Source organism: Micromonospora arida, assembly GCF_003857035.1.
GTDB lineage: Bacteria > Actinomycetota > Actinomycetes > Mycobacteriales > Micromonosporaceae > Micromonospora > Micromonospora arida.
This window is the reverse complement of record NZ_QGSY01000158.1, coordinates 1-97,026: the sequence shown is the minus strand read 5'-3', so window position 1 is coordinate 97,026 and position 97,026 is coordinate 1. Positions and strand designations below refer to the sequence as shown.

The following is a 97,026-nucleotide window of genomic DNA, read 5'->3' as shown; positions in this document are numbered from 1 at the left end:
GGTCAGGCCGGGGTGGGCGGGATGGTGGGTGGGGTCAGGTGGGCTACTGCGCCGATTTCGAGGGCGGCCCAGATGCCCTCGGGAGTCAGGGTGATGCCGTGGGGTTCGGCGTTGGCTGTGGGCAGGTCGTGGCCCTCGATCCGTCCCCTGCCGTCGATGTGACCGATCCGGTTGGCACCCAACTCGGTGAACCAGGCGCCGCCGTCCGGGTCGGCCACGATCGCGTGCGGGCGGGCCGCTCGGTCCGGCAGCGGGAACTCGGTGATCCGGCCGTCCGGGGTGATCCGACCGAGCTGACCGGCGCCGATCTCCACGAACCAGATCGCGCCGTCGCCGGCGAGTGTGATGCCGACCGGGCCGGCATTCGCGGTGGGCAGCGGGTGCACCGTCACTGTGCCGGCGAGGTCGATCCGGCCGATCGCGTTCGCCTGGTTGAGGGTGAACCAGAGGGCCTGGTCCGCGCCAGCAGTGATCATCGAGGCGAATCCGCCGGTCACCGGCAGCGGGAATGCGCTGTGGGTGCCGTCGGTCTCCACCCGGCCGATCGTGTCGGAGGTCATCCCGGCGTACCAGAGCGCGCCATCGGGCCCGGCCGCGATGCCACCCGGCCCGGTGCCGGCCGGCAGGGCGATGGTGCGCTGCTCGCCGTCGACGGTGATCCGACCGATCCGGTCGTCTCCCGAGCGGGTGAACCAGAGCGCGCCATCCGGCCCAGCCGTGATGATCAGCGGGCGACCACCGGCCGGCACCAGCGGGTAGGTCCGGACCGCACCGTCGGGCGACAACCGGGCGATCCCGCCGGCATGGGCCAGCGTCAGCCAGAGCGCGCCGTCCGGGCCAGCCGTGATGCCGTACGGCCCGGCGCCCGGCTCGACGAGTGAAATCTCCCGAATCTCGACGGTCATGTCGCCCTGTCCCTTCCGTCGGTGGATCGTCCACCCTGATCGCCCAGCCAGCGATGAAACAACCGATTTTCGGCTACCGCCGGTCAGGATTGTCAGCTCGCTGACAGGGTCGCCATGGCTTCCGCCCAGACTGCCCGGTCACTGTCGGTTACGACAGCGCACGATGACCGAACCTCTGGAGGACAGCATGTCCCGCACCATCCGTAGGAAGCACCTGCTGGCCGGCCTGGCCACCGCCGGCGTCCTCGGCGTCGGGATCGCGGCCCCGACGATCGCGTTCGCCGCCGACACGCCCACGCCGACCCCGAGCAACAGCACCGCCCCGGCTCCGGGTACGGCGCCCGGCGCGAAGGCCGACCGGCAGGGCGAGTTCGCCGAGGCGCTCGCCAAGGAGTTGGGCGTGCCCACCGACAAGGTGACCGCCGCACTGGAGAAGGTCCGCGAGCAGCACCGGCCGGCCGATCGACCGCAGCGGCCGTCCACCGAGGACCGACAGGCCGCGCTCAAGGAGCGCCTGGAGCAGGCGGTCAAGGACGGCAAGCTCACCCAGGAGCAGGCCGACGCCATCACCAAGGCCGTCGAGGCCGGCGTCTTCCCCGGCCCAGGCGGCCACCGCGGCCCAGGCGGCCAGCACGGCGAAGGTAAGCCCGGCAAGTAGTCCGGCGGGACCGGCCCCGGCAGGCATTGACCGGCCGGGGCCGGCCTCAGTACGCCCGGACCGACCGTGACCGTCCCCGGCAGGCATTGGACCCCTGTCGGGGCCGGCCCCGGCAGGGGCCGGCGGGCACACTGACAGGCCAACGCCGGACCCGGCAGGCACTGACCGCCGGGGCCGGTCCCGGCGGGCACACTGACAGGCCAACGCCGGACGCGGCAGGCACTGACCGCCCGGGGCCGGCCTCGGTACGCCCTGTCGGGCCGAGGCCGGCCCAGGCCCGTCGCGGTTTGATCCACTCGGTTTCCTTGAAGTCGCGGTATCCGCCGCACTCGGACGCCCCGACATCATGAAAGCCGAGTTGATCACCGACCCAGAAGGCGTGCGGACCGGCTGGCTCGGCCGTCACACCGGCTCGGGGGTGTCAGCCCAGCCCTGGAGGACCCCGTCAGGGCTTCGGGGGCGAGAACACGCCCAGACGATTGCCGGTCGAGTCGAGTAGGTGGGCCGACGTGAGACCACTCGGAGTCGTACGCGCCGGCACCAGCACCCGGCCACCGGCCGCTTCGGCCCGTCGGCAGGTTTCCGCCACATCATCGACCTCGGCGTAGAACACCGCGTAGTTCGGCGACGTACCGTCGGTCGTCCGGATCGCCCCGCCGATCCCGGTGTCGCCACCGGCCCCGGTCACCCGGTAGGACCCACCGTTGGCCGAGCCCTGCTCCTCGAAGGTCCAGCCGAACATCTCGCCGTAGAAACGCTCCGCATCCTCGGGCCGGTCGGTGCCGATCTCGAACCAGGTGATGGGCGTCGTGGACATCTGCTGCCTCCAGAATTTCCGTGCCGGCCGTTCGGCCGTCGTCTGGAGCAGTCTCGGGGCCGTTGGCGACAGCGTCCTGTCGGTGTTTCCGGATCACCCGGCGGTGTTCCTAGTGACGAGACCACCCAGCCTGCCGCGCCGCGGACGGGTCTCGGACCAGGCCGAAGCGCCGCGCCGTTTCAGACCAGACCGAAGCGCCGTGCCCGTTCCAGACCAGGCCGCCGCGTCGAGCCCGTTCCAGACCAGGCCGCCGCGTCGAGCCCGTTCCAGACCAGGCCGCCGCGTCGAGCCCGTTTCAGACCAGGCTCAGCGGGCGGACCCGCTCGTGCGGGATGTCGAGATCGGTCAGGCGTAGCTCCCGGGCCACCACGTCGGGCAGCGCGCAGACGCTCCGGATCCGGTCGGTACGGAAGCAGCGCAGTTCGTCGCGCAGACGGCACCAGGCCACCAGGTACCAGTGTCGGGAGTTGCCGAGGTAGCCGAGCGGCTCGACGTCACGGGTCGAGTCCGCGCCGGAGCGGTCGGCGTACCGGATGCGCAGCACCCGCCGCGCGGCGACCGCGTCGGCGACGGTGGCCGGGACGGGCGTGGCCGGCCCGTCGCCGATCAGGTGCACCCGGCCGGCGAGGCGGTGCGCCTCGGCGGCGTCGGCGGCCGGCAGCACCGCCACCAGCTTGCGCAGCGCGGTGCCGGCCGGCCCGGCGAACGGCGAGCCGGCGAGCCGGTGCAGCGCCACCGCCATCGCCACCGCCTCAGCGGCGGTCAGGTTGACCGGCGGCAGGGTGCGGGCGCGGTCCAGGACGTAGCCGCCGGTGCGTCCGGGCTCGGCCCAGATCGGCACCCCGGCCTCCTGCAACGCGCCGAGGTCCCGTTCGATGGTCCGGCTGCTCACCTCGAAGCGCGCGGCCAGCCAGCGGGCGCTGCGCGGCCGTGGTGACACCGCCCGCAGCTCCTCGACCAGCGCGTAAAGGCGATCCGTGCGGTTCATGCCCGGCACGCTACGGCCGAGGTACGACGCCCAGGGCGACCGCCCGCAGACGCGAGCGGCCCACCCGCCAGAGATCTTGGACAGTTTCCGTCACGACCTGACGGAAACTGTCCAAGATCTGCACGCCGCCCGCGGACGCCCGCCCACGGGCGAGCGGCCACGGACAACCGGCCATGAACGCCCGGCCACGGGCGAGCGGCCACGGACAAACGGCCATGGACGCCCGGCCACGGACAACCGGCCACGGACAACCAGCCGCCGACGCCCGCCCACGGACGACGGAACGCAGGCGGACCGCAGGCGGACCGCCCGCGTGGTGACGCGGAGAGCGGCCGTCAGGCGATGCAGGCGCAGACGATCAGCGCGGCCCCGAAGTGGGTGGCGGCGCTGACCCGGGCGGCCGGGTGCGGCTCGGGCGAGCAGATGACCTCGCCGAGCTTGCCGGGGGTGAGCAGGTCAAGCACCACGAAGGCCAGAGCCATGATCGCCAACCCGACCAGTCCGAAGACCACGGTGGAGGCGAGCCCCTTGCCGAAGTCGCTGTAGCTGGTCAGGATCGCGGTGAAGACGATCCCGGCGATGCCGAGCTGGTTGGCGGCGAGCAGCAACCCCGCGTTGGCGTTGCGCTCGACCCAGATCAGGTCTCGCAGCCGGCCCGGGGTGAGCAGGTCGACGAGCCCGAAGCCGGCGGCCATGAGGCCGACGCCGACGATCCCGAACACGACGCTCTGCCAGGCACCGCTGAACAGATCCTCCAGCACCGACTTGCCTCCCGACTCTCCGCCCGGAGGGGTCCGGCGCGGTGATCGAGACGATAGCGGCAGCGCGCAACGGCGTCAGCCCCTGCGTCTACAGGGCCAGGTAGCGCTGCCGCTCGTACGGGGTGACCTCACGGCGGTACTGCTCCCACTCGGCACGCTTGTTGCGCAGGAAGAAGTCGAAGACGTGCTCGCCGAGCACCTCGGCGACCAGTTCGGAGCCGGCCATCACGTCGATCGCCTCGGCGAGGTTCTCCGGCAGCGCCTCGTAGCCCATGGCGCGCCGCTCCGCGCTGGTCAGCGACCAGACGTCGTCCTCGGCGCCCGGCGGCAGCTCGTACCCCTCCTCGATGCCCTTCAGGCCGGCGCCGAGCAGCACCGCGAAGGCGAGGTACGGGTTGGCCGCCGAGTCCAGCGAGCGGACCTCGACCCGGGCCGAGTTGGGCTTGCCGTACGCGGGAACCCGGACCAGCGCGGACCGGTTGAGGTGACCCCAGCAGACGTACGCCGGGCTCTCGGTGATCCGGTCGGGCAGGTGCTGCGGGAAGAGCCGCTTGTACGAGTTGACCCACTGGTTGGTGACCGCCGTGTATTCGCGGGCGTGCACCAGCAGACCGGCGATGAACGACTTCGCCACCTTGGACAGCTTCATCGGGTCGCCGCCGTCGTGGAAGGCGTTGCGCTCGCCCTCGAACAGCGACAGGTGGGTGTGCATTCCGCTGCCGGGCTGGTCGGTGAACGGCTTCGGCATGAAGCTGGCCTGCACACCGGTGGAGAGGGCGACCTCCTTGACCACGTGCCGGAAGGTCATGATGTTGTCGGCGGTGGTGAGCGCGTCGGCGTAGCGCAGGTCGATCTCCTGCTGGCCCGGCGCGACCTCGTGGTGGCTGAACTCCACCGAGATGCCGATCCGTTCCAGCGCCAGTACGCCCTGACGGCGGAAGTCCCGGGCTACGGCGTGGGTGGTGTGCTCGAAGTAGCCGCCGGTGTCGACCGGGGTGGGCACCGAGCCGTCCTGCGGACCGTTCTCCAGCAGGAAGAACTCGATCTCGGGGTGGGTGTAGAAGGTGAAGCCCTTCTCGGCTGCCTTGGACAGCGCGCGGCGCAGCACGTGCCGGGGGTCGGCCCAGGACGGCCCGCCGTCGGGCAGCAGGATGTCGCAGAACATCCGGGCGCTCTCGCCGCTGACCCCACCTTCGAAGGGGAAGACCTGGAAGGTGGTCGGGTCGGGCATGGCAACCATGTCCGATTCGAAGACCCGGGCGAAGCCCTCGATCGCCGAGCCGTCGAAGCCGATGCCTTCCTCGAAGGCCGCCTCGAGCTCGGCGGGTGCCACCGAAACGCTCTTGAGCGTGCCCAGAACGTCGGTGAACCACAGCCGGACGAACCGGATGTCCCGCTCTTCCAGCGTGCGGAGGACGAACTCCTGCTGACGGTCCACTTCCCCAACCCCTCGCGACACTCTTTTGTCCGCCTTGGCCGGGCTGTACCCGACCTGATCGCCCAGTGTTCCCGGGCCTGGTTACGCAGACGTTACGCGAACTGCCGCCGGTCGTCCCCTCGCGTCCCGCCCGGCGAGCGCGGGCCCCGGCCGTGCGGCCACCGACGGCCGCCACGACGGCCGAGCACCTGCCGCCGCGGCCTCGCGGGCGCCCGTCGCGGCAGGTGGCGGCTATCTCGTCCGAGGGTACGGACTGTCGCGACGAGGCTGGGGCAAGATGAAGGCATGCCCACCCTGCGTCTCGCCCTGTCCCAGGTCAACCCGAGCGTCGGCGACCTCGCCGGAAACGCCGACCTGGTCCGCAGTTGGACCCGCCAGGCCGCCGATGCCGGTGCCCAGCTGGTGCTTTTCCCGGAGATGATGCTGACCGGGTACCCGGTCGAGGACCTGGTCTTCCGGCGTTCCTTCGTCGCCGCGTCCCGGGCCGCCGTGGAGCGGCTCGCCGCCGACCTGGCCGCCGACGGTCTCGGCGAGTTGCCGGTCGTGGTCGGCTACCTGGACGCCGACGGGCCGCCGCAGGTCAGCGGGGACGCCGAGCCGGGCCGGGGGGCCCGCAACGCCGCCGCGCTGCTGCACCGGGGTGCCGTCGTCGCCCGCTACTTCAAGCACCACCTGCCCAACTACGGGGTCTTCGACGAGGACCGTTACTTCGTCCCCGGCGACACCCTGACCGTGGTCCGGATCGGGGGCGTGGACGTCGCGCTGACCATCTGCGAGGACCTGTGGCAGGCCGGCGGTCCGTTCGCCGCCGCCCGGCAGGCCGGCGTCGGCCTGGTGGTCAACATCAACGGCTCGCCGTACGAGCTGAACAAGGACGACTTCCGGCTCCCGCTGGTCCGCCGCCGGGCCGCCGAGGCGGGCGCCACTGTCGCGTACGTCAACATGATCGGCGGGCAGGACGAGCTGGTCTTCGAGGGCGACTCGATGATCGTGACCGCCGACGGTGAGCTGCTCACCCGCGCCCCGCAGTTCGTCGAGCACCTACTCGTGCACGACGTCGAGCTGCCGGCCGCCACCGCCGCGACGACCACGGAGAATGTCGCGGACGGCATGCGCATCGTGCACAGCACGCTGGACGGCGTTCCGGCCACGCCGACCGGTCCGGCCGCCACCGGCGGTGTGATCGAGCCGGTGGCCGACGAGGCCGAGGTGTGGCAGGCGCTGGTGCTGGGTCTGCGCGACTACGTCAACAAGAACCGGTTCCCGTCGGTGGTGCTCGGTCTCTCCGGTGGCATCGACTCGGCGGTGGTGGCGGCGCTAGCCGTCGACGCGCTCGGGCCGGACCGGGTGGTCGGGGTGTCGCTGCCCAGCCAGCACTCCTCCGAGCACTCCCGGGAGGACGCCGCAGACCTGGCCAAGCGCACCGGCCTGGACTACCGCGTCGAGCCGATCCAGCCGATGGTCGACGGTTTCCTGGCCAACCTGTCGCTGTCCGGTGTGGCCGTGGAGAACCTCCAGGCCCGGGTCCGTGGCGTGATCCTGATGGCGCTGTCGAACCAGGAGGGCCACCTGGTGCTGACCACCGGCAACAAGAGTGAGCTGGCGGTCGGCTACTCCACGCTGTACGGCGACTCGGTGGGCGGCTTCAACCCGGTCAAGGACGTCTGGAAGACGCTGATCTGGCGGCTGGCGAAGTGGCGCAACACGGACGCGGCTCGGCGCGGTGAGACGGCCCCGATCCCGGAGAACTCGATCGGCAAGCCGCCGAGCGCCGAGCTGAGCCCGGGCCAACTCGACAGCGACAGCCTGCCCGACTACGACGTCCTGGACCCGATCCTGATCGGCTACGTCGACGGCGACCTCGGCCGCGACGGGCTGGTCGAGTCGGGTCACGACCCGGCGATCGTGGACAAGGTGCTGCGGCTGGTGGATACCGCCGAGTACAAGCGACGGCAGTCGGCGCCGGGCACGAAGATCTCCATGAAGGCGTTCGGCCGGGACCGCCGTCTGCCGATCACCAACCGGTGGCGCGAGCGCGGCTGAGCCGTACCCCTGGGGGTGCCGGGTCGGTGGCGCGGCCCGGCGCCGCCGCGCGGTGACCTCGCGGCGCGGTCCCGGGTGGCCAGGCGGGGCGGCCCCGCGCTGGTGGAGTGACATCTTGCACTGGGCCCTGCCGTCAGCCCGTCTCGCGGTGCGACGATCACGACGGAACCCGGGGACCGCGCAGGCGGCCTCGAGGAAGGGAGACAGAGATGGTGGAGTCCACTCCGCACGAGGTGACCGCGTTGTACGGCGGCCCGGCCACCCGACGGGTCCGCACCCGCGACCTGATGGCCGCCAAGGAGCGCGGCGAGCGCTGGCCGATGCTCACCTCGTACGACCAGTACACGGCGTCGATCTTCGACCAGGCCGGTGTTCCGGTGCTGCTGGTCGGCGACTCGGCCGCGAACAACGTGTTCGGCTACGAGACCACCCTGCCGATCACCGCCGACGAGCTGCTTCCGCTGGTCCGGGCCGTGGTGCGGGCGACCCGGCAGGCGCTGGTCGTCGGTGACCTGCCGTTCGGCTCGTACGAGGAGGGTCCGGCCCAGGCGCTGCGTACCGCCGTCCGGTTCATGAAGGAGGGTGGCTGTCACGCGGTGAAGTTGGAGGGTGGCCGCCGCAACGCCGCGCAGATCGCCGCGATCGTCGGTGCCGGCATTCCGGTGATGGCGCACATCGGCTTCACGCCACAGAGCGAGCACACCCTGGGCGGCTACCGCGTGCAGGGTCGCGGCGACGCCGCCGACGAGGTGCTGGCCGACGCGCGGGCGGTGGCGGAGGCGGGCGCGTTCGCTGTGGTGTTGGAGATGGTGCCCGGCGAGGTGGCCAAGCGGATCACCCACGAGCTGCCGATTCCCACGGTGGGCATCGGCGCGGGCCCGGACACCGACGCGCAGGTGCTGGTCTGGCAGGACATGGCCGGGCTGCGGACGGGCAAGGCGCCCCGTTTCGTCAAGCGGTACGCGGATCTGGCCGGCGCTCTCACCGACGCCACCCGCCGTTTCGCCGACGAGGTCCGCGGCGGAGAGTTCCCCGCCGCCGAACACACCTTCTAGGACCACTCACGGTGTGATCCACTCGGCTTTGCCAAAAGCGGGGTGTCCCGGGCACCGGGACACCCCGCTTTCACGAAACCGGAGTGGATCACGCCGCTTGGGTCAGAGGTCGGTGACGCGGATGCCCGCGTGCGCCTTGTAGCGCTTGTTGATGGCGATCAGGTTGGCGGTGAACGCCTCGATCTGGTGGGCGTTGCGCAACCGGCCGGCGTAGATGCCCCGCATGCCGGGGATCCGGGCGGCGAGCGCGCCGACGATGTCGACCAACTCGCGGTCCTCGGTGCAGATCAGCACGTCCAGGTCGATCCGGTCGACCTCGGGGTCGGCCAGCAGCGGAGCGCTCACGTGGTTGAACGCGGCGCAGACCCGGGAGTCGGGCAGCAGCGCGGCGGCCTGCTGCACGGCGCTGCCCTCGGCGACGGTCAGCGCGTACGGGCCCTGCTTGTCGAAGCCGAGCGGGTTGACGCAGTCGACGACGATCCGGCCGGCGAGCGGCTCGGCGAGGGCGGCGACCGTGGCGGCGTGCCCGTCCCACGGCACCGCGATGATCACCACGTCGCTGCGTCGGGCCACCTCGTCGTTGGCCGCACCGGTGACGCTGCCGCCGGCCGGCACCCCGGGCAGGGCGGCGATCTCGGCCGCGGACTCGGCGGCCCGCTCGGCCGACCGGGACCCGATCAGCACCGTCTGGCCGGCCCGCGCGAACCGGTAGGCGAGGCCCCGCCCCTGGTCGCCGGTGCCGCCGATGATGCCGACCGTCAGCCCGGACACGTCGGGCAGCGTGCTCGCGTCGTATGCCATGGCCTCATCCTCGCAAACCGCCCGGCCCGTCAGCAGCGTCGAGCGCTGTGAGAATCCCCGCTGCCGCGAGCGACCGCGCCGCCGAGGCCCGCGCCAGGGCGGGCGAGCGCGCAGGCGGGCGAGGATCGGGCCAGCGACGGCGGCCCGGTCAGGCCAGCTCGAACAGGACGGTACGGGCCGCCGGGTCGGCGGTGACCAGACGGACCCGGACCCGTTCGCCGAGCGGCAGTTGGCCGAGGCAGCGGGCGCGTACCGGCGGGGCGTCCAGCGCGACGGTGCCACCGGGCGGTCGGGGCCGGGACTTGCCGTTGGGCGGGGCGTCGACGTCGAGGACGGCAGCGTCGAAGGTCTCGCCCACCCGGTGCTCCAGCACCGCCGCCTCGGCCAACTCGACGGCGCCACGAGCGGCCGCCGAGGCGACCCGGTCGGTGCTCGCCATCACCTCGGGCAGCCGGGGCAACGCGGCACGGGCCCAGTCGGGCACCGCACGGCCCGCGTGCAGGGCCAGGCAGACCTCGGTGGCGTACCGGTCGGCCAGCCGCCGCAACGGCGCCGTGACGTGGGCGTACGCGGCCGCCACGCCACCATGCTCCGGCTGTTCCGGCAGCTCCCCGTCGAAGGCGGTGTACGCGGCACCGCGCATCAGCTCGGCCGCCTGGTCGATGAACGCGGCGGCGCGCGGCTGGGCGGCGTCCAGACCGGCGATGACCTGCCCCGGGCCCACGTCGTCCGGCCAGCGCACCCCCAGCGGCGCGGCGGCGGCCCGGAGCCGCTGCACCGCCTCCGGCTTGGGTGCCGGCATCGTCCGCAGCAGACCCACCCGGCCGGCCAGCATGATGTCGGCGGCAGCCATCCCGGTCAGCAGGGAGATCTGCGCGTTGTGCTCTTCCATCGGCACCGGCGCGCGCAGCACCAGCCGCCAGCCCTCACCGTCGGGCTCCAGATCCTGTTCGGGCAGCGGCAGGTTGATGGCGCCCCGGCTCAGCCCTCGGGCGGTCAGTCGGTCGCCGATCTCCGGCAGCAGCGCGATCGGGTCGGGTAGCCGGCCGGCCTCGGCTGCCGCCTGCACCCCCGTGTAGTCGAGTTTGGCGCGGCTGCGGACCAGGGCACGTTCCAGCTCGACGGCCACGGTGCCGCCGTCGGCGTCCAGGTCGATGGTCCAGACCACCGCGGCCCGGTCGTCGTCGGGCAGCAGGCTGGCCGCACCCTCGCTGAGGGTGTGCGGGTGCAGCGGCACGTTGCCGTCGGGCAGGTAGATGGTCTGCCCCCGCCGCCAGGTCTCCGCCTCCAACGCCCCACCCGGGGTGACGTGCGCGGCGACGTCGGCGATCGCGTACCGCACCCGGTAGCCCCCACCGGGCCGGCGGCTGAGGTGCATCGCCTGGTCCAGGTCCCGCGAGGTGGCGGGGTCGACCGTGACGAACGGTATGTCGGTGCGGTCGACGGGCGGCTGCGGCGGTGCCGCAGCCGCCTCGTCGGCTTCACGCTGGGCGTCGGCCGGAAACTCCTCGGGCAGGCCGAGCTCGCGGCGCAACGCGCCGAAGTCGATGCGGGGCGCGAGTACGCGTCGGATGACCACGGGTCAATCCTGACAGCGCCACGGGTGATCCGCTTCCGGTGACCGGCCGGAAATCCGCCCGGTGAGGGGATGCTCCGCGCTCAGCCGGTCGCCTTGCGGGCGGCGCTGCGGGCCCCCCTGGGTGCGGTGGCTCGGGCGGCGACCGGGCGGGCCGGAGTCTTGCGGGCGGTCACCTTGCGGGCCGGCGCCTTGGCCGCGACGGTCTTCTTCGCCGGGGCCTTCTTCGCCGCCGCCTTGCGGGCGGTGGTCGACGACGTTCCCGTCACCTTCGCGGCCGGGGCCCTCTTGGCCGGAGCCTTGCGCGCGCCGCCGCTGGGGCGGGTCGACGCGGTCTTCTTCGCCGCGGCCGTCTTCTTCGTCGCTGTCTTCTTGGCGGCGGACGCCTTGGTCGCCACCTTCCGCGCCGGCGCCTTCGCCGCCGTGGTGGTCTTGCGCGCCGAGGCCTTGGCGGCGGTGGTGGTCTTACGCGCCGGGGCCTTCGCCGCGGTGGTGGTCTTCTTCGCCGCCGAGGCGGTGGTCTTCTTCGCCGCCGAGGCGGTGGTCTTCTTCGCCGCGCTCACCGTCTTCTTCGCCGTACCGGTGGTCTTCTTCGCGGCGGTGGTGGTCTTGCGCGCGGTGGACGACGGGGCCCGCTTGGCGGCGGTGGTCGTCTTGCGGGTGGTGGCCGAGGCCTTCGCGGGGGCCTTCTTGGCCGCGGCGGTGGTCTTGGTCGTGGCCTTCTTCGCGGGGGCCTTCGTGGCCGCCGTGGTGGTCTTCTTGGCCGGGGCGCGGCCCGCCCCACCGGCGGCCTTGCGGGCCGGTGCCTTCGCGGCAGCCGTGGTGGACTTGCGCACGGGGGTGGTCCGGCTCGCCGCCGTGTTCCGCTCCGCCGCGGCGGTCTTCTTCGCGGTGGTGCGACGGGCGGCCGGGCGCTTGGTGGCCTGCTGTGCTTCGGCCATCGTGTTTCCTCCTTGGGGGACGTGCTCTCGCGTGCGTCCTCGCGGAGCACGAAATATCTCGGCGCGAGCCGTCCCGCGCCGCCTATCTGTCGTCCCCGGCCCAACGAGCGTCCTCGGCATCCCACGCCTCGTTCCGCTCCTGCACTCGTTGCAGGGCGTTCTCCGCGTCGGCCGCCGAGTCGTACGGGCCGAGAACGTGCTTCGCCGGACACACGTTGGCGTCCGTCTCGACCCGGTGATGCCGGGTGCACCAGTAGAACTGCCCACCACGTCCGCTGTCGCTCATGGGAATCACTGTGCACCGCGAACCGGCCGGCCGCCACCGGATCGCACAAGTCGCCGACGATCTCCACAGTAGATAGGCATTGCGTTCGTCGGGCCGAAACGGCGAAACGCGTGGGACTGGAACACCAGAAGATGCGCAGGTGAGCCCTGCCGTGGGCACATCTATGATCGCCGGATGGCGATTCCGGACTACATCGTGGGGTTGCGCAAGCACGTCGGTCACGACCTGCTGTGGCTGCCGAGCGTCAGCGCGGTGGTCCGCAACGACGCCGGCGAGCTGCTGCTCGGCCAGCGTGCCGACGACGGGCGCTGGTCGGTGATCAGCGGTTTCGTCGAGCCGGGCGAGCAGCCGGCCACCGCACTGGTTCGCGAGGTGCGCGAGGAGACGGGCCTGGAGGTGGCGCCGGTGCGGATGTCCAGCGCCGTGTCGCACCCGCACACGTACCCGAACGGGGACCGCTGCGACTACCTGAACCTGGGGTTCCTGTGCCGGTTGGTGGCCGGCACCGCCCGCGTCAACGACGACGAGTCGCTGGCCGTGCGGTGGTTCCCGCTGGACCGGCTGCCCGAGCTGGACAAGCACGCCCTGCTGGTCATCGCGTACGCGTTGCGCGAGAACCAGCTGGCCGGTTACCTGGAGCCGGGTACGACGTGGGACGACGTACCCGACTGAGGTTCACACCGGGGTCGGCGCGAGGGCGACCGTCTCGGCGGGGGCCGACCGGGCCGCCCGGACGGTGTACGCGAGCGCGTACGGCGTGCAGGCCAGGTAGAGCATGGGTTCCACCCGCACCTCGTTGATGACGATGTGGAAGATCTCCCATGAGATGGTGGGCCGGGGCAGGCGGATGTTCCATTCCGTCCAGGTGGCGAGGAGCCACAGCGGCGAGGAGACCCAGTCGACGCCACCCAGTGGCGTCGGACTGCTGACGGGGCCGGCGCGACCGCCCGCCGCAATGACGTCGACGACAGCGAGAATCACCGCGAGGTCGGCGGCGACGAGCGCGCCGACGACGCCCACCCACCAGGCCGTACGGAGGCGATTGCGGGAGGCGAGGCTCGCTGCGGCCCAGAGGGCCAGCGTCAGACCGGCCAACCAGAGCAGCAGCCCGGGCACGAAGGTGGCCAGGTCGTCCGGCGAGATGGCAGACAGGAACACGACAGCGGTCACGCCGACGGGAAGCACCACGCCGAGCGCGATGCGCAGCGGGCCGTCGAGCGCGGTGTGCCGGGCCCAGCGCGCGGCGAACACCGCCAGCAGCACCGCCAACCCGACGGTGAGCGCCGTCCAGATCGGCTTCTGCGCCCGCTCGTACCAGTCCTGGGTCACCATGCGCTCGATCGGCATGAGGGCGAACGCGCTGGCGAGCACGATCCCGACGCAGGCGATCGGGGACAGCAGTAGTGCGGCGACGGTGCGGCCGGCCCGACCACGCATCACTGTGCGGTCGACGATCGGGGCGCCGGCGCGACTGACGGCCAGGCTCACCGCGAAGCCGACCATCTTCGTCCGGCGGCCACTCTCGGCGAGCACGTGCAGCTCGGCGGCCCACTCGCGGCGCAGGTCGTCGCGAACGTCGGCCGGCCAGCGGCGCGCGGCCAACGCCAACAGCAGCTCAGCGGCCCGGCGGGTCACCACGCCGGTGCTCCGGTGGGCTCGGTGCCGCCCCACGAGCGACGGCCGCCGTCGGGGATCGCGGCCCGCAGGTCGGCGAGCGCCTGGCGGGCCTGCGTCACCCCGACGGCGGTCAGTCGGTAGTAGCGGCGGGCCGGCCGCCCGGCCGCGACGGGATCGATCGCCTCCCAGTCGGCGGCCAGCCAGCCGGCCCCCTGCAACCGGTGCAGCACCGGGTAGAGGGTGCCGCTGGGCAGGCCGGTCAGTCGCATCAGGTCGAGCCCGTAGCGCTGCTCGTCGGGCTCGGCGAGCAGCGCCGCGAGGACCTTCGCAACCGGAATGGTCATCCGCATCCGACCACTGTATCGGAACTCTACATAGGGGTGGGTACCCGTTCGACGGGAATCCACAGCTCGGCGTCCGCCTGGGTGCCGTCCGCCGACACCCGGACCCGGGAGATCTCCGGCCCAGGTCGGCTGCGGTACGGGTTGGACGGAAACCACTGGGTGAACACGTCACGCCACAGGAACTGCACCGCCTGCGGGAACGCACCGGATGTGGTGAACACCGCCCACGACCCGGCCTGCACCGGCAGCGCGTCCAGGTCCTCCGGCGGCACGGCGCTGGTCACCACCCCGTGCCAGTAGTCCAGCTCGGTGCCCTCCTGCCGGCTGTCGGCGAGGTTGTCGCTGACGTTGACGATTCCCTTCGGCTCCTGATCGGAGAGCGCCTCGATTCGCTCGGTCGTCTCCTTGTCGATGCTCCGGATGAACGCGACGATCGCCGGGTTCATCCCCTCGTGCACCAGCGGGACCCGGGCCTTGCGCCCCACCAGCGCGAACGCGTCCTTGTCGACGATCCGGTACTCCATGCTGCCGCTCCCTTCAACGGTGAGTCGGAAGGACATCCGGGGCTGGGCACGCAGCGCTGCCCCCGTACGCCGAGCTTCTCCGGGCCCCACGCCGTGCACGGCGTGGAACGCCCGGGCGAACGCTTCCGCCGAGCCGTAGCCGTAGTGCACAGCGACGTCGAGCAACGTCCGCTCCCCCGCCAGCACGTCCGCACCGGCGACAGTGAGCCGACGCCGCCGGATGTACTCCGACAGCGGCATCCCGGCCAGCGCGGAAAACAGCCGCCGGAAGTGGTACTCCGACGTCAGCGCGATCCGCGCCAGCTCCGCCACCTCGATCTTCCGGTCGAGGTGACGCTCGATGTACGTCATGGCCTCGTTGAGCCGATCCAGCACCCGGGCCTCCTTCCCTTTCGAACACCGACGTTAGGTCGCAGGGTCGGTCGCCCACCCGACATCCGATGCCCGCATCGGTCGGGTGCCGCCGCACCGGTCGTCGTGTCGTAGCCTGGCGGACTTTGCTTCCCGAGGAGGTCGACGTGGCCGAGTACCCGCAGAACGTCGTGCAGCGTTTCCACGGCACCCCCGAACAGGTCGACGCCGGCCTGGTGGGCGAGCCACCGCGGACGTGGGAGTCCGTCGTCATCGAGGAGTACGACCCGTCCTGGGCGCAGCGGTTCGTCAACGTCCGGTCGTCGCTCACCGAGGCGCTCGGTGATCTGATCAGCGGGGTGGAACACGTCGGATCGACGGCGGTGCCGGGGCTCGCCGCCAAGCCCGTCATCGATGTCGACCTCGTCATCGAGGACACCGCCGACGAGGCCACCTATCTCCCCGCCCTGGAACGGCTCGGGTACCGGCTCGTCCTTCGGGAACCCTGGTGGCACGGGCACCGGATGCTGCTCAGCCCTGCCGAGGACGTCAACCTGCACGTCTGGCCGCAGGGCGCTCCGGAACCGGTCCGGCACCAGCTTTTCCGCGACTGGCTGCGCTCGCATCCGGACGACCGGGAGCGGTACGCCGCGACCAAGCGCCGCCTCGTGCGGGACACCGCGCACCGGCCCCGCGACTACAGCCTCGCGAAGAACGACGTCATCGACGAGATCTACGCGCGCATCTTCGCCGGCTGATGACCTGACGTCGCCGACGGCACGGCCAGAGATGTGAGCCTGCCAATGACCATCCGGATCTGTCAGGAACAGTCAAAGCGGTAGTCGAACGGCCTGGTGGGGCAGGCGGTGCAGACGAACAGGTAGATTCCGCCGACATCGCCCAGCATGAGGCCGCTCGGGTTCTGGATCGTCCGCCACGGGTGATCGTCGTCGGTGTCCCATCCCCAACCGGCCATCGCCGGACGATCCTCTACCGGAATCCACCGCTTCTCGTCACCGCGGCTGAACTCCCAGCTGGCGACCGTCAGCAGATGGTCCATGGCCGAGCCGCACTCGCAGACCGGCCAGTCCGGAGGCTGGGTCCAGCCGGGGTAACCACCGACCTTGATCCCCGAGGCGACCGCCAGATCGCTTTCGTACTCCCAACCGGTCTCCTGCGCGACCTGCCTCATCGTGCCCTCGATCTGCGGCCACACGGCCTCCGGGAGGTCCCAGCCCGGGTACTCGGTGACCCGCTCTGGGTCGAGCACGCACGGGTTGGGGACGTGCGCTGGATCTGACTCCACATCCGGTACGGGCATTTCTTGAAGCCGGGTGCCGATGTCGGCGCGACGACGCCATCGCAGTGCAGGGCGAGGTGTCGTCCACGGGTCATGGTCGAACGGGCACCACAGGACCTGCAGCACGTCCGTGCCCACTGGGAACGGCACTTCGGGCACGTCCTCGGCCAGCAACTGCGCCACCGGCACCAGCGGTGCCGCCGGCTCACCGGGAGCGTCGCGGTAGTGGTCGCCGGGCTCCGGCCCGTCGCACACCGGCCAGGCTTCGTCGGCCGGCCACAGCAGCGGGCCGCCTACCGAACTCTGCTCCGCAGTCGGCGAACCTGGGCGGGGATGCAACCGGATGGTCGTCCGGGCCAACGGCGCCACCGCCGGAAAGACCTGCGGCACGTGGATGGGGCTGGAGGGGGTGGTGTGCACGCCGCCGATCGTAGGAGGCGCGCAATGAGCGTGATCAGCGCGGCGGCTGCTGCATCATGAGCCAGGTGGGTACGGGCTCCGGCAGGAAGCTCATCACCTCCCAGCCGGCCCGGCGGTACAGCTCGACGTTGCCCGGGTTGCTGGTCTCCAGGATCGCCGGCAGGCCGTCGGCGGCGGCGCGTTCCAGCCCGGCACGCATGACGGCGCGACCCCAACCGCGTCCGGCGTTGTCCGGGTGGGTGCCCAGGACACCGAGATACCAGAAGGGGTACGTCGGCAGAGCGTCGTGCACGACGTCGTCATAGCTCTGCACCCGAGCCTGCACGTCGGCAGGGTAAGGAGGTATCTCCGGCGACCCGTGCGCGGGGGCCGACGGGTCAGACGGGGGCTCCCAGATGGCCACGGACGCGCCCCCACCGATCGTCCAGATCGACTTCCGGTGCACCCGCTTGTCGAAGAGGTGCCCGAAGAAGGCGGCGGAGTACCGGGGATAGGTCTCCTCGTCGGGGAACAGGCACCGCAGGATCGGATCCTTGACGAACGCGGCGACAAGCGTGTCGACAACTGTGGCGCGGTCGGCGGGCGTGGCGATGGTGATCTCGGGCGTCGTCACAGCAGTCGACACTAGTCGGAAAAAGCGCCTTGACCCTGACACGGTGGCGGACCGGAGACTGGTCCCATGGACCTCGACGACTACCGGAAACACTCCCCGTACAGCGACCCGGGTCGGCACGGTGGACTCCTCGATGCCGTGGCGACCGACTTCCCCACCGTGGCGGCGACCGCCCGCAACGTGATCGTCCACTACCGGGCCGGCGGCGTCGAGTTGCCCGACGACCGGCTCGACGAGGTGAACTGCCGCTGGGTGGACCGCATCCTCGACACCGACCAGTCGCGCTTTTCGCTGCCCCTCGCGGCGGAGCGTCCGGCCGTCGACCGGGTGGCAGGCTGCTGTCGGGACCACACGCTGCTCTCGGTCGCGGTGCTGCGTCAGCACGGCATTCCCAGCCGCAGCCGGGTCGGTTTCGCCTCGTACTTCGCGCCCGACTGGCACCACGATCACGTGCTGGTGGAGTACTGGAACGGCCACCGGTGGGTCTGGGCCGACCCGGAGGTCGACCCGGCCGGCGACTGGGGGTTCGACGGCTACGACATCGACCCGAAGGCAGGGCTCTTCGACTCGGCGGCGCGGGTGTGGTCGGCGTACCGGGCCGGGACGATCGACCCCGAGCGCTACGGCGTCAGCCCGGAGCTGCCGATCCGAGGCGACTGGTTCATCCACGACTACGTCCTGATCGAGCTCGCCCACCGGCAGAAGGACGAGCTGCTGCTCTGGGACGGCTTCGGCGCGATGACCGAGGACATCGCCACCGCCGACCTCACGCTCGTGGACGAGATCGCCGCGTTGTTGCTCGCCGCCGACGACGGCGACGAGGCCGCAGACAAGGCCCTCGCCGACCGGTACGCCAGCGACGCCCGACTCCGCCCCGGCCCGCAGGTGCACAGCATCTCGCCGGTCTCCGGCACCGTCAGCATTGTCGAACTGCGCCGCTGAGCGGCCCGGGCGTGTGTCGAAGTCCCCGGATCCGACGCACGCCCTACCCGAAGGTGAAGGCGTACGCCTCGGCGCCGGGCTCGCCGAACGTGATCTCAAGGGTCCGCTCACGGACCGCGCCGTCCTGGCGGACGAGTTGGTAGAGCCGGCCGTCCTGGAGTACGCCGTTGCCGTCGACGTCGACGTCGACGCCGTGTGACGGGCCGGGAGCGTCACCGTCGAGCAGCACGCGGAACGGGATCGACGCTCCCGCCCCGGGGGCCAGCACGAGATGCGCGTCGCGGGCGTGGAACCGGAAGGCGATGCGGCCGCCGGCCCGGTCCAGCACGACGTTCTCCGACCCGATCGTCCACTCCCCCGCCAGGGCCCACTGGTTGAGGCCGAGGCTCTCCGGCACCTGGTAGGCGCGGCGTTCGTCGAGCGCCGGGCCGTTCGGCGACGCGAAGTGTTCGCCGCGACTGAAACCGAGGTACGTCTCGGGCGTGCGCAGGTTGGTCCAGTCGGCCTCCGCCTCCGGGCCGAGCCCGTTGACGGGTACGGGTTCCCGCTCGATGCCGAGCAGTTGCTGGAGCATCCGCTCGGACTGCTCGTAGCGTCCCTCGCCGAAGTGTTCGTCGCGGATGACGCCGTCGGTGTCGGCGAAGTAGAGCGCCGGCCAGTAGTGGTTGTCGAACGCACTCCAGATCGCGTAGTCGTTGTCGACCGCCACCGGGTAGTCGATCGAGCGGGCCGCGACCGCCCGCCGCACCCACTCGACGTCGTGCTCGAACGCGAACTCCGGCGTGTGCACCCCGATGACGACCAGCCCGTCATCGCGGTAGGCCTGCGACCAGGCACGCACGTACGGCTCCTGGCGCAGCCAGTTGATGCAGGTCAGCGTCCAGAAGTTGACCAGGACGACGCGCCCACCCAGGTCGGCGGGGCCGAGTGGCTCGGAGTTGAGCCACTCGGCCGCCCCGTTCAGCGGGGGCAGGTGCACTGCCATCTAGCGCAGCGACCGGAAGGCGGTGCGAAGCTCTTCGGAGAAGATCTTCGGCTGTTCCCAGGCCGCGAAGTGCCCGCCCACGTCGAGCTTGTTGTAGTAGATGAGGTTGGAGTACGCCTGCTCGGCCCAGCTCTGCGGCGCCTCGTACAGCTCGTCGGGGAAGACGCTCACGGCGACCGGAACCTGCACGCCCTTGGCGGCGAAGAACGAGAGCTTGTTCTCCGCATAGAGACGGGACGCGGAGATCGCCGTGTTCGTCAACCAGTAGAGCGAGATGTTGTCCAGGATGTCGTCGCGGGTGAGGCCCGCCTTGACCCCGTCGAACACCTGCGAGATCAGGGCCAGACTCTTCGCGTCGTGGTCGAGCAGGAAGGACGCCAGGCCGACCGGAGAGTCCGCCAGCCCGGTCAGCGTCTGCGGACGTGTCGCCATCATGAGGGCGTAGGCGACGTGTTTCCAGACGAAGTTGGCTTCCTCGGCGGCACGCATCTCGTCGTCGGAGAGCCCTGATGGCAGCGAGCCCATGGCGTTGTTCGCGCCGGTGGTGTCGCCCTGGAACAACAGGTCGATCTCGGGTGGGATCGCACCGGGCATGTTGGTGTGGATGCCCAGCAGTTCCGGGGGCGCCTGAATGCCCATCTGGTCGACGATGACCGCACCCCAGTCGCCGCCCTGCGCGACGAACCGGTCGTAGCCGAGCCGCTTCATCAGCTCGGTCCAGGCAGTAGCGATCTTCTGCGGGTTCCACCCCGACTCGGTCGGCTTGCCGGAGAAGCCGTGGCCGGGCAACGACGGGATGACCAGGTGGAAGGCGTCCGACGCGCTGCCGCCGTGCTTGGTGGGGTCGGTGAGCGGCTCGATGATCTTCAACTGCTCGATCACCGACCCCGGCCACCCGTGGGTGACGATGAGCGGCAGCGCGTCCTCGTGCTTCGAACGCACGTGGATGAAGTGGATGTCCACCCCGTCGATGGCGGTCATGAACTGCGGTACGGCGTTCAACCGCGCCTCGACCTTGCGCCAGTCGTACTCTTTCTCCCAATAGCGGGCGACGGCCTGAATGGTCGCGAGTGGCACGCCCTGCGACTGGTCGTCCACCGTTTCCTTGTCCGGCCAGCGGGTGGCCTTGATGCGCCTCTTCAGGTCATCAAGGTCCGCCTGAGGAATGTCGACCGAGAACGGTCGAATCTCCGTGGTGCCCGGACGAGTCTTGGTTTTGACAGCCATGCGTGTTTCCTCTCCGTCTAGGTTTGCGCCTCGCGAGGAGAAATCATGGAGTGAAAGGCTCTGCCCGGACTTGTGTGCCAACGATTGGGCACGCCGCCGCCATATCTCGGAGCCTAGAACGCCGCACAGGTTGCTCGTGGCGATACGCGCAGCAGTCTCATGTGTCAGCTCCGGGGGCCGCGACGGCGTGTTCGGCGGCGCGGCTGACCTGCTCCCAACCCGCCCAGGTGTCCATTCGTCGACGGGAGATGTCGAACGCCAGGTCGTACACCATGCTCCCGAGCAGGAGACGTAGCGGCGGTTCGTCGCTGTCGACCAGGTGCAGCAGCGCCTCGGCGGCCAGACGCGGTTCGCTGTCGATCGAGCCTTCCGCCCACTGCCGTTCCAGCTCGGCGCGCAGTGGCGCGTAGGCGTCCATCGGGGTGGTGGCGCGCACGCTGGTGTAGAGGTCGGTCCAGTATCCGCCCGGCTGCACGATGCTGAGCTTGATGTCGAAGGCCGCCGCCTCCATCGCCAGCGCCTCGCTCATGCCCTCCAGGGCGAACTTGCTCGCGCTGTACAGGCCGGTGCTCGGGAAGCCACCGAGCGCGGCGATGCTGGAGACCTGCACGATGTGGCCGGACCGTTGGGCGCGCAGGTGCGGCAGCACGGCCTGACTGACCCAGAGCGCGCCGAAGAGGTTGACCTCGAACTGGGCGCGCGCCTCGGCCTCGGTGAATTCTTCGATCATGCCCATGGACAGGGTGCCGGCGTTGTTGACGACGATGTCGAGCCGGCCGAAGTGCTCGACGGCGGCGTCCACTGCGGCGATGACCGCCGCCCGGTCGGTCACGTCGAGGGTCAGGGCCAGCAGCCGGTCGGCGTACTTCTCGTCGAAGTCGGCCTGGGCGATGGTCCGGGCGGCGGCGACCACCCGGTCACCGCGGTTGAGCGCGGCGTCGGCGAAGGCGCGGCCCAGGCCGCGGCTGGCACCGGTGATGAGCCAGGTACGCATGCGCTTCTCCTCATTTCAAGACGAGACGGTCCGTCTCGCGATGGACCGAGGCTAGGCTCGCGACACCGCTGCCGTCAAGACGAGACGGTTCGTCTCGTGAACTGATATCGTTCGGCCCATGACGCCCAACACGGCCCGCCGGCGCGAGACCTCCCGGCGCGCCATCCTCACCGCGGCCTTCGACCTACTCCAGGAAACGGGGTACGCGAAGCTCAGCATCGAGGGCATCGCCGCGCGGGCCGGCGTCGGCAAACAGACCATCTACCGCTGGTGGCCGTCGAAGGGCGCTGTCATCTTCGACGCGTTCCTCATGCTCAGCGAGGCCACCGAGGGTGGGCCACCGACGCTGCCGGACACCGGCGACCTGGCGGCGGACCTGACAGTGGTGCTGCGCGCCACCGTCGAGGAGATGAACGACCCCCGGTACGAGCAACCGATGCGCGCGCTGGCCACCGAGATCGCTCTCGACCCCGAGCTGGCCGCGGCGTACGCCGAACGGTTGGACGGGCCGTTGAAAGAGGCCAAGCGGCAACGCCTGCGCAGCGCCCAGCAGGCCGGCCAGATCGCCGACGACGTCGATCTCGGCGTGGCGGTGGACATGATCTGGGGGCCGATACTCAACCGCTGGCTGCACCGCAGTGGGCCGCTCACCGCCGAGTACGCCGACCTCGTCGTCAGCACCGCCCTCAACGGACTGCGCCCCCGCCGATCCGCCGAGTGACTAGCCCTGAGGCGCGTACACGTCGGGGAGCACGCGCGCCAGCGGAGGGCGGTACCAGGCAACCCAGAGGCAGGATCTGCCGGGCCGGCCGAACTGTCAGAGGATTTCGGTGCGGTACACGGGAGCCAGCTCGACTGCGCGCTGCCGGCGCTCCGCTTTCTCGTCGTCGGTGAGCCGTGGCGGCGGCGCGTCCTTGCTCGCGACCTCGTCGCCGACGCGCAGGAAGTATTCGTCCTGAGCCGCTGGGGTGCACATGCACAGCATGCGCGCGGGAGCACCGGAGACGTTGCGGAAGTTGTGCGGGGCGTTGGCCGGGATGTTCACTGTTGACCCGGCCCGCACGCTGCGCTTCTCGTCGCGGAACGTGAACTCGATCTCGCCCTCGAGGATGGTGAACATCTCCTCGAAGTCGTGCCGGTGTGGCGGCGGGCCGCCGCCGTCGGGCACGCGCATGTCGATGAGGCAATACTGCCCGTTGGTCTGCTTGCCCGTGATCAGGATGGCGTAGTTGCCCCCGGCGAGGGAGATGTAGGTGGTCGCGGGGTCGTCGGGGCTGGCCACCGTCAGTGTTCGGGTCGGGTCGTCGTCCGGGATGCCAGGGGTGGCGCTGTCGAAGGCGGTCATGCTGCTTGTCCCCCTTGGTGTAGTTCTTCGAATCGAGGGCTCGCGCACGAGGAGTGCGCGTCAGGCCAGGGGTTGGCGGCCGTGGGAGCCGTCACGCACTCATGACTCGCATCCTAGGGACTCCGTTACGGCGAGGTACCGCAACAGAACTGAGCGGGGCGGTCCGCTTGGGCGTTGTTGCGCTGCCGCGACGTGCTGCGGCAACATCAGGCGCCGTGACGGCACCAGGCACGGCCCCGGACAACGACACCCCGGCCGGCGACACCGGCAGGCCTCGGTTCAGTCGGCGGGTCCGGCACTGGTTGGCCGGCGCCGGGGTCACCGCCCTGGCCGCCGTCCTCGGCATCACCCTCGCCGTACGCGGCGGCGCCACCCCTGCCTGCGCCGCGCCACCGACCGGCAACGCCGTCCACAAGGGAAAGGCCAGCTTCTACGACGCGGGCCGCTCGGGCGGCAACTGCTCCTTTCCCGGTCCGCCGGCGGACCGGCTCTACGTGGCCCTCGGCGCATCCCAGTACTCCGGATCGGCGGCCTGCGGCAGTTACCTGGAGGTGAGCGGCCCGAAGGGCAAGGTCCAGGTCATGGTCATGGACCAGTGCGGCGGCTGCGGCCCCAGCAAGATCGACCTCTCCACCGAGGCGTTCACCAGGATCGCGGACCGCTCGCAGGGCATCGCGCCCGTGACGTACCGGGCGGTGGTGAACCCGCCGCTCAACGGGGGCCTCACCTTCCGGATGAAGGGCGGCGCCTCGAAATACTGGTTCGCGGTGCAGGTCGGCAACCACGGCAACCCGCTCCGCTCGGTCGAGGCGAAAGGGCCGGGTGGTGGCTTCCGCAAGGCCGCCCGGCAGAGCGACAACCACTGGGCCATCGAGGGCGGAATCGGCCCCGGGCCGTACAGCATCAGGGTCACCGACGTGTACGGACGCCAGGCGACCGCCACCGGCATCCGCATGGTCACCAAGCAGGTGCAACGCAGCACGGCCACCCTCGCCAGCCTCTCCCCTACGCCCAGCAACTCACCCTCGGCCCCGCCGAGCCCCACCATCGCGCCCGCACCGACTCCGACGGAGTCGGCCGCGCCGACGGCGACAGTCGAAGCGCTCGCCGGTGCCGCCGCACCACTCGACCGCCCCCGCTGCTGACCGCCTGGTCTTGAGTCACCCGGTCGCAGTGCCGCAACAAGCGGCGGCTGGCCGAGGTCTGCGCTGACTAGACTGCCCCGGTGGTCGATGTCCTGAGGCTGGAGCCGCTGCTGTTCCCCGCCGAGTTCACGTCGCACCGCATGCGGATCCTCGTCAACGGACTCGACGTCGTTGCGACGGCGTACCCGGCAGACGGCTTCCACGGACAGCCGGTAGCGGGATTCGGGCCCTCATGGCTACTGGGACCGGACGGGCTCGCTGCCGCACCGGAAGCCCGAGAGATCGCGGTAGACCGACTAGGTCAGGAAGGCCTCAAGCCGGCCTCGGTCCACCAGCCTCACCGACGACGAAAGCCGGCTGGACGAGATGCGGCAGAGTCGGTGCCGTGAACGAACGCCAGGGCGACGAGCAGGATCGGTTCCGCGATCCGTTGGTCAGTCTGTACGAGCTGGCGGCCGAGGACATCTACGTCGTCTGCCCACGCTGCGGGCATCGGGCGGTCAACTGCCCACAGCCAGATGACAGTAGGTGGGTGGCCTCCTGGCCCCGCCGACTCACGTGCCCGGCTTGCGCGTACTCAGCGTCCTGGTCCCCACGGGGATCAGAGGTCTCGTCCTGGAACGGTCCGCTCGATCCGTTCTTCCACCTGCCCTTGTGGCTGAGGGCCCAGTGCTGCGGCGGGCACACGCTCTGGGCGTTCAACCGCACCCACCTTGACATCTTGTCCGGATACATCGGCGCTCGACTTCGGGAGCGGGGCCCGGCACCAGGTGGCATGACGCTGGTGGCACGGCTGCCGAACTGGCTCAAGGCCGCCAACAATCGGGACGAGTTGCTTCGAGTCATCAGTCGACTGAGCGCATCAATTGACTGACCCTGGAGCGGCATCCCATTCCACTCTTACCGGCAAGGCTGACAGCCGGCACTGCTGACCGGGCCGCAGCGGCGGCACGCGGTGACCGAAGGCAGCGACCATGGGCACAATGCTGGAGTGGATGGCTGGATCGAAGAGCTGTGGCTGGTCGCGATCGTCGAGGAGGTGCCCGACGACGAGGTCAGACGGTGGTGGAACAGCAAGGAGACGGAGTTCTTGGACCGCCTTGCGGAGTCCGCGCCCGGATTTCGGCTGGGGACGATCCTGACCACAGTCGACGAGCCACAACTCGGCAGCCCCACCCGCCGGGTCTTCGACCTGATGTTCCGGCGCGGCACCTGCCCTGAGGACTTCCACCCCGACCCCGCAACGCCCTACGTCCTGCCGCTGCTCGACGCTGACCTGCGGTCGGCGTTGCTCGCGGCGTTCTCCCCGCAAGCCGACGATCACCCGCTGATGGCCGCTGCCCCGCTCAGCGGACTGACCGACTTTCTCGACAAGCACGGGGGTGCGCGGTTGACGACGCATTCACCGACGGAAGCAGTACCCGTGTCACCGCCATTCAGGCCCAGTTGAGGCGGTGGCGCAGAAGGGAGCGTTCGGCCGGGTTGGTGGCTAGGGCGAAGCGCGTTCGTCGGCGGTCCAGGCCTGGGTGGCGGCGCCGAATCCGGGTTGCGTCAGGACAGGTAGCGGCCGAGTATCGCCGGGTGGATGCTGTGGTGCAGTGGGTTCGCACGTCGTGGACCAAGCGTTCGCGCGGCGGAGCAGAGGCGACCCGGCGTAACGCCGTACCGGTGTCGTTCGCCCTGCCGGCACGGCCCGCGCCGCTCACCCACGAGGTAGACATGGCGGAGGCCGATGGGTTCGAGCCTCGCGAGGGCCTGAGACGCGTGTCGTACCGGAGCGAAGTGTGTCTTCGGTTGGTGGACGGTCAACTCCGGGTCGAACTGCTCGCGTCGGCCTGGGGTAGGCCACGCCGTCACCGCCGGCCGCCCGCGGTGCGCCTCGCCCACGGCGAATGGCTGCGCTGGCAGATCAACTACCGCTTCACCGGGACGTCTGACGGCGCCTGGCTGTACCGCTTGGACACGCTCAACCTGGCCCATGGCGCAGTTTCGGCTGACACCTTCCTCGGTGAACCGCCTCGATTCATCGACGAGCGCGCGCTTATCTGGTAGCCGCCACCGCTGCGGCCTCGACCTTGGTACCCGCCGTACCATCCAGCGATGATCTCGGAGACCTTCGATGCGCGTGGCGGGCTCACCTACGTTGACCGCCTCGACTTCACCCGAGGCGACACGCTCAGGGCTGTCCGACGAATGGCCTGGCCGACGGTGAAGCTGCACGCCGACGACAGCACGTTGACCTTCACGTCGCGTACCAGGTCGGACACGCTGGAACACTTCTACGTCGCCGCCGTGGCGCACCATCCGTTTCACAGGCGGTTCCCGCTGCCGGCGACCGCCGTCGCCTTCGAGGTCGAGGAGCGCGACCAGGTCCTGCTCTTCTGGACTCCCCGCGTCGGCGCGGTACTGCGTGCACTCGAGAAGCTGGGCTGGGACGCCGAACAACCCGAGCCCTGGACCCCGTACGCCTGAACTGATGGTCGTGCGCGCAACAGCTGGACCGACATCTTCGCCGGGAAGACGTACCGGGGCGGCACCACGCAGAACATCACCACCACGCTGGACACCATGCCGGTGTTCAAGAAGCACTGACGGTCCCCAGTCTCGGGCTGGCCTCCAGGGATCCGGGACACCGGCCGGGTGGGCAACCCACCCGGCCGGTTCGTCTGCCGGCTGGACTCACAGTCGGCGAGGCCGGCGGGCCCGCGACAACCAGCCGAGGCCGTCATAGCAGTTCAGAACAGATCTCTCGCTGGACCGAGCCGCCGCACCTGTCCCTGGCCCGCTGCGCGGGAGGTGGTGGTTTCAGCTGAAGAGTGCGGCCGGGATGTCGGCGTAGAAGAGGGCCGGGTCGCGGGAGAGCGAGGCCTTGACCTTGGCGGTGGGACTGTCGGCGACCACTTCGAGCTTGCCCGCTTCCAGGCCGTCCAGGGCCGTGGCGACCACCTCGTGGGGTGGGAGTTTGGGGATGTCGATGCCGGCCATCATGTCGGTGTCGGCGATGGCCAGGGCCAGGGCCGTGACCTGGGTCTTCTGGTCGGCCAGCTCCAGTCTGATGCCGTTGGTGAGAGACCATTCCGCGGCTTTGGAGGCGGCGTAGCCGTTGCTGGAAGGGGCGAAGGTGTACCAGCTCAGCGCTGAGATGACGTTGAGAATGGCGCCCCCGGCGAGTCTGGGGGCGAAGGCGCGGGTCACGGCGAGGGTGCCCCAGAAGTTGGTGTCGAACTCGCGGCGGATGTTTTCCGTGGAAGGCCCGAGCAGGGGCGCGTCCGTGGAGATGCCAGCGTTGTTGATGAGTACGTCAAGTTCGCCCACCTCGGCGGCCGCCGCCTCGATGGACGCCGGGTCGGTGATGTCCAGTTGGAGGGGGACCACGCCGGGGATGTCGATGCTCTCGAGCCGGCGGGCTGTGGCGTAGACGGTGGCGGCACCGCGGGCGAGGAGCGCCTCGGCGAAGGCCTTGCCGAGTCCACGGTTGGCACCTGTTACGAGGGCTTTCGTACCGTTGATCTGCATGCCCCCACGCTAAAACCTCACGTTAACGTGAGAGGCAAATATTTGCGAGGTGGGTCACTGCGCCGAGGCAAAGGGCCTGGTCGACCCTCCAGATGGAGGTCGGCTACACGCCGGGCGAGTCGGCCGCGACCGGGCTCGCCGCGGTCAGCCACGACATCGGCGGGCACACCGGCGGCCAGCGCTGTGGAAAGCGCTGACGATGGACTTCATCCGGGGAGCCGACCGCGCCTTCAACAACCGAAGATGGGCTACATACTCTTCAGACGAGGTGGGAGAACGTGAGAAACGAAGCACTCCCGCGCCCGACAGTCCAACGAGCTGATGAAGGAAGTGCACAGCCATCATGGACCTCACTAACGCCATCTGGCGCAAGTCCCGGCGCAGCGGATCGTCCGGGGGCAACTGCGTCGAGGTCGCTGACAACCTGCCCGGCGTCGTCGGCGTCCGGGACAGCAAGGACCCTGCGGGCCCGGCCCTGACATTCGGTCCGGCGGCCTGGCGGGCGTTCGTCGCTCAGATAGCCGCGCGGCCGTAGCCGTCGCCGTACGCGCGAAAGCGCCAATCGGTCGGGCCCGTTTGGTGGCTGGAGCGTGGGCCGAAGCCCGATCCACAGGAGTGGGATCGACGATGCACAGGATGCCGGTCAGTGGTGACGAACTGCTTGACTGGGAGACGTGGCAAGAGAAGTGACGAAGCGCCGCGTGACGCTCGCTATCGGTGGTGCTTTGATCGCCGCCGGATTCACCATCGGAATCGGGGCTCTCTTCGTTGCCCCGATGGGGATCTTTCTCGGCCAACTGATCGCGTTTGCAGGCAGCCTGATCCTGGGAAAAGTCCTTCTACCGGGTCGTGCCTCAGGCTGCGTAGGTCGCACAAACTCCGCCAGCGGCATGAGTGGTCGCCGGGTAGGTGACGAGTGACAAGGCGGTGTCCCGCGTCCGATCAACGGAGCGGCACCTCATGTCGCCTGCCGCGCCTCGATAGCCAACGATCGGACCAGGTCCTGGCCGTCGGGCCACGCGCCAAACCCGGTCTTGGAGTCCAGGTGCCCGACCGCGCCCGCATCGAACAGTTCCGAGCCCCAGTCTCGCGCGTACGCCTCGAATTGCTCGAACGTGGCAGATGGGTCGTCGCGACTCGCGACCAGGATCGAGCGGAAGGGCAGTGGCTCGCGTGGCACATGGCCGATGAACACATCGACGGCTTCGTGCGGGCTCGGAGTCCAGTCCGGATCCAGGTACGGCGGTGTGACCAGCAGGGCGGCACGGACGGGACCGACGTGCTGGCTGGCCCAGATGGCGACGGTCAGGCATCCCGCACTGTGCGCCACGAGGATGGCCGGCTCACTGTCGGCGCTGATCGCGGTGTGCAGCGCGGCGACCCGTTCGGCGGCGACGTACGGTGGCCCGGGGGGTTCGGGCGCCCACTGGTACTCCGGACAGTCCCTGACCCAGCCGCGTGACCAGTGGTCGGGGGACGGAATTCCTCGGCCGGGCACGACAAGGTAGCGCGTCATCCTGGGAGGATAGTGCGCCGATCCCCGGGATTCGGGCGGAGCGCGTACCGCACCGCCAGAACGCCGCTACCCCTGCCGGGCGCTACGCCCACGGCGGGGTGTATCGACCCACATACTCGCGAGCACGTGGGAGCGGGTCACGCCAATACTGGTCCGGCATACGGTGCTGGTGCTCCTCACAAAATTCAGCGAGATCGACCGTGACTCCGACGCGCTCCAATGGTTGGCCCTCGAAGTCCGCGTTGACAGCCAACAGTCGTGGCTCCGGATTCCAGCCAGAATGGTCGAACGCCCAGCCAGCCCAGATTGCATAGACGTGGAAGATCTGCAGGTCGCCGGCCAACCGCAGCGCCGCCACCGAGATTGATCGGTCCGGGTAGGAGTCTCGACAGACCCAGGCGAGGACGTGACACGCTCCGGCAGCGAAGAAAGCCTTGTCCGCCCGTTCCCAGGCGACCCGCTGATCTGACCGCTCGATCGCTGTCCGACGAAAGGCCCCCGCTGCTTCTGCTGCCACCCAACCACGTTAGTAGGTGAGGTTGGCGCAGCCGCTCATGCCCCAGCTCAGGCCTTTGTTCCAGGCCAGAGCCCATCGTTCGCCGCCATCAAAGCCTCTCCAGAACCGGTCTAGCAGGCGGGCGAAGTGGACGGCATCCCAGGCGGCGCGGCGGTAGTCGTACCGGGCGGGGTTGAGCGGAGTGCCGCGACCCGTCCCCGCAGCCCTTCCGCCGCGATCACCTCTTCCACTTCTTGGATCGCCTCGTCGAGGTCGGTGACCTGGTCCCACTGGCTCGCCCGGGACGCCTCATCGCGAGAGAACTCCAGGTGCCCGCGCAGCAGGACAAGCGCCTTCTGTTCCTCGGTCGCCGGGTCTGGCGGCGGTAGCGGCTCGTCGTCGCGGTGCCAGCCTTCCCGGATCTGGGCCTGCCGCAGCCGGCGGTTCTTCTTGGCGCACGGGGCGCACTTGTCCTCGCGGGTCGCCCCGCAGGGCAGGTCGATGACTTCGGTCAGACCGGTGTTCAGGTCCGTGCGGCGCATGGCGAGTGGACGGACGCAGACGCCGTACTCGATGGCGATGTCTTTGAGGACGTCGATCGAGCGGGGTAGCGCCATGCGGGCCGCCCGCGACCCCGGCCGAGGAGCAACCAGGGTCGGGGCGGGTTCGAGGCCGGGCAGGGTCGGAGCCGTCATCGGATGATCCCGACGACCTGGGGCCGGTTGGACTGGACAACGCAGGCCGGAGCCCACGGCTCCGCTCCGGAACCATCGAACGCCGGCCCTCAGGCGGCCCGCAGCGGCATAGCCAGCCCGACTCGGGTAGAGATCCCACTAGCTACCGACACTGATGACCTTCCCGCCGAGCCCGGACCGGGACGTGGGCTGACCGACCAGCTCGACGAGCACTTCGTCGCGACAATCCTCGCCGAACACGGCAGTAACGGCTTCGGTGAAGGCGGAGATGAGTTGTGCGATGACTCTGGCTGCGTCCTCTCGCGCGAACACTTCCTCCCGCATGCCGAAGGTGACCGAGGGGGCGGCCGCAGCGACCGCCGCTCCGCCGCGGGCCCATCGACCGGTAGGAACGCCGATCAGCCTGACATCCACCGAACTTCTAGCCCACGCGCCATACACGGAGACGACGGCGTTAGTCAGTTCCTCGATGAGGCTGGGTTCATGCCCGACCAGTTCCTCTTCAAGCGCGTAAAGCGTCACGTGTGGCATCGGCAACTCCTCGGCGTCGGAGGATCGTCTGCGAGCAAGCAGGGTAGGGCCCGTCGTCCGCATGCCGGAAGCGATTTCCATCCTGTCGCCGAACTGAGCCGGCGCTCAATGCGTTTCCAGGGCGTCGTCAGGGCGTCAACCGCTGGCCAAAGTTGACCAACGAAGACCATCGACACCCGAACATAGAACCAGCTCAGAGCCTTGATCACAGCTCTGAGCTGGTGGGCGACGGACGAGTCGACCTGTACGCCGGATTCTGTGCGCGGCGCGTACCCCGAGGGGTTTGCGCCGGCGGCGGCCATCCATCTCGGCCTGCCGTTGCCGGCAGGCTCCAGCGGCCTACCCGCAGACATCGGGCGGGCAGCCCTCAAGCGTCTGCGCCGGGTCGTCATCTTGCGGTGACGGCCCTTGCTTGGCCTTGCTCCGGGTGGGGTTTACCGAGCCACCCCGGTCACCCGGGGTGCTGGTGGGCTCTTACCCCACCGTTTCACCCTTACCGTCCCCGTTGGGGTCGGCGGTCTGTTTTCTGTGGCACTTTCCCGCGGGTCGCCCCGGGTTGCCGTTAACAACCACCCTGCCCTGTGGAGTCCGGACGTTCCTCGGCGGCGGGCCGAAGCCCGCCGACGCGGCCGCCCGGTCGACTCGTCCGTCGCGCTCTCATCCTAACGACGAGCGTGCTGCGGGTATTGCCACCCCGCCTGAGCAAGATCGCGCTGCTCAAGAACGATCCGGCGAATGCCTGCCGTAGGGCGACGGCTAGCCTCGTGGGGCTATGGATCTCTCCCACGCCGCGCTGCTACTCGCCGCCGGTCTCGCCGCTGGCACTGTCAACGCGGTGGCCGGTGGCGGATCGTTGATCACCTTTCCGGCGATGATCGCGATCGGGTTGCCCCCGGTGCCGGCGAACGTCAGCAACTCCGTCGCCGTCTTCCCCGGCTACCTGGCCAGCGTGGCGGGGAGCCGGCAGGACCTGCCGCGTCCCCGCGCGCTGGCCACGCTGGTGCCCACCACCATCGCGGGCACGATTGTCGGGGCGTTGCTGTTGCTGGCCACTCCGGCCCGCGCGTTCGAGCTGGTCGTACCCTTCCTGGTTCTCGGCGCGACAGCGGTCCTGGCCTTCCAGGACCCGCTGCGCCGCCTGGTCGGTCACCCGCGGGACCTGTCGCCACGCCGGCGGACGATCGCGGTGCAGACGATGGTCGCGCTCGGTGCGGTGTACGGCGGTTACTTCGGTGCGGCGCTCGGGGTGATGCTGGTGGCCGGTCTGGCCCTGGTGCTGGACGCGACCCTGGCCCGGGTGAGCGCGATCAAGAATCTGCTCTCCGCGGTGGTCGGGTTGACGACGCTCGTGGTGTTCGCGCTGTTCGGCCCCTTGAACTGGGCGGCGGTCGCGGTGGTCGCGCCGGCCACCCTGATTGGTGGGTACGCGGGCGCCCGGCTCGTCCGTCGGCTGCCGCCGGTGGTGCTCAAGACGGTGATCGTGGTGTTCGGTACGACGATCGGCCTCTACCTGCTCTGGCGCGCCCTGACCTGAACCGCCCGCCCGGCGGTCAGTAGGTCTCGCCGACGGGCTCGTGTTCCGTGTCGGCGGCGGCGCGGTTCCAGCGGGACCAGAGGACCCGCTCGCCGTAACCGGCGGCCATCAGGTGTGCGAAGGCCAGGTAGACCAGCACACCGACGGCGAGCACCCCGAAGCCGACCCAGAACGGCAGCGACAACGACTGCTCGGCGAGCTTGCCGGAGATGATCGGTGCCGGCGCGGCGGCACCCCAGCGGACCAGGTTGAACGCGCCGGTGGCGACGCGCCGGTCGCTGGAGCCGAGGCCGAGCGCCAGGTCGGTGAGGTTGGCGTTGGCCAACCCCATGCAGAGCCCGGCGAGCACCAGCACCACGAGCGCCTCGGCGGTGCTGGTGGAGGTGGCGAAGAGGACCATGCAGACCAGCAGCCCGGCGATGGCCACGCCGACGGTCTGTACCGCACCGATGCGGTGGGCCAGCCGGTGACCGATGACCATGATGCCGGCGGCCAGGCCGAGACCCCAGCCGGTGAAGGCGAGCCCCAGCGGGATGACGTCCAGGCCGAGGAAGAGCGGCGTGTAGCCGAGCACCACGAAGAACACGAAGTTGTACGCGGCGGTGACCACGCAGAGGGCGATGAACGCCGGGCGGCGGTAGGTGGCGAAGATCTGGCCGACGCGTACCGGGGCCTGCCGGTTGGTGGGCTCGCGGAGTTTGCGGGAGGCCACGCCCAGGGCGAGGACCATGAAGACACCGCAGACGAAGAACGGCAGCCGCCAGCTGACCTCGCCGAGCAGGCCACCGATGAGCGGTCCGACGGCGAAGCCGAGACCCAGGGCGGTCTCGAAGAGGCCCACCACCCATTCCCGGTCGACGGCCAGGTTCACCAGCACCACCATGGCGGTGGCGAAGAACATCGCGTTGCCCAGCCCCCAGACGCCGCGCAGCACTGACAGCTGCACGATGTTGTCGCTGAACGAGGCGAGGATCGCGGCGAGCCCGACCACGGAGACGCCGGTGATGAGCACCGGTTTGAAGCCGAACCGGCCGCTGGCCAGTGTCGCCGGGATCATGCCAAGGGCCATGACCGCGATGTACGCGGTGAACAGCAGCTCGACCTGCCAGGCGGTGACCCCGATCGCCTCGCCGATGGCGGGCAGGATCGGGTCGACGACGGCGATGCCGGCGATGGCGAGGAAGGCCACCAGCGTGGTGGCGTAGATGGCACTGCGGTTCGGTTCGGAACGCCGATCCACTCCGACTCCTCAGATAGCTGTATCGTACAGGTACTTATCCTGTATCGTACAGCTATGAGCGACGACCACGACGAGAGCACCCTCGGCCGGATCGAGACCGAGGTGGCCCTGCTGATGCGCTTCGGCGAGGCCACCCGGCGGGCCACCGGCACCGCCGAGCACCGGGTGCTGGACCGCGCGGCGTACGTCATCCTGCGCCACCTGGCCGACGCCGGCCCGCAGAACGTCTCGGCGCTCGCCGCCCGACTCAACCTTGACGGCTCAACAGTCACCCGGCAGGTCTCCGCGCTTCAGCGCGACGGCCTGATCACCCGCACCCCGGACCCGTCCGACGGCCGCGGCACTGTCATCTCCCCCACCCCGGCCGGTCTGCAACGGATGGCCGCCGTCCAGGCCGCCCGCACCCGGCTCTACGGCGACATGCTGGCCGACTGGAGCGCCGAGGACCGGGACACGCTGGCCGCCCTGCTGGGCCGCCTGAACCAGGCCCTGGTGAACCGCAACCGCCGCTGACCACGCGTGGCGGTCTCGTGGTGTGGCTCACCGCGCCATCTAGCCGCACGAAAAACTCTTCCACCGCCAAGATCGCGCAAGATCCTGGTTGTAGTGGCCTGCTGCGCGGCCTGACACCACTACAACGATGATCGAGCACGATCTTGCGGTGAACCCGCCGAGCCGGCCCGGCCGCATGAACCCACACCCGGCCCGGCCGCGTCAACCCACACCCGGCGCGGCCGCGTCAACCCACACCCGGCGCGGGTCGGCGACCGGTTTTCAGGAGAACGTTCGCCGCGCCCACGTCCGGAAGTCGGTGGTGGGCAGGCCGAGGGCGCGGGTCATCTCCGGACGGGCCGGGCTTCCGTTCTCGTTGATCTGCTCGACCGCGTTGACCATGGCGGGCAGCAGGCCGCGCTCGACGGCCTCCTGCGGGGTGAGCACAGGAGCGGTGATCGCCCGACCGGTGACCTCACTCAGGATGGCCGCGACCTCGGTCATGGTGAGCAGGTCGCCGGCGAGTTCGACGTCCTGGCCGTCGAGCTTCCCCGGGTTGGTGAGCGCGATCGCCGCGGCCTCACCGATGTCGTCGACGGCGATCCACGGCATGCGCGTGTCGGCGGCGAAGCCGGTGATGATCGTGCCGCTGGACCAGTCGCCGAAGAGGTAGGACCAGCCGACCAGGTTCTCCATGAAGGTCGAGGGCTTCAGAACAGTCCAGTGCGCGAAGCCACCGGAGCGCACCATCTCGTCGATGGCCGCCTTGCTCTCCCAGTAGTGCCTGTCCCACCGGCCCTCGGCCCATCCGGGCTGGTTGCGGTGGAAGTCGCCGGCACCCGAGACGCTGCTGTGCACGACGTGCGACACACCGGCCCGGCGCGCTGCCTCGACGACGTTGCGGCCGCGGGTCACCTCGGCGTCGCCCTGCATGTCCGTCACGTCGGGATACGGGATGAAGAAGAGGCCATCCATGCCGTCGGCCGCGGCGAGCAGCGACTCCACGTCGTCCAGGTCGCCGGTGACCAGTTCGGCACCCCGATCCCGCAGAGCCCGGGCGCTATCGGCGCCGGGATCACGGACCAGGGCACGGACCGGGACGCCCTTGTCGAGCAGCGCTCGGGCCGTCGCCCCGCCCTGCTTGCCCGTTGCGCCGATGACGAGAACAGCCACAATGCCTCCTGAGAAACAAATGGGGTGATCCCCCACTTCCCGTCGGCTACGATACGGGGGACCACCCCACTTCTGCAAGGCGGGCCATGAGAGCTGACGCGCAGCGCAACTACGACCTCGTCGTCAAAGCGGCCTCCGAGGCGATCGCCCGCGACGGCGCGTACGCCTCGCTGGAGGAGATCGCCCGATCCGCCGGGGTGGGTTCGGCGACCCTGCACCGGCACTTCCCCACCCGGTGGTCGCTGCTCCAGGCGGTCTTCCGCGGCTGCGTCCGCAACCTGGCAGCGCGCGCCGGAGATCTGCTCGCCGCGCCGGACGCCCTCGACGGGCTGACGACCTGGCTGCACGAGGTCACCGCGTACGCCACGACAACCCGCGGCCTCGCGGATTCGCTCCTGAACGAGCCCCCCGAGGAGACCGAGGCCTGCGGCGCGATGCTCGTCGCCGCCGGTGAACCACTGCTACGCCGAGCCGTCGACGAGGGCTCGGTACGGCCCGACATCACCATGGCCGACCTGATCATCCTCGCCAACGGCATCTCACTCGCGGCGCAGCCGATGGGCGCGGCCAAGGCGGAACAACTGCTGACCCTCGCACTCAAGGGAATCGGCCGATCACAACCGTAGGCCGCAGAAGCACCGCCGGCCTTGGTGGACCGACGCGAGAGCTCCTTCCACCGCCAAGATCGCGCAAGATCCTGGTTGTAGGGGCCTCCTGCGCGGCCCAACACCACTACAACAATGATCGAGCACGATCTCGGTAGCCAAAGCTCGCCAGGTCGCCGGCCCGGCCCGGCAGCCCTCGCTGACCCCGCCAGCCCTCGCCCTCGCTGGCCCCGCAGCCCTCGCTGACCCGGCAGCCCTCGCTGCCTACGTCGGGGGGCGCATGATTCGTTTGCGACATCAGCTCGATAGCGTCTGAAGCCACCTCACCGCCCGCGACAACGACCCCCACGACGCCCACACAGACGACGACAGGCCCCAGACGACGGCCTGGACACAGACGACGACAGGCCCAAGACGACGGCCCGGACACAGACGACGACGGGCCCCAGACGACGGCCTGGACACAGGTACGCCCGGGCACCGACCGGCGTCGGCACCCGGGCGTACCAGCGGTCAGGCGACCGGCTCGCGGGCCGAGTCGGCGTCGCGCTCGGTGCCCGGGGTGACCCGGGGGTCGCCCTCGTCGGCGAAGTAGTCGTCCGGCTCGGTGCCGTCGACACCTTCCTCGACCTTCGCGGCCCGCAGCGCGAGCGTCACCAGCGCCGCCACGGCCAGGTTGACCGCCACCGCCACGATGCCAACGTAGATCGTCTTGGTGGTGTCGAACCCGAACTCCGACAGCGGGAACGCCGAGCCGCCAAAGTGCTTCCGGGTCGGGCTGGCCACCTGGTAGAGCATCCACATGCCCAACCCCATGCCGGCAACCCAGCCGACGATCAGGCCGGTGCGGTGGAACCAGCGGGTGTAAAGGCCCAGCGCCACCGCCGGCAGCGTCTGAAGGATGATCACGCCACCGATCAGCTGGAGGTCGATGGAGAACTGCGGGTCGAGGAAGACGATGCAGGCCACCGCACCGACCTTCACCACCAGTGAGGTGATCTTCGAGACGTTCGCCTCCTGGGCCGCGGAGGCGTCCCGCTTCAGGTACTCCTTGTAGATGTTGCGGGTGAACAGGTTCGCCGCCGCGATCGACATGATCGCCGCCGGCACCAGCGCGCCGATACCGATCGCCGCGTACGCCACACCGGCGAACCAGTCCGGGAACTGCTGGTCGAACAGCAACGGCACGACGGTGTTGCTGTCGACAGTGCCCTCCTTGGCACCCGGCAGCGGCTTCACACCGGCCGCGATGGCCATGTAACCGAGCAGCGCGATCAACCCGAGCAGCAGGCTGTACGCGGGCAGCGCCGACATGTTCCGCTTGATCACGTCGCGGTTCCTGCTGGCCAGCACACCGGTGATGCTGTGCGGGTAGAGGAAGAGTGCCAACGCCGAGCCGAGCGCCAGCGTCACGTACTGAAGCTGGTTGTTGCCGTTGAGCAGGATGCCGTCGTTCGGGTTGGGCGAGGCGTCGAACTTCGCGTCTGCGGCGGCGAAGATGTCACCCCAGCCGCCCAGCTTGTACGGCAGGTAGATGACCGCCACCAGGATCACGATGTAGATCAGGCTGTCCTTGACGAACGCGATCAACGCGGGCGCGCGCAACCCCGACTGGTACGTGTAGGCGGCCAGGATGGCGAACGCGATGATGATCGGCAGGTGCCGGGCCAGCGCGTTGTCGCCGGTGACGCCCATCGTCTTGAGCACCGCCTCGATGCCGATCAGCTGCAACGCGATGTACGGCATGGTCGCGACGATGCCGGTGATCGCGATCAGCAGCGCCAGCACCGGCGAGTCGAACCGGTTGCGGACGAAGTCGGCCGGCGTGACGAACCCGTGCCGGTGCGAGACCGACCAGAGCCGCACCAGCACAAGGAAGACCAGCGGGTAGATGACGATGGTGTACGGCACGGCGAAGAACCCGGCCGCGCCGGCACCGAACATCAACGCCGGCACCGCCACGAAGGTGTACGCGGTGTAGAGGTCACCGCCGACCAGGAACCAGGTGATCCAGCCGCCGAAGCTGCGCCCGCCCAGCCCCCACTCGTCCAGGTGCGCCATGTCCTTCGGTGCCCGCCAGCGGGCGGCCACGAAGCCCATCACGCTGACCAGGAGGAACAGCAGGGAGAAGACGATGATCTCGGTGAGATGGTCGCGCCACATCAGCGGCCTCCCCGCTTCTTCGTCATCTGGTAGACCAACGTGGTGGTGCCGACGCCGAGCAGGATGAAGGCCAGTTGCAGCCAGTAGAAGCGCGGGAAGCCGAAGACCCGGGGCGAGTCGCCATTGAAGAACGCCGGGATCAGCGGCACCACGATGGGGATGAAGAGCAACCAGTTCCAGGGGCTGTGGTCCTTAGCCCTGGTCGGCGCCGTGGGCGGCGCCTCCGGTTCGGGTGCAGCCATCTGACACACCTCCGGGGAGTCGTGGCTCTCGATGTAACGGCCGGAGGCTACGACTCTGTGATGGCGGTCACCTGACCCGTCCGGAGGGTGCTGCGCCGAACGGCCGGCCGGCTGCGCCGAACGGCGCGGCCGACCGGCCCTACCAACGAAGGGTGCGGCGGCTCAGTCGAGGCTGGCGAGGTGGGCGGTGTCGTTGACAGTGCGCACGGCCACGCCGCCGTCTGGCCACATGTCGAGCACCGAGATGCCGGCCGCGTCCAGGAAGAGCCGGTGCAGGAAACCGTCGCCGGCCGCGAGGGCGTCGCGCAGCATCAGCTTGATCGGCGAGACGTGCGAGACGACCACCACGGTCTCACCGGGGTACGCGGTGAGCAGCCCGCTGATGACCCGGTGCGCGCGTTCGGCGACCTGGGTGAACGACTCCCCACCCGGCGGCGCGATCCGGGGTGAGGCGAGCCAGGCGTCCATCTCCCCCGGCCACTGCTGGCGCACCTCGGCGAAGGTGCGCCCCTCCCACTGGCCGAAGTCGCACTCGATCAGGTCGTCCTCGGTGCGGACCGGCACGTCACCGAGCGCCCCGGCGATCGACGCCGCGGTGGCCGTACACCGGGACAGCGGTGAGCTGAGCACGGCCGCGACGGCCGGGGCCAGCTCGGCCACCCGGGCGGCCGTCGCCTGCACCTGGGCCCGGCCATGCTCGGAGAGCGGCACGTCGCCGCGCCCGGAGTAGCGCCGCTGCTCGGTATACGGGGTCTCGCCGTGCCGGACCAGGATCAGCCGGGTGGCGGTGAAGGTCGGCCGTGGCTCCCAGGAGGCCGGCGCGGTCGCCGGGTCGCTGCCGACGATCGGGGCGGCGGGCGTCGTCGAGGGCTGGCCGGCGGCCGGCGTCGTCTCGGGACGGCCGGGGGCCGCAGTCGCCGACGGACGACCCGCGGCGGCGTCCATGGCGGCGTTGGCGAGGGCGTCGGCGTGCCGGTTCTGCTCGCGCGGAATCCAGCTGAACCGGACCGCGCTGAACCGGCCCACCAGCGCGGCGGCCTGGGCGGCGAGGGGCCGCAGGCCGGGGTGCTTGATCTGCCACCGGCCGCACATCTGCTCGACCACCAGCTTGGAGTCCATCCGGACGTCCACCTCGGCGGCGCCCAGCTCGGCGGCGGCGGTCAACCCGGCGATGAGGCCCTGGTACTCGGCGACGTTGTTGGTGGCCGTGCCGAGCGACTCGGAGCGCTCGGCGAGCACCTCGCCGGTCTCCGGGTCGCGGACCACCGCGCCGTACCCGGCGGGGCCGGGGTTTCCCCGGGACCCACCGTCGGCCTCCATGGAGACCACGCGCGGCGCCACGACCTACAGGCCCGACTCGTTGGTGCGGACCATGATCCGTCGGCAGTCCTCGCAGCGGACCACGTCGTCGGGGGCGGCCTTGCGGATCCGGGCCAGGTCGGCGCCGGACAGGTCCAGGCGGCACCCGCCGCAGCGGCCCCCGGTGAGCAGCGCGGCACCCAGCCCGGTGTCCTCGCGGATCTTGTCGTAGAGGTTGACCAGGTCGCTGGGAAGGTCGGCGGCGAGCGGCTGACGGGCGCCCCGCTTGAACTCCTCCTCCTTGGCGATCTCGGCCAGCGCTTCGTCGCGGCGCTGCTCGGTCGCGGCCCGCTTGTCCCGGGTCTCGGCCAGCCGCTGCTCCACACCGTCCAGTACGCCCTGCGCGGTCTCCCGCTGCTCCATCAGCTCCAGCTCGGCGTCCTCCAGGTCGCCCTGGCGGCGCTTGAGCGAGACCAGCTCGTGCTGGAGCGCCTCCAGCTCACGGGCCGGGCCGGTGCCGGCGGCAAGCCGGTTCTCGTCCTTCTCCTTGCGGGCCCGGACCTGCTCGACGTCCTTCTCCAACCGGGCGATGTCCCGGTCCAGGTCGTCCACCGCCACCTGGGCGCGGACCCGCTCGTCCTCCATCGACGACAGCTCCCGGGCCAGCGACTCCAGCTCGGCCCGCTCGGGCAGCGACCGCCGGCGGTGGGCGAGCTGGGCGAGGTTGGTGTCGATCGCCTGGAGGTCGAGCAGGCGGCGCTGCACCTGAGGGTCAGCCTTCACGGTCGGGCTCCTTGTCGTCCACAGCGGGTGCGGCGGCGTGCACGGTCCACGGGTCGGTGTCCAGGTCGGACACCAGCGTCTCGACGTCCAGCGCCTCCCGGAGGAAGGCGGCCAGGTCGTCCAGCCACGGTCGTTCGGTCGCCCAGTGGGCGGCGTCGATCAGGGCGGGACCATCGGCGGCGAGGTGCTCGCCGGCCGGGTGGTGCCGCAGGTCGGCGGTGAGGAACGCGTCCACCCCGGCGGCGGTCGCGGCGCCGAGGAAGCTGTCCCCCGACCCGCCGCTGACGGCGAGGGTACGAACCATACGCCCGGGATCCCCCGCCGCGCGAACTCCCCAGGACGTGACGGGGAGCACCGCTGCCGCGTGCCGGGTCAGCTCGGCGAGGGTCATCGGCTGAGGCAGCTCGCCGATGCGGCCGAACCCTCGGTCGTCGCCGTGGGCGGGCGAGCCGGGCGCGGGCCGTTGAAGTGGGCGCAGACCGGTGAGCCCGAAGCGGGCGGCGAGGGCGTCGGAGACGCCCGGGGAGGCCACGTCGGCGTTGGTGTGCGCCGCGTAGAGCGCCATCCCGGCCCTGATCAACTGGTGGATGATCCGCCCCTTGAAGGTCGTCGCGGCGACCGAGGACACCCCGCGCAGCAGCAGCGGGTGATGCGAAACGATCATGTCCGCGTCGGCGGCGAGGGCTTCGTCGACCGTCTCGGGCACCACGTCGACCACGCAGAGCACCCGGCGGACCGGGGCGGCCGGCTCACCGAGCACCAGGCCCACCCGGTCCCACTCTTCCGCCCAGACCGGCGGAAAGCGCCGTTCCAGCGCGGCCACCACGTCGCTGACTGTGGGGGCGGATCGGCTTGTGCTCACGGCGGGCCAGCTTACCGGCGTCGGGGCCGCCGGGCGGTGACACCCGGCCCGGCCGCATCGGGTGGAAGATCTGCCGGACGCGCTAGGCGGCGGTCCAGGAGACGGTCTGCAACGCGGCCAGCGGCATCGCCCAGGGGAAGGCATGCGTGTGCTGTTCCCCCGTTCCGGGCGGATGCAGAGCGATCACATCGTCGCCGAAGAGCACCGTGACGCCCCACTCGGCCAACCGGGCCACCCCGGCACGGAACGCCGGGTGGCAGGCCATCGCCGCGTTGGTGTACGGCACCGCCACGATGGGGACGCCCTTGCCCTGGGCCTCGACCAACAGCCCGAGCGCCAACGTGTCGGTGATCCCGGCCGCCCACTTGTTGACCGTGTTGACGGTGGCCGGGCAGACGATCATGGCGTCGGCGGGCGGAAGCACGTCCGGGTCACCGGGGTTCTTGTAGTGCGTCCGCACCGGGTGGCCGGTCTGCCGAATCAGGGCCGACTGGTCGACGAACTTCGCGCCGTCCGGCGTGGTGATCACGCAGACGTCCCAACCGTCCTGTTGGGCGAGGTCGACCAGACGACCGACGTGCCGGGCCAGCGGCGAACCGCAGGCGATGACGTAGAGCACCTCGCGGTGCCCGCTGTTGTGCGCTGCACCGGCCATCAGACCGGCTCCGCGCTCATACCCCTACTCCCATGTGCTCAGCCAACTCCGCTACCGGAGAAGGCGGCGCACCACGTGTGCGACGGAGGATGTCGGACATCACCTCGTGCGCGATCGGCCGGCAGCGGATCTCCGACGGGGCGAGCCGATCACCGAGCAGCAGCATCTCGCCGGCGTTCGCCACGTCACCTATCTGGGCGTACCCGCGGGCGATGTCGAGCAGGTGGTGGGCGCGGCGCTCGGGCAGCAGCGCGTTGAAGGCGGGCTCCGCGATGCGCAGCTGGTGCACCTCCACGGCCCGCCCCCCGTCGCCCAGCTCCACCGCGGCGGCGGCCCGGTGCAGCTCGACGTTGGTGGGGCCGAACGACGTCCAGTAGTGGTTGTGGTCGCCGCCGAGCAGGGTGGCGGCCTCCTGCGCGCAGTTGATCAGGTCGTCGACGCTGGCCGAGTCACCGATGCGGGACGCGGCCATGGCCCCCTGGAGCAGCAGCATCCCGTAGACGGAGAGGCGGGCCGGCGAGACCGCGTTGCTCCCACCCGGTGCCAGCCGGTTGGCGATCTGGACGTTCAGCTCCAGCGCTGGGCGGGCCCGCCCCATGGCGACCAGGGCGTTGCACACCCGAGTGGTCGCGATCCCGGCGAGCAGCGGGTCGTCGGCCCGCTGGGCCACCGCCATCGACCGGTCGGCGGCCAACCAGGCGAGCTCGCACTCGCCGAGCTTGCGCAGCACCGAGGAGGCGATCTGGTAGACCTGGCCGAGCAGGTGGGCCGCCTCGGCGGCCTGCTCACCGCCGTAGGCGGCGTCGGCCGCCTGGGCGTCGCGCAGCAGCTTCGGCAGCGCCCGGGTGAGCATCCCGTAGCGGCCGTACTGGTAGGTGAGCCAGGCGTGGTTGACGGCCTTGCGCATGTCGTCCATCGGCGGCGGGTACGGCGCCGCGTCGAAGTACGCGCTCATCGAGTCGTAGCGTTCCAGCGCCGCCCGGATCTCCTGCACCTCGACCTGGTCGATGCAGTTGAGGGCGTCGGCGCGCCGCTCCGGGTCCTTGCCCATCAGCAGCTGGACGTCCATCTGGAGGATGTCGGCGATCTCGTAGAGGACGGAGAACTTGTCCAACCGTCGGACGCCGCGTTCGACCTTGTCCACCCAGCTCTTGGACTTGCCCAGCCGGTCCGCGAAGACCTGCTGCGACATCTTGCGTCGCCCCCGCCAGTAGGCCACTCGCCGTCCTATGGGTAGCTCGTCCATCTCCCCATCCTCCCCTGCCACCGACGACCAATCGAGTCGGGGCGATGTCCGCGGGTGCGGCGACTTGCCGTTCATCTTCAGGTTTTGCCTGGTCGCACAGGATGTACGTCAGCCGTACAGCCAGTCCTCGTACTTTTCGTGCAAGTTGCACGAGCCGTTCGTCAACCTCAACGATCGTGGGTTACGGCAGTGACGGTGCTCTACATGCGACCTGGCGAACGCCGGGCCCGACGAGAGGAGTTGGCACACATGTGGGGGAATGTCGTACCGCGCGTTGCCGAACTGTCGCCGCTGGAGCGGGTCCGGCTGCGCCGGGTCGCCATCCGGTACGCCGTACACGGCTGGGACGTCACCCCGGGTGCCTGTCTGGCCCGCAGCCGCTTCGTCTGCGGCCGGGCCGGCTGCCCCACGGTGGGCTGCCACCCCGCCCTGGAGAACTGGGAGCTGGCCGCCAGCGCCGACCCGGCCCGGGTGGCGACCTGGTGGCGGAGCCGACCACACGGGGTGCTGCTGCCCACCGGCCGGGCCTTCGACGTGCTGGAGGTGCCCGCCCACCTCGGCCGGCACGTGCTCGACGCCGTTCAGATCCACCCGGCCGGCACCGGCGTACGCGGACCGGTGCTGGTCACGCCCACCGGGCGGTGGATGTTCCTGGTCCGCCCCGGCGATCCGCTGCGGCCGGAGTTGGAGCACTGCTTCCACGTGGTCCGGCACGGGCTGGGCTCGTGGATCCCCGCGCCGCCCACCCGGCTGCCGGAGGGCACGGTCCGCTGGGCGGTCGCCCCGGAGCAGGCGCGCTGGCAGCTTCCGGATTCGTACCTCGTGCAGAACACGTTGATCGGTGCGCTGCGCGCCGCCGGGGTGACGCTCGCCCCCGACCTGCTCCCCGGTCACCTGCCGCTGCCCCGACGAGGCATGTGAAACCGGCCCGGTCGACGATTCGATCCGGTGCCCGACAGCGTCGCCGAGGCGTCGGTCCTCGTTGACAGGGGGACGGTGCGAACGCGCGCCACGAACGGGGGAACGATGTCCACCAACGACAGAGCGCCTCACCCCGGCGGCACCGAGCCGCCCCGGCGCAGCCACCCGGGGCGCCGCTGGGCCGGCACCCGACCGGCCGGGTCCCGCCCCGGCCGCCCACGCCCCACCGGCTCCCGCCCAGCCGGCACCCACCGTCCTCTCCGCTAGTCGGTCAGCGGGAGGTCGACGGAGTGGTACTGGCGGGCGTTGTCGGTTATCACCGCGTGGGTGTGGTCGTCCAGGCGGGCCAGCCAGTTGAGGCCGGGGGTGCCCATGGCGAGGGCGGCGGTGGCGTACGCGTCGGCCAACCCGAGGTCGGTGCCGACCACAGTCACCGAGCGCAGCCCACTGGCCGGTGCGCCTCGGCGAGGGTCCAGCACGTGCCGGCCCCGCTCGTACACGCCGGACGTGGCCACGGCCAGGTCGGTCCCGCTGAGCACCAGGCAGGCCGCCATCGCGTCCCACGGGTGCCGGATGCCGATGCGCCACGGCTCACCGGACGGCGACAGACCTCGCACCCGTACGTCGCCGCCGGCGTTCACGCAGTGGTTGACGGCACCGGCGGCGACGAGGCGGTCCGAGGCGACCTGGGCGGCCCAGCCCTTGACGAAGCCGGACGGGTCGAGCCGACCGGTGGCGTACGCGTCGAAGAACCCGTCGGTGGCGCCCCACAGGTCGGCGCAGGTCTCCAGCACGTACCGCAGGTCCGCGGACGCCTCGGAGAGCAGCACCTCACCCCGGTCGAAGCGGCACACCTCGCTGTCCGGCTTGTAGGTGCTGAACCGCGCGTCCACCTCGCGCATCCAGGCGAAGACGTCGTCGGCCAGCTCGCGCAGGGTCGCCGGTGGCAGGTCGTCGGCGAGGTCCAGGGTGATCGCCGTACCCATGATCTGTTCGACCCGGCACAGCCCGGGTCGGGTCAGCGTGGCCCGCACGTCAGAATGCCTGCTCGATGGCGGACCGCAGCGACTGCTTGTAGGAGTTGCTGGTCTCGGTGGCCCCGGAGACGGTGTTGAGGTTGGCGTTCTGCTTCTGCACCACCTCGCCGCCCCTGCCGTCGTAGCTGTCGCGGACGTCGCCGCTGTGGATGTCGGATTCACCCCCGCTGGGCAGCGACAGCGCGACGGCCTCGACGATCCGGTTACCCGAGACGACGATCTGCACCTGCACGTACCCGTACTCGTTGTCGAAGCCGTTGCCGGTGACCCGGCGGGTGGTCGACTGGGGTGCCTTGGTGGTGGTCCGGGGTGCGGCCTTCGTGGTGGTCCGGGTGCCGGACGGACGGGCGGTGCTCTTGGTGGGTTTGGGCGACGTGGGCGCGTCGGCTGTCACCGATGGCTTCGGTGCCACGCCCGACGGGTCGGCGCTCGGCTCGACATCCTGCGGGGTGGGGTTGACCGGCTGGGCGGTGGGCAGGTTCTGGGCGACCTGGCTGGTGCCCGGCGAGCCCTTGAACACCACCAGCGCGGTGGTGCTGGCGGCCAGGCCGGTGATCGCGAGGAGCGCGCGACGCATGGGGATGCCCTTCCTACAGCTCGAACGTGGCCAGGTGGATCTGCCGTCGGGGCACGCCGGCCCGCCGCAGCGCACGCACCGACTGTTCCACCAGACCGGGCGGCCCGCACAGGTAGACGTCGCGCCGGGCCACGTCGGGCACCAGTTGCCGCAGCCCGTCGGGGCTCATCAGTTGGCGGGGGCCGGGGTCGTCGCGGGAGCCGATGACGTACCAGACGGAGGTGTCGCGTTCCTGGGCCAGCCAGTCCAACTCGCGGCTGAGCAGCACGTCGGCCGGTGTGCGGGCCCGGTAGATCAGCGCGGCGCCCGGCGGCAACTCCTCCAGCATCGCCCGGATCGGTGTGATGCCGCTGCCGCCGGCGATCAGCAGCGCCCGCTCGCGGAGCCGGTGCGCGGCGGTGAAGGTCCCCGACGGGCCTTCGGCCCAGACCCGGGTGCCCGGCTCCAGGTCGCGCAGGTCGGCGGTGTGGGTGCCGACCACCTTGACGGTGACCCGCAGCCAGCGCCCGTTGGCGGCGGCGGAGACGGAGAACGGGTGCGACTGCCACCAGCAGCCCCGGGTGAGGAACCGCCAGCGGAAGTGTTGGCCGCCGAGCATCGCCAGCCGGCCGAGCCGCTCCCCGGTGAGGTAGATGGAGATGGTGTCCGGGCTCTCGGCCACCACGTCGGCGACCCGCAGCTTGTAGCGCAGGTTGAACGCCACCGGGGCGATCACGCGGCCCCAGAGCAGGGCGGCGATCACCAGCAGGTAGAGCGCGATCCAGCCGGTGCGCACCGGGCCGGGCTTGTACAGCTGCGCGCCGTGGGTGAACTGGTGGCCGAAGCCGAGCAGCAGGATCAGGTAGCTGGACAGGTGCAGCAGGTGCCACAGCTCGTAGGGCAGTGCTCGCCGGATCGCCCGGATGCTGCTGAACCCGACAAGCATCATGATGCCGGTGGCGACGAACGCCGAGAGCATGTCCTCGTAGTCGCCGAGCAACGTGCCGACCTCGGCGAGGATCGACTGGTTACGCAGGTCGGCGTAGCCGACCAGGATCAGCGACATGTGTGCCAGCACGGTGACCAGCAGGGTGGCGCCGATGTCCCGGTGCCAGCGGGCCATGTGCTCGCCGCCGATCCACCGTTCCAGCACCGGCAGTCGGCTCATCATCAGCACCTGCACCAGCAGCAGGTAGCCGGCGATCAGGCCGGTGATCCGGCCGGCCGCGGTGACGGTGGCCGCGGTGCTGCGCAGCGATCCGGCGGGGGTGCCCAACCACCACGGCAGCACGCTGGCGAGCAGGCCGACCAGGAGCAGTACGCCGAGCAGCCGTCGGCCGCCGGGTCCGCGCCGGTCCGGGATCTGCGGGGGTACGGGCGCAGCCGACCGGCCGCCATACCGGGACGAGGTCCCGGTACGACGGCCGGCGGCGTGGGTGTGCGAATGCGTCACGCGTACAGCTTCATCGGGGCGTACTTCTGGCGGGGGAAGACCTTGTCGACCTCCGCGTTGGTGAGCCCGAACCGGCCCTGCGCCACCGCGCCGTAGACGTTGAACATGTTGTTGTACTCCGGCACGTCGCCGGAGTCCAGCTTGTCCAGGCCGTTCCACGTGCCGAGCAGCGAACCGGCCAGCTTCTTGCCGGAGAGAACGGTGACCACCCCGCCGTGCCCGTGGTCGGTGCCGCCGCCGTTGGAGCCGACCCGACGGCCGAACTCGCTGGACACCATGATCGTCACGTCGGCGGCCTTCGGGCCGAGGTCGGTGAAGAAGGCCGCCATGGCGCTGGCCAGCTCGTTCAACCGGCGGTACAGCTGGCCGCCCTCGCGGGTGCCCTGGTTCTCGTGGGTGTCGTAGCCGCCCATGCCGACAGTGGCGACCCGCACGTTGGCGCCGCCCTTGATCAGCTGGGCGAGTTGCTGGAACGCCCGGCCGACACCCTCGTACGTGACGCCCTCAGCGGGCTGGTACGGCTTGGCGGCGAGCTTCTGCGCGGTGGCCAGGGCGCCCATGCCCTCCTGCACGGCCTCCTCGACCGGGTGGTTGATCCCGGTGAAGAGCCCCTTGATCGCCTTCTCGGTGGCGGCCCGGAACCGCTCGTCACCGTTGAGGCGCAGCGAGCCCACGCTGTTCAGCGAGATGGCGCCGTTGTTGCCGACCAGCGAGCGGGGCAGCGTGCTGCCGACGCCGACGCTGCGGAACGCGGTGCCCTTGCCCAGGTTGTCGACCAGACCGTCGAGCCAACCCCGGCCGCCGGTCTCGTTGGGCAGCCCGCCCAGGTTGCAGGCGTCCGCGGCCTGGAAGTGGCTGCGGGACAGCCGCTCGTCGGAGACCGCCGGGATGAAGCCCAGCTGACCGGCCGTGAGCCACTTCTCCAACGGCTTGAACGCGCCGGTCAGCTTGAAGCCGCGGCCCAGGGCCAGCGAGTCGTTGCCGAGCAGCAGGTCGGGCCGGGCCTTGTTGAGCACCGCGTCGTTGTCCGGCGCGATCAGGCTCAGGCCGTCCAGCCCGCCGTAGAGGAAGACGTGGATCAGGGTGCCGGTCTTGGTCGCCGCGAACGACGCCGAGGTGGTGACGAACTGGGCGGTGGCCAGCGCGGTGGCGGTGGCCGCGGCACCGGCGACGAAGGTCCGCCGGGTCACGCCGCGACCGTCCTGCTGGGCCTCCTCCAGGTTCTCCAGGGTGCGGTACCTGTCGAACTCGGCGGCGTTCTCGGCGGCGACGATGTCCGCCTCGGCGCGCAGCAACGCCTCGGCCGGGTTGTCGGCCAGCCGTCGCACGTCGGGGCATTCGGGGTGCAGGGGGAAAGAGTTGTACACAGTCTTCTCCATCGGGTGCCTCACCGGAGGTGGTGCTGGGGGGAAGCGAGGATCGCCCGCGCGACGGCGGTGATGGCCCCGTTGAACGTGGCGTCGACCTTGGTGGTCGTCGCCACACCGGCCACGCCGAGGATGAGGTTCTTCTCCCGCGTGCTCAGCTTCTGGCCCACCAGCCGCAGGGAGAGCGCGTCCACGTACGCCCCGGCCGTCGCCGGCGGCTTGGCGACCAGCTTCTCCGGCGCCGTGTACGTGAAGGTGGTCCGGTAGCCGGCGAGGATCTCGCCCGCCTCGTTCCAGCCGTTGAGCATGGCGCCGGCCGAGGTCCAGGCGACGTAGACGTCCGGGTAGCCGTCCGGGGTGGGCTGACCCATCGGGTACTGGCCCAGCTCGCGCATCTTGTCGTGGATCTGGCGCAGCCCTCGGGCGTACGCGGTGCGCTTGCTGTCACCGTTGTTGTGCTTCGGCGACGCCTCCGGCGAGACACCCAGGGTGCGGTACGTGGCGACCAGGTACTCCATCGGCCGGCGCACCTTCTGGCCCACACCGGCCCAGAACTCCGAGGAGCAGAACAGCGTCATCAGGACCGGCTTGATCATGCCCTTGTTGGCGGTGTACGTCTTGGCCAGCCGGTCCACCAGGGACTTCGGCGGGGTGTCCGAGACGAACCGGGTGGCCAGGCTCTGCGCCACGTACTTCGCGGTCGACGGGTGCGTCGCGATGTAGGTGATGTACGCGTCGATCGCCGCTTCGGCCTTCTTCGGGTCGGCCGAGTTGTTCGGGTGGGTGAAGCCGAGGATCTTCACCTTGCCGACGTAGTGCTGCTCGGGGCGGAAGACGTACTTGCCGTCCTGGACGCCGCGGCCGGTCTGGAGCATGGCGGCCTGGCGGACGTCCGGCTCCTTGTAGCCACCGTCGACGCCGACCGAGTAGAGCTCGAGGTTCTCCCGGGCGAGGTTCTCGTTGATCGCGTCCTTGCGGGAGTCCTTCTGGTTCAGGTAGATCAGCAGCGCCGGGTGCTTGTTCGCGGCCACCAGCATCTCGGGGTAGCTGCCCAGCGCGTGCTTGCGCACGACGTCCTGGTCGAACGAGTTGCGGTACACCTCGCCGCCGTCGAAGTCAGCGGCGACGTGCAGGAAGTCGTTCCAGAAGTCGACCATCACCTCGAACAGCTGGCGCTTGGACCAGATCTGCCGGGCGATGGTGGCGTCGACCATCTCCCGCTCCGGCTGGGCGTCCTGATCGTTGAGCTTGTCCCGCTGGTCGCGCAGCTGCTGCACGGAGAGCTTCTGGGTCGGCAGCTCGGCGAGCTTCAGCTCGCCCTTGCTCGGCTCCAACTTCTCCGGGTCCAGCTGGCCGCGGATCCAGGCGTCCATGCCATCGCGCTTGATGTCGGCGATCACCGCGGGCGTCACGCCGAAGGTGGTGCGCCGGGCCAGGTGCAGGATCGGGTCCTTGGCCAGCACCGTCTTCACGGTCACCTTGGTCGCCGCCGCGGCCGCTGCCGGGCCGGAGAAGGTCCGCCCACCGGCCGGCGCGTTCTTCTTCAGCGCCTCACCGGCCCGGGAACCCATGTAGCTTTCGTTCTGCTCGGTATAGGTACGCACCGTGCTGGGCTGCTGGCCGCTGGGCCGCGCCGCGGTGCCGTCGGTCAGCGTGCTGCCGGTCGCGTCGCCGGCCGCCTCGTCGCCGAAGAGGCCACGGATCTGCGGGGTCATGGCGAGCGCCGCGCCACCGGCGACGACGGCGGCGGTGCCGCCAAGGGCCACCATCGCCTTACGTCGGCCGACCTTGCGACCCGGCTCGTCGTCATCGTCGAGGGTGGGCAGTCCGGTGCCGGCAGGTCGTGCCGGGGCCGGACGGCCAAGGCCTTCCGGGCCGACCCACTGCGGACCGCGCGGGGCGGGCGCGGGCTGCCCGGCGTACTGCTCACGCGGGTCGGTCTGCTCGGCGTAGCCGCCCTGGTAGGGGTGGGGCGAATCGTAGCCGTACGGCGCGGGCGTGTGGGGGTCGCCGTAGCCGTCAGCGCTGGGGTGCTGATGTCCGTCCCAACCGCGGTCGTCCCGCGGTCGACGTGGTGGCACATTCTGGTCGGCCATGTACCAATCCCGATTTCTGATGAGCGCCGGAAGCTGCTACCGGGCAGGTGCGGCAGGTGCGGCGACTGTTGCCTGAGGGGGTTGCTACGGCAAAGTAACCAAGGCCCCATGACCCTTCAAGGTGGCCGGAACCCATTCATGAGGGCACTTAAGACAGCGTTCAGTGCGACCTCGGCGACGGACGGTGCGGCGGTCCGGCCGGCCGACCTTCCCAGCAGGGCCTACGCGTGGCAGCCGAGCACGGATCGGACCACGCCGTCGTAGCCGACACTTTCGGCGCGGTTCGCCACCAAAGGCAAACTTAAGGTTCAGGTAAGCCGGACGTGAAGCGCGCTCGCGTGGAGGAAAAGCAGCAGCGTGCGAGCGTGATCCGCCACCGCAGCGGGTATGCCGCCGAACCGCTGAACGCGTGAGGGGAAGGCAGCGCCATGCTCAGCAAAGAGGATCAGCGCAGATTCGACCAGATCACCCGTCAGCTCCGGGAAAGTGACCCGGCCTTCTTCAACCGGCTGGACCACCGGGCCCGAGCCCGCAGGGGCCGCTACCTGATGTTGTTGACCATCGTGCTGTGGGCGTCGCTGCCGGCGATAGCCGTGTTCGCCGGTCGACTCACCGGCGCGATCTGCGCGGTGGTGCTGGTGGCCAATGCCGCGATCATGTGGCGGTTCCGCCGCCGCTGGACGTGACTGCTCAACCGCTCGACGGGACGGCTCAACCGGTGGACGTGACAGCTCACCTGTCGGCCGGACCGAACGCCCGGTACGCGCGGCGCAACCGTTCGAGCAGTCCCGGCCCACCGATGGCCGGGGCCGGCGCTCCGAGCTGGCGCAGCAGCAGGTCGGTGCCGGTCACCAGTCGGGGCGGCCGATCCGGCAGCGGCACCGGCGCTGACCAGAACCGGTCCGCCGTATCCGCCAACGGCGTCGCCGACAGCCCGGCGAGCGCCCGGGCGGCACCGACCGGTGCCACGGCCTCCACTGTCGACACCGCACCGTCCGATTCGGACGGTGGGTCGACCGGTGGGGGCGGTGGGGTGGCACCGGTGGTCGCGGCCCGCCGGGCGCGAAGTTCGTCGAGCAACTCCGCCCGGGACCGACCGCGCCAGTGCAGCAACTCGAACGGGTCCGCGTCGAACGCCTCGGCCAACAGGTAGAACGTCGCCGCGAGGTGTTTGCACGGCACCGCGAAGTCGGGGCAGTTGCAGCGCTGGGTCAACTCGCCCACGGCGGCCGGGAAGAGCGGCGCGCCGGCGGCGGCGAACAGCTCCTCCAACTCGTCGGGGAGGTCCCCGGCGAGCAGCCGGGCGCTGAAGAACGCCTGCCCGGCCAGCTCGTCCTCGATTCGGGACCAGAGCGCCGCCGGGAACGGCTTCAGCGCGATCGACACCTGGTACGGCTGCGGCCGTGAGCCCTGCACCACCGCGTCGACCCGGCCGGGTGTGATGTCGAGCGTGAGCACCTGACCGGCCCGCGCGTAGGACCGGCCCCGGGTCAGCCGGGTGCCGAGCGCGAACGACTCCAGCACCTCCAGGAAACGCCGCGACCACCAGGACCTGCCGATCGCGCCCCGGGTACTACGCGCCCGCAGACCCCCGTCGACCCGACGCGGGCGCCCGTAGTCGGCGAAGTCCGTCACTCCACCACCGCGCCGGCTTCCAGGGCGAACAGGTCCCGCAACTGGCCGGTGGACAACTCGGTGATCCACTGCTCGCCGGTGCCGACCACCCGCTCGGCGAGGCTGCGCTTGTCGGCGATCAGCGCGGCCACCTTCTCCTCGACGGTGCCGGCGCACACGAACTTGCGCACCTGCACCCGTCGGCGCTGCCCGATCCGGAACGCCCGGTCGGTGGCCTGGTCCTCGACCGCCGGGTTCCACCACCGGTCCACATGCACCACGTGGTTCGCGGCGGTCAGGGTCAGCCCCGTGCCGCCGGCCTTGAGAGAGAGGACGAACAGCGGCGGACCCTCCGCCGACTGGAAACGCTGCACCAGGGCGTCCCGCTCGGCCTTTCCGAGGCCACCGTGCAGGAACAGCACCTCCCGGCCGAACCGCGCCGACAGGTGACCCCGCAACATCGCACCGAACTCGGCGTACTGGGTGAAGAGCAGCGCCCGCTCCCCCGCCGCCAGCACCTCCTCCAGGATCTCGGTGAGCCGAGCCAGCTTGCCGGAGCGGCCCTCCAGCGGTGAGCCGTCGCGCAGCAGTTGGGCGGGGTGGTTGCAGACCTGCTTGAGGCGGGTCATGGTGGCCAGCACCAGGCCGCGTCGTTCGATGCCGTCGCTGGTCTCGATCCGGGCGAGCATGTCGTCGACCACCACCCGGTACAGCGCGGCCTGCTCCGCGGTGAGGTTGCAGAGCACCTCCATCTCCAGCTTCTCCGGCAGGTCGGAGATGATCGACGAGTCGGTCTTGAGCCGGCGCAACACGAACGGGCCGGTGATCCGGCGGAGCCGCTCGGCGGCCTCGGCGTCACCGTGCCGCTCGATCGGCTCGGCGAACCGTTTGCGGAACGTCGCCGCCGGCCCGAGCAGACCCGGGTTGGCGAACTGCATGATCGACCAGAGGTCGGCGAGGCGGTTCTCCACCGGCGTACCGGTCACCGCCACCCGCTGCCGGGCGGGCAGCGCGCGAACCGCCTCGGCCTGCCGGGTCGACGCGTTCTTGATCGCCTGCGCCTCGTCCACCACGACCCGGTGCCAGTCGATGCCGGCCAGGTCGGCGGCGTCGCGAGCGGCAACCGAGTAGGTGGTGAGGACCAGGTCCGCGCCGTGCGCGGCCGCGGTGAACTCCGCCCCCCGCGCCCGCTCGGCACCGTGGTGTACGTGTACCCGCAGCTCCGGGGTGAACCGGGCCGCCTCCCGCTGCCAGTTGCCGACCAGCGACATCGGACAGACCAGCAGGGTCGGCCCGGCCTCCGGTGGGTCCCCGGCGAGCAGCGCGAGCAGTTGCACCGTCTTGCCCAGCCCCATGTCGTCGGCGAGCACACCGCCCAGGCCCAGTGAGCGCAGGAAGGCCAGCCAGGCCAGTCCCCGCTGCTGGTACGGCCGCAGCGTCCCCCGGAAGCCCGGTGGCGGGTCCAGCGGGGTGAGCCGCCGCTCGACCGCGCCGGCGAGCAGGTCGCCCAGCGCCCCGTCGGCGGTCACCTCCAACACCGGCAGCTCGCCGGTGGCCTCGCCGTCGGCCAGCCCGAGGCGGAGCAGGTCGGCGACGGTCAGCTCGCCCGCGGAGCGGAGCAGGCGCAGCCCGGCCGCGAGCCGCCCCGGGTCCAGCTCCACCCACCGGCCGCGGAGCCGTACCAACGGGGTCTTCGTCTCGGCCAACGCCGCCAACTCCTCGGCGGACAGCGGCTGGTCACCGAGCGCGATTTCCCAGCGGTAGTCGACCAGGGCGTCCAGACCGACACCGGCATCGGCGCCACCCACCGTGCCCGGCGCGGTGCGGCTGCGCGCTCGCAACCGGGCGCCCAGTCGTGCCGACGGACGCTGCCACCAGGAGGGCAGCAGCACCCCGAAACCGGCCGCGTGCAGCACCGGGGCGCCCGCACTGAGGAACCGGTGCGCCCCCTCGACGTCGAGGTCCATCGCCTCCGGGGCGGCGGTACGCAGCGCGGCGTCCAGATCCGGCCAGAGCCGACTGGCCCGGCCCAGCTCGGCGAGGAGCGTCTCCTGCGGGCTGGTCGTCCGGCCGACCAGGCCGCCGAGGGTCTGCGGCGCTCGCCAGATCTCCCCGGCGTCGACGTGCAGGCCGGGTTCGTCCGCGGCCTGCAACCCGAACTCCAACCGCCAGCGCCCGGCACCGATCGACCCGACCGGCACCGGCACGGGTGCGTCGTCGGCGGGCACCGGCACGGGCGCGTCGTCGGCGGGCACGGGCGCGCCGTCGGCGGGTAGCGCCCGGGTGGCCAGGATCGGTTCGGTGACCTCGTCGGGGGCTGGTTCCACCAGGCGGAAACTGGCCCGCACCGGGCCACCGGCGGCGTCGCGCTGCCAGGCGTCCAGTTCGGCGGAGAGGGTGGCCAGCCCGGCCGGGTCGATGGTGAAGTCCCGCTGCGGGCCGGCGAGCGCGGCCAGCCAGGCCGGCGCCGGGCCACCCGGGCGCAGCCCTCGGGCCAGCGTCGTGGTCGCCAGCGCAGCCCGTGCGGCAGCGTCGGTCAACGCATCCAGCGCATCCGCGACCAGGGCGGCAGCGGTCAGCTCAGGCCCGCCCGAACCGACGGTCGCCGCAGCGGAGGCGGCGGCGCTCCCGGTGGACCCCTGAGCAGCGGCGGCGCTGGGCGGCAGGACGGCGGTGGACGGCAACGCGGCGGTGGCGGGCGGCAGGACGGCGGCTCGGGCAGCGGGTGGCAGGGCCAGCGCCAGCGAGCGCGCCCAGGCGGCGTCGGTGCCGGTCAGCAGCGGACGCCAGATCGCCTGCGCTGCCGCCTGCCCAGTAGCTCCTGACGCCGCCGTCGCGCCAGCACCGGGCAGCTGGTCGCCCGTGCGCACGCCGGGGAGGACGCGGCCACGGGTCACCAGGTCGGCGGCGAAGTCGGCCAGCTCGGCGAGGTGCCGCAGGGTGGCCCCGGCCACCGCCGGGATGTCGTCCAGGGCTTGCAGCAGCGACAGGGCGTCGTCCGGGGCGTACACCAGGGTGGGGACCCGCCACCCGGCCAGGGTGAGCCGGCCGCGGGTCGCAGGTGCGACGGTGGTGCGGATCAGCTCGGGTGAGTCGGTCGGCGCGCCCGCCAGGGTGGGCAGGGTGAGCAACGCGGTGTCCGGCCGGGTCGGCTCGGCGGCGTCGGCGAGGACGGCGGCCAGGTGGGTGTGCCCGGCGGCGAAGGGGTGCGGGCGTTCCCGGGCCGGTCGGCCCGAACGCGCAGCGGGAATCGGTGCGGCGCTGTCCTCGGCCCAGACGGCGAGGCCGCCGGTCGAGCTGCCGCCGGGCAACCACAGCCCGTGGATGACCAGCACCTGCTCCCCCTAGTCGCCGCCCGCCCCCAGGATAGGCGGCCCGCCTGACCAGACGTCCGCACCCACCGGCCCACCTGCGCGATCTTGCAGTTCGTGTCGGCGTTCTACGAATGATGCACCTTTTGTCGCGACAGAAAGCGCAAGATCGCGGGGCACTGGAGGTGGGAGCGGCAACGGGCTAGCGTCGGCGTTGTGGTCGATCTGCTGGTTCTTGGCGGGCTTGGGGTGGACGTACGGGTTCGGGTGCCCGCGCTGCCGCTCCCGGCTGCCGATTCCCACACCGTCGAGCCGATCGAGCTGCGGATCGGCAACACCGGCGCCGGGGTGGCGTTGGCCGCTCGGGCGCTCGGCCTGCGCGTACTGGTGGTCGACACCCTCGGTGCGGACCCGGCCGGTGAGCTGGTCCGAGCGGCGTTGACCCGGGCCGAGGTGCCGGCGCTGCTGGCCGAGCACCCGGGCGGCACCCGCCGGTCGGTGAACCTGGTGGATCCGGGTGGGCGGCGCACGTCGCTGTACGACCCGCGCCCGTGGCAGGGTGGTCCACCGTTTCCCGCCACCGAGTTGGCCGCACTGGTCCGCGACGCCCGGCACGTCCACCTCTCGATCATGGACTGGGCGGTGCCGTTGCTGTCCGCCGTGCGAGCTGCCGTTCCGAAGGGTGTGGCGCTCTCCACCGACCTGCACGACTGGGACGGCGAGAACACCTACCATCGGCCGTTCGCGGAGGTCGTCGACCTGGTTCTGCTGAGCGGGGTGCGGTTGGGCGACCGGGCCGCGTCGCTCGCCGGCACGCTGGCACCCCGGATGGTGGTGGTGACCCGCGGCGCGGACGGCGCCGAACTGTACCCGGGCGACGGCACGGCACTGCCCGTCCCGCCCGCCGTCCCGGCAAAGCCGGTGGTGGACACCAACGGGGCGGGCGACGCCTTCGCGGCCGGCCTGATCGCCGCCCGGCTGCGCGGTGAGCCACTGGCGCGTGCCGCCCGGTACGCGGCGCGGGTTGCCGCTGCGGCCTGTACGCATGACGGGATGGAGTACCCGCCGGGCCTGTTGCCCACCGGTTGACGGCCGACGGCCTGCGCCGACCCGGGGCTCAGAGCGCGCCGGCCTCGCCGTCGGTCAACTCGCGCAAGATGTCGGCGTGGCCCGCGTGCCGGGCCGTCTCTTCGATCATGTGCACCAGAATCCAGCGCAGTGACACCTCACCGAGCTGCGGATGCGGCACCACGTGGTCGAGGTCGATGCTCGCGGCGACCGCTCGGGAACGGGCGCAGGCCCGCTCGTACGCCTCAGCGAGCCCGGCGACGGTCTCCTGGTCGCCGAGGGTGAAGCTGGCGACGGCGTCCTCCTCGGAGGTCAGGTAGACGTCGCCGGGCTCGGGGGCCAACAGGGTCGGAAACCAGTTCCGCTCGACCAGGGTCAGGTGCTTGACCAGCCCGGCGAGCGTGGTCGCCGACGGCACCAGCCGGCGGCGGGCGTCGGCGTCGGAGAGACCGCGCAGTTTGCGCAGCAACACGGCGCGGTGGAAGTCGAGGAACGAGGTCAGGACGGCGCGTTCGTCGCCGGTGCGGGCGAGCACCGGACCGAGCGTGGGATCGATCGTCTGCTCCATCCGCCGACCCTAGTTACGGGCCGGGCGCCCCGCTGCCCCGCTAACCGCTGCGGGCGGGCGCTACGCCGGGCAGGATGGGCGCATGGCTTCATCCGTGCAGATCCTTCTCGTCGGCGGCACGGCGGACGGGCAGACCATCACCGTCGAACTGGACAGCAACGGTCGTCCGCCGCTGACCCACCATCACCTCGGCTCCGGTGGGCTGGCCGACGCGCAGATCTACGAGTTGGAGACCGCCCGCGAGGAGGCCCGTGAGTGGCGCTACCGGTGGACCGGCCCGGCGGTGTGACCCCCCGCTCAGACCCGGGTGAGGGTCTGGCTTCGCAGGCTCTCCAACACGCCGCGGGTGACCTCCGAGGTGCCCCGCGCCTGATCGCACACCTCCGCCACCCGTCGTGCGGTGGCCTCGGCGCGTTGCTCCCGCTCGTCCCAGAGTCGGTCGACCTCGGCCAGCAGTGGCCCCTCGACCTCTCGCTCCACGCCGCGTAGCGCCGGCACGCCGAGCCGTTGGGCCAGGTCGAAGACCTTGCCGGCGTACGGCAGGGGCAGGAACGGCGTACCGACCATCGCCGCGAAGATCAGGAAGTGCAGGCGCATGCCGACGACCAGGTCGAAGTGGCGCATCAGCCCCAGCACCTGCTGCGGAGAGTAGGTGCCGTGCAGGATGCGACCTCGCTCGGCGGCGACCATGTGCGACAGCACCCCGTGCGAGTGCCGGATGTCGTCGCGCTCCATCGGTACGAACAGCACGTACGCGTCGATCCGGTGCACCAGGAAGTCACCGATCTGGGCCAGCAGCCGGTGGTAGCCGTCCACGTCGAGGCGTTCGGCGGCCCGGCCCGGCTCCCGCACGCTGATCCCGACGAGGCGCTTGCCGACCGGCACACCCTCCTCGGCCAGCAGGTGGGCCGGGAACTCCTCCGGTTGCAGGAGGAACGCCGGGTCCGCGGTGACCGTGATCGGGTTGAGCAGACCGGCCTCCTCCAGCACCATTCGGGACTCCTGGTCCCGGACGGTCACCTGGGTCGCGCTGGAGAGCGTTTCCCGGACCATGCCGGTGTCCACCCCGTCGCTGAGCGGCCCGACCCCCACCGCGTACGTGATCAGCGGCAGGCCGCGTTCCTGGGCCACCCGGACCACCCGCAGGTAACGGCGGGCCTCCCGGTCGTACAGGATGCCGCCGCCGCCCAGGATGAGCAGGTCGAGCTGGGCCAGGACCAGGGCCGAGTCGGTACGGCTCACGCCCTCCCAGGGCACCGCTTCGACGTCCGGGTGTGCGGCCCGGGTGTGCTCCGGGTTCCGAGAGAAGACGATGATCCGGGCGTTCGGTTCCTGCGTACGCAAATCGGTGAGCAGGCCGGTGAGGATCGCCTCGTCGCCGAGGTTTCGCCCACCGTACGAGCCCAGCACACCGATGGTCAGTCCGGCGCCGTGCGTCATCCGTCGCTCCTCCCCAGGTGCGGTCCGCGCCGGTTTCCCGCTGGGCAGGTGAACAGTCCTGCCGGGGGGACCGTCCTGGGCCTCGCTTCCGACCTCAGCCCGCCGGGTCGATCCGCTTCGCCATCTGCTGGGAGGTGACCTCGAAGCCCAGACTGCGGTAGAGGCCGATCGCCACGGTGTTCGAACCGAACACGTTCAGGCCCAGCTCGGGCACGCCGAGCTGGGCGAGTTCGGCCTCGATGAGCTGAATCATCCGTCGCGCGTAGCCTCGTCCGCGGTGCTCGTCGTGCACCTCGATGTTGTCGATCCACGCCTGGTTCGGGGTGGCGACCGCCGGCAGGGTCGCCCAGATCCAGCCGACCTCGGTGTCGCCGACCCGGCCCACCCGCAGCAACGCCCTCTCGGTGGCCACGCCCGCCGGCAGTGACTCCCGGATCTGGCTGCTCGACCGTTCCAGGGCCGCCTCCGGCGTCATCCCCCGATGCGCCACCAGGTCCTCGGCGTACCCCTGCACCAGTGGCCCCCGCAAGCGGTCCAGTTCCTGTGCCGTCATCGGCGTCAACGTCAACTCCACCGCGTCTCCCCCTTCGTCGTCGCCAGCGGGTAGTGCAGCAGAACCAGCCCGGGGGCGCCAACCGTTTCCCCGCCGGGCGCGGACGGGACGGCCGGGGGTGCGCGGGCCGGCCACGATGGCAACGTGCGGATCGCCCACGTCAGCGACAGCCACCTCACCAACCCGGAGGGGGTGGCCACCTCGGTCGGCACCACAGTGGCGCTGCTGCGCGCCGCCGGGCACCGGGTCGTGCTGCACTGCCCCGGCCCACTGTCCCGGTGTCGCCGCCGACCGGGCGAGGTGCCCTCGCTGTCGGTGCCGACCCGGCCGTACCGGTTGGCGCTGCCCCGGCCGCCCAGCGCACCGGTCGACGTGGTGCACGTGCACACCACCGGCCCGCTCGGCGTCGCCGGCCTGCGCTGGGCCGCCGCCCGGGGCGTACCGACCGTGCTGACCTGGCACACCGACCTGGTCGCGTACGCCGCGCACTACCCGGAGATCCCGATCGGGGCCGCGTACGCCGGCATGCGGCTGGGCCTGCGCTGGCGGGCGGGCGACCTGTGGGCGCTCGCCCACCCCGGACCGGGTCGGCAGGCCCGACTGGCGGCGCTCGGGCGAACCCTCCTGGCCCACACCACTGTCCTCATCGCCCCTTCGGCGAAGACAGCGACGATGATGGCGGCGATGGCGGGGCGTACCCCGATCGTGGTCCTGCCGACCCCGGCCGCCGCGCCGCATCCCGACGCCGACGACCGGCGGCGGCTGCGGGCCCGGCTCGGCATCCCGGCGGACGCGCCGGTGCTGCTCGCGGTGGGACGGGCCACGCCGGAGAAGAACCCCGAGCTGTTGCTGGCCGCGTTCGCCCAGGTCCGTCGCGAGTTGCCGGCCGCCCGACTGGTGCTGCTCGGGGCCCGGCGACACCGGCTCGCGGTCCGCCGCACGGCCCGCCGGTACGGCGTCGTCGACGCGCTGCACCTGCTGCGCCCGGTGCCCCGCGACCGGGTCGGCGCCCACTACCGGGCGGCGGACGTGCTCGCGTTCACCTCCACCACCGACACCCAGGGCCTGGTGCTCTCCGAAGCTGAGGCGTACGGACTGCCGGTGGCCATCGTGGACACCCAGCTGGTCGAGCGGCCCGGCACCGGCACCACCCGGCCGGTCGCCGAGCCCAGCCCGGCGGCGTTCGGGGCTTTGCTGACCCGGCTGCTGACCGAGCGGGAGTTGCGCGGGGCCGTGATCCGGGACGGCCGGGCGGCGGTGGCGGCCTGGTCCCGCGACCGCTACCTGGCCGAGCTGGTCAAGCTGTACGCGTCGCTGCCGCCCGTCAGCGCGGGGACCTGCCACCCCAAGGCGCGGCGAGGTGACGCGTCACGCTGCTCCTGATCGCGCTGACCGCCGTCCATTCTGACCCGACGGCGGGGAAATGGCCGGACAGCCCCAGAATGCACCGGGCAGAGGCCCGCACGGCCGCCGCCCTGCCGGCCTCGGCACCGACGCCCCGTCTGTTGGGCTGCCACGACGACGGCGATTGGGTGGCGCTGGTCTTTTCCGACGTGGACGGTCGACACCCGGCCACCCCGTGGCGGGCCGACGAGCTGACCCGCGTCCTGAAGGCCTTGGAGGTGATGGCCGCCGTGCTCACCCCGAGCCCGGTGACGCACGTGCCGACCGCCGCCGACCTGCTGGCCGAGGACTTCGCCGGGTGGCACCGGATCGCCGCCGACCCACCGGCTGTGCTGGACCCGTGGGCCCGGGAGCATCTGGACCAGCTGCGCGCCGCCGCCGACCACGGCATCGCCGCGCTGACCGGTGACACGCTCTGCCACGTGGACGTACGGGCCGACAACCTGCTGCTCGACGCGACCGGCACGGTCACCGTCGTCGACTGGCCGTGGGCCTGCCGGGGGCCGGCCTGGCTGGACACCGCGCTGCTGCTGGTCAACGTCCGGCTGCACGGCGGGCACGACACCGAGTCCCTGCTGCGCCGGCTGCCCGTCACGGCGGAGGTCGACCCGATGACGCTCACCGGGGTGTACGCCGGGCTGGCCGGGTTCTTCGCCGACGGCGCTCGTCGTCCGCCACCGCAGGGCATCCCCACCGTTCGCGCGTTTCAGCAGGCCCAGGCCGACGCCCTGCTCCCCTGGCTGGCCACCCGCCTCCGGTGACCCGGCGGGCGGGTCAGGGGGCCGCCGGCGTCGACTCCAGGTGGCGTGCCAGTTGCGCCAGGTCGGCAAGGCGCAGGTCGCCGTCGAGCCCCTTCAGCGCGGCGGTCATCGCCCCGGCCGCCCGCCCGGCCCGCAGCCCCACTTCGGCGTCCTCGACGACGAGGCACCGCGACACGGGTACGCCCAGCAACGCCGCGGCCCGCAGATAGCCCTCCGGGTCCGGCTTGCCCACGCTGACGTCCTCCACCGTGACGAGCACCGGCGCCTTGATGCCGGCGGCGCCGAGCCGGGCCTCGGCAAGCCGCGCGTCGGCGCTGGTCACCACCGCCCAGGGCAACCCCAACCGGGCCAGCACGTTCAGCAGTTCGTGCGCCCCGGGGGTGGCCGTCACGTCGGACAGGTCGTCGTACTGCAACGCCAACTGCCGCGCCGCTGCCGCGGCGACCGCGCTGTCGTCGAGCGCGGGCAGCAGCCGTCGGATGGTCCGGTCGGCGGGGCTGCCGTGCGCGATCGCCAGCGCCGCAGCGGGGTCGACGGCGTACTCGACGGCCCACCGCTCCCAGGCCCGCTCGACGGCGGCGTCGGAGTCGACCAGGGTGCCATCCATGTCGAACAGCACCGCGCCAATGCCTGCCAGTTCCACGCCCACGCTCCCCGAATCGCTCGCCCCACCCTCCCCCACCTCGCAAGATCCGCGCAACTTCGGTGATCCTGCTGTCTCCTCGCCTGGTGAGGCAGCAGGATCCGTGACGTTGCGCGGATCATGGCGGCCCGACGGGTCCGCGGGCCGTCGACGATCGCGGGAATCGGACGTGGAGGTCCGAGCGAGACGTCCGATGGCCGCCAGACGGGAGGGCGGCGCGGCCAGATGATCGTTTGCATGACGACGACACTCAACGACAAGGTCGCCTTGGTGACCGGGGGTTCCCGGGGTATCGGAGCCGGAATCGCGCTGCGCCTGGCACAGGACGGGGCCGACGTGGCACTGACCTACCGGCAGGACGCCGCGCGGGCCGCCATCGTGGTGAAGCAGATCGAGGCGCTGGGCCGCAGAGCGCTGGCGATCCAGGCGGACGGTGCCGAGCCGGACGCTGTGCGGGGCGCGGTCGACCGGACAGCCGCCGAACTGGGTCGGCTGGACATCCTGGTGAACAATGCCGCGGTGTTCCTGGTCGGCGCCCTGGACGAGCTCGGCTCGGCAGAGGTGGAGCAGACGATCGCGGTCAACATCAGGGCACCGTACGTCGCCGCGCGGGCTGCCCTGCGGCACCTCGGCGACGGCGGACGGATCATCAGCATCGGCAGCAACGTCGGTGAGCGGGCGGTCTTTCCCGGGCTGACGCTCTACGCGATGAGCAAGACCGCCCTGGTCGGGCTGACCCGGGGCCTGGCCCGTGAACTGGGCCCACGGGCCATCACCGTCAACCTGGTCAACCCAGGGCCGACGGACACCGACGCCAACCCGGCGGACGGACCGAACGCGGCGGCGATCAGCGGATTCACCGCCGTCGGCCGGTACGCTCGCCCCGCCGACATCGCGGCCACCGTCGCGCACCTGGCCAGTCCCGAGGCCGGCTACGTGACCGGTGCGGTGGTCAATGTGGACGGCGGCTTCACCAGCTGAGGAGCCGGGCTGGCGCTTCCCTGGCTTCCATGATCAAGTGATGAGAAATAGGTGCCAGGGACGTCCCTGACCTACTTTTCATCACTTGATCAGCTCGCGCTGGGTGTTGGTGGGCGCGGCAGGTTTCGAACCTGCGACCCCCCGCTTGTAAGGCGGGTGCTCTCCCACTGAGCTACGCGCCCGGATCGCCCGTGTGGCGGGCCGGTGGCTGGCAAGCTTACCTGCCCGCCACCGACCCGGGCGCACGGCGTACCCCGGTCAGTTGGTCGCTTCGGCGATGGCCTTGCGCCAGCCCTGCTGGTCGCGGGCCTCGCCCGGGCCGTTCATCTCGGCGAAGCGGACCACGCCGGTCTTGTCGATGACGAAGGTGCCCCGGTTGGCGAAGCCGGCCACGTCGTTGAAGACCCCGTACGCCTGGGCGACGGCGCCGTGCGGCCAGAAGTCGGCCAGCATGGGGAACTGGTAGCCCTCACGGTCGGCCCAGATCTTGTGGCTGTAGGCCGAGTCGACGCTGACGGTCAGCACCTGGACGTCGTCGTTCACGTACTCGCCGAGGTTGTCGCGCACCTCGCCCAACTCGCCCTGACAGGTGCCGGTGAAGGCGAGCGGGTAGAAGACCAGCAGGACGACGCGCCTGCCCCGGAAGTCCGAGAGACGGACCTCCTGGTTGTTCTGGTCCTTGAGCACGAAGTCGGGTGCTTCGGCACCAACCTCGATGGGCATGCGAACTCTCCTCGCTGCTCGGCCTCGCCGGCGACGGCGTCGGGGCGGGGGGACGGCACCAGCCTGCTACCCGGCGGTGGGCGGACCGTCGGGCGAGCGGAGCGGCGCTGGCTACTTCTTGGCCTTGGCCCCTCGACGCAGCACCAGGCGGGCGCCGCTCCAGTCCCGGCCGGCGTTGACGGTCGAGGTCTGCTGAAGGCCGGCGGTGGGCGCGGACTCCGCGACCTCGCTCGGCTCGACGTGCCCCTCGCGCCCCGCCTTGGGGGTGAGCAGCCACACGACGCCGTTGTCGGCCAGCGGGCCGAGGGCATCGACGAGCAGCTCGAAGAGGTCGCCGTCGCCGTCCCGGTACCAGACCAGCACCGCGTCGACCACCTCGTCGGTGTCCTCGTCGACCAGATCTCCACAGCGGTCGGTCAGGGCGTCTCGGAGATCTTGGTCGACGTCGTCGTCGTACCCCATCTCCATGACGACCATCCCCGGTTCGATTCCGAACCGGTCCGCCAGGCTGCGTACCCCGTCGGCGGCCTGACCAGCGGTCGCGCTCACTGTCGCGTGCCTCCTCATCTCGTCCCTGCTCGCGGCGTCGGTGCGACGACCGTCAGGCAAAGTCCACACAGTTGTTGGTCTGCGCGCAAGTGGCGCACCGGGTGGATCGGAATTTACCGTGCCAGCAGCGTACGGGCACCGTCGGTAATGGCTTCCGCGGAGACCAGTACGTGACGTGCTGCCGGACCTAATGGTACAAACGAGTCAACTCCGGCTACTCGACGCGCGGCACCGACATATCCGGCGTCGACGAGCGCGGCGATCACCCCCTCGCCGACCCCGCCGGAGCGGCGCGTCTCGTCCACCACCAGCACCCGGCCGGTCGCCGAGGACTCCCGGATGATGTCGGCCACCGGCAGCGGAGCCAGCCAGCGCAGATCCACCACGCGGGTGCCCACCCCCTCCTCCGCGAGGACAGCCGCGGCGCGCAGCGACATCCGCACCCCGTTACCGAAGGTGATGATGGTGAGGTCGTCCGCCGAGCCGACCCGGTAGACGCGGGCCCGCCCGATCGGCACGTGGCCAGCCACCCACCCGCCCGGCTCCGGATAGCCGGCCAGCCACTCCCCGTCACCCTCCGTGTACAGGTCGCGGGTGTGGTAGAGCGCGATCGGTTCCAGGAACACGCAGACACTGCCGTCCACCGCCGCGCTCGCCAGACAGGTCCGCAGCATGGGCGCGGCGTCGTCCGGCCGTGCCGGCACCGCGACCACCAGCCCGGGCACATCCCGGAGTACGGCCACCGAGTTGTCGTTGTGGAAGTGCCCGCCGAACCCCTCCTGGTACGCCAGGCCCGCCACCCGCACCACCATCGGGTTGCGGAACGCCCCCTGCGAGAAGAACCGCATGGTCGCCGCCTCACCGCGCAGCTGGTCCTCGGCGTTGTGCAGGTACGCCAGGTACTGGATCTCCGGCACCGGCAGCATCCCGGCCAGCCCGGCACCGAGGCCCAGCCCGAGCACCGACGTCTCGTCGAGCAGGGTGTCGAACACCCGGGCCGCCCCGAACCGGTCGCGCAGCCCCTTCGTCACCCCGTACACGCCGCCCTTGGCGGCCACGTCCTCACCGAAGAGCGCCATCTGCGGGTGGTCGAGCATCCCGTCGGCGAGTGCGGCGTTGATGCTCTGCGCCAGGGTCATCGGCCCGGCCAACTCCGGCGGCTTGCCGCCGAACGCCTCCGCCCGGGCGCCCGCGCCCGGCCCGCTGGCCCGCGCCGCGGCGTCGGCCACCGCCCGCGCCACCCGCACCGGACGTCGTGGGGCCAGCGCCGACACCACGTCGGCCGCTGATGCCAACTTCGGCTCGCCCAGCACCTCCTCGGCCAGCCGGCGCACCTGCCAGCCGGTCTCGTCGTACCGGGCCAGCAGCTCCTCGCCGGTCGCCACGCCGGCGTCGACCAGCAGCCGCGCGGTGGCGGCCACCGGGTCCCGGTCCAGGTCCTCGGCCAGCTCGGCCGGACTCCGGTACGCCGACTCCGCGTCCGCCCCGGCGTGCCCCATCAGCCGTACGGTGCGCAGGTGCAGCACGGCCGGCCGCCGGTTGCGGCGTACCCAGGCTGCGGCCTCCGCCGCCACCTCGTACGTCCGCACCGGGTCGGCTCCGTCCGCACTGAAGTAGCGGATGCCCGGCTTGGCCCGCAGGGTCGCCTCGACCCAGCCCTCCGGCGAGCGGACGCTGATGCCCAGCCCGTTGTCCTCGCAGACGAAGAGCACCGGAATCCGCAGCCCCGCGTGGTCGTACCACCCGGCGGTGTTGAAGGCGGCGGTGGCGCTGGCGTGGTTGACCGAGGCGTCGCCGAAGGAGCAGACCACGATGGCGTCCGGTGGCCAGGGGGCGTGCGTGGCGCCCGCGCCACTACCGACCCGCACCCCGGCCCCGGTACGCCGTCCGGCGCTGTCCATACGGCGCAGCCGCTCCACGGCAAGTCCCATTCCGACCGCGCGGGGCAGGTGCGAGGCGATGGTGGAGGTGGTCGGCACGATGGCCAGGTCGGCCCGGCCGAACACCTTGTGCCGTCCCCCGGCGATCGGTTCGAGGCTGGACGCGGCCATCCCGCGCAGCACGTCCCGGGCCGCGTCGGCGTACGCCGCGAACCCGTCGGCGGCCCCGATCGCCGAGGTCAGCTCGGTCCCGGGCGGCTCTGATTCGGACACCTGCGAATCGGCGGTCGGCTCCGGGTCACGTGTCGATGCGCTGTCGACGGTCGACTCACTGTCGGCGGACCGCTCGGAGCCAGTGGGAGGCGCTCGGTCGGCGTCCGGGTCGGGGTCGGCGGTCCGCGCTCGGTCGGCGGGCGGCTCGGAATCGGCGGTCCGCGCCCGGACGGCGGCCCGGTCGGGGTCGGCGATCCGCGCCCGGACGGCGGACGGCTCGGAGTCGGCGATCCGCGCCCGGACGGCGGACGGCTCGGAGTCGGCGACCCGCGCCCGGACGGCGGACGGCTCGGAGTCGGTGGCCAGCGTCGGGTCGGCGGCGACCTGGGCGGCGCGCAGGCAGTAGAAGGCGCCCGAGCGGTAGTGCAGCAGCGCCGGATCGGTGGGACGCAGCGCGGCGGCGACCGCCGCGTTGCCCTCGTGCCCGGCCGAGCCGATGGTGTAGAAACCCTCCCCGAAGCTGCGCAACCAGCGGCCGGCCAGGTCGAGCTGCCGGCTGGTCACCTGCGCGTCGAACAGGTCCAGCACCTGCGCGCCGGTCAGCGGGGCGTCGTCGGTGACCGGGTCGGCGGGGTCACGCCGCCGCTCGGCGGCAGGCAGCGCCGCCAACGTCTCCCGGAACCGGTCGTCGAGATCTTGCGGGGTGGTCACGTCGGACAGCATTACCGACGGAAGGCCTGCTCGCCCAGTGGGACACGGCCGGCAGGGGTGCGCTCACTCCGGCCCGAAGGACTCCGGACAGCCGCCGTCGGACACCTTCCAGACCAGGTCACGAAGGGTGCTCAGCTCCTCGTCGCTCAGCCCGGACAGGAGTCGGGAGTCGGACATCACCTCGATCACCCGGGCCCGCACGACGCGACCCTCCCCGGTCACCACCAGCGTCTTCTGCCGCCGGTCCGTCGGGTCGGTGCGGCGCTCGACCAGCCCGGCCTGCTCCAGCTTGTCGACCAGCACCGTCACGTTCGACCGGTCACAACCCAACTGACCGGCGAGATCCCGAGCCGGCAGCGGGTGGTCCGGGTCCAACTCCCGAAGCGCCCGGGCCGCCGCCGGGGTGAGCCCCAGCTCGGCGAACGCGGAACCCTGCCGGTGTCGCAGCGCGGCGGTGACGTGCGCCATCCGGCGCACCACATCGACGGCGAGACCGGCCCGATCCACCCGTTCACCTGTCGGGGGACCCAGCTCCTGCGTCACGGCCACATCGTACGCAGCACGCCCGTTACGGCCAGCTCAGCGATCAGGCCCAGGCACACCGCCCGGACGGACCACACCGATCCGCAGCCCGACCCGCTCGGCCCGCCACTCCGGATCTGTCACCCCGGGTCCGCCACTCCGGGTCCGCCACTCCAGGTCCGCCACTCGGGATCTGCCACTCGGGATCTGCCACTCCGGGTCCGCCACTCCGGGTCCGCCACTCCAGGTCCGCCACTCCGGGTCCGCCACCCCGGGTCCGCCACCCCGGGTCCGCCACCCCGGGTCCGCCACTCGGGATCTGCCACTCCAGGTCCGCCACTCCGGGTCCGCACCTCGGGTCCGTCGCAAGACCGCCGCCCACGCAGGGCCGCAATGCACGCGATGCCGCGCTCCATTGAACGCCACAGTCCACGAAGGCCGCAGGCTCGCGACGCCACAGCCCACGTAGGCCGCAGCCCTCGCAACATCGGGGAAACTGCTGCCTCGGCACCGGTTCAGGCAACAGTTTCGGGGAAATTGCGCGGATCTTGACAAGGGGACGGCTGCTCTGGGTGGCGATCAGCCGGCAGACGGGCGATCGTCCTCCGCCGCGCACAACATCCTGGATGTAGTGGCCTCCCTCGCTCCCCGACCCCACTACATCCAGGATCGAGCGCGATCTTGGCGCCCAGCGCCCAGCGCGGCCCGCCCCCACGGCGATCCCTCCCGCGCCGATCTTGCGGTTTCGGTTGTCGAAATGTGCGAAATACCCCTTGTGTCGGGACAGTAAGTGCAAGATCGACGAGGAGGGGACAGAGGGACGGCGGGACGGGCCGTCAGGCGGGGAGGAAGGAGAAGCGGACCTGGCGAGTCGGGTTGTCGCCGTTGGTGTCGACGAGGCAGATCGACTGCCAGGTGCCGAGCGCCAGCCGGCCGCCGAGCACCGGCAGCGTGGCGTACGGCGGGATGAACGCCGGCAGCACGTGGTCGCGGCCGTGGCCGGGCGAGCCGTGTCGGTGCCGCCAGCGGTCCTCGGTGGGGAGCAGGTCGTCCACGGCGCTGAGCAGGTCGTCGTCGGAGCCCGACCCGGTCTCGATGATCGCCAGGCCGGCGGTGGCGTGCGGCACGAAGACGTGCAGCAGGCCGTCGCCCTCGCCCGAGACGAACTGCTGGGCCTCCGCGGTGATGTCCCGCACGGTCGGCCGGGACCCGGTCTGGACGGTGATCACGTCGCTGCGCATACGTCGCATTCTGCCGCAGGGTGAGGTCAGGAGCTGCCGCCACCGCCGCCGGAGTCACCGCCACCGGACCACCCGCCACCGGAGTCACCGCTGGACCAGCCCCAGCCGGACCAGCCCCCGGAGTCGCCGCTGCCGCCGGCCGGCTCCGCACCGTCGGAGCTGTCGTGGTCGCCGTCCCGCTGGCGGCCAACGTGCCCGCTCCCGGCGTCCCCGGCGGGCATCGGGTAGAAGTCGTACCCGCCGCCGTCCGGGTCCGGACGACGGCGACGGCCATCCTGGCCGCTCAGACGGGCCGCGCGGATCGCGTCGCGCAGCAGGCCCGCGCCGAGCACGGCCACCAGGGCGCCCAGGGCCACCAGTCCGACCATCGGCAGGTTGCCGGAGGCGAGGGCGACGGCGCCGATGACCAGGCCGACCACCCCGACAACGATCATGATCGCGGCGACCGCGACACGGCGTCCGTTCATGGCGGTAACGGTAGGAGTGGCGGTCAAACCGCTCAGCTTTCACCCGGTCGTCGCGCTAAGTTACCAGCGAGTACCTGTGTTCAGCATCGCGTCGGGGGCACCTAGACGTGACGAGGGGTGCCACCAGGGGGCAGGATGGCGCTAGAGACCTATCCCACACACAACCGAGGGAACGCCTGTGGCTACGGAACGCAAGCGCCCGGTGATCAGCGACGGCCTACCGAGCCAGCTTCCGGACATCGACCCTGAAGAGACCAGCGAATGGGTCGAGTCGCTTGACGGTGTCATCGACGAACGCGGCGCCAAACGCGCCCGCTACGTCATGCTGCGCCTGCTGGAGCGGGCCCGTGAGCGCCAGGTCGGGGTTCCGCCCCTGACCACCACCGATTACATCAACACCATCCCGTCGGAGCGCGAGCCCTGGTTCCCGGGTGACGAGCACGTCGAGCGGAGGATCCGGGCGTACGTCCGGTGGAACGCCGCCATGCTGGTGCACCGGGCGCAGCGCCCGGAGATCGGCGTCGGCGGGCACATCTCCACCTTCGCCAGCTCGGCGTCGCTCTACGAGGTGGGCTTCAACCACTTCTTCCGGGGCAAGAACCACCCGGGCGGTGGCGACCAGATCTTCTACCAGGGCCACGCCTCCCCCGGCATGTACGCGCGGGCGTTCCTGGAGGGGCGGCTCAGCGAGCACCAGCTCGACGGGTTCCGCCAGGAGCTGTCGCACCCCGGTGGTGGGCTGCCCTCGTACCCGCACCCTCGGCTGATGCCGGACTTCTGGGAGTTCCCCACCGTCTCGATGGGCCTCGGCGGTCTGAACGCGATCTACCAGGCCCGGTTCAACCGGTACCTGCAGCACCGCGGCATCAAGGACACCTCCCAGCAGCACGTCTGGGCGTTCCTCGGCGACGGCGAGATGGACGAGCCGGAGACGCTCGGCGCCATCGGCGTCGCCGCTCGCGAGGAGCTGGACAACCTCACCTTCGTGATCAACTGCAACCTGCAGCGGCTGGACGGCCCGGTCCGGGGCAACGGCAAGGTCATGCAGGAGCTGGAGGCGTTCTTCCGGGGTGCCGGCTGGAACGTGATCAAGGTCGTCTGGGGTCGTGAGTGGGACCCGCTGCTCGCCGCGGACACCGACGGAGCGTTGGTCAACCTGATGAACACGACGACCGACGGCGACTACCAGACCTACAAGGCGGAGTCCGGCGCGTACGTGCGGGAGCACTTCTTCGGCCGTGACGCACGGACCCGCAAGATGGTCGAGCCGCTCAGCGACGACGAGATCTGGAACCTCAAGCGGGGTGGGCACGACTACCGCAAGCTCTACGCGGCCTACAAGGCGGCCACCGAGCACACCGGTCAGCCCACCGTCATCCTGGCGAAGACGATCAAGGGCTGGACCCTCGGCTCGCACTTCGAGGGCCGCAACGCGACCCACCAGATGAAGAAGCTGACGCTGGAGGACCTGAAGACCTTCCGCGACCGGCTCTACCTGGACATCCCGGACTCGGCGCTGGAGGACAACCCCTACCTGCCGCCGTACTTCCACCCGGGCGAGAAGTCCGAGGAGCTGGCGTACCTCAAGGAGCGGCGCGAGCAGCTCGGCGGGTACCTGCCGTCCCGGCGGACCAGCACGAAGCGGCTGGCCATCCCCGGGCCGGAGCGGTTCGCCGACATCAAGCGCGGCTCTGGCAAGCAGAAGGTGGCCACCACGCAGGCCTTCGTCCGTCTGCTCAAGGACGTGATGAAGGACAAGGAGTTCGGCAAGCGTTGGGTGCCGATCATCCCGGACGAGGCCCGCACCTTCGGTCTCGACTCGATCTTCCCGACCGCGAAGATCTACTCGCCGCACGGCCAGCGCTACACCTCGGTCGACCGCGAGCTGTTCCTGTCGTACAAGGAGTCGACGACCGGGCAGATCCTGCACGAGGGGATCAACGAGGCCGGCTCGGTGGCCTCGTTCACCGCGGCCGGTTCGGCGTACGCCACGCACGACGAGCCGATGATCCCGATGTACATCTTCTACTCGATGTTCGGGTTCCAGCGGACCGCCGACGGGCTGTGGGCCGCAGCCGACCAGATGGCCCGGGGCTTCCTGCTCGGCGCCACCGCGGGTCGGACCACGCTCAACGGTGAGGGCCTCCAGCACGAGGACGGGCACTCGCTGCTGATCGCCGCGACCAACCCGGCCGTTGTGGCGTACGACCCGGCGTTCGCGTACGAGATCGCGCACATCCTGGAGCAGGGTCTGCACCGGATGTACGGGGACGCGCAGGAGAACGTCTTCTACTACCTGACGGTCTACAACGAGCCGACCCTCCAGCCGGCCGAGCCGGCCGACGTGGACGTGGAGGGCCTGCTCAAGGGCATCTACCGCTACTCGCCGGCACCGCAGGTCGACGGCCCGAAGGCCAACCTGCTCGCCTCGGGCACGGGGATGCAGTGGGCGCTCAAGGCCCAGCAGCTCCTCGCCCAGGACTGGGGGGTGGGTGCCGACGTCTGGTCGGTGACCTCCTGGACCGAGCTGCGCCGCGACGCGGTGGAGACCGAGGAGTACAACCTGCTCAACCCGGGCGCCGAGGCGAAGGTTCCGTACATCCAGCAGAAGCTGGCCGAGTCGGACGGGCCGAAGATCGCGGTCAGCGACTTCATGCGTGCGGTACCGGATCTGATCGCCCGCTGGGTACCCGGCGACTACACGTCGCTCGGCACGGACGGTTTCGGCATGTCGGACACCCGGCACGCGCTGCGCCGGCACTTCCACGTCGACGCGGAGTCGATCGTGGTGGCCACGCTGCGGCAGCTCGCCCGCAGCGGCGCGGTGGAGATCACGGTGCCGGCCGAGGCCGCCAAGAAGTACGCGATCGACGACGTCAACGCCGCCCCGGTCGGCGAGACCGGCGGCGACAGCTGATCCAGCACCACTGAGGAGGGCCCGGCGCATCCGCGCCGGGCCCTTTTCGGTGTAGGGAGCGGCGGTGGTCCGGGGGCCCTGGCGGGGATCCGGACCACCGCCGTCGCGGGTGACGCCGGGAGGATGGGCGCTCGTCAGCCGACGGCGGCCAGGTCGGTGAGCCGGGCCAGCGAGTCCTCCAGGTCGGCGCCGACCCGACGCAGTCCGAGCCGCAGCAGGGCTGCCTTGACCGGGCCGGCCGGCCAGCGGACCACGATGAGGCGCACGATGGTCCCGCCCTCCTCCTCGTCTCCGGTGAGCTGGACGTAGATCTCGGTGCGTGCCTCCGCCCGAGATCCAGCGCCCTTGGCCCGTTCCCGCCAGCCGATCAGCGTCGGCTCCTGGTAGGCGATCACCTCGGCCTCATGCGCCGAGCCGCGCCCCGCCTGGACGAGTTGTCGCCGCCCGAAGCCCTCTCCCGAGAGCACTTCGGCCGCTCGGACCCCGGCCAGCCAGGCCGGCAACTGCTCGGCCCGCTGCACGACATCCCAGACCACTTCAATTGGCGCCGCCACGTGCGCACTGCGTTCCACGAGGATCATTTCCGTCTTTCCTCCGGTGAGGACATCCCACGATATCGGCACTCTATGCGTTAAATCGGACTTACCTGGACGGGTTCGGAAAAAGACACGCCGATCAACCATTGCGCATTGCGCCAGGCCGGCCTATGGCGCATTCATCGACAGCGCCCTAAAGTCCCGAGCACGTTTCACGTTGACCGGGAGGGCGCATGTCAACCGCACCGATGCCCCAGTTCCCCACCGGCTTCCGCTGGGGCGTCTCCACATCGGCCCACCAGATCGAGGGCGCCACCACTGCCGACGGCCGAGCTCCGTCCATCTGGGACACCTTCGCGCGCTCCCCCGGGCGGATCAGCGACGGCAGCAGCGGCGAGGTGGCCTGCGACCACTACCACCGGCACACCGAGGACGTGGCGCTGTTGGCCGGCCTGGGCGTCTCCGCGTACCGGTTCTCCATCGCCTGGCCCCGGATCCAGCCCACCGGCGCCGGCCCCGCCAACCCGGCCGGCCTGGACTTCTACGACCGCCTGGTGGACGAGTTGCTGGCCGCCGACGTCGACCCGGTGGCCACCCTCTACCACTGGGACCTGCCGCAACCTCTCGAAGACGCCGGCGGCTGGCTGCACCGCGACACCGCCGCCCGGTTCGCCGAGTACGCCGAGAAGACCGCCGCCCGCCTCGGCGACCGGGTCCGGCTCTGGATCACCCTCAACGAGCCGTTCATCCACATGAGCCTCGGCTACGGCATGGGTGTGCACGCCCCCGGCCGGATGCTGCTGTTCGACGCCTTCCCGGTCGCCCACCACCAACTGCTCGGGCACGGGCTCGCGGTCGCCGCGCTGCGGACCCACACCGCCAGCCCGGTGGCGATCGCCAACAACTACTCGCCGGTGCGGGTGCTCGGCGACCACGACGCCGACCGGGCCGCCGGGGCGGCGTACGAGGCGCTACACAACCGGCTCTTCACCGACCCGCTGCTCGGCCGCGGCTACCCGGAGCTGCCCGGCTTCGACCCGAGCGTCATCCACCCCGGCGACCTCGACACGATCGCCACGCCGATCGACGTGCTCGGGGTGAACTACTACAACCCCACCGGCGTACGGGCGGCCGAGCAGGGTTCACCCCTGCCGTTCGACCTCGTGCCGCTGGACGGCTACCCGCGTACCGCCTTCGACTGGCCGGTGGCCCCCGACGGGCTACGCGAGTTGCTCGGCTGGCTACGCGACACCTACGGCGACGCGCTGCCGCCCATCGAGATCACCGAGAGCGGCTGCGCGTACGACGACGCGCCCGACGCCGACGGGCAGGTGGCCGACCCGGAGCGGATCGCGTACCTCGACGGGCACCTGCGGGCGGTCCGGGCAGCCATCGACGACGGGGTGGACGTACGCGGTTACTTCGTCTGGTCGCTGCTGGACAACTGGGAGTGGGCCGAAGGGTTCACCAAGCGCTTCGGTCTGGTGCACGTCGACTACGCCACCCAGACCCGAACGCCGAAGTCGTCGTACACCTGGTTGCGGGACGTGATCGCGGCCAGCCGGCCGGGGTCGGCGCGGTGACCACCCTCGACCCGACGCCGGCGTCGCTGCCGGCGGCGCTCGCCGAGCCGACGGTGCCGGTGCGGCGCGGCTGGATCGGTTTGATCTTCGCGGCCAACCTCGGCGTGTGGATGGCGTTCTTCACGCCCATCCAGGTGCTGCTGCCGCAACAGATCGAGCAGATCGCACCCGGCGACAAGGAGAACATGCTGGCCGTGGTCACCGGCCTCGGCGCGCTGGCCGCGGTGCTGGCCAACCCCCTCGCTGGCGCGTTCTCCGACCGGACCTGCCTGCGGATCGCCGGGCGCGAGTTCGGTCGACGGCACGTCTGGACGGCGGGCGGGGCCGTGCTCGGCGCGGCGGCCCTGGTGCTGCTGGCCCAGCAACGGACCATCCTCGGCGTCGCCCTCGGCTGGGTCGCCGCGCAGGTCTGCTTCAACGCGATGCTGGCCAGCCTCACCGCCGCCATCCCGGACCGCGTCCCGGTGCGCCAGCGCGGCGGAGTCTCCGGGTGGGTGGGCATCCCGCAGGCGCTCGGGTTGGTGCTCGGCGCGGTGCTGGTCACCGCCGTGGTCACCGGCAACGCCGCCGGCTACCTGGCGATCGCCGTGGCCATCCTGCTGCTGTCGCTGCCGTTCGCGCTGCTCACCCCCGACGAACCGCTGCCGCGTGCCCATCGGCCGGCGATCCGGACGCGGGCGCTGCTGGCCTCGATGTGGATCAGCCCTCGCCGGCACCCGGATTTCGCCTGGGCCTGGATCACCCGATTCCTGGTCCAGTTGGGCAACGCTCTGGGCACCCTCTACCTGCTGTACTTCCTCACCGACGGGGTGCGCCACCCCGACCCCGAGGGCGGCCTGCTGGTGCTGATCCTGCTCTACACGCTCGGGATGATGCTGACCGCTGTGGTCGCCGGCCGGCTGTCCGACCGTTCCGGCCGCCGCAAGATCTACGTGATCGCCTCCGGGCTGATCATGGCGGTGGCGGCGCTGCTGCTCGCGGTCGCGCCGGTCTGGCCGATGGCGATCGTCGCCGCGCTGCTGCTCGGCGCCGGCTACGGCGTCTATCTCTCGGTGGACGCCGCGTTGATCACCCAGGTGCTGCCCCGGGCCACCGACCGGGCCAAGGACCTGGGCGTCATCAACATCGCCAACTCGGCGCCGCAGGTGCTCGGCCCGGCGCTCTCCGCCCCGCTCGTGGTCTACCTGGGCGGCTATCCCACGCTCTACGCGGTCACCGCCGTGGTCACCCTGCTCGGCAGCGCGCTGGTCGTCAAGATCCGCTCGGTGCCGTGAGCCAGGGGGCGGTGGCGGAAAGCAGTCGCGTACCGCCGTAGGCTGGGGGGCGTGACAGTACGTGTGCGCTTCGCCCCCTCCCCGACCGGTATGTTCCACGTCGGCGGCGCCCGCTCGGCGTTGCAGAACTGGATCTACGCCAAGCAGCAGGGCGGCGTGTTCGTGCTGCGCATCGAGGACACCGACGCGGCGCGCAACAAGCCCGAGTGGACCGAGGGCATCCTCTCCGCGCTGGACTGGATCGGGATCTCCCGGGGCAGCTACGAGGGCCCGTACTTCCAGTCGGCGAACGCCGGCGAGCACCGGGCCGCCGCCGCGCGCCTGTACGACTCGGGCCGCGCCTACTACTGCGACTGCACCCGCGAGGACGTGCAGGCCCGCACCGGCTCGCAGCACCAGGGCTACGACGGCTACCACCGCGACCGTGGCCTCGGCCCCGGCCCGGGGCACGCGCTGCGCTTCCGTACGCCCGACGAGGGCGCGACAGTGGTGGTCGACCTGATCCGTGGTGAGCCCACGTTCGAGAACAAGCTCATCGAGGACTTCGTCATCGCCCGGGGCGACGGCTCGCCGGTCTTCCTGCTGGCCAACGTCGTCGACGACATGACCATGGGGATCACCCACGTGATCCGGGCCGAGGAGCACCTGCCCAACACTCCCAAGCAGCAGCTGCTCTGGGAAGCCCTCGGGGTCAAGCCGCCGATCTGGGCGCACGTGCCGGTGGTGGTCAACGAGAAGCGGCAGAAGCTCTCCAAGCGCCGGGACAAGGTCGCCCTGGAGGCGTACCGCGACGAGGGTTACCTGGCCGGCGCGATGCGCAACTACCTCATGCTGCTCGGCTGGGCCCCCTCCGGCGACCGGGAGATCGTTCCCTGGTCGGTCATCGAGGACGAGTTCCGGCTGGACGAGGTCAACCTCTCCTCGGCGTTCTTCGACGAGAAGAAGCTGCGCGCGTTCAACGGCGAGTACATTCGCGCGCTGCCGGTGGCCGAGTTCATCGACGCCTGCCAGCCCTGGCTGACCGGCACCGGGACCATCGCGCCGCCGCCGTGGCAGCCGGAGGAGTTCGACGCCGACGCGTTCGCCGCCGTGGCGCCGCTGGCCCAGACGCGGATCGCGGTGCTCAGCGAGATCGTGCCGAACGTCGACTTCCTCTTCCTGGCCTCACCGCTGATCGACGAGGCCGCCTGGACCAAGACGATGAAGGACGGTTCCGCCGAACTGCTGGACGACGCCGTCGCGGCGTTCGAGGCGCTGGAGTCCTGGGACGCCGAGTCGTTGAAGTCGACGCTGGAGGCGGTCGGCGCCGAACGGGGCCTCAAGCTCGGCAAGACGCAGGCACCGGTGCGGGTCGCGGTCACCGGCCGCACCGTGGGTCTGCCGCTGTTCGAGTCGCTGGAGGTGCTCGGTCGCGAGCGCACCCTGACCCGGATCCGCGCCGCCCGCCTGCGCCTGGTCTGACTGTCGCTCGTCGACGCGTCACTGGCGCGTCGCCGGCCCAACTCCGCATCGCCCTGCCTTTGCTCTGCACCCCAATAGGCGCCGGTCACAGACCGTAGCCGTCGCTTCCGCGGGTGCAGAGCAAAGGATGGCGCGCACACCTGACCCACCGGGAGCGGTGAGTCAGAGGGTCACCGAACCCGTCGCTGGCGGCGGAACACGAGGCCGGCCCCGAGTGCGGCGAGCAGCAGCAGGCCGCCGAGCGCCCAGAACCACCAGCGACCGCCGGAGTCGGACCGCTCCGACGCCGCCGGCACCCCGGAGGCCGTCGAGTTGCCGGGTGTCGCCGACGCGGGCCCACTGGAGGGTGCGCCGACCGCCGACGCGCCTGCCGAGGGCGAGTCGGCCGGGTTGGTGCTGGCGGCGGCCGACGGCGAGGCGGACGGGTCGGCCGCGGTGCCGGTGGTGAGGGTGAACCGCACCTCGCCCTTCACCGGGTGCCCGTCGGACGACGCGAGCTGGTAGCCGACGATGTAGAGCCCGGCGGCGGCCGGCTTGAACGGCACCCGCACCCGACTGCCGTCGAAGGCGGGAGTCCCGCCAGCGACCACATTGTCCGGTCCGGTTATTGTGATCTTCGTCGTAGTCGGCGACGGCTTGGCGAGGAACCGCAGCTCGACGCGGGCCGGTGCCGTCGCCACGCGGGCGCCGTCGCGCGGGTTGCTGCCGGTCAGTTGGTTGTGGGCGGCGGCCGGAGTCGCCGGCATCAGAAACGACACACCGAACGCCACGCCGAGCACCACTGGCATGACCCGCACCGTACGTGTAACCCTGCCCCCCATGAACCCCTCCGTAAGGGTACGATCCGCCCGCTGATCAAACGGCTCCTCATTAGTCGAGCAGAGATCGCAGATAGTTCCAATTACTGTTCCGAAAGCTGCAACTCATCGACGTTCTGCGGAGTCTGTAGGAGTGGACGCGACCATCCGGTCGATGCCGCACCGGCAGATCGGTCCAGACGTCACGACGAAGCCATCCATCGAACGGGGCGAGGAGGCGGGATGGTCCGACACATGAGGCGGTTGGCCGCCGTGTTGGCGGGCACGCTGGCGGTGGCACTGCTGTCGCTTGGCACCGCCGGCTCGGCCTCGGCGGCGCCGAAGCCGGCACCCGCCGGAGTGGACATCACCGGCACGGGGCTGTCCGAGCCGCTGCGGTTGCACGCGGACAAGGAGCCCGCCCTCGTGGGCGCGGTCATCGACCAGGTCAACTTCCTCGCTCGCACCGGCATGCCGACCGGTCCGAAGGCAGCCAACCTCGGTCCGAAATACACGGTCGTGGTGCTCGCCGGCGAGACGCCGAAGCAGACCTACGACCTCTATCCCAAGGCGATCGGCGGCCCCCGCGTCTACCGGCCGGCGAAGCAGCCGGACGGCCGCAAGACCAGCGCCGGCTGGTTCCTGGGTCGGCTCAGCATGTCCGAGACCCTGCGCACCGCCGGTGTGCCGCTGGAGCGACAGTTCGACACGGTCAGTGGCGGCGCGGGCGGCGGCGAGCGCGTACTCCCGGAGGACACGCTCGACCCGGCGAAGGACCTCGACGAGGCGCTCGGCGACCTGCAACGCCTGCTACTGCTCAACGTCGGCGTGATGCTGACCATCACGGTCGGCCTCGCCGGGATCGCCCTGCTGATCCGCCGCCGCACGCGCTGACCCGACGCACTCGCTGATGCAGCGAGTGCGTCGACGGTGCTCAGCACCAGCGGCGCGGTGGGCGCTCCCGGCGGGTGGCCCGCGGCCGCGGCCGGACCGCGCCGTGCCGGTGCGCCCCGGCCCAGCCGGGAAGTTCGCTGAGGCAACCAGCGGGAACGTCCGAGTCGGGCTCGGCGGAGCGCTGACGCGGCAGCACGGGCTCGTCGTCGACGCGCCCGTGCAGTGGCTCCACCGAGTGCGATGGTGCGCCGCCGACCGGCCGGCGATGCTTGCCAGCCGCCTGCGGGTCGTGGTGCCCCGGCCGGCAGGGCTCGCCCTGGGCGCAGCCGTGCTCGGCCTCCCCGTGCGCCATCCCCGGTCTCCTCACGCTCGCCTCACCCTCGGGTGCTCTCCCCGAGGTGCCCTGTCACCGTACTGGCCGGGACCGACGGGCCGCGCGGCAGCGTACCCGGGGTCCGGACCGGCCGGTCCTCGAAGACGCCGCTGAGCGCGGGGGCCGGTTACGCAGTTCACAGCTTCTTTTCGTGCCGTTCACCCGACGCGTCACGGCCGCTGACCGTACTGGCGGTCGGTAAGGGTCCGCGTACCCCTTTCGGCCCATGGCGGTGCCGTCGAGGTCCTCCCCCGGTGGGAGTTCGGCGGGCGGCGACTGTGGTGGGATCGGGGCATGCGTGCGCCACCGTGGCTCGACTCCGGCACCCTCGGCCGCGACCTCGTGCTTGCCGGCGCGTCGCTGGCGGGTGGTCTGGTGCTGCACGCCCTGGGGTGGCAACCGCAGGTCCGTCCCGACGCTGACGTGCCGTCGGCGTTGTTCCTGCCGCCGCTGGTGGCTGTCTGCGTCGCCGTCGGCCTACGGCGGGTCGCACCACGCGCCAGCCTGGCCGTGGGGACCGGCGCGCTGGTGGTCGACACGGCGCTGGGCAGTTCGCTGGGCACGGTCCTGGTCTACACGCAGGTGCTCTACGACGCCTGCGTGTACGGCCCGCCCCGGCTGTGGCGGTGGTTGCTGCGGATCACCGTGGCGCTGAGCCTGGTCGGAGTGGTCGTCGGCGTGCTCACGTACGGCCAGTGGCGCGGGGCGGCGCTCGGGGTGCTGGTGGTGCTCGCCGGGCTGCTGCCGGTGCTGACCGGCATCAGTGTGCGGCAGTACCGCGACCAGGCCGCCGCCGAGCGGGAGCGGGCCGAGCAGACCGCCCGGCTGGTCGAGTTGGATCGTCGGCAGGCGGTCAGCGCCGAACGGGCCAGGATGGCCCGGGAGCTGCACGACGTGGTCGCGAACCACCTCAGCGCGGTGGCCATCCACGCCACCGCCGTGCTCTCCGTGCCCGGGTTGGATCGCGGTCAGGTGGAGTCGGCGTTGCGGGTGATCCGGGAGAGCAGTGTGCAGGGCCTCGCCGAGATGCGTCAGATGATCGAGGTGCTGCGCGAGCCCGGAACCGGCGCCGGCCTGGCCACCCCCGAGGTGGTCACCGCGCGGCTGGCCGAGGCGGACGGACTGGTCGACCGGGTCCGGGCGGCCGGCCTCGCGGTCCGCGTCCGGACCGATGGCACGCCGGGCGCGTTGCCGGTGGGGGTGGACCTCGCCGCGTACCGGATCGTGCAGGAGTCGCTGACGAACGCGCTCAAGCACGGTACGGGGGAGGCGGAGCTGACGATCGCGTACCGGCCGGCCGAGGTGGTGCTGACGGTGGAGAACCCGGTGCGCCTGTGCCGGGAGCTGCGCCCCGACGTGGCGGTGCTGGATGTGCGGATGCCGCACCGGGACGGGATCTCCGCGACCCGGGCGATCGTCACCGACGGGCTCGCCGACGTGCTGGTGCTCACCACCTTCGACCTGGACGAGTACGTCTTCGGGGCGTTGCGGGCCGGCGCGGCCGGGTTCCTGCTCAAGAACACCGACGCCGACGGCCTGGTCAGCGCGGTGCGGACGGTGGCGCGGGGTGACGGGTTCATCGCGCCCACTGTGACCCGCCGGCTGATCACCGCGTTCGCGGCCACCGCGCCGGGCGCGTCGGCGGACGCCCGGGCCGCGCTGGACACCCTCACACCGCGTGAGCGTGACGTGCTGGCCTGCCTCGGCTTGGGCCTGTCCAACCAGCAGATCGCTGATCGACTGGTGCTGGCGGAGAGCACCACCAAGACCCATGTAAGCCGGATCCTGGCGAAGCTGGACCTTCGCAGCCGGGTGCAGGCCGCGATCCTGGCCCAGGAGGTGGGCCTGCCCGCTCCCCCACAGCCGTGAGACGGGCCCGCTGGGCGCGTCGACGATGGTCGGCGGACCGGTGCCGGCGTGGTTGGCCTGCTCACGACGTGTCAGGCTAGGGCGGTGAGCACGCCGGGCGGTGGGGAGCTGTCGGCCACGCTGCGCCGGATCGAACGATCGGCGGGGGCGTTGGCCACCTCCAGCGTGGCCCGGATGGACGAGACGCTGCCCTGGTTCCGGGCGCTGCCGGCCGACCAGCGTTCCTGGGTGATGTTGGTGGCCCAGGCGGGCGCGAGGTCGCTGGTGCAGTGGCTGCGCGAGGGCGGTGGCACGGCGGACAGCACCCAGGAGGTCTCGGACGAGGTCTTCGCCGCCGCCCCGCAGGCGCTGGCCCGGTCGATCACCCTCCAGCAGACCGTGGCGTTGATCAAGGTGACGATCGACGTGGTCGAGGAGCAGGTGTCGCACCTGGCCGCCGTGGGCGAGGAGCAGCAGCTACGCGAGGCGGTGCTGCGCTTCTCCCGGGAGATCGCGTTCTCCGCCGCCCGGGTGTACGCGCGGGCCGCCGAGTCGCGCGGCGCCTGGGACGCCCGGTTGCAGGCGCTGCTGGTCGACGCGCTGTTGCGCGGTGACTCGCCGGACGTCCTGGCCAGTCGGGCCGCCGCGCTCGGCTGGGCGGACGCACCGCCGGTGGCGGTGGCTGTCGGTCGGTCGCCCGGCGGCGAGGTCTCCGCGGTGCTGCACGTGGTCTACCGCCAGGCCCGCCGGATCGGCGTGGAGGTGATCGGCGGCGTGCACGGCGACCGGCTGGTGATCGTGCTGGGCGGCGCACCTGACCCGCTGACCGCCACGGCGAAGCTGCTGAGCGCGTTCGGGGACGGCCCGGTGGTGGTCGGTCCCGCCGTACCGAGCCTCGACGAGGCGACCGAGTCGGCGCGGGCCGCGCTGTCCGGCTTTCGGGCCGCACCGGCCTGGCCGAGCGCGCCCCGGCCGGTGCTGGCCGCGGACCTGCTGCCGGAGCGGGCCCTCGCCGGCGACGCGGAGGCCCGTCGGCGGCTGCGTCACGATGTGTACGCGACGCTGGTGCGCGCCGGTGGGGAACTGCTGGCGACCCTGGACGCCTTCCTGGCCGCCGGTGGCACGCTGGAGAGCGCGGCACGGGCACTATTCGTGCACCCGAACACGGTGCGCTACCGGTTGCGCCGGATCGCCGAGGTGACCGGTTTCTCGCCACTGTCGCCGCGAGACGCGTTCGCCCTTCAGGTCGCGCTGACCGTGGGTCGGTTGGATCCGGTCGCCCCGCTGGCCTCGCAGGTCCCGACTCAGACAATGACCCCGGCTACCCGGAAATCCGCACAAACCGAGGATGATCCCCGCCGATCTTTGTAGGAAACCTCTAAAGGTCCTAGTGTGGTTTGGTCGTAGGCGGCACCGCGTTACCCGCCTTTATCCGGGAGAGTCATAGACGTGCTCGCCGTACTTAGTCCCGGCCAGGGTTCTCAGAAACCCGGCTTCCTGACCCCCTGGCTCGACCTGCCCGGCACTGAGGCGCGACTGCGCGACTGGTCGGCGTTGGCCGGGGTCGACCTGCTGCACCTGGGCACCGACGCCGACGCCGACGAGATCAAGGACACCGCCCGCACCCAGCCGTTGCTGGTCGCCGCGGCGTTGCTCGCGGCCGAGCACCTGCCGCTGGACGGCGTCGCACTCACCGCCGGCCACAGCGTCGGCGAGTTGGGTGCCGCCGCCCTGGCCGGTGTGCTGTCGGCCGACGCAGCGATCACCCTGGCCGGCGTCCGCGGCCGGGAGATGGCCGCCGCGTGCGCGCTGGAGCCGACCGGAATGGCCGCGGTGCTCGGCGGCGACCCCGACGAGGTGATCGCCGCGATCGAGGCGAACGGGCTCTACCCGGCCAACCGCAACGGCGCCGGGCAGATCGTCGCCGCGGGCGCCCTGGACGGGCTCGACAAGCTCGCCGCCGCGCCGCCCGCCCGGACCCGGATCATCCGACTCCAGGTGGCCGGCGCCTTCCACACGCCGTACATGGCTCCGGCCGAGACCGCGCTCGCCGCGGAGGCCGCCGGGATCACCCCCGCCGACCCGGCCCGGACCCTGCTCTCGAACCTCGACGGCACCGCCGTCGACAACGGCGCGGCCATGGTGCAGCGCCTCGTTCGTCAGGTCACCGCGCCGGTGCGCTGGGACCTGTGCATGCGCACGCTGGCCGACCTCGGGGTCACCGGCGTGATCGAGCTACCCCCGGCCGGCACCCTCGCCGGCCTGGTCAAGCGGGAACTCAAGGGCGACGGCGCCCCGGAGATCGTCACCCTCAACACCCCGGACGACCTGCCGGCCGCACGGGACCTGATCGCCCGTATCGGAGGTCGTTCATGACTGGCAGTCGCATCGTCTCGATGGGGCACTACCAGCCCTCCCGGGTGGTGACCAACGACGACATCGCCCAGCTCGTCGACACCAACGACGAGTGGATCCGCGACCGCGTCGGCATCGTCAGCCGGCGGATCGCCGACAGTGAGACGGTCGCCGACATGGCCGCCGCGGCCGCCGGCAAGGCGCTGGCCAACTCGGGCCTGACCGCCGCCGACATCGACCTGGTCGTGGTCGCCACCTGCTCCTCCATCGACCGTAGCCCCAACGTGGCCTGCCGGGTCGCCGCCAAGCTGGGCATCACCGCGCCGGGCGCGTTCGACCTCAACACCGCCTGCTCGGGCTTCGCGTACGCGCTGGGCACCGTCGACCACGCCATCCGGGCCGGGGCGTCGCGCAACGCGATCGTCATCGGCGCGGAGAAGCTGTCCGACTTCACCGACTGGACCGACCGCTCCACCTGCATCATCTTCGCGGACGGGGCCGGGGCCGCAGTGGTCTCCGCCACCGCCGACGACGAGCCGACCGGCATCGGCCCGGTCGTCTGGGGTTCGGTGCCGGACAAGAGCGACGCGGTCCGCATCGAGGGTTGGCGCCCGTACATCCAGCAGGAGGGTCAGGCGGTGTTCCGCTGGGCCACCACCGCGATCGCGCCACTCGCGCTCCAGGCCTGCGAGCGGGCCGGGGTCGACCCGTCGGAGCTGGCCGCGTTCGTTCCGCACCAGGCCAACGCCCGGATCATCGACGGCATCGCCAAGCGGCTCAACATCCCCGACGCGATCATCGCGAAGGACATCGTCGAGTCCGGCAACACCTCCGCGGCGAGCGTGCCGCTGGCCCTGTCCAAGCTGGTCGAGCGCCGGGAGGTGCCCTCGGGCGCACCGGTGCTGCTGTTCGGCTTCGGCGGTGGCCTGACCTACGCCGGTCAGGTCGTCCGCTGCCCCTGATGACCCCCTCGGCGCGTACGCGTCCAGGAGTGGCGGTCGGCGACGCCGGCCGCCGGAGAACCCCGATGAAAGGAACCAACCGCAATGACCCGTGACGAGATCACCACCGGCCTCGCCGAGATCCTCGAAGAGGTTGCCGGGGTGAACCCGGACGACGTGGCCGAGGGGAAGTCCTTCACCGACGACCTCGACGTCGACTCGCTCTCGATGGTTGAGGTCGTGGTCGCGGCCGAGGAGAAGTTCGGCGTCAAGATCCCGGACAACGAGGTGCAGAACCTCAAGACCGTCGGCGACGCTGTCAGCTACATCGCGGCGCAGTCCTGATCATGAGTCGTCCTGACGTCGTCGTCACCGGGCTCGGCGCGACGACCCCGCTTGGCGGGGACGTCGCGTCGACCTGGGACGCAATGCTCGCCGGCCGCTCCGGGGTGAGTGCCCTCACCCAGGAGTGGGCCGAGCAACTGCCGGTCCGCATCGCCGCCCAGTTGGCCGTGGAGCCGTCCGAGGTGCTGGACCGGGTCCGCCTGCGCCGCCTGGACCGTTCCGAGGCGATCGCGATCATCGCGGCGCAGCAGGCCTGGGCGGACGCCGGCCTCGCCGGCTCCGACCTCGACGGTGAGCGGTTGGCCGTCAGCGTCGGCTCCGGCATCGGCGGTGCCACCACCCTGCTCGCCCAGGACGACATCCTGGAGGCGTCCGGGCCACGGCGGGTGTCCCCGCACACCATCCCGATGCTGATGCCGAACGGTCCGGCCGCCTGGGTCGGGCTGGAGCTGGGCGCCAAGGCCGGCGTGCACTCGGTGGCCAGCGCCTGCGCCACCGGCGCCGAGGCGATCGCCCTCGGCCTGGACATCATCCGCTCCGGCCGGGCCGACGTGGTGGTGGCCGGCGGCACCGAGGCGGTCATCCACCCGCTGCCGATCGCCGGCTTCAGCTCGATGCGGGCCATGTCGACCCGCAACGACGACCCGGAGCGGGCCTCCCGCCCGTGGGACCGGGGCCGGGACGGCTTCGTCCTCGGCGAGGGCGCCGGCATCGTGGTGCTGGAGCGGGCCGAGCACGCCGCGGCGCGGGGCGCCCGGGTGTACGCGCGCCTCGCCGGCGCCGGCATCACCTCCGACGCGTACGACATCGTGCAGCCGCACGCCGAGGGCGAGGGCGCCATCCGGGCCATCGCCAAGGCGATCGCGGACGCGGACGTGGCCAAGCGGGACATCGTGCACGTCAACGCGCACGCCACCTCGACCCCGGTCGGGGACATGTTGGAGATCGGCGGGCTGCACAAGGCGCTCGGCGACCACCCGGTGCTGTCCGCGACGAAGTCGATGACCGGTCACCTGCTCGGTGCGGCCGGTGCGCTGGAGTCGATCGCCACCATCCTGGCGATCCGCGACAGTGTCGTTCCTCCGACGATCAACCTCGACGACCCGGAGCCAGGCCTCACCCTGGATGTCGCCGCGCACAAGGCCCGCCACATGGAGATCCCGGCCGCGTTGAACAACGCGTTCGGCTTCGGCGGCCACAACGTGGCGCTCGTCTTCGCCCGTCCCTGAGATCCCGCGAAAGGGCCCCTCCTCGTCGAGAGGAGGGGCCCTTTCGTCGTTCAGCCTCGGTTGCGGGGGTGCTGTTTCGCGGTGCGCTCGTTGCCGTGGCGGTAGTTGCCCGTCCAGCGGGCCATCACCAACTGCGGGTCGTCGTCGACCTCGGCGAGGAACTCCGCGGCCCGAGCGCCGCGCAGTGTGCCGGCGACCCGGCCGTGGTGGGTGATCACCACGGTGCCGTCCGCCCGTTGCATGTGCCGGAATCCTGCTGCCGCTCCCATGGGGCGAGGTTGTCAGACCGACCGGAGGCAGGGCGACCCGATTTCGATCAGGGATGCAGCGATCCCGATTGACGTCGGGAGACCGCACGGCTTAGATGGGCCGACTGAAGATCGACTGACGGGGATCACCACCATGGACACTCGTACCCGCGTCGCCGTGTCGGCGGCGGCGCTCACCCTCGGCCTGCTGACCGGCTGCGGCGACGACGACGCCGCTCCCGCCGGGCCCGCGGCCGGCGCCCCGGCCCCACAGGCCACTGGCGAACCCTGGTACGACGAGCTGGCCCCCGCGTCGCCCAGCGGCACCACCGGCGGCGCGAGTTCCCCCTGCCCGGTACCTGTGACGTTTCCGCTGGCCGAAGGGTGGACGGCCAAGGCGATCGAGCCGCCCAAGGGCGAGCTGGCCGAGCTGCTCGGCGAGGCGCTCACCAAGCGCGGCGGCACCACCGTGCGCTGTGAGGTGGACGGACGGCCGGCCGGCGGCGGATTCCTGCGGATCTGGGCGGCGGACTCGCCGACGGTCACGCCGCGCGCCGCGCTGGAGAGTTTCGCCGCCGGGGCCGGCGAGACGGTCGCCGGCCAACAGTTCCGCGACCTCCGCGCCGGCGGCTTCGACGCCACCGAGATGACCTGGCTCGCCACCAACCCGCTGGTCGAGGACGAGGATGAGTCGCGAAACTGGGCGCTGGCCGTCCAGTCGGCGGGGCAGACGCTCGTCTTCGCGGTCAACGAGGGGCTGATCACCGAACGGACCGACGTGCTGCCGGCGTACCGACTCGCGGTGCGAGGGCTCGCCAAGGGCGAGTGAGGTGGGCGCTGACCTGGCCGTGCCGGACGGTCAGGTACCGCAGGTCGTCGCGGGCAGTCCGGGAACGGCCACCGGGGACCGGCCGCCCGGCCGGGCCTTGCCGGCGAGCACGGCGGCCAGGGCGGTCATCGACGCCCGGCTGGAGGAGTACGTCGCCAGCAGCGTCGGTGACTTCGCGTCGGCCAGCACGTACGGGGTGTCCATGGCGACCGTGACCGCCGCGTCGGGGCTCAGGTCCTTGCCGCCGTCTCCGTAGCCCACCAGGTGCACGATCGTGCCGCCGCTGGGCTTGACCTGCACCCCGGCGGCGGTCAGCGCGGCGGTGAGGGTGGCCCGGGTGCCGTCCCGACCGCCGGACGTGGTGACGGTGACCGGCCCGCGTACCGCTCCGCCACAGGCGCCCCTCAGCACCGTGACGGCGGCGGCGGCCAGCGCGTCGGCCGCCGCCCGGTGCTCCGGGGTGTTGAGGGTGGACATCTGCGCCGCCGGCAGCTCCGCGAGCCGGAACTTCATGGTCAGCACCCGGGTGACCGCCTCGACCAGTCGGGTCCGGGGCAGCGATCCGCCGCGCAGTGCGGCGAGCAGCCCGTCGTACGCCTGACCAACGTTCGGGGTCATCAGGATGAGGTCGTTACCGGCGTTGAGCGCCCGGACCGCCGCCTCGCCGGGAGCCCAGCGCTTCGCGGGCGGCATGTTCATCCCGTCGGTGATCACCACGCCCTTGAAGCCGAGTTGGCCGCGCAGCACGTCGGTGAGCAGCTTGTGCGAGAACGTCGCCGGGGTCCCCGGGTCGATCGCGCGCGCATCCAGGTGACCGGACATCACGGCCATCGCGCCAGCGTCCATCCCGGCGGTGAACGGCGGCCACGCGCCGCTCTGCAACGCCGCGGCGGACTGGGTGAGCACCGGCAGGTCCTGGTGCGAGTCGTCGGCGCTGTGGCCGTGCCCGGGGAAGTGCTTCAGGGTGGCCGCGACCCCGACCGCCTGGAGGCCACGGACCGCGCCGCCGACCTGCGCGGCGGCCTGCTTCGGGTCGGCGCCGTACGACCGGGAGCCGATCACGGTGCTGCGGGTGGCCAGCACGTCCGCCACCGGGGCGAAGTCGATGTTGATGCCCATCGCGGCCAGCTCGGCGCCGGCGGCCCGCCAGGCGGCCTCGGTGAGCTTCGGGTCACCGGCGGCGCCAGCGGCGAGGGCGCTGGGCAGCACGGTGACCCCGTCGGTCACGCGGGTGACGACGCCGTACTCCTGGTCGGTGCCGATGAGCAGCGGCGCCGAACCGGCGGCGAGCCGACCTGCGGCGGTGCGCAGCCCGGTGGTGAGCTCGTGCACCTGCTTGGGGTTGTCGACGTTCGTGGTCTCCTGGTTGCCCTTGGTCGGGTCGTCGGCGCTGAAGCCGACCAGGATCAGGCCACCCAGTCGGTACTTGGCGATCATGTCGGCGGGGGTGTCCACCCCGGCGAGGGCCTGGTTACCGGCCGCCGAGCCGGCGGAGACCTTCGTCGCCGAGTCGCCGTAGGCGTACGGCATCAGCACCTGGCCGACCAGGTCCTCGTCGGACAGCGTCGCCACCAGCGCGGCGGCGCGGCTGGCGGGGTCGCTGGCCGGCGGCGCGGCCGGGACGCTCGGGCCCGCGGACGTACCGACCGGGCTGGGCGTCGGCGTGGGGCGCTCCGGGTCACCTGAGCAGCCGGAGACGAGCAGGGCGGTCAGGGCGGCGACAGCGACACTGGCGCGCCACGGGCGATTCGACACGTCGCCCATCCCACCAGCTTCTCCCTTATCGGGGCAACTTGACCTTACCGGTCGTCACCGGCGCGACGGCGTACGGCCAGCGGCCCGCCGGCCGGGTCAGCCGACCCGAGTGAGCAAGGTCACCGGGGCGCCGTCCCCGGCGTACCGGTAGGGCTCCAGGTCAGCGTCCCACGCCGTGCCGAGCGCCTTGTCGAGGGCGTGCGCCAGCGCCTCGGGGGCCCGGGAGGCCGCCATCAGCGCCCGAAGGCGGTCCTCGCCGAGCTGGATGTCGCCGGCCACGCCGACCGTTGCCCGGAACAGGCCACGGGCTGGCACGTACATGAAGCGCTCACCGTCGGCACCTGGACTCGGCTCCTCGGTGACCTCGAAACGGATCATGGGCCACTGCCGTAGGGCAGCAGCCAGCTCGGCGCCCGTCCCCGGACGACCGGTCCACCCGCACTCGGCCCGGCGTGCGCCGGGGTCGACGGGCTGAGCCGTCCACTGCAGGTTGACCGGCGCGGCTAGGACGCGCGCGATCGCCCACTCGACGTGTGAGCACACGGCGAGCGGGGTCGAATGGACGTATACGACGCCACGCGTTGGCACGGTGACCTCCCGGAGAGCGAGGTGCGTCTTCCCCTACGACCTCGTCCACCCAGGTGGCTGCTGCAACACATGATGACTCCTGTGACGCGTGATGCGCCAGGGAATCGGAAAAAACGCCGGGTGGAATAGCCGGACGGGTGGTCGCCGTTGCCTCTCAGGACACCGCGACGACCAGCATGATGTCGTGGTCCTGTACAGTTCCACCGGCGGCTTATGCCGCGTTACACCTTCGCGGGTCGAGTCACGTACGACCCGCACACAGCCCCCGGACGTCCAGTCCTCCCGTACGTCTTGCAAGGAGTACCTCCGTGGCGAGCAACACCTCTAAGACCGCGCGCGCGTCCGTCCGGGCCGGCCAGGCTGGCCAGGGTGGCGCCCTCAGCGTGCTGGGCGAGTTCAAGTACCTCATCCCGCTCAACGGCGGCAAGCACGCCTACGTGCGGAACCTGACCAACGGCAAGACCGCGCACCTGCGCACGGACTCCGACGCCTTCGTCGAGGAGATCCGCGTTCTGGCCGCCGCCGGCCACGCCGCCAAGATCCGGGCGGAGATCAACAACCTGGCTGCCACCCACCCGGGTGACGGCTGGGAGGCCACCGAGAAGCGCCTGGTCGCGGCCGGCGTCTTCGAGGGCTGAGCCCCTCCCCCACCGCACCAACGAAACCGCCCGCCGGGAGTTCCCGGCGGGCGGTTTTCGCGTGCCCGGGGCGGGTCAGCCTGGATCGAGCAGCGCGACCTCGCCGCTGGCCAGGTCGTAGAGGCCGCCGACCACGGCCACCCGGCCGGCCGCCACCGGTCCGGCCAGGAGATCGTCCTCGCGCAGGGTGCGCACCGTACGCCGGACGTGCCGGCGGATCGCCAGCGGCTGCACCGCCGGGTCGTCCAGCCCCGCCTCGGTGACCGCCGGAGCGATCTCGTCCACCAGGTGCGCCAGCGACCCGCCGGGACGCTGCCCGGTGCGCAGCGCCTCCACCGTGGCCTGCACCGCACCGCACCGCTCGTGGCCGAGGACCATCACCAGCGGTACGCCGAGCTGGCCGACCACGTACTCGATCGAGCCGCAGACCGCGCGATCGAGCACGTGCCCCCCGGTACGGATCACGCAGATCGCGCCGAAGGTCTGGTCGAAGATGGCCTCCAGCGGCACCCGGGAGTCGATGCAGCCCAGCACCACGGCGTACGGCTGCTGGTCGCCGGAGGCCGCGGCGGCGGCCGTGACGTCGTGTCCGTGCACCGGCTGGCCGCTGACGAACCGCCGATTGCCGGCGAGCAGGGCGGCCAGCGCGGCGCGGGGCGTACCGCCGGCCTGCCGCCCCGGCCCCGACGTCGCACCCATGGGCGCTCCCGACGACCCCATGCCGTTCAGCTTGGCCCGCCGCCGTCGGGCACGGGCGAGGTCGGGAATGTTCGCCACGGCGTGATTGGCGTGGTGTCATGGCGGGTAGCCGGTGTTACCGCCGGGTATCCCGGTGCTGGTGGTACTGGGCGGCCCTGGGGAGGCGGCGATGCCGGAGCGGTTCGAGGTCGGTCTGCCGGACGGTGTACGGCTCAACGTCGAGGCGACGGGTCCGACGGACGCCGAGGTCACCGCCATCCTGCTGCACGGCTGGACGCTGGACGGGCGTGCCTGGCACCGGCAGGTCGACGCGCTCACGGCACCGCCGTTCGGCGGTGCGGTGCGGGTGGTCGCCTACGACGCGCGGGGGCACGGCCGGTCCAGTTGCATGGCGCTGCCCACGGCCACCCTGGCCCAGTTGGGTGACGACCTGGCCGCGGTGATCGACGCGGTCGCGCCGACCGGCCCGGTGGTGCTGGTCGGGCACTCGATGGGCGGCATGACGATCATGGAGTACGCCCACCGCCACCCCGCGCACTTCGCCGCCCGTACCGCCGGCCTGGTTTTTGTCTCGACCACCGCCGAGGGGCACACGCACACCGTCTACGGGCTCTCGCCGCGGATCGCCCGGTTGATCCGGCTGGCCGAGACGACCGGCGCCGGCGTGCTGGCGCGGTGTGGCTCGTGGCGCGCGCCCCGGGCACTGCTGAACGCGCTGCAACCGAGCATCCGGTGGATGCTCTTCGGTGACCGCTGCGATCCGGCCGACATCCGCCTGGTGACGTCGGCGGTGGCTCGGGCCTCGCTGCGCTCGATCGGCGGGTTCCGCGCCTCCATCGGCACCCAGCACCGACTGGACACCCTCACCGCGTTGGCCCACCTGCCGGCCGCCGCCCTGGTCGGCGACCGGGACCGGCTGACCCCGCCGCCGTGCGCCGAGTCGATCGCGGCGGCTCTGCCGGCGACCGAGCTGACCGTCTGCCCGGGTGCCGGGCACATGCTGATGATGGAACGTCCGGACGAGGTCAACGCCGCGCTCACCGGCGTGGTCCGGCGGGTGCTCGCCGAATCGCCGCCGGCTCACCGTGGCGCGTCGCCCGCCGAGACGCCTGCCTGAGCACGTTCGCGCACCTCGGGCGCGGCGGGTCGACTCCGGGGCCGTACTCTTCTCGGTTGGCCCGCGCGGTTCCCGCCGCCTGCCGGCGACCTCTGAAGGAGCGTGCGTTGACCGACCAGTCCGGCCTGGAGCAGGAGATCGCCGTCGAGCAACGACACCTCGACCGGGTGTACGCCCGACTGGCCGAGCTGCGGCGGTCGGCCGTCCGCGCCGAGCGTGACGGCTACCGGATGGCCCGGGTGGGCACGCACGGCGCCCTGGTCGAGCGCGACGCGATGGTCTTCCACGCGGCGCAGCGGCGGCACACCCTGGACGCCGAGCACGAGGGGCTGGTCTTCGGCCGCCTGGACCTGCGCGACCGTCAGGTGCTGCACGTCGGGCGACTGGGGATCCGCGACGAGAACGCCGTCACGCTTGTCGTCGACTGGCGCGCGCCGGCCGCCGCCGCCTTCTACCAGGCCACCCCGGCGCAGCCGCTGGACGTGGTGCGGCGGCGCACCATCCAGTCCCGCGCCGAGCGGGTCACCCGGATCGAGGACGACCTGCTGGACCCGACGGCCGCCCCGGAGGGGATGACCGTCGTCGGTGACGGCGCGTTGCTGGCGACCCTGTCCAAGGCCACCGGCCGGGGCATGCGTGACATCGTGGCGACCATCCAGCGGGAGCAGGACGAGGCGATCCGCTCGCCCGGCTCCGGGGTGACGATCGTCGCGGGCGGCCCCGGCACCGGCAAGACCGCTGTCGCCCTGCACCGGGCCGCGTTCCTGCTGTACTCCGACCGCAGCCGCTACGCCGGCGGCGGCATCCTCGTGGTCGGCCCGTCGTCGGTCTTCGTCGAGTACATCGGCTCCGTGCTGCCGTCGCTCGGTGAGGACACCGCGACCCTGCACTCGCTGGGCACCCTCTTCCCGGGAATGACCGCCACCCGCCCCGACCCGCCGGAGGTTGCGGCGGTGAAGGGCTCGCTGCGGATGCGCCGGGTGCTGGAGCGGGCGGCCCGCGACGCGGTGCCGGGCGGCCCGGGTGAGTTGCGGCTGCTCTACCGGGGCACGCTACTGCGGTTGGACCGGGCCGCGCTGGACCGGATCCGGGACCGCGCGCTGCAACGCGGCGCACGACGCAACGAGGTGCGTCGGGCCGGTTTCGACGGGGTGTTCGCCGCGCTCTGGGCGCAGGCCCGTGAGCTGAGCAGCGGCCGGCTGCCGGAGCAACCGGCCTTCGAGGCGGAGATCGCCGAGCGGTCGGAGTTCCGGGAGTTCCTCAAGGCGTGGTGGCCTCGGCTGCACCCCCGGCACGTGCTCGGCTGGTTGGCGGAGCCGGACCGGCTGCGCCGGTACGCCGGGGGGATCCTCTCCTCGGCGGAGATCCGGCTGCTCAACGCCGCGTACCGGAACCTGGACTCGGCCGGGCTGACCATCGCCGACGTGGCGCTGCTGGATGAGTTGGACGCGCTGCTCGGTAAGCCCGCGCAGCCGGCCCGCGCGCGACGCGATCCGTTCCAGCTCGCCGGCGGCGTCCGTGAGCTGAGCACCCTCGGTGAACGGCAGCGGGCCGCCCGCGCGGCGGCCCGGGAGCGTCCGGAGGACTACCGGGAGTACGCGCACGTGGTGGTGGACGAGGCACAGGACGTCTCGCCGATGCAGTGGCGGATGATCGGTCGACGCGGCCGACTGGCCTCCTGGACCGTGGTGGGTGACCCCGCGCAGACCGCGTGGACCGGCGATCCGGAGGAGCTGACCCGAGCCCGCGACCAGGCGTTGGGCCGGCGCAAGCGACACGACTTCACGCTCACCACCAACTACCGCAACTCGGCGGAGATCTTCGCGGTGGCGGCGGCGGAGATCCGTCGGCTCTACCCGGACCTGCCGCTGCCGACCGCCGTTCGCTCCACCGGGGTCGAGCCGGTGGAGCTGGTGGTGCCCGCGACGGGGTTGGAGACCGCGACCGTGGAGGCCGCCGCCGGTCTGCTGGCCGAGGTGGAGGGCACGGTCGGGGTGATCACGCCGGTCCCCCGCCGGGACGAGGTCGCCGGTTGGCTGGGCGCGCTCGGCGCGCCCAGGTTGCAGGTGGTGACCAGCCTGGAGGCCAAGGGCATGGAGTACGACGGGGTGGTGCTGGTCGCCCCGAGCGAGATCCGGGCGGATCCGGGCGCCGGGGTGCGCACCCTGTACGTGGCGCTCTCCCGGGCCACCCAGCGGCTCACCACCATCGACCCGACCGGCTGACGTGTGCGGACTGCCGCCAGTGGAAGGCCCGGCCGCACACTTGCACACATAGCGATGTGAGCATACATTTGACCGGGTCCCGACCAGCGGCGGAAGGTGGTTCTCGTGGGCGCAGGTCATGACCACCACCATGGGTCCGTCGCCAATGCCGCACACCAGCACCGAGGTCGACTCTGGGCGGCTTTCGGGTTGCTCGCCACCCTGATGGTGGTCGAGGCCGTGGCCGCCCTGCACACCGGCTCGCTAGCCCTGCTCTCCGACGCCGGGCACATGTTCACCGACGTGCTCGGCATCGGGATGGCGCTCGCCGCCATCACGGCGACCCGGCGGGCCACCGGCGACCCGCAGCGCACCTTCGGGCTCTACCGGCTCGAGGTGCTCGCCGCGCTGGCCAACGCCCTCCTACTCTCCGGCGTCGCCATCTACGTGGTGATCGAGGCGATCCGCCGTTTCGGCGACCCGCACCAGGTCGTCGCCGGCCCGATGCTCGTGGTGGCCGTACTCGGCCTGCTCGCGAACATCGCCGCCTTCGCGCTGCTGCGCGCCGGAGCCCGGGAGAGCATCAACCTCCAGGGCGCCTACCTGGAGGTGCTCGGTGACCTGCTCGGCTCGGTCGGCGTCATCGGCGCGGCGCTGCTCATCACCGTCACCGACTGGTGGTGGGCCGACCCCCTGGTCGCGGTCGCCATCGGCGTGTTCATCCTGCCCCGCACCTGGCGGCTGGCCCGCGCCGCCATCCGCATCCTGGTGCAGGCCGCCCCGGAGCACCTCCAGGTGACGGCCGTGCACGACCGGCTCGCCGCCGTCCCCGGTGTCGTCGAGGTGCACGACCTGCACGTCTGGACGCTCACCTCGGGCATGGAGGTGGCCTCCGCTCACCTGACCATGGCACCCGGCGCGGAGGTCGGCGCGGTGCTCACCGCGGCGCGTACCGCCCTGCACGACGACTTCCGCATCGAGCACGCGACGTTGCAGATCGAGCCCGGTGCCGCCCCCGGAGCGTGTGGCTCCATCGAATGGTGACTGGGGATTTTCGGAGCATTTCTCGACTTTCGCGGTAATTTTCCGTGGTGACGCACGCACCGTCCGTCACATCGGCTGCAGGGGTCCCATTGGCACCGGTAGGCTCGGTCCCGGCCTCCACCAGGCGGCGCCCTCCCGGCGCCGGTGGCGGTCGCCGCCTAATCGCCCAACCGGGCGAACCGGGGAACCATGTTCCTGGGGTGCATCCGCGTCAGCGGTAGGGATCTTCCGTCCCGAACCCGTCAGCTAACCCGGTCGGCGGCTGACGGAAGGACATGCGCAGTGGCACCAGCACGACCACCCGCCGCCCGACTGGCGGCCCTGATCGTCGCGATGTTCGCCCTCGGCGTCGCGCTTCCGGCCGGCACCGCCTCGGCCGCTCCCCCGACCGGCCTGCGGGCCGCCGCACCCGACTCCGACGAGGAGGGCGGCACCCCGGCGTTGCGGGCCCAACTCGAGGCGGCCAGCAAGGGCTACCTGGACGCGAAGCGCGCCCTGGACACCTCCGTGCAACGGCAGAAGCAGCTCGCCACACAGATGAAGACCATCGAGGTCGAGATCGAGCAGCGCAACGGCAAGGTCGGCGAGATCGCCGAAGTGGCCTACCGCACCGGCCGGCTCGGCGCGATGTCGGCGCTGCTCAACAGCAACACCCCGGAAGGCTTCATGGACCGGGCGGCCGCGCTGGACGCGGTGGCCGCCAACGAGGACCGGGTGCTGCGCGACCTGCTGAACAGCAAGGACAAGGCCAACCGCACCCGGGTCGCCCTGGACGGCGAGATCACCGAACAGCGCAAGCAGGTCGCGGTGATGGCCAAGCGCAAGGAGCAGGCCGAACGGGCCCTGACCGTGGCCACCACACCCAAACCGCAGACCACCGCCGACACCGGCTCCAACCGGGGCACCTCCAGCGCCAACGCGACGGCCGCGCCACGCAACTCCGACGGCTCCTGGCCCTCCGAGTCGTGCAGCGTCAACGACCCCACCCCGGCCAGCGGCTGCATCACCCCCCGCACCCTGCACGCGCTCAACCAGGCCAAGGCCGCGGGGTTCACCCGGTACGTCTCGTGCCACCGCCCCAGCGGCTCCGGCGAACACCCCAAGGGCCGGGCCTGCGACTTCGCGGCGCAGAAGGGCGGCTTCGGCGGGGATGCCACCGGCGGCGACAAGACGTACGGCAACAACCTGGCCGCGTACTTCATCCGCAACGCCGACCGGCTCGCCGTGCTCTACGTGATCTGGTACCGGCAGATCTGGCTGCCCAGCAGCGGGTGGAAGTCGTACAGCGGGGCGGGCGGCGACCCGTCCAGCGACCACACCAACCACGTACACCTGTCGGTCTACTGACCCACGCGTCGTGATGCCTGTGAGTCATCGTGATGACTCACAGGCATCACGTACGTCCGGGGCCCGGCTACGTCGCCGGGCGTACCCCTGATGTCGTCGCTCGTCGGACGACCCGGCCGCGGTCCGCGGGCAGCATCGCGGTATGCCTCGGATCCGACCCAGCACCCGCAAGGCGCTGCTCACCCTGCACCTCGTCACCTCGCTGGGCTGGCTCGGCGCCGACCTGGTGCTGCTCACCCTCGGCATCGCCGTGCAGCGAGGTGCCGACCCGGCGGTGGTCTATCCGGTCATGGCCCTGGTCGGCACGATGCTGTTCGCGCCGCTGAGCGTCCTGGTCTGGCTGATCGGAGTCGCCAGCTCGCTGCTCACCCCGTGGGGCCTGCTGCGCCACCGCTGGGTGCTGGTCAAGCTCCTGCTCACCACGGTGATGGTCGGGCTGGTGCTGTTCCTGCTCACCCCGAACCTGCGTCACGCCGGAGCGGTCGGTGCCGCCCTGCCCGCCCGGGATCGCGCCGACCTGGTCATCGCGCCGGCGGTGTCGACCAGCCTGATGATCATCGCTACGGTGCTGTCCACCTACAAGCCGTGGGGCCGGCGTCCCGCCGCCCGCCCCGCCCAAACAAGCCGTGATCGCGCCGCAACCACGAAGTAGGCGCCGCCCCCGCTGCGCGCAGGGAGCAGGTCAAGGCCGTCGCGACGCGCGATCTTGCCCTGCCCCGCGATCTTGCCCTGCCCCGCGATCTTGCAGTTACTGTCCCGACACATGGGGCATCCCGCTGATATCGACAGCCGGAACTGCAA

Annotated in this window: 94 protein-coding genes, 1 tRNA gene, 1 other RNA gene, 4 pseudogenes and 1 riboswitch; of the genes and pseudogenes, 42 read left to right on the top strand and 58 right to left on the bottom strand. The window is 71.4% G+C overall.

Annotated elements, in window-relative coordinates; genetic code table 11:
- Nucleotides 1–2: 2 nt before the first annotated feature.
- Entirely contained in the window at nt 3–905 is a 903-nt protein-coding gene (locus DLJ58_RS12045; protein WP_124855808.1) for a Vgb family protein, read from the bottom strand.
- Nucleotides 906–1,092: 187 nt separating this feature from the next.
- Between DLJ58_RS12045 and DLJ58_RS12040 the strand changes: the two genes are divergently transcribed.
- A complete protein-coding gene (locus DLJ58_RS12040; protein WP_124855825.1) occupies nt 1,093–1,563 on the top strand; it encodes a hypothetical protein in 471 nt (156 codons plus the stop codon).
- Nucleotides 1,564–2,008: 445 nt separating this feature from the next.
- On the opposite strand, the gene DLJ58_RS12035 is transcribed toward DLJ58_RS12040, so the two are convergent.
- The 4 genes from DLJ58_RS12035 to glnA form a co-directional block, all read right to left on the bottom strand.
- Complete coding sequence (locus DLJ58_RS12035) at nt 2,009–2,380, bottom strand: VOC family protein (protein WP_124855806.1); 372 nt, start codon at nt 2,378–2,380, stop codon at nt 2,009–2,011.
- Between the two features lie 295 nt (nt 2,381–2,675).
- Nucleotides 2,676–3,368 (bottom strand): helix-turn-helix transcriptional regulator, encoded by a 693-nt coding sequence (locus tag DLJ58_RS12030; protein ID WP_124855804.1) that lies wholly within the window; start codon nt 3,366–3,368, stop codon nt 2,676–2,678.
- A 335-nt stretch (nt 3,369–3,703) separates the two neighbouring features.
- Complete coding sequence (locus DLJ58_RS12025; protein WP_112582646.1) at nt 3,704–4,129, bottom strand: DUF350 domain-containing protein; 426 nt, start codon at nt 4,127–4,129, stop codon at nt 3,704–3,706.
- Nucleotides 4,130–4,217: 88 nt separating this feature from the next.
- On the bottom strand, nt 4,218–5,567 hold the full coding sequence (gene glnA / locus DLJ58_RS12020; protein ID WP_124855802.1) for a type I glutamate--ammonia ligase: 1,350 nt from the start codon (nt 5,565–5,567) through the stop codon (nt 4,218–4,220).
- A gap of 285 nt (nt 5,568–5,852) precedes the next feature.
- Between glnA and DLJ58_RS12015 the strand changes: the two genes are divergently transcribed.
- Together DLJ58_RS12015 and panB are read left to right on the top strand one after the other, a co-directional pair.
- A complete protein-coding gene (locus DLJ58_RS12015; protein ID WP_124855800.1) occupies nt 5,853–7,610 on the top strand; it encodes an NAD+ synthase in 1,758 nt (585 codons plus the stop codon).
- Between the two features lie 209 nt (nt 7,611–7,819).
- The gene (panB, locus tag DLJ58_RS12010; protein ID WP_124855798.1) at nt 7,820–8,665 is read left to right on the top strand and encodes a 3-methyl-2-oxobutanoate hydroxymethyltransferase; all 846 of its coding nucleotides are present in this window, start codon (nt 7,820–7,822) and stop codon (nt 8,663–8,665) included.
- A gap of 102 nt (nt 8,666–8,767) precedes the next feature.
- Here panB and npdG read toward each other — a convergent pair whose 3' ends face one another.
- The 4 genes from npdG to DLJ58_RS11990 all read right to left on the bottom strand — a co-directional run bounded on the left by npdG (nt 8,768) and on the right by DLJ58_RS11990 (nt 12,269).
- Nucleotides 8,768–9,466, bottom strand: coding sequence for an NADPH-dependent F420 reductase (npdG, locus tag DLJ58_RS12005; RefSeq protein ID WP_091409546.1), 699 nt, complete (start codon nt 9,464–9,466; stop codon nt 8,768–8,770).
- Between the two features lie 148 nt (nt 9,467–9,614).
- Nucleotides 9,615–11,045 carry an RNB domain-containing ribonuclease gene (locus DLJ58_RS12000; RefSeq protein ID WP_124855796.1) on the bottom strand — a complete coding sequence of 477 codons (1,431 nt, stop codon included), beginning with the start codon at nt 11,043–11,045 and terminating at the stop codon, nt 9,615–9,617.
- Between the two features lie 80 nt (nt 11,046–11,125).
- A complete protein-coding gene (locus tag DLJ58_RS11995) occupies nt 11,126–11,983 on the bottom strand; it encodes a histone (protein ID WP_208741038.1) in 858 nt (285 codons plus the stop codon).
- 82 nt (nt 11,984–12,065) lie between these two features.
- Nucleotides 12,066–12,269: a hypothetical protein gene (locus DLJ58_RS11990; RefSeq protein ID WP_124855794.1), complete on the bottom strand. Its 204-nt coding sequence runs from the start codon at nt 12,267–12,269 to the stop codon at nt 12,066–12,068.
- A 174-nt stretch (nt 12,270–12,443) separates the two neighbouring features.
- Between DLJ58_RS11990 and DLJ58_RS11985 the strand changes: the two genes are divergently transcribed.
- Nucleotides 12,444–12,941, top strand: a complete 498-nt coding sequence (locus DLJ58_RS11985) for an NUDIX hydrolase (RefSeq protein WP_124855792.1) — start codon at nt 12,444–12,446, stop codon at nt 12,939–12,941.
- Nucleotides 12,942–12,944: 3 nt separating this feature from the next.
- On the opposite strand, the gene DLJ58_RS11980 is transcribed toward DLJ58_RS11985, so the two are convergent.
- Genes DLJ58_RS11980 through DLJ58_RS11970 form a run of 3 tightly spaced genes read right to left on the bottom strand, consistent with a single transcriptional unit; the run spans nt 12,945 to nt 15,129 of the window.
- Nucleotides 12,945–13,907: a hypothetical protein gene (locus DLJ58_RS11980; protein WP_244218898.1), complete on the bottom strand. Its 963-nt coding sequence runs from the start codon at nt 13,905–13,907 to the stop codon at nt 12,945–12,947.
- Complete coding sequence (locus DLJ58_RS11975) at nt 13,901–14,236, bottom strand: PadR family transcriptional regulator (protein ID WP_112675937.1); 336 nt, start codon at nt 14,234–14,236, stop codon at nt 13,901–13,903. Before DLJ58_RS11975 ends, DLJ58_RS11980 begins: the two co-directional genes overlap by 7 nt.
- Before the next feature lie 20 nt (nt 14,237–14,256).
- The gene (locus DLJ58_RS11970) at nt 14,257–15,129 is read right to left on the bottom strand and encodes an AraC family transcriptional regulator (RefSeq protein ID WP_124855790.1); all 873 of its coding nucleotides are present in this window, start codon (nt 15,127–15,129) and stop codon (nt 14,257–14,259) included.
- 122 nt (nt 15,130–15,251) lie between these two features.
- Here DLJ58_RS11970 and DLJ58_RS11965 point away from each other — a divergent pair, with 122 nt between their 5' ends.
- Nucleotides 15,252–15,863, top strand: a complete 612-nt coding sequence (locus DLJ58_RS11965; RefSeq protein ID WP_158629572.1) for a GrpB family protein — start codon at nt 15,252–15,254, stop codon at nt 15,861–15,863.
- A 62-nt stretch (nt 15,864–15,925) separates the two neighbouring features.
- Here the strand turns inward: DLJ58_RS11965 and DLJ58_RS11960 are convergent, their stop codons facing one another.
- Nucleotides 15,926–16,825: a YwqG family protein gene (locus DLJ58_RS11960; protein ID WP_208741036.1), complete on the bottom strand. Its 900-nt coding sequence runs from the start codon at nt 16,823–16,825 to the stop codon at nt 15,926–15,928.
- Between the two features lie 34 nt (nt 16,826–16,859).
- On the bottom strand, nt 16,860–17,438 hold the full coding sequence (locus DLJ58_RS11955; RefSeq protein WP_208741034.1) for a GNAT family N-acetyltransferase: 579 nt from the start codon (nt 17,436–17,438) through the stop codon (nt 16,860–16,862).
- Nucleotides 17,439–17,504: 66 nt separating this feature from the next.
- Here DLJ58_RS11955 and DLJ58_RS11950 point away from each other — a divergent pair, with 66 nt between their 5' ends.
- Complete coding sequence (locus DLJ58_RS11950; protein ID WP_124855784.1) at nt 17,505–18,380, top strand: transglutaminase domain-containing protein; 876 nt, start codon at nt 17,505–17,507, stop codon at nt 18,378–18,380.
- Nucleotides 18,381–18,423: 43 nt separating this feature from the next.
- On the opposite strand, the gene DLJ58_RS11945 is transcribed toward DLJ58_RS11950, so the two are convergent.
- The 3 genes from DLJ58_RS11945 to DLJ58_RS11935 all read right to left on the bottom strand — a co-directional run bounded on the left by DLJ58_RS11945 (nt 18,424) and on the right by DLJ58_RS11935 (nt 21,586).
- A complete protein-coding gene (locus tag DLJ58_RS11945) occupies nt 18,424–19,365 on the bottom strand; it encodes a redoxin family protein (RefSeq protein ID WP_124855782.1) in 942 nt (313 codons plus the stop codon).
- Entirely contained in the window at nt 19,366–20,592 is a 1,227-nt protein-coding gene (locus tag DLJ58_RS11940) for an epoxide hydrolase family protein (protein WP_124855780.1), read from the bottom strand.
- 157 nt (nt 20,593–20,749) lie between these two features.
- Entirely contained in the window at nt 20,750–21,586 is an 837-nt protein-coding gene (locus tag DLJ58_RS11935; protein WP_124855778.1) for an SDR family oxidoreductase, read from the bottom strand.
- 118 nt (nt 21,587–21,704) lie between these two features.
- Between DLJ58_RS11935 and DLJ58_RS11930 the strand changes: the two genes are divergently transcribed.
- Entirely contained in the window at nt 21,705–22,307 is a 603-nt protein-coding gene (locus DLJ58_RS11930; RefSeq protein ID WP_124855776.1) for a TetR/AcrR family transcriptional regulator, read from the top strand.
- 96 nt (nt 22,308–22,403) lie between these two features.
- Here DLJ58_RS11930 and DLJ58_RS11925 read toward each other — a convergent pair whose 3' ends face one another.
- Entirely contained in the window at nt 22,404–22,931 is a 528-nt protein-coding gene (locus tag DLJ58_RS11925; RefSeq protein ID WP_124855774.1) for a cupin domain-containing protein, read from the bottom strand.
- A gap of 215 nt (nt 22,932–23,146) precedes the next feature.
- On the opposite strand from DLJ58_RS11925, the gene DLJ58_RS11920 reads away from it, so the two are divergent.
- The 5 genes from DLJ58_RS11920 to DLJ58_RS11895 all read left to right on the top strand — a co-directional run bounded on the left by DLJ58_RS11920 (nt 23,147) and on the right by DLJ58_RS11895 (nt 26,548).
- The gene (locus DLJ58_RS11920) at nt 23,147–24,076 is read left to right on the top strand and encodes an expansin EXLX1 family cellulose-binding protein (protein WP_244218897.1); all 930 of its coding nucleotides are present in this window, start codon (nt 23,147–23,149) and stop codon (nt 24,074–24,076) included.
- Nucleotides 24,077–24,156: 80 nt separating this feature from the next.
- Nucleotides 24,157–24,465 (top strand): hypothetical protein, encoded by a 309-nt coding sequence (locus DLJ58_RS11915; RefSeq protein WP_124855770.1) that lies wholly within the window; start codon nt 24,157–24,159, stop codon nt 24,463–24,465.
- 602 nt (nt 24,466–25,067) lie between these two features.
- Complete coding sequence (locus DLJ58_RS11905; RefSeq protein WP_124855766.1) at nt 25,068–25,526, top strand: hypothetical protein; 459 nt, start codon at nt 25,068–25,070, stop codon at nt 25,524–25,526.
- A 131-nt stretch (nt 25,527–25,657) separates the two neighbouring features.
- A complete protein-coding gene (locus DLJ58_RS11900) occupies nt 25,658–26,128 on the top strand; it encodes a hypothetical protein (RefSeq protein ID WP_124855764.1) in 471 nt (156 codons plus the stop codon).
- A gap of 48 nt (nt 26,129–26,176) precedes the next feature.
- The gene (locus DLJ58_RS11895; RefSeq protein ID WP_124855762.1) at nt 26,177–26,548 is read left to right on the top strand and encodes a hypothetical protein; all 372 of its coding nucleotides are present in this window, start codon (nt 26,177–26,179) and stop codon (nt 26,546–26,548) included.
- Between the two features lie 333 nt (nt 26,549–26,881).
- Here DLJ58_RS11895 and DLJ58_RS11890 read toward each other — a convergent pair whose 3' ends face one another.
- Nucleotides 26,882–27,592, bottom strand: a complete 711-nt coding sequence (locus DLJ58_RS11890; protein WP_124855760.1) for an SDR family oxidoreductase — start codon at nt 27,590–27,592, stop codon at nt 26,882–26,884.
- A 343-nt stretch (nt 27,593–27,935) separates the two neighbouring features.
- On the opposite strand from DLJ58_RS11890, the gene DLJ58_RS11885 reads away from it, so the two are divergent.
- Complete coding sequence (locus DLJ58_RS11885; RefSeq protein WP_124855758.1) at nt 27,936–28,127, top strand: DUF397 domain-containing protein; 192 nt, start codon at nt 27,936–27,938, stop codon at nt 28,125–28,127.
- Between the two features lie 139 nt (nt 28,128–28,266).
- The gene (locus tag DLJ58_RS11880; protein WP_124855756.1) at nt 28,267–28,512 is read left to right on the top strand and encodes a hypothetical protein; all 246 of its coding nucleotides are present in this window, start codon (nt 28,267–28,269) and stop codon (nt 28,510–28,512) included.
- Between the two features lie 38 nt (nt 28,513–28,550).
- Here the strand turns inward: DLJ58_RS11880 and DLJ58_RS11875 are convergent, their stop codons facing one another.
- The 4 genes and pseudogenes from DLJ58_RS11875 to rnpB form a co-directional block, all read right to left on the bottom strand.
- The gene (locus DLJ58_RS11875; RefSeq protein ID WP_124855754.1) at nt 28,551–29,108 is read right to left on the bottom strand and encodes an RBBP9/YdeN family alpha/beta hydrolase; all 558 of its coding nucleotides are present in this window, start codon (nt 29,106–29,108) and stop codon (nt 28,551–28,553) included.
- Between the two features lie 526 nt (nt 29,109–29,634).
- Nucleotides 29,635–30,146, bottom strand: a pseudogene (locus DLJ58_RS11865) (replication initiator).
- Nucleotides 30,147–30,437: 291 nt separating this feature from the next.
- Nucleotides 30,438–30,830 (bottom strand): tautomerase family protein, encoded by a 393-nt coding sequence (locus DLJ58_RS11860; RefSeq protein ID WP_124855750.1) that lies wholly within the window; start codon nt 30,828–30,830, stop codon nt 30,438–30,440.
- 229 nt (nt 30,831–31,059) lie between these two features.
- Nucleotides 31,060–31,475, bottom strand: an RNA gene (gene rnpB / locus DLJ58_RS11855) — RNase P RNA component class A.
- Nucleotides 31,476–31,602: 127 nt separating this feature from the next.
- Between rnpB and DLJ58_RS11850 the strand changes: the two genes are divergently transcribed.
- A complete protein-coding gene (locus DLJ58_RS11850; RefSeq protein ID WP_124855748.1) occupies nt 31,603–32,364 on the top strand; it encodes a sulfite exporter TauE/SafE family protein in 762 nt (253 codons plus the stop codon).
- 16 nt (nt 32,365–32,380) lie between these two features.
- Here DLJ58_RS11850 and DLJ58_RS11845 read toward each other — a convergent pair whose 3' ends face one another.
- Nucleotides 32,381–33,604 (bottom strand): MFS transporter, encoded by a 1,224-nt coding sequence (locus tag DLJ58_RS11845; RefSeq protein WP_124855746.1) that lies wholly within the window; start codon nt 33,602–33,604, stop codon nt 32,381–32,383.
- 54 nt (nt 33,605–33,658) lie between these two features.
- On the opposite strand from DLJ58_RS11845, the gene DLJ58_RS11840 reads away from it, so the two are divergent.
- Nucleotides 33,659–34,117, top strand: a complete 459-nt coding sequence (locus DLJ58_RS11840; protein ID WP_124855744.1) for a MarR family winged helix-turn-helix transcriptional regulator — start codon at nt 33,659–33,661, stop codon at nt 34,115–34,117.
- Between the two features lie 261 nt (nt 34,118–34,378).
- Here DLJ58_RS11840 and DLJ58_RS11835 read toward each other — a convergent pair whose 3' ends face one another.
- A complete protein-coding gene (locus DLJ58_RS11835) occupies nt 34,379–35,269 on the bottom strand; it encodes an NmrA/HSCARG family protein (RefSeq protein WP_244218896.1) in 891 nt (296 codons plus the stop codon).
- Between the two features lie 86 nt (nt 35,270–35,355).
- On the opposite strand from DLJ58_RS11835, the gene DLJ58_RS11830 reads away from it, so the two are divergent.
- Complete coding sequence (locus tag DLJ58_RS11830) at nt 35,356–35,895, top strand: TetR/AcrR family transcriptional regulator (protein WP_124855740.1); 540 nt, start codon at nt 35,356–35,358, stop codon at nt 35,893–35,895.
- A 492-nt stretch (nt 35,896–36,387) separates the two neighbouring features.
- Here the strand turns inward: DLJ58_RS11830 and mctP are convergent, their stop codons facing one another.
- The 7 genes from mctP to DLJ58_RS11795 form a co-directional block, all read right to left on the bottom strand.
- On the bottom strand, nt 36,388–38,037 hold the full coding sequence (mctP, locus tag DLJ58_RS11825) for a monocarboxylate uptake permease MctP (RefSeq protein WP_124855738.1): 1,650 nt from the start codon (nt 38,035–38,037) through the stop codon (nt 36,388–36,390).
- Nucleotides 38,037–38,279 (bottom strand): DUF3311 domain-containing protein, encoded by a 243-nt coding sequence (locus DLJ58_RS11820; protein ID WP_091409411.1) that lies wholly within the window; start codon nt 38,277–38,279, stop codon nt 38,037–38,039. The genes mctP and DLJ58_RS11820 overlap by 1 nt, the downstream gene beginning before the upstream one ends.
- A gap of 162 nt (nt 38,280–38,441) precedes the next feature.
- The gene (locus DLJ58_RS11815; protein ID WP_124855736.1) at nt 38,442–39,620 is read right to left on the bottom strand and encodes a bifunctional RNase H/acid phosphatase; all 1,179 of its coding nucleotides are present in this window, start codon (nt 39,618–39,620) and stop codon (nt 38,442–38,444) included.
- A gap of 3 nt (nt 39,621–39,623) precedes the next feature.
- Nucleotides 39,624–40,361 (bottom strand): zinc ribbon domain-containing protein, encoded by a 738-nt coding sequence (locus tag DLJ58_RS11810; RefSeq protein ID WP_112582614.1) that lies wholly within the window; start codon nt 40,359–40,361, stop codon nt 39,624–39,626.
- The gene (locus DLJ58_RS11805) at nt 40,351–41,187 is read right to left on the bottom strand and encodes a Nif3-like dinuclear metal center hexameric protein (protein WP_386996028.1); all 837 of its coding nucleotides are present in this window, start codon (nt 41,185–41,187) and stop codon (nt 40,351–40,353) included. Before DLJ58_RS11805 ends, DLJ58_RS11810 begins: the two co-directional genes overlap by 11 nt.
- A 118-nt stretch (nt 41,188–41,305) precedes the next feature.
- Nucleotides 41,306–41,878 (bottom strand): flavoprotein, encoded by a 573-nt coding sequence (locus DLJ58_RS11800; RefSeq protein ID WP_124855732.1) that lies wholly within the window; start codon nt 41,876–41,878, stop codon nt 41,306–41,308.
- A 16-nt stretch (nt 41,879–41,894) separates the two neighbouring features.
- On the bottom strand, nt 41,895–43,124 hold the full coding sequence (locus tag DLJ58_RS11795) for a helix-turn-helix domain-containing protein (RefSeq protein WP_124855730.1): 1,230 nt from the start codon (nt 43,122–43,124) through the stop codon (nt 41,895–41,897).
- Between the two features lie 240 nt (nt 43,125–43,364).
- On the opposite strand from DLJ58_RS11795, the gene DLJ58_RS11790 reads away from it, so the two are divergent.
- On the top strand, nt 43,365–44,045 hold the full coding sequence (locus DLJ58_RS11790; RefSeq protein ID WP_208741044.1) for a bifunctional DNA primase/polymerase: 681 nt from the start codon (nt 43,365–43,367) through the stop codon (nt 44,043–44,045).
- A gap of 263 nt (nt 44,046–44,308) precedes the next feature.
- On the opposite strand, the gene DLJ58_RS11785 is transcribed toward DLJ58_RS11790, so the two are convergent.
- Genes DLJ58_RS11785 through DLJ58_RS11765 form a run of 5 tightly spaced genes read right to left on the bottom strand, consistent with a single transcriptional unit; the run spans nt 44,309 to nt 50,554 of the window.
- Nucleotides 44,309–45,031 (bottom strand): FAD:protein FMN transferase, encoded by a 723-nt coding sequence (locus tag DLJ58_RS11785; RefSeq protein ID WP_124855814.1) that lies wholly within the window; start codon nt 45,029–45,031, stop codon nt 44,309–44,311.
- A gap of 49 nt (nt 45,032–45,080) precedes the next feature.
- The gene (locus DLJ58_RS11780; protein ID WP_124855728.1) at nt 45,081–45,659 is read right to left on the bottom strand and encodes an FMN-binding protein; all 579 of its coding nucleotides are present in this window, start codon (nt 45,657–45,659) and stop codon (nt 45,081–45,083) included.
- A 13-nt stretch (nt 45,660–45,672) separates the two neighbouring features.
- Nucleotides 45,673–47,091 (bottom strand): ferredoxin reductase family protein, encoded by a 1,419-nt coding sequence (locus DLJ58_RS11775; protein WP_124855726.1) that lies wholly within the window; start codon nt 47,089–47,091, stop codon nt 45,673–45,675.
- Complete coding sequence (locus tag DLJ58_RS11770) at nt 47,088–48,470, bottom strand: DUF1501 domain-containing protein (protein ID WP_124855724.1); 1,383 nt, start codon at nt 48,468–48,470, stop codon at nt 47,088–47,090. The genes DLJ58_RS11775 and DLJ58_RS11770 overlap by 4 nt, the downstream gene beginning before the upstream one ends.
- Before the next feature lie 8 nt (nt 48,471–48,478).
- Nucleotides 48,479–50,554 (bottom strand): DUF1800 domain-containing protein, encoded by a 2,076-nt coding sequence (locus DLJ58_RS11765; protein ID WP_124855722.1) that lies wholly within the window; start codon nt 50,552–50,554, stop codon nt 48,479–48,481.
- 428 nt (nt 50,555–50,982) lie between these two features.
- Between DLJ58_RS11765 and DLJ58_RS11760 the strand changes: the two genes are divergently transcribed.
- Entirely contained in the window at nt 50,983–51,240 is a 258-nt protein-coding gene (locus tag DLJ58_RS11760) for a DUF3040 domain-containing protein (protein WP_091409372.1), read from the top strand.
- 46 nt (nt 51,241–51,286) lie between these two features.
- On the opposite strand, the gene DLJ58_RS11755 is transcribed toward DLJ58_RS11760, so the two are convergent.
- Together DLJ58_RS11755 and DLJ58_RS11750 are read right to left on the bottom strand one after the other, a co-directional pair.
- Nucleotides 51,287–52,189 carry an SWIM zinc finger family protein gene (locus DLJ58_RS11755; protein WP_124855720.1) on the bottom strand — a complete coding sequence of 301 codons (903 nt, stop codon included), beginning with the start codon at nt 52,187–52,189 and terminating at the stop codon, nt 51,287–51,289.
- On the bottom strand, nt 52,186–55,503 hold the full coding sequence (locus DLJ58_RS11750) for a DEAD/DEAH box helicase (protein WP_124855718.1): 3,318 nt from the start codon (nt 55,501–55,503) through the stop codon (nt 52,186–52,188). The genes DLJ58_RS11755 and DLJ58_RS11750 overlap by 4 nt, the downstream gene beginning before the upstream one ends.
- A gap of 192 nt (nt 55,504–55,695) precedes the next feature.
- Here DLJ58_RS11750 and DLJ58_RS11745 point away from each other — a divergent pair, with 192 nt between their 5' ends.
- Nucleotides 55,696–56,568: a carbohydrate kinase family protein gene (locus tag DLJ58_RS11745; RefSeq protein WP_124855716.1), complete on the top strand. Its 873-nt coding sequence runs from the start codon at nt 55,696–55,698 to the stop codon at nt 56,566–56,568.
- A gap of 28 nt (nt 56,569–56,596) precedes the next feature.
- Here the strand turns inward: DLJ58_RS11745 and DLJ58_RS11740 are convergent, their stop codons facing one another.
- Entirely contained in the window at nt 56,597–57,115 is a 519-nt protein-coding gene (locus DLJ58_RS11740; protein WP_124855714.1) for a DinB family protein, read from the bottom strand.
- Between the two features lie 82 nt (nt 57,116–57,197).
- On the opposite strand from DLJ58_RS11740, the gene DLJ58_RS11735 reads away from it, so the two are divergent.
- Nucleotides 57,198–57,404: a hypothetical protein gene (locus DLJ58_RS11735; protein WP_030488784.1), complete on the top strand. Its 207-nt coding sequence runs from the start codon at nt 57,198–57,200 to the stop codon at nt 57,402–57,404.
- A gap of 8 nt (nt 57,405–57,412) precedes the next feature.
- Here DLJ58_RS11735 and DLJ58_RS11730 read toward each other — a convergent pair whose 3' ends face one another.
- Nucleotides 57,413–58,555, bottom strand: a complete 1,143-nt coding sequence (locus tag DLJ58_RS11730; RefSeq protein ID WP_124855712.1) for a polysaccharide pyruvyl transferase family protein — start codon at nt 58,553–58,555, stop codon at nt 57,413–57,415.
- A 94-nt stretch (nt 58,556–58,649) separates the two neighbouring features.
- Nucleotides 58,650–59,129 (bottom strand): GNAT family N-acetyltransferase, encoded by a 480-nt coding sequence (locus tag DLJ58_RS11725; protein WP_124855710.1) that lies wholly within the window; start codon nt 59,127–59,129, stop codon nt 58,650–58,652.
- Nucleotides 59,130–59,252: 123 nt separating this feature from the next.
- Here DLJ58_RS11725 and DLJ58_RS11720 point away from each other — a divergent pair, with 123 nt between their 5' ends.
- Entirely contained in the window at nt 59,253–60,491 is a 1,239-nt protein-coding gene (locus tag DLJ58_RS11720; RefSeq protein ID WP_124855708.1) for a glycosyltransferase, read from the top strand.
- 59 nt (nt 60,492–60,550) lie between these two features.
- Nucleotides 60,551–61,273 carry a phosphotransferase family protein gene (locus DLJ58_RS11715; protein WP_124855706.1) on the top strand — a complete coding sequence of 241 codons (723 nt, stop codon included), beginning with the start codon at nt 60,551–60,553 and terminating at the stop codon, nt 61,271–61,273.
- Between the two features lie 13 nt (nt 61,274–61,286).
- Here DLJ58_RS11715 and DLJ58_RS11710 read toward each other — a convergent pair whose 3' ends face one another.
- Nucleotides 61,287–61,916, bottom strand: a complete 630-nt coding sequence (locus tag DLJ58_RS11710) for an HAD-IA family hydrolase (protein ID WP_124855704.1) — start codon at nt 61,914–61,916, stop codon at nt 61,287–61,289.
- A 237-nt stretch (nt 61,917–62,153) separates the two neighbouring features.
- Here DLJ58_RS11710 and DLJ58_RS11705 point away from each other — a divergent pair, with 237 nt between their 5' ends.
- The gene (locus tag DLJ58_RS11705; protein WP_167493696.1) at nt 62,154–62,897 is read left to right on the top strand and encodes an SDR family NAD(P)-dependent oxidoreductase; all 744 of its coding nucleotides are present in this window, start codon (nt 62,154–62,156) and stop codon (nt 62,895–62,897) included.
- A 107-nt stretch (nt 62,898–63,004) separates the two neighbouring features.
- On the opposite strand, the gene DLJ58_RS11700 is transcribed toward DLJ58_RS11705, so the two are convergent.
- The 8 genes and pseudogenes from DLJ58_RS11700 to DLJ58_RS11670 form a co-directional block, all read right to left on the bottom strand.
- Nucleotides 63,005–63,079: transfer RNA gene (locus DLJ58_RS11700), tRNA-Val, on the bottom strand.
- A 76-nt stretch (nt 63,080–63,155) separates the two neighbouring features.
- The gene (locus DLJ58_RS11695) at nt 63,156–63,620 is read right to left on the bottom strand and encodes a peroxiredoxin (RefSeq protein ID WP_091409339.1); all 465 of its coding nucleotides are present in this window, start codon (nt 63,618–63,620) and stop codon (nt 63,156–63,158) included.
- 111 nt (nt 63,621–63,731) lie between these two features.
- Nucleotides 63,732–64,169: a DUF3052 domain-containing protein gene (locus DLJ58_RS11690; protein ID WP_030330240.1), complete on the bottom strand. Its 438-nt coding sequence runs from the start codon at nt 64,167–64,169 to the stop codon at nt 63,732–63,734.
- 113 nt (nt 64,170–64,282) lie between these two features.
- Nucleotides 64,283–66,253, bottom strand: a pseudogene (locus tag DLJ58_RS11685) (thiamine pyrophosphate-dependent enzyme); the annotation flags it as partial.
- A 380-nt stretch (nt 66,254–66,633) separates the two neighbouring features.
- Nucleotides 66,634–66,985: pseudogene (locus DLJ58_RS35130) on the bottom strand (transketolase); the annotation flags it as partial.
- 51 nt (nt 66,986–67,036) lie between these two features.
- Nucleotides 67,037–67,441: a MarR family winged helix-turn-helix transcriptional regulator gene (locus DLJ58_RS11680; protein ID WP_124855812.1), complete on the bottom strand. Its 405-nt coding sequence runs from the start codon at nt 67,439–67,441 to the stop codon at nt 67,037–67,039.
- Nucleotides 67,442–68,331: 890 nt separating this feature from the next.
- Complete coding sequence (locus DLJ58_RS11675; RefSeq protein WP_167457620.1) at nt 68,332–68,736, bottom strand: YjbQ family protein; 405 nt, start codon at nt 68,734–68,736, stop codon at nt 68,332–68,334.
- Nucleotides 68,737–68,762: 26 nt separating this feature from the next.
- Nucleotides 68,763–69,203, bottom strand: a complete 441-nt coding sequence (locus DLJ58_RS11670; protein ID WP_124855698.1) for a hypothetical protein — start codon at nt 69,201–69,203, stop codon at nt 68,763–68,765.
- A 178-nt stretch (nt 69,204–69,381) separates the two neighbouring features.
- On the opposite strand from DLJ58_RS11670, the gene aceE reads away from it, so the two are divergent.
- Nucleotides 69,382–72,120 carry a pyruvate dehydrogenase (acetyl-transferring), homodimeric type gene (aceE, locus tag DLJ58_RS11665; protein ID WP_124855696.1) on the top strand — a complete coding sequence of 913 codons (2,739 nt, stop codon included), beginning with the start codon at nt 69,382–69,384 and terminating at the stop codon, nt 72,118–72,120.
- 134 nt (nt 72,121–72,254) lie between these two features.
- Here aceE and DLJ58_RS11660 read toward each other — a convergent pair whose 3' ends face one another.
- A complete protein-coding gene (locus tag DLJ58_RS11660) occupies nt 72,255–72,701 on the bottom strand; it encodes an SRPBCC family protein (protein WP_030488771.1) in 447 nt (148 codons plus the stop codon).
- A 188-nt stretch (nt 72,702–72,889) separates the two neighbouring features.
- Here DLJ58_RS11660 and DLJ58_RS11655 point away from each other — a divergent pair, with 188 nt between their 5' ends.
- From DLJ58_RS11655 to gltX, 3 genes are read left to right on the top strand one after another with little or no spacing between them, the layout of a single operon-like run.
- A complete protein-coding gene (locus tag DLJ58_RS11655; RefSeq protein ID WP_124855694.1) occupies nt 72,890–74,239 on the top strand; it encodes a GH1 family beta-glucosidase in 1,350 nt (449 codons plus the stop codon).
- Nucleotides 74,236–75,513 (top strand): MFS transporter, encoded by a 1,278-nt coding sequence (locus tag DLJ58_RS11650; RefSeq protein WP_124855692.1) that lies wholly within the window; start codon nt 74,236–74,238, stop codon nt 75,511–75,513. Before DLJ58_RS11655 ends, DLJ58_RS11650 begins: the two co-directional genes overlap by 4 nt.
- A gap of 51 nt (nt 75,514–75,564) precedes the next feature.
- The gene (gene gltX / locus DLJ58_RS11645) at nt 75,565–76,974 is read left to right on the top strand and encodes a glutamate--tRNA ligase (protein WP_124855690.1); all 1,410 of its coding nucleotides are present in this window, start codon (nt 75,565–75,567) and stop codon (nt 76,972–76,974) included.
- Nucleotides 76,975–77,144: 170 nt separating this feature from the next.
- On the opposite strand, the gene DLJ58_RS11640 is transcribed toward gltX, so the two are convergent.
- Nucleotides 77,145–77,762 carry a copper resistance CopC family protein gene (locus tag DLJ58_RS11640; protein WP_244218895.1) on the bottom strand — a complete coding sequence of 206 codons (618 nt, stop codon included), beginning with the start codon at nt 77,760–77,762 and terminating at the stop codon, nt 77,145–77,147.
- 252 nt (nt 77,763–78,014) lie between these two features.
- Here DLJ58_RS11640 and DLJ58_RS11635 point away from each other — a divergent pair, with 252 nt between their 5' ends.
- Complete coding sequence (locus tag DLJ58_RS11635) at nt 78,015–78,665, top strand: hypothetical protein (protein WP_112675883.1); 651 nt, start codon at nt 78,015–78,017, stop codon at nt 78,663–78,665.
- 40 nt (nt 78,666–78,705) lie between these two features.
- On the opposite strand, the gene DLJ58_RS11630 is transcribed toward DLJ58_RS11635, so the two are convergent.
- A complete protein-coding gene (locus DLJ58_RS11630; protein WP_124855686.1) occupies nt 78,706–79,017 on the bottom strand; it encodes a hypothetical protein in 312 nt (103 codons plus the stop codon).
- Between the two features lie 315 nt (nt 79,018–79,332).
- Between DLJ58_RS11630 and DLJ58_RS34870 the strand changes: the two genes are divergently transcribed.
- From DLJ58_RS34870 to fabF, 6 genes and pseudogenes are all read left to right on the top strand, one after another.
- On the top strand, nt 79,333–80,907 hold the full coding sequence (locus tag DLJ58_RS34870; RefSeq protein ID WP_124855684.1) for a helix-turn-helix transcriptional regulator: 1,575 nt from the start codon (nt 79,333–79,335) through the stop codon (nt 80,905–80,907).
- A 48-nt stretch (nt 80,908–80,955) separates the two neighbouring features.
- On the top strand, nt 80,956–82,257 hold the full coding sequence (locus tag DLJ58_RS11620) for a PucR family transcriptional regulator (protein WP_279635861.1): 1,302 nt from the start codon (nt 80,956–80,958) through the stop codon (nt 82,255–82,257).
- 78 nt (nt 82,258–82,335) lie between these two features.
- A pseudogene (locus tag DLJ58_RS11615) lies at nt 82,336–83,253 on the top strand (ACP S-malonyltransferase); the annotation flags it as partial.
- Nucleotides 83,254–83,258: 5 nt separating this feature from the next.
- Nucleotides 83,259–84,203 (top strand): beta-ketoacyl-ACP synthase III, encoded by a 945-nt coding sequence (locus DLJ58_RS11610; RefSeq protein WP_091409280.1) that lies wholly within the window; start codon nt 83,259–83,261, stop codon nt 84,201–84,203.
- Nucleotides 84,204–84,287: 84 nt separating this feature from the next.
- Complete coding sequence (locus DLJ58_RS11605; RefSeq protein WP_030330276.1) at nt 84,288–84,527, top strand: acyl carrier protein; 240 nt, start codon at nt 84,288–84,290, stop codon at nt 84,525–84,527.
- 2 nt (nt 84,528–84,529) lie between these two features.
- Nucleotides 84,530–85,756 (top strand): beta-ketoacyl-ACP synthase II, encoded by a 1,227-nt coding sequence (gene fabF / locus DLJ58_RS11600; RefSeq protein ID WP_124855678.1) that lies wholly within the window; start codon nt 84,530–84,532, stop codon nt 85,754–85,756.
- A gap of 50 nt (nt 85,757–85,806) precedes the next feature.
- On the opposite strand, the gene DLJ58_RS11595 is transcribed toward fabF, so the two are convergent.
- Nucleotides 85,807–86,025 carry a hypothetical protein gene (locus tag DLJ58_RS11595; protein ID WP_124855676.1) on the bottom strand — a complete coding sequence of 73 codons (219 nt, stop codon included), beginning with the start codon at nt 86,023–86,025 and terminating at the stop codon, nt 85,807–85,809.
- 133 nt (nt 86,026–86,158) lie between these two features.
- On the opposite strand from DLJ58_RS11595, the gene DLJ58_RS11590 reads away from it, so the two are divergent.
- On the top strand, nt 86,159–86,833 hold the full coding sequence (locus DLJ58_RS11590; RefSeq protein ID WP_124855674.1) for a lipoprotein: 675 nt from the start codon (nt 86,159–86,161) through the stop codon (nt 86,831–86,833).
- A 30-nt stretch (nt 86,834–86,863) separates the two neighbouring features.
- Here the strand turns inward: DLJ58_RS11590 and DLJ58_RS11585 are convergent, their stop codons facing one another.
- Complete coding sequence (locus DLJ58_RS11585) at nt 86,864–88,597, bottom strand: glycoside hydrolase family 3 protein (RefSeq protein WP_124855672.1); 1,734 nt, start codon at nt 88,595–88,597, stop codon at nt 86,864–86,866.
- 87 nt (nt 88,598–88,684) lie between these two features.
- A complete protein-coding gene (locus DLJ58_RS11580; protein ID WP_091409261.1) occupies nt 88,685–89,176 on the bottom strand; it encodes a DUF3145 domain-containing protein in 492 nt (163 codons plus the stop codon).
- Nucleotides 89,177–89,484: 308 nt separating this feature from the next.
- Between DLJ58_RS11580 and DLJ58_RS11575 the strand changes: the two genes are divergently transcribed.
- Nucleotides 89,485–89,814, top strand: a complete 330-nt coding sequence (locus DLJ58_RS11575) for a hypothetical protein (RefSeq protein WP_030330285.1) — start codon at nt 89,485–89,487, stop codon at nt 89,812–89,814.
- Nucleotides 89,815–89,889: 75 nt separating this feature from the next.
- Here the strand turns inward: DLJ58_RS11575 and DLJ58_RS11570 are convergent, their stop codons facing one another.
- Nucleotides 89,890–90,513, bottom strand: coding sequence for a carbonic anhydrase (locus DLJ58_RS11570; protein ID WP_124855670.1), 624 nt, complete (start codon nt 90,511–90,513; stop codon nt 89,890–89,892).
- 169 nt (nt 90,514–90,682) lie between these two features.
- Here DLJ58_RS11570 and DLJ58_RS11565 point away from each other — a divergent pair, with 169 nt between their 5' ends.
- The 5 genes from DLJ58_RS11565 (at nt 90,683) to DLJ58_RS11545 (ending at nt 96,877) form a co-directional block, all read left to right on the top strand.
- Nucleotides 90,683–91,630, top strand: a complete 948-nt coding sequence (locus tag DLJ58_RS11565; RefSeq protein WP_124855668.1) for an alpha/beta fold hydrolase — start codon at nt 90,683–90,685, stop codon at nt 91,628–91,630.
- A gap of 107 nt (nt 91,631–91,737) precedes the next feature.
- Nucleotides 91,738–93,855, top strand: a complete 2,118-nt coding sequence (locus DLJ58_RS11560; protein ID WP_124855666.1) for a HelD family protein — start codon at nt 91,738–91,740, stop codon at nt 93,853–93,855.
- 105 nt (nt 93,856–93,960) lie between these two features.
- Entirely contained in the window at nt 93,961–94,878 is a 918-nt protein-coding gene (locus tag DLJ58_RS11555; RefSeq protein WP_124855664.1) for a cation diffusion facilitator family transporter, read from the top strand.
- 145 nt (nt 94,879–95,023) lie between these two features.
- Nucleotides 95,024–95,155, top strand: a riboswitch (cyclic di-AMP (ydaO/yuaA leader).
- A 5-nt stretch (nt 95,156–95,160) separates the two neighbouring features.
- Nucleotides 95,161–96,225 (top strand): coiled-coil domain-containing protein, encoded by a 1,065-nt coding sequence (locus tag DLJ58_RS11550; protein ID WP_386995802.1) that lies wholly within the window; start codon nt 95,161–95,163, stop codon nt 96,223–96,225.
- Between the two features lie 142 nt (nt 96,226–96,367).
- Entirely contained in the window at nt 96,368–96,877 is a 510-nt protein-coding gene (locus tag DLJ58_RS11545; protein WP_124855662.1) for a DUF2269 domain-containing protein, read from the top strand.
- Nucleotides 96,878–97,026 lie beyond the last annotated feature (149 nt).

Coding starts and splice junctions, on each gene's coding strand:
- DLJ58_RS12045 (WP_124855808.1), bottom strand. CDS start 905: ATGACCGTCGAGATTCGGGAGATTTCACTCGTCGAGCCGGGCGCCGGG.
- DLJ58_RS12040 (WP_124855825.1), top strand. CDS start 1,093: ATGTCCCGCACCATCCGTAGGAAGCACCTGCTGGCCGGCCTGGCCACC.
- DLJ58_RS12035 (WP_124855806.1), bottom strand. CDS start 2,380: ATGTCCACGACGCCCATCACCTGGTTCGAGATCGGCACCGACCGGCCC.
- DLJ58_RS12030 (WP_124855804.1), bottom strand. CDS start 3,368: ATGAACCGCACGGATCGCCTTTACGCGCTGGTCGAGGAGCTGCGGGCG.
- DLJ58_RS12015 (WP_124855800.1), top strand. CDS start 5,853: ATGCCCACCCTGCGTCTCGCCCTGTCCCAGGTCAACCCGAGCGTCGGC.
- panB (WP_124855798.1), top strand. CDS start 7,820: ATGGTGGAGTCCACTCCGCACGAGGTGACCGCGTTGTACGGCGGCCCG.
- npdG (WP_091409546.1), bottom strand. CDS start 9,466: ATGGCATACGACGCGAGCACGCTGCCCGACGTGTCCGGGCTGACGGTC.
- DLJ58_RS11995 (WP_208741038.1), bottom strand. CDS start 11,983: ATGGCCGAAGCACAGCAGGCCACCAAGCGCCCGGCCGCCCGTCGCACC.
- DLJ58_RS11990 (WP_124855794.1), bottom strand. CDS start 12,269: ATGAGCGACAGCGGACGTGGTGGGCAGTTCTACTGGTGCACCCGGCAT.
- DLJ58_RS11985 (WP_124855792.1), top strand. CDS start 12,444: ATGGCGATTCCGGACTACATCGTGGGGTTGCGCAAGCACGTCGGTCAC.
- DLJ58_RS11975 (WP_112675937.1), bottom strand. CDS start 14,236: ATGCGGATGACCATTCCGGTTGCGAAGGTCCTCGCGGCGCTGCTCGCC.
- DLJ58_RS11950 (WP_124855784.1), top strand. CDS start 17,505: ATGGACCTCGACGACTACCGGAAACACTCCCCGTACAGCGACCCGGGT.
- DLJ58_RS11945 (WP_124855782.1), bottom strand. CDS start 19,365: ATGGCAGTGCACCTGCCCCCGCTGAACGGGGCGGCCGAGTGGCTCAAC.
- DLJ58_RS11940 (WP_124855780.1), bottom strand. CDS start 20,592: ATGGCTGTCAAAACCAAGACTCGTCCGGGCACCACGGAGATTCGACCG.
- DLJ58_RS11935 (WP_124855778.1), bottom strand. CDS start 21,586: ATGCGTACCTGGCTCATCACCGGTGCCAGCCGCGGCCTGGGCCGCGCC.
- DLJ58_RS11930 (WP_124855776.1), top strand. CDS start 21,705: ATGACGCCCAACACGGCCCGCCGGCGCGAGACCTCCCGGCGCGCCATC.
- DLJ58_RS11925 (WP_124855774.1), bottom strand. CDS start 22,931: ATGACCGCCTTCGACAGCGCCACCCCTGGCATCCCGGACGACGACCCG.
- DLJ58_RS11895 (WP_124855762.1), top strand. CDS start 26,177: ATGATCTCGGAGACCTTCGATGCGCGTGGCGGGCTCACCTACGTTGAC.
- DLJ58_RS11890 (WP_124855760.1), bottom strand. CDS start 27,592: ATGCAGATCAACGGTACGAAAGCCCTCGTAACAGGTGCCAACCGTGGA.
- DLJ58_RS11885 (WP_124855758.1), top strand. CDS start 27,936: ATGGACCTCACTAACGCCATCTGGCGCAAGTCCCGGCGCAGCGGATCG.
- DLJ58_RS11875 (WP_124855754.1), bottom strand. CDS start 29,108: ATGACGCGCTACCTTGTCGTGCCCGGCCGAGGAATTCCGTCCCCCGAC.
- DLJ58_RS11860 (WP_124855750.1), bottom strand. CDS start 30,830: ATGCCACACGTGACGCTTTACGCGCTTGAAGAGGAACTGGTCGGGCAT.
- DLJ58_RS11850 (WP_124855748.1), top strand. CDS start 31,603: ATGGATCTCTCCCACGCCGCGCTGCTACTCGCCGCCGGTCTCGCCGCT.
- DLJ58_RS11840 (WP_124855744.1), top strand. CDS start 33,659: ATGAGCGACGACCACGACGAGAGCACCCTCGGCCGGATCGAGACCGAG.
- DLJ58_RS11830 (WP_124855740.1), top strand. CDS start 35,356: ATGAGAGCTGACGCGCAGCGCAACTACGACCTCGTCGTCAAAGCGGCC.
- mctP (WP_124855738.1), bottom strand. CDS start 38,037: ATGTGGCGCGACCATCTCACCGAGATCATCGTCTTCTCCCTGCTGTTC.
- DLJ58_RS11820 (WP_091409411.1), bottom strand. CDS start 38,279: ATGGCTGCACCCGAACCGGAGGCGCCGCCCACGGCGCCGACCAGGGCT.
- DLJ58_RS11800 (WP_124855732.1), bottom strand. CDS start 41,878: ATGGCCGGTGCAGCGCACAACAGCGGGCACCGCGAGGTGCTCTACGTC.
- DLJ58_RS11795 (WP_124855730.1), bottom strand. CDS start 43,124: ATGGACGAGCTACCCATAGGACGGCGAGTGGCCTACTGGCGGGGGCGA.
- DLJ58_RS11785 (WP_124855814.1), bottom strand. CDS start 45,031: ATGGGTACGGCGATCACCCTGGACCTCGCCGACGACCTGCCACCGGCG.
- DLJ58_RS11780 (WP_124855728.1), bottom strand. CDS start 45,659: ATGCGTCGCGCGCTCCTCGCGATCACCGGCCTGGCCGCCAGCACCACC.
- DLJ58_RS11770 (WP_124855724.1), bottom strand. CDS start 48,470: ATGGAGAAGACTGTGTACAACTCTTTCCCCCTGCACCCCGAATGCCCC.
- DLJ58_RS11765 (WP_124855722.1), bottom strand. CDS start 50,554: ATGGCCGACCAGAATGTGCCACCACGTCGACCGCGGGACGACCGCGGT.
- DLJ58_RS11760 (WP_091409372.1), top strand. CDS start 50,983: ATGCTCAGCAAAGAGGATCAGCGCAGATTCGACCAGATCACCCGTCAG.
- DLJ58_RS11740 (WP_124855714.1), bottom strand. CDS start 57,115: ATGGAGCAGACGATCGATCCCACGCTCGGTCCGGTGCTCGCCCGCACC.
- DLJ58_RS11735 (WP_030488784.1), top strand. CDS start 57,198: ATGGCTTCATCCGTGCAGATCCTTCTCGTCGGCGGCACGGCGGACGGG.
- DLJ58_RS11730 (WP_124855712.1), bottom strand. CDS start 58,555: ATGACGCACGGCGCCGGACTGACCATCGGTGTGCTGGGCTCGTACGGT.
- DLJ58_RS11715 (WP_124855706.1), top strand. CDS start 60,551: ATGCACCGGGCAGAGGCCCGCACGGCCGCCGCCCTGCCGGCCTCGGCA.
- DLJ58_RS11705 (WP_167493696.1), top strand. CDS start 62,154: ATGACGACGACACTCAACGACAAGGTCGCCTTGGTGACCGGGGGTTCC.
- DLJ58_RS11695 (WP_091409339.1), bottom strand. CDS start 63,620: ATGCCCATCGAGGTTGGTGCCGAAGCACCCGACTTCGTGCTCAAGGAC.
- DLJ58_RS11680 (WP_124855812.1), bottom strand. CDS start 67,441: ATGGCGCACGTCACCGCCGCGCTGCGACACCGGCAGGGTTCCGCGTTC.
- DLJ58_RS11675 (WP_167457620.1), bottom strand. CDS start 68,736: ATGCGCAGCGACGTGATCACCGTCCAGACCGGGTCCCGGCCGACCGTG.
- DLJ58_RS11670 (WP_124855698.1), bottom strand. CDS start 69,203: ATGAACGGACGCCGTGTCGCGGTCGCCGCGATCATGATCGTTGTCGGG.
- DLJ58_RS11660 (WP_030488771.1), bottom strand. CDS start 72,701: ATGATCCTCGTGGAACGCAGTGCGCACGTGGCGGCGCCAATTGAAGTG.
- DLJ58_RS11655 (WP_124855694.1), top strand. CDS start 72,890: ATGTCAACCGCACCGATGCCCCAGTTCCCCACCGGCTTCCGCTGGGGC.
- DLJ58_RS11640 (WP_244218895.1), bottom strand. CDS start 77,762: ATGCCAGTGGTGCTCGGCGTGGCGTTCGGTGTGTCGTTTCTGATGCCG.
- DLJ58_RS11635 (WP_112675883.1), top strand. CDS start 78,015: ATGGTCCGACACATGAGGCGGTTGGCCGCCGTGTTGGCGGGCACGCTG.
- DLJ58_RS11630 (WP_124855686.1), bottom strand. CDS start 79,017: ATGGCGCACGGGGAGGCCGAGCACGGCTGCGCCCAGGGCGAGCCCTGC.
- DLJ58_RS34870 (WP_124855684.1), top strand. CDS start 79,333: ATGCGTGCGCCACCGTGGCTCGACTCCGGCACCCTCGGCCGCGACCTC.
- DLJ58_RS11610 (WP_091409280.1), top strand. CDS start 83,259: ATGACTGGCAGTCGCATCGTCTCGATGGGGCACTACCAGCCCTCCCGG.
- DLJ58_RS11605 (WP_030330276.1), top strand. CDS start 84,288: ATGACCCGTGACGAGATCACCACCGGCCTCGCCGAGATCCTCGAAGAG.
- fabF (WP_124855678.1), top strand. CDS start 84,530: ATGAGTCGTCCTGACGTCGTCGTCACCGGGCTCGGCGCGACGACCCCG.
- DLJ58_RS11595 (WP_124855676.1), bottom strand. CDS start 86,025: ATGGGAGCGGCAGCAGGATTCCGGCACATGCAACGGGCGGACGGCACC.
- DLJ58_RS11590 (WP_124855674.1), top strand. CDS start 86,159: ATGGACACTCGTACCCGCGTCGCCGTGTCGGCGGCGGCGCTCACCCTC.
- DLJ58_RS11585 (WP_124855672.1), bottom strand. CDS start 88,597: ATGGGCGACGTGTCGAATCGCCCGTGGCGCGCCAGTGTCGCTGTCGCC.
- DLJ58_RS11570 (WP_124855670.1), bottom strand. CDS start 90,513: ATGGGTGCGACGTCGGGGCCGGGGCGGCAGGCCGGCGGTACGCCCCGC.
- DLJ58_RS11565 (WP_124855668.1), top strand. CDS start 90,683: ATGCCGGAGCGGTTCGAGGTCGGTCTGCCGGACGGTGTACGGCTCAAC.
- DLJ58_RS11545 (WP_124855662.1), top strand. CDS start 96,368: ATGCCTCGGATCCGACCCAGCACCCGCAAGGCGCTGCTCACCCTGCAC.